Origin of the sequence: Croceicoccus bisphenolivorans, from assembly GCF_001634625.1 — a bacterium.
GTDB classification, from domain to species: Bacteria; Pseudomonadota; Alphaproteobacteria; order Sphingomonadales; family Sphingomonadaceae; genus Croceicoccus; species Croceicoccus bisphenolivorans.
Window position 1 is genome coordinate 112,632 of the sequence record NZ_LRSE01000006.1, and the last position, 111,622, is coordinate 224,253.

The 111,622-nt window shown below is 62.9% G+C and carries 110 protein-coding genes, 1 tRNA gene and 1 pseudogene (2 of these 112 only partly in view); 56 read left to right on the plus strand and 56 right to left on the minus strand.

The window, feature by feature from the left end:
* The 3 genes in view from A7A77_RS08430 to A7A77_RS08440 are tightly spaced (at most 35 nt apart) and all read left to right on the plus strand, a layout consistent with a single transcriptional unit that may run on beyond the window.
* On the plus strand, positions 1 to 892 hold the 3' portion of the coding sequence (locus tag A7A77_RS08430; RefSeq protein ID WP_066556279.1) for a hypothetical protein. The gene continues 350 nt to the left of window position 1, outside the view; 892 of the gene's 1,242 nt are visible here — the last part of the coding sequence; its start codon lies off the left edge, out of view; the stop codon is at positions 890 to 892.
* A gap of 35 nt (positions 893 to 927) precedes the next feature.
* Entirely contained in the window at positions 928 to 1,890 is a 963-nt protein-coding gene (locus tag A7A77_RS08435; protein WP_066556282.1) for a hypothetical protein, read from the plus strand.
* Positions 1,877 to 3,220: a sensor histidine kinase gene (locus A7A77_RS08440; RefSeq protein WP_066556527.1), complete on the plus strand. Its 1,344-nt coding sequence runs from the start codon at positions 1,877 to 1,879 to the stop codon at positions 3,218 to 3,220. Before A7A77_RS08435 ends, A7A77_RS08440 begins: the two co-directional genes overlap by 14 nt.
* A 235-nt stretch (positions 3,221 to 3,455) precedes the next feature.
* On the opposite strand, the gene A7A77_RS08445 is transcribed toward A7A77_RS08440, so the two are convergent.
* Positions 3,456 to 4,730, minus strand: coding sequence for a citrate synthase (locus tag A7A77_RS08445; RefSeq protein ID WP_156500495.1), 1,275 nt, complete (start codon positions 4,728 to 4,730; stop codon positions 3,456 to 3,458).
* A 27-nt stretch (positions 4,731 to 4,757) separates the two neighbouring features.
* Complete coding sequence (gltX, locus tag A7A77_RS08450) at positions 4,758 to 6,260, minus strand: glutamate--tRNA ligase (protein ID WP_066556284.1); 1,503 nt, start codon at positions 6,258 to 6,260, stop codon at positions 4,758 to 4,760.
* A gap of 57 nt (positions 6,261 to 6,317) precedes the next feature.
* Between gltX and A7A77_RS08455 the strand changes: the two genes are divergently transcribed.
* A complete protein-coding gene (locus A7A77_RS08455) occupies positions 6,318 to 8,492 on the plus strand; it encodes a ComEC/Rec2 family competence protein (protein WP_082836014.1) in 2,175 nt (724 codons plus the stop codon).
* 6 nt (positions 8,493 to 8,498) lie between these two features.
* Here the strand turns inward: A7A77_RS08455 and lexA are convergent, their stop codons facing one another.
* The 7 genes from lexA to A7A77_RS18305 all read right to left on the minus strand — a co-directional run bounded on the left by lexA (position 8,499) and on the right by A7A77_RS18305 (position 13,563).
* Complete coding sequence (gene lexA / locus A7A77_RS08460) at positions 8,499 to 9,179, minus strand: transcriptional repressor LexA (protein WP_066556532.1); 681 nt, start codon at positions 9,177 to 9,179, stop codon at positions 8,499 to 8,501.
* A gap of 85 nt (positions 9,180 to 9,264) precedes the next feature.
* Positions 9,265 to 10,449, minus strand: a complete 1,185-nt coding sequence (locus tag A7A77_RS08465; protein ID WP_066556286.1) for a molybdopterin molybdotransferase MoeA — start codon at positions 10,447 to 10,449, stop codon at positions 9,265 to 9,267.
* A complete protein-coding gene (moaC, locus tag A7A77_RS08470) occupies positions 10,446 to 10,937 on the minus strand; it encodes a cyclic pyranopterin monophosphate synthase MoaC (protein ID WP_066556287.1) in 492 nt (163 codons plus the stop codon). Before moaC ends, A7A77_RS08465 begins: the two co-directional genes overlap by 4 nt.
* Positions 10,934 to 11,728: an indole-3-glycerol phosphate synthase TrpC gene (trpC, locus tag A7A77_RS08475; protein WP_066556535.1), complete on the minus strand. Its 795-nt coding sequence runs from the start codon at positions 11,726 to 11,728 to the stop codon at positions 10,934 to 10,936. The genes moaC and trpC overlap by 4 nt, the downstream gene beginning before the upstream one ends.
* 31 nt (positions 11,729 to 11,759) lie before the next feature.
* A complete protein-coding gene (gene trpD / locus A7A77_RS08480; protein WP_172799872.1) occupies positions 11,760 to 12,731 on the minus strand; it encodes an anthranilate phosphoribosyltransferase in 972 nt (323 codons plus the stop codon).
* A complete protein-coding gene (locus A7A77_RS08485) occupies positions 12,728 to 13,342 on the minus strand; it encodes an anthranilate synthase component II (RefSeq protein WP_066556290.1) in 615 nt (204 codons plus the stop codon). Before A7A77_RS08485 ends, trpD begins: the two co-directional genes overlap by 4 nt.
* Entirely contained in the window at positions 13,339 to 13,563 is a 225-nt protein-coding gene (locus tag A7A77_RS18305) for a hypothetical protein (protein ID WP_245638429.1), read from the minus strand. Before A7A77_RS18305 ends, A7A77_RS08485 begins: the two co-directional genes overlap by 4 nt.
* A gap of 110 nt (positions 13,564 to 13,673) precedes the next feature.
* Between A7A77_RS18305 and A7A77_RS18310 the strand changes: the two genes are divergently transcribed.
* Positions 13,674 to 14,003 carry a hypothetical protein gene (locus A7A77_RS18310; RefSeq protein ID WP_245638430.1) on the plus strand — a complete coding sequence of 110 codons (330 nt, stop codon included), beginning with the start codon at positions 13,674 to 13,676 and terminating at the stop codon, positions 14,001 to 14,003.
* Positions 14,004 to 14,083: 80 nt separating this feature from the next.
* On the opposite strand, the gene trpE is transcribed toward A7A77_RS18310, so the two are convergent.
* Both trpE and A7A77_RS08500 read right to left on the minus strand, forming a co-directional pair.
* Positions 14,084 to 15,607, minus strand: a complete 1,524-nt coding sequence (gene trpE, locus A7A77_RS08495; protein ID WP_066556291.1) for an anthranilate synthase component I — start codon at positions 15,605 to 15,607, stop codon at positions 14,084 to 14,086.
* Between the two features lie 9 nt (positions 15,608 to 15,616).
* Positions 15,617 to 17,545 (minus strand): SurA N-terminal domain-containing protein, encoded by a 1,929-nt coding sequence (locus A7A77_RS08500; RefSeq protein ID WP_066556292.1) that lies wholly within the window; start codon positions 17,543 to 17,545, stop codon positions 15,617 to 15,619.
* Positions 17,546 to 17,752: 207 nt separating this feature from the next.
* On the opposite strand from A7A77_RS08500, the gene tpiA reads away from it, so the two are divergent.
* The 4 genes from tpiA to A7A77_RS08520 all read left to right on the plus strand — a co-directional run bounded on the left by tpiA (position 17,753) and on the right by A7A77_RS08520 (position 21,605).
* The gene (gene tpiA, locus A7A77_RS08505; protein ID WP_066556295.1) at positions 17,753 to 18,496 is read left to right on the plus strand and encodes a triose-phosphate isomerase; all 744 of its coding nucleotides are present in this window, start codon (positions 17,753 to 17,755) and stop codon (positions 18,494 to 18,496) included.
* A gap of 104 nt (positions 18,497 to 18,600) precedes the next feature.
* Positions 18,601 to 18,984: a preprotein translocase subunit SecG gene (secG, locus tag A7A77_RS08510; RefSeq protein WP_066556297.1), complete on the plus strand. Its 384-nt coding sequence runs from the start codon at positions 18,601 to 18,603 to the stop codon at positions 18,982 to 18,984.
* Positions 18,985 to 19,104: 120 nt separating this feature from the next.
* Entirely contained in the window at positions 19,105 to 20,736 is a 1,632-nt protein-coding gene (locus A7A77_RS08515; protein WP_066556298.1) for a CTP synthase, read from the plus strand.
* A 164-nt stretch (positions 20,737 to 20,900) separates the two neighbouring features.
* Positions 20,901 to 21,605 carry a Crp/Fnr family transcriptional regulator gene (locus A7A77_RS08520; RefSeq protein ID WP_066556299.1) on the plus strand — a complete coding sequence of 235 codons (705 nt, stop codon included), beginning with the start codon at positions 20,901 to 20,903 and terminating at the stop codon, positions 21,603 to 21,605.
* Between the two features lie 198 nt (positions 21,606 to 21,803).
* Here the strand turns inward: A7A77_RS08520 and A7A77_RS08525 are convergent, their stop codons facing one another.
* Positions 21,804 to 22,277: an Hsp20 family protein gene (locus A7A77_RS08525; protein ID WP_066556300.1), complete on the minus strand. Its 474-nt coding sequence runs from the start codon at positions 22,275 to 22,277 to the stop codon at positions 21,804 to 21,806.
* A 216-nt stretch (positions 22,278 to 22,493) separates the two neighbouring features.
* On the opposite strand from A7A77_RS08525, the gene grxC reads away from it, so the two are divergent.
* From grxC to A7A77_RS08545, 4 genes are all read left to right on the plus strand, one after another.
* A complete protein-coding gene (gene grxC / locus A7A77_RS08530) occupies positions 22,494 to 22,769 on the plus strand; it encodes a glutaredoxin 3 (protein ID WP_066556301.1) in 276 nt (91 codons plus the stop codon).
* An 8-nt stretch (positions 22,770 to 22,777) separates the two neighbouring features.
* Positions 22,778 to 23,611, plus strand: coding sequence for a carbon-nitrogen hydrolase family protein (locus tag A7A77_RS08535; protein ID WP_066556302.1), 834 nt, complete (start codon positions 22,778 to 22,780; stop codon positions 23,609 to 23,611).
* On the plus strand, positions 23,611 to 24,114 hold the full coding sequence (locus A7A77_RS08540) for a DUF1178 family protein (RefSeq protein WP_066556304.1): 504 nt from the start codon (positions 23,611 to 23,613) through the stop codon (positions 24,112 to 24,114). The genes A7A77_RS08535 and A7A77_RS08540 overlap by 1 nt, the downstream gene beginning before the upstream one ends.
* Before the next feature lie 68 nt (positions 24,115 to 24,182).
* A tRNA-Arg gene (locus A7A77_RS08545) sits at positions 24,183 to 24,259 on the plus strand.
* 115 nt (positions 24,260 to 24,374) lie between these two features.
* Here A7A77_RS08545 and A7A77_RS08550 read toward each other — a convergent pair.
* The 5 genes and pseudogenes from A7A77_RS08550 to A7A77_RS17805 form a co-directional block, all read right to left on the minus strand.
* A complete protein-coding gene (locus tag A7A77_RS08550) occupies positions 24,375 to 24,956 on the minus strand; it encodes a LysR family transcriptional regulator (RefSeq protein WP_066556305.1) in 582 nt (193 codons plus the stop codon).
* Between the two features lie 100 nt (positions 24,957 to 25,056).
* Positions 25,057 to 26,253: an MFS transporter gene (locus tag A7A77_RS08555; RefSeq protein ID WP_066556538.1), complete on the minus strand. Its 1,197-nt coding sequence runs from the start codon at positions 26,251 to 26,253 to the stop codon at positions 25,057 to 25,059.
* A gap of 29 nt (positions 26,254 to 26,282) precedes the next feature.
* Positions 26,283 to 27,149: an NAD(P)-dependent oxidoreductase gene (locus A7A77_RS08560; protein ID WP_066556306.1), complete on the minus strand. Its 867-nt coding sequence runs from the start codon at positions 27,147 to 27,149 to the stop codon at positions 26,283 to 26,285.
* A 65-nt stretch (positions 27,150 to 27,214) separates the two neighbouring features.
* Positions 27,215 to 27,799 carry a TetR/AcrR family transcriptional regulator gene (locus A7A77_RS08565; protein ID WP_066556308.1) on the minus strand — a complete coding sequence of 195 codons (585 nt, stop codon included), beginning with the start codon at positions 27,797 to 27,799 and terminating at the stop codon, positions 27,215 to 27,217.
* Between the two features lie 85 nt (positions 27,800 to 27,884).
* Positions 27,885 to 27,995: pseudogene (locus A7A77_RS17805) on the minus strand (DUF3363 domain-containing protein); the annotation flags it as partial.
* Between the two features lie 824 nt (positions 27,996 to 28,819).
* Between A7A77_RS17805 and A7A77_RS08570 the strand changes: the two are divergent.
* From A7A77_RS08570 to A7A77_RS08580, 3 genes are all read left to right on the plus strand, one after another.
* Complete coding sequence (locus A7A77_RS08570; protein WP_066556540.1) at positions 28,820 to 29,122, plus strand: FtsB family cell division protein; 303 nt, start codon at positions 28,820 to 28,822, stop codon at positions 29,120 to 29,122.
* Between the two features lie 130 nt (positions 29,123 to 29,252).
* Positions 29,253 to 30,338 (plus strand): pyruvate dehydrogenase (acetyl-transferring) E1 component subunit alpha, encoded by a 1,086-nt coding sequence (pdhA, locus tag A7A77_RS08575; RefSeq protein ID WP_066556310.1) that lies wholly within the window; start codon positions 29,253 to 29,255, stop codon positions 30,336 to 30,338.
* On the plus strand, positions 30,338 to 31,696 hold the full coding sequence (locus A7A77_RS08580; protein ID WP_066556312.1) for a pyruvate dehydrogenase complex E1 component subunit beta: 1,359 nt from the start codon (positions 30,338 to 30,340) through the stop codon (positions 31,694 to 31,696). Before pdhA ends, A7A77_RS08580 begins: the two co-directional genes overlap by 1 nt.
* 86 nt (positions 31,697 to 31,782) lie before the next feature.
* Here the strand turns inward: A7A77_RS08580 and A7A77_RS08585 are convergent, their stop codons facing one another.
* The 3 genes from A7A77_RS08585 to A7A77_RS08595 are packed head-to-tail and all read right to left on the minus strand — an operon-like array spanning position 31,783 to position 34,302.
* Positions 31,783 to 32,334: a TadE/TadG family type IV pilus assembly protein gene (locus tag A7A77_RS08585; RefSeq protein ID WP_066556313.1), complete on the minus strand. Its 552-nt coding sequence runs from the start codon at positions 32,332 to 32,334 to the stop codon at positions 31,783 to 31,785.
* A gap of 4 nt (positions 32,335 to 32,338) precedes the next feature.
* Entirely contained in the window at positions 32,339 to 32,836 is a 498-nt protein-coding gene (locus A7A77_RS08590) for a TadE/TadG family type IV pilus assembly protein (RefSeq protein ID WP_066556314.1), read from the minus strand.
* 8 nt (positions 32,837 to 32,844) lie between these two features.
* Positions 32,845 to 34,302, minus strand: a complete 1,458-nt coding sequence (locus tag A7A77_RS08595; RefSeq protein ID WP_066556315.1) for a TadE/TadG family type IV pilus assembly protein — start codon at positions 34,300 to 34,302, stop codon at positions 32,845 to 32,847.
* 126 nt (positions 34,303 to 34,428) lie between these two features.
* On the opposite strand from A7A77_RS08595, the gene A7A77_RS08600 reads away from it, so the two are divergent.
* A complete protein-coding gene (locus tag A7A77_RS08600; RefSeq protein ID WP_082836016.1) occupies positions 34,429 to 35,115 on the plus strand; it encodes a hypothetical protein in 687 nt (228 codons plus the stop codon).
* Between the two features lie 67 nt (positions 35,116 to 35,182).
* Entirely contained in the window at positions 35,183 to 35,647 is a 465-nt protein-coding gene (locus A7A77_RS08605) for an EF-hand domain-containing protein (RefSeq protein WP_066556316.1), read from the plus strand.
* Here A7A77_RS08605 and trmFO read toward each other — a convergent pair.
* A complete protein-coding gene (gene trmFO, locus A7A77_RS08610; RefSeq protein WP_066556317.1) occupies positions 35,644 to 37,017 on the minus strand; it encodes a methylenetetrahydrofolate--tRNA-(uracil(54)-C(5))-methyltransferase (FADH(2)-oxidizing) TrmFO in 1,374 nt (457 codons plus the stop codon). The two genes, A7A77_RS08605 and trmFO, sit on opposite strands and share 4 nt — an antisense overlap.
* A gap of 109 nt (positions 37,018 to 37,126) precedes the next feature.
* Here trmFO and A7A77_RS08615 point away from each other — a divergent pair, with 109 nt between their 5' ends.
* Positions 37,127 to 37,792, plus strand: coding sequence for a lysoplasmalogenase family protein (locus A7A77_RS08615; RefSeq protein WP_066556318.1), 666 nt, complete (start codon positions 37,127 to 37,129; stop codon positions 37,790 to 37,792).
* Between the two features lie 12 nt (positions 37,793 to 37,804).
* Here A7A77_RS08615 and gyrA read toward each other — a convergent pair whose 3' ends face one another.
* On the minus strand, positions 37,805 to 40,567 hold the full coding sequence (gene gyrA, locus A7A77_RS08620) for a DNA gyrase subunit A (RefSeq protein ID WP_066556319.1): 2,763 nt from the start codon (positions 40,565 to 40,567) through the stop codon (positions 37,805 to 37,807).
* A gap of 356 nt (positions 40,568 to 40,923) precedes the next feature.
* Here gyrA and A7A77_RS08625 point away from each other — a divergent pair, with 356 nt between their 5' ends.
* Positions 40,924 to 42,159: a tetratricopeptide repeat protein gene (locus A7A77_RS08625; RefSeq protein ID WP_066556321.1), complete on the plus strand. Its 1,236-nt coding sequence runs from the start codon at positions 40,924 to 40,926 to the stop codon at positions 42,157 to 42,159.
* Between the two features lie 72 nt (positions 42,160 to 42,231).
* Here A7A77_RS08625 and A7A77_RS08630 read toward each other — a convergent pair whose 3' ends face one another.
* The 3 genes from A7A77_RS08630 to tyrS all read right to left on the minus strand — a co-directional run bounded on the left by A7A77_RS08630 (position 42,232) and on the right by tyrS (position 44,695).
* Entirely contained in the window at positions 42,232 to 42,960 is a 729-nt protein-coding gene (locus A7A77_RS08630; RefSeq protein WP_066556553.1) for an NYN domain-containing protein, read from the minus strand.
* 54 nt (positions 42,961 to 43,014) lie between these two features.
* Positions 43,015 to 43,359 (minus strand): pilus assembly protein PilZ, encoded by a 345-nt coding sequence (locus A7A77_RS08635; protein ID WP_066556326.1) that lies wholly within the window; start codon positions 43,357 to 43,359, stop codon positions 43,015 to 43,017.
* Between the two features lie 106 nt (positions 43,360 to 43,465).
* Positions 43,466 to 44,695, minus strand: a complete 1,230-nt coding sequence (tyrS, locus tag A7A77_RS08640; RefSeq protein ID WP_066556327.1) for a tyrosine--tRNA ligase — start codon at positions 44,693 to 44,695, stop codon at positions 43,466 to 43,468.
* A 114-nt stretch (positions 44,696 to 44,809) separates the two neighbouring features.
* Here tyrS and A7A77_RS08645 point away from each other — a divergent pair, with 114 nt between their 5' ends.
* A complete protein-coding gene (locus A7A77_RS08645) occupies positions 44,810 to 45,340 on the plus strand; it encodes a DOMON-like domain-containing protein (protein ID WP_066556556.1) in 531 nt (176 codons plus the stop codon).
* Positions 45,337 to 46,533, plus strand: a complete 1,197-nt coding sequence (locus A7A77_RS08650; RefSeq protein WP_066556328.1) for an exo-beta-N-acetylmuramidase NamZ family protein — start codon at positions 45,337 to 45,339, stop codon at positions 46,531 to 46,533. The genes A7A77_RS08645 and A7A77_RS08650 overlap by 4 nt, the downstream gene beginning before the upstream one ends.
* On the opposite strand, the gene ygiD is transcribed toward A7A77_RS08650, so the two are convergent.
* The 7 genes from ygiD to A7A77_RS08685 form a co-directional block, all read right to left on the minus strand.
* On the minus strand, positions 46,530 to 47,321 hold the full coding sequence (gene ygiD, locus A7A77_RS08655) for a 4,5-DOPA-extradiol-dioxygenase (RefSeq protein ID WP_066556330.1): 792 nt from the start codon (positions 47,319 to 47,321) through the stop codon (positions 46,530 to 46,532). The two genes, A7A77_RS08650 and ygiD, sit on opposite strands and share 4 nt — an antisense overlap.
* 70 nt (positions 47,322 to 47,391) lie before the next feature.
* Positions 47,392 to 48,042, minus strand: coding sequence for an immunity protein Imm33 domain-containing protein (locus A7A77_RS08660; protein ID WP_066556331.1), 651 nt, complete (start codon positions 48,040 to 48,042; stop codon positions 47,392 to 47,394).
* Positions 48,039 to 49,220, minus strand: a complete 1,182-nt coding sequence (locus tag A7A77_RS08665; RefSeq protein ID WP_066556333.1) for a vWA domain-containing protein — start codon at positions 49,218 to 49,220, stop codon at positions 48,039 to 48,041. The genes A7A77_RS08660 and A7A77_RS08665 overlap by 4 nt, the downstream gene beginning before the upstream one ends.
* Before the next feature lie 3 nt (positions 49,221 to 49,223).
* Positions 49,224 to 49,652 carry a GFA family protein gene (locus tag A7A77_RS08670; RefSeq protein WP_066556335.1) on the minus strand — a complete coding sequence of 143 codons (429 nt, stop codon included), beginning with the start codon at positions 49,650 to 49,652 and terminating at the stop codon, positions 49,224 to 49,226.
* Positions 49,649 to 50,500 (minus strand): AAA family ATPase, encoded by an 852-nt coding sequence (locus tag A7A77_RS08675; protein WP_066556337.1) that lies wholly within the window; start codon positions 50,498 to 50,500, stop codon positions 49,649 to 49,651. The genes A7A77_RS08670 and A7A77_RS08675 overlap by 4 nt, the downstream gene beginning before the upstream one ends.
* Before the next feature lie 96 nt (positions 50,501 to 50,596).
* A complete protein-coding gene (gene parE, locus A7A77_RS08680; RefSeq protein WP_066556338.1) occupies positions 50,597 to 52,606 on the minus strand; it encodes a DNA topoisomerase IV subunit B in 2,010 nt (669 codons plus the stop codon).
* 75 nt (positions 52,607 to 52,681) lie between these two features.
* A complete protein-coding gene (locus A7A77_RS08685) occupies positions 52,682 to 53,842 on the minus strand; it encodes a penicillin-binding protein activator (RefSeq protein ID WP_082836017.1) in 1,161 nt (386 codons plus the stop codon).
* A gap of 64 nt (positions 53,843 to 53,906) precedes the next feature.
* Here A7A77_RS08685 and rsmI point away from each other — a divergent pair, with 64 nt between their 5' ends.
* Genes rsmI through A7A77_RS08705 form a run of 4 tightly spaced genes read left to right on the plus strand, consistent with a single transcriptional unit; the run spans position 53,907 to position 56,809 of the window.
* Complete coding sequence (rsmI, locus tag A7A77_RS08690; protein ID WP_245638432.1) at positions 53,907 to 54,749, plus strand: 16S rRNA (cytidine(1402)-2'-O)-methyltransferase; 843 nt, start codon at positions 53,907 to 53,909, stop codon at positions 54,747 to 54,749.
* On the plus strand, positions 54,746 to 55,111 hold the full coding sequence (locus tag A7A77_RS08695) for a YraN family protein (protein ID WP_281180001.1): 366 nt from the start codon (positions 54,746 to 54,748) through the stop codon (positions 55,109 to 55,111). The genes rsmI and A7A77_RS08695 overlap by 4 nt, the downstream gene beginning before the upstream one ends.
* Positions 55,112 to 55,137: 26 nt before the next feature.
* Positions 55,138 to 56,136, plus strand: a complete 999-nt coding sequence (gene gshB / locus A7A77_RS08700) for a glutathione synthase (RefSeq protein WP_281180002.1) — start codon at positions 55,138 to 55,140, stop codon at positions 56,134 to 56,136.
* A gap of 52 nt (positions 56,137 to 56,188) precedes the next feature.
* On the plus strand, positions 56,189 to 56,809 hold the full coding sequence (locus A7A77_RS08705; RefSeq protein WP_066556343.1) for a DedA family protein: 621 nt from the start codon (positions 56,189 to 56,191) through the stop codon (positions 56,807 to 56,809).
* Between the two features lie 3 nt (positions 56,810 to 56,812).
* Here A7A77_RS08705 and A7A77_RS08710 read toward each other — a convergent pair whose 3' ends face one another.
* Positions 56,813 to 57,745 carry a tyrosine recombinase XerC gene (locus A7A77_RS08710; protein WP_425388555.1) on the minus strand — a complete coding sequence of 311 codons (933 nt, stop codon included), beginning with the start codon at positions 57,743 to 57,745 and terminating at the stop codon, positions 56,813 to 56,815.
* Complete coding sequence (hemW, locus tag A7A77_RS08715; protein ID WP_066556344.1) at positions 57,742 to 58,896, minus strand: radical SAM family heme chaperone HemW; 1,155 nt, start codon at positions 58,894 to 58,896, stop codon at positions 57,742 to 57,744. Before hemW ends, A7A77_RS08710 begins: the two co-directional genes overlap by 4 nt.
* Positions 58,897 to 58,942: 46 nt before the next feature.
* Between hemW and A7A77_RS08720 the strand changes: the two genes are divergently transcribed.
* A complete protein-coding gene (locus A7A77_RS08720; protein WP_082836022.1) occupies positions 58,943 to 59,500 on the plus strand; it encodes a CAP family protein in 558 nt (185 codons plus the stop codon).
* Here A7A77_RS08720 and rdgB read toward each other — a convergent pair.
* Positions 59,497 to 60,132: an RdgB/HAM1 family non-canonical purine NTP pyrophosphatase gene (gene rdgB, locus A7A77_RS08725; RefSeq protein WP_066556345.1), complete on the minus strand. Its 636-nt coding sequence runs from the start codon at positions 60,130 to 60,132 to the stop codon at positions 59,497 to 59,499. The two genes, A7A77_RS08720 and rdgB, sit on opposite strands and share 4 nt — an antisense overlap.
* Complete coding sequence (rph, locus tag A7A77_RS08730; RefSeq protein ID WP_066556346.1) at positions 60,129 to 60,842, minus strand: ribonuclease PH; 714 nt, start codon at positions 60,840 to 60,842, stop codon at positions 60,129 to 60,131. The genes rdgB and rph overlap by 4 nt, the downstream gene beginning before the upstream one ends.
* A gap of 93 nt (positions 60,843 to 60,935) precedes the next feature.
* Here rph and hrcA point away from each other — a divergent pair, with 93 nt between their 5' ends.
* The 3 genes from hrcA (at position 60,936) to A7A77_RS17810 (ending at position 62,973) form a co-directional block, all read left to right on the plus strand.
* The gene (gene hrcA / locus A7A77_RS08735) at positions 60,936 to 61,997 is read left to right on the plus strand and encodes a heat-inducible transcriptional repressor HrcA (RefSeq protein WP_066556347.1); all 1,062 of its coding nucleotides are present in this window, start codon (positions 60,936 to 60,938) and stop codon (positions 61,995 to 61,997) included.
* A 17-nt stretch (positions 61,998 to 62,014) separates the two neighbouring features.
* The gene (grpE, locus tag A7A77_RS08740; protein ID WP_066556350.1) at positions 62,015 to 62,587 is read left to right on the plus strand and encodes a nucleotide exchange factor GrpE; all 573 of its coding nucleotides are present in this window, start codon (positions 62,015 to 62,017) and stop codon (positions 62,585 to 62,587) included.
* Between the two features lie 92 nt (positions 62,588 to 62,679).
* Positions 62,680 to 62,973, plus strand: coding sequence for a YMGG-like glycine zipper-containing protein (locus tag A7A77_RS17810; RefSeq protein ID WP_066556565.1), 294 nt, complete (start codon positions 62,680 to 62,682; stop codon positions 62,971 to 62,973).
* Positions 62,974 to 63,040: 67 nt separating this feature from the next.
* On the opposite strand, the gene A7A77_RS08750 is transcribed toward A7A77_RS17810, so the two are convergent.
* Positions 63,041 to 63,547 carry a vgr related protein gene (locus A7A77_RS08750; RefSeq protein ID WP_066556352.1) on the minus strand — a complete coding sequence of 169 codons (507 nt, stop codon included), beginning with the start codon at positions 63,545 to 63,547 and terminating at the stop codon, positions 63,041 to 63,043.
* Positions 63,544 to 64,098, minus strand: coding sequence for a copper chaperone PCu(A)C (locus A7A77_RS08755; protein ID WP_066556354.1), 555 nt, complete (start codon positions 64,096 to 64,098; stop codon positions 63,544 to 63,546). The genes A7A77_RS08750 and A7A77_RS08755 overlap by 4 nt, the downstream gene beginning before the upstream one ends.
* 188 nt (positions 64,099 to 64,286) lie before the next feature.
* Here A7A77_RS08755 and dnaK point away from each other — a divergent pair, with 188 nt between their 5' ends.
* Positions 64,287 to 66,191, plus strand: coding sequence for a molecular chaperone DnaK (gene dnaK, locus A7A77_RS08760; protein ID WP_066556568.1), 1,905 nt, complete (start codon positions 64,287 to 64,289; stop codon positions 66,189 to 66,191).
* 211 nt (positions 66,192 to 66,402) lie between these two features.
* The gene (gene dnaJ, locus A7A77_RS08765; RefSeq protein WP_066556356.1) at positions 66,403 to 67,524 is read left to right on the plus strand and encodes a molecular chaperone DnaJ; all 1,122 of its coding nucleotides are present in this window, start codon (positions 66,403 to 66,405) and stop codon (positions 67,522 to 67,524) included.
* Between the two features lie 3 nt (positions 67,525 to 67,527).
* Here the strand turns inward: dnaJ and A7A77_RS08770 are convergent, their stop codons facing one another.
* Positions 67,528 to 69,831, minus strand: a complete 2,304-nt coding sequence (locus tag A7A77_RS08770) for a patatin-like protein (RefSeq protein WP_066556357.1) — start codon at positions 69,829 to 69,831, stop codon at positions 67,528 to 67,530.
* Between the two features lie 85 nt (positions 69,832 to 69,916).
* On the opposite strand from A7A77_RS08770, the gene radA reads away from it, so the two are divergent.
* The 7 genes from radA (at position 69,917) to proS (ending at position 77,387) form a co-directional block, all read left to right on the plus strand.
* Complete coding sequence (gene radA / locus A7A77_RS08775; protein ID WP_066556359.1) at positions 69,917 to 71,293, plus strand: DNA repair protein RadA; 1,377 nt, start codon at positions 69,917 to 69,919, stop codon at positions 71,291 to 71,293.
* Between the two features lie 9 nt (positions 71,294 to 71,302).
* Positions 71,303 to 71,845, plus strand: a complete 543-nt coding sequence (locus A7A77_RS08780; protein ID WP_066556361.1) for a CvpA family protein — start codon at positions 71,303 to 71,305, stop codon at positions 71,843 to 71,845.
* Positions 71,842 to 72,276, plus strand: a complete 435-nt coding sequence (locus A7A77_RS08785) for an iron-sulfur cluster assembly scaffold protein (RefSeq protein ID WP_066556363.1) — start codon at positions 71,842 to 71,844, stop codon at positions 72,274 to 72,276. The genes A7A77_RS08780 and A7A77_RS08785 overlap by 4 nt, the downstream gene beginning before the upstream one ends.
* 83 nt (positions 72,277 to 72,359) lie before the next feature.
* Positions 72,360 to 73,997 (plus strand): MFS transporter, encoded by a 1,638-nt coding sequence (locus tag A7A77_RS08790; protein WP_066556365.1) that lies wholly within the window; start codon positions 72,360 to 72,362, stop codon positions 73,995 to 73,997.
* A complete protein-coding gene (alr, locus tag A7A77_RS08795; RefSeq protein WP_066556367.1) occupies positions 73,997 to 75,046 on the plus strand; it encodes an alanine racemase in 1,050 nt (349 codons plus the stop codon). Before A7A77_RS08790 ends, alr begins: the two co-directional genes overlap by 1 nt.
* A 90-nt stretch (positions 75,047 to 75,136) precedes the next feature.
* Complete coding sequence (gene phaR, locus A7A77_RS08800) at positions 75,137 to 75,712, plus strand: polyhydroxyalkanoate synthesis repressor PhaR (RefSeq protein ID WP_066556570.1); 576 nt, start codon at positions 75,137 to 75,139, stop codon at positions 75,710 to 75,712.
* A 130-nt stretch (positions 75,713 to 75,842) separates the two neighbouring features.
* On the plus strand, positions 75,843 to 77,387 hold the full coding sequence (gene proS, locus A7A77_RS08805; protein ID WP_066556369.1) for a proline--tRNA ligase: 1,545 nt from the start codon (positions 75,843 to 75,845) through the stop codon (positions 77,385 to 77,387).
* Between the two features lie 79 nt (positions 77,388 to 77,466).
* On the opposite strand, the gene A7A77_RS08810 is transcribed toward proS, so the two are convergent.
* Positions 77,467 to 79,485, minus strand: coding sequence for a M3 family metallopeptidase (locus A7A77_RS08810; RefSeq protein WP_066556371.1), 2,019 nt, complete (start codon positions 79,483 to 79,485; stop codon positions 77,467 to 77,469).
* 164 nt (positions 79,486 to 79,649) lie between these two features.
* Between A7A77_RS08810 and rnr the strand changes: the two genes are divergently transcribed.
* Positions 79,650 to 82,028, plus strand: a complete 2,379-nt coding sequence (gene rnr / locus A7A77_RS08815) for a ribonuclease R (RefSeq protein ID WP_066556574.1) — start codon at positions 79,650 to 79,652, stop codon at positions 82,026 to 82,028.
* Positions 82,029 to 82,043: 15 nt separating this feature from the next.
* Here rnr and A7A77_RS08820 read toward each other — a convergent pair whose 3' ends face one another.
* Entirely contained in the window at positions 82,044 to 82,499 is a 456-nt protein-coding gene (locus A7A77_RS08820) for a universal stress protein (protein WP_066556373.1), read from the minus strand.
* A gap of 160 nt (positions 82,500 to 82,659) precedes the next feature.
* Between A7A77_RS08820 and A7A77_RS08825 the strand changes: the two genes are divergently transcribed.
* From A7A77_RS08825 to arsB, 4 genes are read left to right on the plus strand one after another with little or no spacing between them, the layout of a single operon-like run.
* A complete protein-coding gene (locus A7A77_RS08825; protein WP_066556374.1) occupies positions 82,660 to 83,934 on the plus strand; it encodes a pyruvate dehydrogenase complex dihydrolipoamide acetyltransferase in 1,275 nt (424 codons plus the stop codon).
* Positions 83,934 to 84,338, plus strand: a complete 405-nt coding sequence (locus A7A77_RS08830; RefSeq protein WP_066556376.1) for an acyl-CoA thioesterase — start codon at positions 83,934 to 83,936, stop codon at positions 84,336 to 84,338. The genes A7A77_RS08825 and A7A77_RS08830 overlap by 1 nt, the downstream gene beginning before the upstream one ends.
* A gap of 3 nt (positions 84,339 to 84,341) precedes the next feature.
* Entirely contained in the window at positions 84,342 to 85,757 is a 1,416-nt protein-coding gene (lpdA, locus tag A7A77_RS08835) for a dihydrolipoyl dehydrogenase (protein ID WP_066556378.1), read from the plus strand.
* Between the two features lie 27 nt (positions 85,758 to 85,784).
* A complete protein-coding gene (gene arsB / locus A7A77_RS08840) occupies positions 85,785 to 86,843 on the plus strand; it encodes an ACR3 family arsenite efflux transporter (RefSeq protein ID WP_066556381.1) in 1,059 nt (352 codons plus the stop codon).
* 16 nt (positions 86,844 to 86,859) lie between these two features.
* Here arsB and A7A77_RS08845 read toward each other — a convergent pair whose 3' ends face one another.
* A complete protein-coding gene (locus tag A7A77_RS08845) occupies positions 86,860 to 87,534 on the minus strand; it encodes a prolyl hydroxylase family protein (RefSeq protein WP_066556383.1) in 675 nt (224 codons plus the stop codon).
* A 98-nt stretch (positions 87,535 to 87,632) separates the two neighbouring features.
* Here A7A77_RS08845 and A7A77_RS08850 point away from each other — a divergent pair, with 98 nt between their 5' ends.
* The gene (locus A7A77_RS08850; RefSeq protein WP_066556385.1) at positions 87,633 to 88,190 is read left to right on the plus strand and encodes a cytochrome b; all 558 of its coding nucleotides are present in this window, start codon (positions 87,633 to 87,635) and stop codon (positions 88,188 to 88,190) included.
* Between the two features lie 73 nt (positions 88,191 to 88,263).
* On the opposite strand, the gene A7A77_RS08855 is transcribed toward A7A77_RS08850, so the two are convergent.
* The 5 genes from A7A77_RS08855 to trhO form a co-directional block, all read right to left on the minus strand.
* Complete coding sequence (locus A7A77_RS08855) at positions 88,264 to 89,208, minus strand: RcnB family protein (protein WP_245638440.1); 945 nt, start codon at positions 89,206 to 89,208, stop codon at positions 88,264 to 88,266.
* 188 nt (positions 89,209 to 89,396) lie between these two features.
* Entirely contained in the window at positions 89,397 to 91,070 is a 1,674-nt protein-coding gene (ettA, locus tag A7A77_RS08860) for an energy-dependent translational throttle protein EttA (protein ID WP_066556389.1), read from the minus strand.
* Between the two features lie 153 nt (positions 91,071 to 91,223).
* Positions 91,224 to 91,742, minus strand: coding sequence for a superoxide dismutase family protein (locus A7A77_RS08865; protein WP_066556391.1), 519 nt, complete (start codon positions 91,740 to 91,742; stop codon positions 91,224 to 91,226).
* 92 nt (positions 91,743 to 91,834) lie between these two features.
* Complete coding sequence (locus tag A7A77_RS08870; RefSeq protein WP_156500487.1) at positions 91,835 to 92,461, minus strand: glutathione S-transferase; 627 nt, start codon at positions 92,459 to 92,461, stop codon at positions 91,835 to 91,837.
* Entirely contained in the window at positions 92,458 to 93,429 is a 972-nt protein-coding gene (gene trhO, locus A7A77_RS08875; RefSeq protein ID WP_156500488.1) for an oxygen-dependent tRNA uridine(34) hydroxylase TrhO, read from the minus strand. The genes A7A77_RS08870 and trhO overlap by 4 nt, the downstream gene beginning before the upstream one ends.
* A 270-nt stretch (positions 93,430 to 93,699) precedes the next feature.
* Between trhO and A7A77_RS08880 the strand changes: the two genes are divergently transcribed.
* From A7A77_RS08880 to A7A77_RS08915, 8 genes are all read left to right on the plus strand, one after another.
* Positions 93,700 to 95,535 carry a DEAD/DEAH box helicase gene (locus A7A77_RS08880; RefSeq protein WP_066556578.1) on the plus strand — a complete coding sequence of 612 codons (1,836 nt, stop codon included), beginning with the start codon at positions 93,700 to 93,702 and terminating at the stop codon, positions 95,533 to 95,535.
* A 5-nt stretch (positions 95,536 to 95,540) separates the two neighbouring features.
* Complete coding sequence (locus A7A77_RS08885) at positions 95,541 to 95,993, plus strand: YaiI/YqxD family protein (RefSeq protein ID WP_066556576.1); 453 nt, start codon at positions 95,541 to 95,543, stop codon at positions 95,991 to 95,993.
* A gap of 96 nt (positions 95,994 to 96,089) precedes the next feature.
* A complete protein-coding gene (locus tag A7A77_RS08890) occupies positions 96,090 to 96,842 on the plus strand; it encodes a methyltransferase domain-containing protein (RefSeq protein WP_066556399.1) in 753 nt (250 codons plus the stop codon).
* Between the two features lie 60 nt (positions 96,843 to 96,902).
* Entirely contained in the window at positions 96,903 to 97,973 is a 1,071-nt protein-coding gene (locus tag A7A77_RS08895) for a type III polyketide synthase (protein ID WP_066556579.1), read from the plus strand.
* On the plus strand, positions 97,970 to 99,052 hold the full coding sequence (locus A7A77_RS08900; protein WP_066556401.1) for an NAD(P)/FAD-dependent oxidoreductase: 1,083 nt from the start codon (positions 97,970 to 97,972) through the stop codon (positions 99,050 to 99,052). The genes A7A77_RS08895 and A7A77_RS08900 overlap by 4 nt, the downstream gene beginning before the upstream one ends.
* 283 nt (positions 99,053 to 99,335) lie before the next feature.
* The gene (locus A7A77_RS08905; protein WP_066556403.1) at positions 99,336 to 100,298 is read left to right on the plus strand and encodes an ABC transporter ATP-binding protein; all 963 of its coding nucleotides are present in this window, start codon (positions 99,336 to 99,338) and stop codon (positions 100,296 to 100,298) included.
* Entirely contained in the window at positions 100,295 to 101,068 is a 774-nt protein-coding gene (locus tag A7A77_RS08910; RefSeq protein WP_066556405.1) for an ABC transporter permease, read from the plus strand. Before A7A77_RS08905 ends, A7A77_RS08910 begins: the two co-directional genes overlap by 4 nt.
* An 18-nt stretch (positions 101,069 to 101,086) precedes the next feature.
* Positions 101,087 to 102,010 carry a DUF481 domain-containing protein gene (locus tag A7A77_RS08915; RefSeq protein ID WP_066556408.1) on the plus strand — a complete coding sequence of 308 codons (924 nt, stop codon included), beginning with the start codon at positions 101,087 to 101,089 and terminating at the stop codon, positions 102,008 to 102,010.
* Positions 102,011 to 102,024: 14 nt separating this feature from the next.
* Here the strand turns inward: A7A77_RS08915 and A7A77_RS08920 are convergent, their stop codons facing one another.
* Positions 102,025 to 102,786: a TSUP family transporter gene (locus tag A7A77_RS08920; protein WP_066556582.1), complete on the minus strand. Its 762-nt coding sequence runs from the start codon at positions 102,784 to 102,786 to the stop codon at positions 102,025 to 102,027.
* A 116-nt stretch (positions 102,787 to 102,902) separates the two neighbouring features.
* On the opposite strand from A7A77_RS08920, the gene tgt reads away from it, so the two are divergent.
* Positions 102,903 to 104,030 (plus strand): tRNA guanosine(34) transglycosylase Tgt, encoded by a 1,128-nt coding sequence (gene tgt, locus A7A77_RS08925; protein WP_066556409.1) that lies wholly within the window; start codon positions 102,903 to 102,905, stop codon positions 104,028 to 104,030.
* A gap of 3 nt (positions 104,031 to 104,033) precedes the next feature.
* Here tgt and A7A77_RS08930 read toward each other — a convergent pair whose 3' ends face one another.
* Both A7A77_RS08930 and rpsD read right to left on the minus strand, forming a co-directional pair.
* The gene (locus A7A77_RS08930; protein WP_066556590.1) at positions 104,034 to 104,222 is read right to left on the minus strand and encodes a hypothetical protein; all 189 of its coding nucleotides are present in this window, start codon (positions 104,220 to 104,222) and stop codon (positions 104,034 to 104,036) included.
* Positions 104,223 to 104,355: 133 nt separating this feature from the next.
* Positions 104,356 to 104,970, minus strand: a complete 615-nt coding sequence (gene rpsD, locus A7A77_RS08935; protein ID WP_066556411.1) for a 30S ribosomal protein S4 — start codon at positions 104,968 to 104,970, stop codon at positions 104,356 to 104,358.
* Positions 104,971 to 105,218: 248 nt separating this feature from the next.
* Between rpsD and A7A77_RS08940 the strand changes: the two genes are divergently transcribed.
* The gene (locus tag A7A77_RS08940; RefSeq protein WP_066556413.1) at positions 105,219 to 105,542 is read left to right on the plus strand and encodes a chorismate mutase; all 324 of its coding nucleotides are present in this window, start codon (positions 105,219 to 105,221) and stop codon (positions 105,540 to 105,542) included.
* A gap of 8 nt (positions 105,543 to 105,550) precedes the next feature.
* Here A7A77_RS08940 and A7A77_RS08945 read toward each other — a convergent pair whose 3' ends face one another.
* Genes A7A77_RS08945 through rpiB form a run of 5 tightly spaced genes read right to left on the minus strand, consistent with a single transcriptional unit; the run spans position 105,551 to position 108,702 of the window.
* Complete coding sequence (locus tag A7A77_RS08945; protein ID WP_066556415.1) at positions 105,551 to 106,273, minus strand: RNA methyltransferase; 723 nt, start codon at positions 106,271 to 106,273, stop codon at positions 105,551 to 105,553.
* 6 nt (positions 106,274 to 106,279) lie between these two features.
* A complete protein-coding gene (gene nrdR, locus A7A77_RS08950) occupies positions 106,280 to 106,741 on the minus strand; it encodes a transcriptional regulator NrdR (protein ID WP_066556417.1) in 462 nt (153 codons plus the stop codon).
* A gap of 10 nt (positions 106,742 to 106,751) precedes the next feature.
* Positions 106,752 to 106,913, minus strand: a complete 162-nt coding sequence (locus A7A77_RS17815; RefSeq protein WP_156500489.1) for a hypothetical protein — start codon at positions 106,911 to 106,913, stop codon at positions 106,752 to 106,754.
* Between the two features lie 10 nt (positions 106,914 to 106,923).
* Positions 106,924 to 108,219, minus strand: coding sequence for a serine hydroxymethyltransferase (gene glyA, locus A7A77_RS08955; RefSeq protein WP_066556418.1), 1,296 nt, complete (start codon positions 108,217 to 108,219; stop codon positions 106,924 to 106,926).
* A gap of 45 nt (positions 108,220 to 108,264) precedes the next feature.
* Entirely contained in the window at positions 108,265 to 108,702 is a 438-nt protein-coding gene (gene rpiB / locus A7A77_RS08960; protein WP_066556592.1) for a ribose 5-phosphate isomerase B, read from the minus strand.
* 176 nt (positions 108,703 to 108,878) lie between these two features.
* Between rpiB and A7A77_RS08965 the strand changes: the two genes are divergently transcribed.
* Positions 108,879 to 110,186, plus strand: a complete 1,308-nt coding sequence (locus tag A7A77_RS08965) for a flavin-dependent oxidoreductase (protein WP_066556419.1) — start codon at positions 108,879 to 108,881, stop codon at positions 110,184 to 110,186.
* A 101-nt stretch (positions 110,187 to 110,287) separates the two neighbouring features.
* On the opposite strand, the gene rpoD is transcribed toward A7A77_RS08965, so the two are convergent.
* Positions 110,288 to 111,622, minus strand: the 3' portion of a protein-coding gene (rpoD, locus tag A7A77_RS08970) for an RNA polymerase sigma factor RpoD (RefSeq protein WP_066556420.1). The gene runs 708 nt beyond the window's last position; only the last 1,335 of its 2,043 coding nucleotides appear in the window; the start codon falls outside the window, past its right edge; the stop codon is at positions 110,288 to 110,290.

The following is a 111,622-nucleotide window of genomic DNA, read 5'->3' on the forward strand; positions in this document are numbered from 1 at the left end:
GAGCGGCGTTGTCACCGTGCCTATCGAACAGGGGCTTGCAGCAGGGTTCGAACGCATCGACGCCGAGAATGCGTGGGGCGGCATACTCGTAATTCCCGGTGCCTTGGCGGAACGATTGCGCCAGTTGCCTCGCGACTGCGACGTCGCATCGTCGCTGCTGCGCATCGCGCTGATGGCGGGGGTTTCGGTGCGTCCGGTCGATGCCGGCGCCATCGAGCAAATGCGCTGGGCCATCGTGCGGAACGAAGCCGACGTGCAGGCCATCGAAGCCCATCGCCTCCGCCTCAGTCTTGCTGAGGCAAGGGGGCGCACGCCCGGTCGCGCCCTGGCTGGTTTCCTCGTGGCGCGTTTCGGCAACCGGTTGTTCGAGGCGGACCGTTCGCCCGCGCTGGTCTGGTGGGCTGCGCTCGTGCCCGTGGCCGCGGCGATGGGGTTGGCGGCCTTTGCCATATTCGGGGCGGCTTTCTTCTGCCTTGCACTCAGCTGGCTGATGGTCCGCTCCGCAATGATCCTCGATGCGGCGGAACGGCAGGGGAAGATATCCTCCGCATTGCCGGACCGTCGGCCGATGCTGGCGCTTCTGGGTATCGATATCCTGTTGTTCGTAGTGCTCGGCCTGGCCCTGACAGGGTGGACGGAGGAGGGAACCACAGCATGGCTGACGCCATGGTGCGTGGCGCTGGTCTTCGTTTGTCTGGCGCGGCTTGGCGCTGTTTCTTACCCGATTCTCCGGGCTCGCCCCTATTTCGAAGACCGTTTCTCCCAGGCGATTGTGCTGCAATTTGCCCTATTAGGGGACGGTTTGGCGGCAATTGCCATGCTTGCGGTCATGATCGTCATGTTAATCTGGACGGGCAAGCTGACATTGGGCACGCTCGCTGGCGGAAACTAACGCGCCTTTAACCATAGGGCGCTAGTTTGGTGATCATGGGCGAACTCGAAAAGGCAACTGGCCTACAATCAATCATGCGCGTCGAACTGAAGCGCGGGGACCGGGTGTTGAGCGCGCGGGGGGTAGTCCTGCGCCAGCTGATCGCCACGGAAGACCGCTCGATGTTCTCCGACGCCATCGTCGCGCGGGTGCGTGCCATGGCAGAGGATATGGCACGGCAAGTCGGCTTCAAACTGGCGCAGGCCGCCGGTGAGAAGGATCCGCGCGTATGGGCTGAATCGATAACGGAGCCCCTTTCCGGCGCGCTGATCGACGAACCGGTCATCGTGGATCACCTCCACGCGGTGGCGCTGGAATGGCAGCTTACCGAATCGATGCAGCGTCGCGCAGGGGTGGATCCTTCGCTGTCGCCGCTGCTGCAGGCGTTGATCGGGGCTGATGATCCGACGAGTTCGGCACTGGCGATGGATCTTCTGACATCGCAGGCCGCCTTTGCCCGCCATCAGCAGAGGATGAGCCTGCCGGTTGTCGAGCTGCCGGCAGAGGTTCTGCACGCATTGCTTGAAACGCTGCGTCATGCAGTGGCCGGCGATCTTGCCTACGAGGCACATGCACGAAACACCGAGCACGCGATCCGCGAGGAATACGACGAATCGCAGTGCCGCATCTCGCTGGCAAACCGGCTGGTGACGGCACTGGGTGCAGGGGCTTTTGCGGCGCTTTCGATCACGCATGCTGGTGTGGCCGTGTTTCTCTCCGCGCTGGCTTCGGCCACGAGTGACGACCGCGATACGGTTGCGGTCGCGACGAGTGAAAGCCAGCTTGCCCGCCTTGCCTTGTCGCTGCGAGCCGCCGGTCTTTCGAACGCCGAGATCGAGCGTGAATTCTACGCGATCCATCCCGATATCACGCTGCCCGATGGTTTCGGGCGGCTTCATGGCAACGATGCGCGGGCCCTGCTGACAGGGCAGGGTGCAGGCGGCGATGGCAGGGGCTGATACCCTACGCGATGATGCGGCGATCAAGCCGCTGGTCGCGCGCAGCGATGCCGCCGATCGCCTCGTTTCGGCCGACGGGCCGCTTGCCGACATGCAGATTGCCTGCGGGGGCGAGATTCCCGGCCTGATAGCTGCACCCGAACTGCTCGAACTGGTGCGAAAGTCGCGCAGTTTCGGGATGCGGTTGGGCCGCCCCGTCGTCATGCATAGCGCCGACGGCAAGCTGGAGGGATGGGTAGAGGTAGAGCCGGACGAAGAGGGCTGCTCCATCCGCCTGTCCGACTGGCATCACAGCGAACGCGCGGGGACGAACGCCAATGGCGAGGAAACCCGCATCGCGATCGAGAACCTGCTGGCCGAAGGCGTGGTCTGGCTGGACGAGGGACAGCGGATCATCGCGCTTGAAAGCCAGGCGGGCGATCTTGCGGCACTGGTAAAGCGTGCCCGCGCGCTGCGCGGCGATCACTGGACGCGGTTGTTCGATTTTGAAAGCGATAGCACGCAGAAACCGGCAATCTGGCAGGCACGCAGCGGGATGAGTGTCCGTGTCGAAGGTTCGGCGCGTGCGTGGCACCTGCTTTTGACGACGGCCAATGTCGGCTTCCAGATCCTTTTGCGTCCGGAAGGCGATGTCGGGCAGGATGGTGGCGATGCAGACCTGCTGCCGCCCAACCTGCTGCGCGATGAACTGGCGCCGGCACTGCACGATCCGATCCGCCGGATCATCCGGCAGGCAGAGGCCATTCGCGACCGTCTGGCAGGGCCGCTACCGGGTGAATATCGCGACTATGCCGTCGATATCGTGCGCGCGGGCAAGCACTTGCGCGAACTGGCCGACGAGCTTGGCGATGCCGAAGCGATCGAACATGGCACGATCGAAATCACCGCCGAGCCGATTCGAGTTGCCGAATCGATCGAGTCAGCCTGCCGCCTGCTGCAGGTGCGTGCCGATGCTCGCGAAATCGCGTTCACCATGCCGCAGGAAGATGCGATCGCCATGGCGGATCGCCGGCGCGCCTTGCAAATCCTGCTCAATATCATCGGTAATGCCATCGACTACGGACCTGCGGGCGGAAAGATAACCATCGGCCTGGTTCATGAAGGCAAGGCGGTAACGATCACCGTCGATGACGAGGGTGAGGGACTGTCGGCAGAAGACCGCATCCGGATGTTCGACAAGTTCGAACGGCTCGGCAGGTCGGGTGACAGTGGATCGGGGCTAGGCCTCTATATCGCGCTGATGCTGTCGCGCGCGATGGGCGGAACAGTCGAAGCACAGGCAGCGCCGGGCGGCGGAAACCGCTTCGCCATAATACTACCCGCCGCCTGATCCCCTAGCGGTCTTTGCGGCCGTTGCGGGTAAGCCAGACGAGAACGGCACCCACCGCTGCCGTGGCGAGGCCATAGCCGGTCCATTCCCGCTGATCGAGCATGAAGCTTTCGGCCGGTCACATGACCAGTCCCGCACCCTGCAGCGTCCACAGGACGCCGGATAGAACAAGGGCGACACCGAAAATCTTGAAAAGGAGCCTCGGCATCGCCCTTTTTGTCCTTTCGCCTGGCTATCAGCGCTGGCCGAGCGGCACGTAGTCGCGCTGAGTCGGACCGGTGTAGAGCTGACGCGGACGGCCGATGCGCTGGGCGGGATCGGAGATCATCTCGTTCCACTGCGCCACCCAGCCGACGGTGCGGGCAAGGGCGAACAGCGCGGTGAACATCGTGGTCGGGAAGCCGATCGCCGACAGGATGACGCCTGAGTAGAAGTCGACGTTGGGGAACAGCTTCTTCTCGATGAAGTATTCGTCGTTCAACGCCATTTCTTCAAGCCGCAAGGCGGTTTCGAAGACAGGATCGGTGACCTTCAGCGCGTCGAACACCTCGCGTACGGTCTTCTGCATGACCGTGGCGCGCGGATCGTAGTTCTTGTAGACGCGGTGGCCGAAGCCCATCAGGCGGAACGGGTCGTCCTTGTTCTTCGCACGTTCGATGTAGTGCGGGATCTTGTCGGGCGTGCCGATTTCCTGAAGCATGTTCAGGGCCGCCTCGTTCGCGCCGCCGTGTGCCGGGCCCCACAGGCAGGCGATGCCGGCCGCGATGCAGGCGAACGGGTTCGCGCCCGACGAACCGGCCAGACGCACGGTCGAGGTCGAAGCGTTCTGTTCGTGGTCCGCGTGAAGGACGAAGATGCGGTCCATCGCCTTTTCGACAGCCGGAATCACCTCGTATTCTTCCGCCGGCACGCCGAACGTCATGCGCAGGAAGTTGCCGGTGTAGCTGAGCGAATTGTCCGGATAGAGGAACGGCTGACCGATCGAGTACTTGTAGGCCATTGCCGCAATCGTCGGCATTTTCGCGATCAGGCGGTGCGAGCTGATCTTGCGGTGTTCCGGATCGGAAATGTCCGTGCTGTCGTGATAGAACGCCGACAAGGCGCCGACCACGCCGCACATGATGGCCATCGGGTGGGCGTCGCGGCGGAAACCCTGGTAGAAGCCGCGCAGCTGGTCATGCAGCATGGTGTGGCGGCTGATGGTGTAGGTGAAGTTGTCATATTCGTCCGCGCTGGGCAGTTCGCCGTTCAGCAGCAGGTAGGCGACTTCCATGAAGCTGGAGCTTTCAGCCAGCTGGCCAATGGGATAGCCGCGGTGCAGCAGTACGCCTTCTTCGCCATCGATGTAGGTCAGGCCCGAATCGCAGCTGCCCGTGGACGTAAAGCCGGGATCGTAGGTGAACATCCCGGTCTTGCCGTAGAGCTTGCCGATGTCGATGACATCGGGACCGATGGTGCCGCTTTTGACTGGAAATTCGTAATCGCCGCCGTCGACTTTCAGATGGGCCATGTTATCCGCCACTTCGGTTCCCTCCATTCAAGGATTGGTAATCGCGCCGTCTTTTGCGGGTACGCAATCAGCCTGCGCGTCGATACGCGCGAGGCTTTCGTCACGTCCCAACAGAACGAGCACATCGAAAATTCCAGGCGACGTTGCCTGGCCGGTGAGTGCCGCGCGTAGCGGCTGTGCAAGCTTGCCCAGACCGAGACCCCGTTGCTCGGCCATGGCTTTCAGACTGGTTTCCAGCGGCTCGCTAGTCCAATCCGAACAGAGTTTCAACTGTACTGATATATCTGCCAGAAGCTGGCGCGAATCTTCGGTCAGAAGTGCCTGTGCCTTCTCGTCCAGCGGCAGCGGCCGCTTGCGGAAAAGGAACAGCGAACCTTCGGCAAGTTCATCGAGGTTCTTTGCCCGCGCCTTGAGCGACGGCATCGCCTGGGCCAACAGGCCATGATCGCGTTCCGCGTCGAATGCAGGTTCGAGAGCGGCGATGCGCGAGGCAGCAAGGTTGGCGAGCCGCTCGTCATCGGCCTCCCGCATGTAGAGGCCGTTCATGTTCGCCAGCTTCTTGAAATCGAAACGCGACGGGCTTTTGCCCACTGCCGGAAGGTCGAAGAACGCGATCGCTTCCTCGCGGGTGAACTGTTCCTGATCGCCGTGGCCCCAGCCCAGACGCAGCAGGTAATTGTCCACCGCTTCGGGCAGGAGTCCCAGTTCGTCGCGATAGGCATCGACGCCCATCGCACCATGGCGCTTCGACAGCTTTGCGCCATCGGCACCGTGAATCAGTGGGATATGCGCATAGACCGGCAGATCCCAGCCGCCCTCGATTTCCTGCATCGCGCGATAGATCGGCAACTGGCGGAAGGCGTTGTTCAGGTGGTCGTCACCGCGGATGACATGAGTGACGCCCATGTCGTGATCGTCGACGACGACGGCCAGCATGTAGGTCGGCGTGCCATCCGAACGAAGCAGGATGTAGTCGTCGATCTCGACGTTCTTCACCTTCACCGAACCCTGCACCGCGTCCTCGATCACGGTCTCGCCGCTGGTCGGGGTTTTCAGCCGGACGACGAACGGCGCGCCTTCGGGAGCTTCGGAAGGATCGCGATCGCGCCAGCGACCGTCGTAACGCATTGGCTGTTTGTTCGCGCGCTGCTGCGCCCGCATTTCCTCCAGTTCCTCCGCCGTGGCGAAGCACTTGTAGGCATGGCCTGCGGCAAGCAGCTTGTTGGCGACTTCGGCATGGCGGTCCGCGCGGTGGGACTGGAAGACCGGCGCATCGTCGTAATCGAGGCCAAGCCAGTCGAGCCCGTCGAGAATCGCATCGATCGCCGCTTCGGTGGAGCGGGCGCGATCGGTGTCCTCGATCCTCAGCAGCGCCTTGCCGCCGTGATGGCGGGCGAAGAGCCAGTTGAACAACGCCGTACGAGCGCCGCCGATGTGCAGGAATCCGGTTGGTGAGGGTGCGAAACGCGTGACAACCGGCTGCCGGGCGCTTTCCGCACCGTTGCCAATTGCTGCCGAACCGCTTGCCATCTTGCCGAATTTCCTTTCAATTACAGGCTGAAGGGCCGCAGACGGGGATGGCAAGACATGGCTGAAGATGTCGCCGTTCCAACCGCGGGCGGACCGCCTGAGCGCGCTCCGTTACCTTCGCAGGTGCGGCAATGGGGAAGCTTGCGCGATTTGTCCAGTGCGACATGCTGGGAGTCGGCTCTCGCCAGCCGGCCGTTCGAGCGTATGCCCTGGCTCGCGGTTGCCATGCTGGCCGGCATCCTGTGCTGGTTCGCTTTGCCGGCACCGCCCGAATGGCTCGTTTTCGTGGGGATTTGCGGCATCGCCGCGGGCAGCGCATTGGCACTGCTCGATCCGGAGAGGTTTCCCCATCTTCGTGCTGCGGTGGCGGCCACGGCTTTCGTGATGGCTGCCGGAACGGTGCTGATCTGGACCCGGTCCGACCTGATCGGCACGCGGCCGATCGGCAATCCTGTGTCAGGCGAAATTACCTTCAAGGTGCTGGAGCGTCAGGAACGCAGGGGCGGAACAAAATTGCGGATCGTGACGGATCAGGTCGCCAACCGGCCAGCCGTAGCATACGTCAACGTGCGCGAAGCATTCGACACCGAAGGACTGCGCGAAGGTGCCATTGTCCGGGCGCGCGTTCGCCTTATCCCGCCGCAAAGGGCGGTCGTGCCGGGGGCCTATGATCCGGCGCGGGCGGCCTGGTTCGATGGTATTGCGGGATCGGGCTCCCTGCTGGCCGCCCCCGAAATCCTGGTTTCCGGCAACGGGGCGGCGCGCGCCACCAGCCGTTCCGACCTGTCGCGGGAAGTGCGGCAGCGGATGACGGAAACAGGCGCCAGCGCCTCGGCTGCGGCAATCGGGGCAACGCTGCTGACAGGGGACCGCACCGGCATTGCCGAAGCCGACGGTCAGGCGATGCGCGATGCCGGTCTTGCGCATCTGTTGTCGATCAGCGGGCTGCATGTCGGCGCAGTCGTCGCGATGGTCTGGTTCGTTGCCATGCGCGGGCTGGCGCTATGGCCTTGGCTTGCCTTGCGCATTCCGCTTCCGCTCGTCGCTTCGGTTCTGTCTGCCTTTGGCGGCATCGGCTATACCTTGGTGACGGGTGCAGCCTTTCCGACGATCCGGGCCTGTCTTGCGGCGATGCTCGTGCTGGCGGCTCTCGCCATCGGGCGACAGGCGCTTTCCATGCGGCTCATCGCGGTTGCGGCGATCTGCGTGCTCCTGTTCTGGCCGGAAGCTGCCATTTCGGCTAGCTTCCAGCTCAGTTTCGCGGCCGTCATGGCCATCGTGGCGCTCCACAACGCGGAACCGGTGGCGCGCTTTCGTGATCGGATGCGGGACAGGGGCGGGCTGGAGCGAGGGGTTTGCTGGCTGGGATTGCTGCTCCTTACCGGCCTTGCGGTCGAACTGACCCTGATGCCGCTTGTCCTGTTCCACTTCCAAAGGGCGGGAATCTATGGCGCAGCTGTCAATCTGATCGCTATCCCGCTCACGACGTTTGCGATTCTCCCGCTCCTCATTGCGGCTGCATTGGCCAGCGCCGCAGGGTTGGGCTGGCCGTTCTGGGGTGTCGCCGGACGGGCGATCGATTTCCTGCTGCAGCTTGCCCATGGCGCTGCGGATATCCCCGGTTCCGTTATCGGTTCACCCGATGTGCCGTTCATCATACTCGGCTTGATCGTCGCAGGAGGTTTCTGGCTCGCTCTCTGGTCAGGGCGGGCGAGACTTTTTGGCTTGGTGCCGGTCGTGGTGGGTGTTCTTGCGATGGCGTTGAACACCGGTCCGGACTTGCTGGTAAGCGGCGATGGCCGCCATGTTGCGCTGCGTGGCCCGTCAGAAGCCGTGTTCTCGCTTCGCCAGTCGGACAGCTTCGACCTGCAGATGATGCTGGAACGTCTCGGCATCGACACCGAGACTGGAAACGAGCATATACGTTCAATCCGGGATTGGCCGAACGCAACCTGCAACGACGATTTCTGCAGCCTTCAGGCTGGTGACCCACAGCATCCCGTCAGACTGCTGGTCGCGATGAACCGGTTGCCGGTCGGTGGCTCTGAACTTGCCGAGGCGTGCGCACGGAGTGACATCGTCATATCCGAACGGGTGCTGCCCGACGCTTGCAATCCGCGATGGGACAAGCTGGACGGGCGGAAACTTTCGCGCCGGGGCGGTGCATCCATCGATTTCGACGCGCGGACGATCAGCCATGTCCGGCCCACAGGGGACCGGCATGGCTGGTAACGTCCATCAATGATAGCGGCGCAGCAGTCCTGCCAGCCGGCCCTGAACCTGCACATCGCCCGGCGCGTAGATTTGCGGTTCGTACGTTGCGTTAGCGGGATCGAGCCGGACCATGCCGTTTTCGCGGTGAAGGTATTTGAGCGTCGCTTCCTCGCCCCGCACCAGCGCGACCACGATCTCTCCATCGCGCGCCACGTCGGTCTTGCGGACAAGCGCGAAGTCGCCGTCGAAAATACCTGCCTCGATCATCGAGTCACCCGAAACCTCCAGTGCGTAATGTTCGCCTGAGCCAAGCAGGGCGGCAGGAACGGGAAGGGTCTGGGTGTCTTCCAACGCCTCTATCGGGACGCCGGCGGCGATGCGGCCGTGTAGCGGAATCTCGATCACGTCGTTGGCAGCGGACGGCGGCGGAGCCTTCGCCTTCGGCATTTCGACCACGTTTGACGGTGCCGCACGGCTCGTGCCGGTCACGTCGTTAGGCTGCCGGATGATTTCAAGCGCCCGGGCACGGTTGGCAAGCCTGCGGATGAAACCCCGTTCTTCCAGTGCGGAGATCAGGCGGTGGACACCCGATTTCGACTTCAGATCAAGCGCTTCCTTCATCTCCTCGAACGAGGGAGAGATGCCCGATTCCTCAAGCCGGCTCTGGATGAACAGGAGCAGTTCGTGCTGCTTTCGCGTAAGCATGTCGCGTAGTCCTTCTGCATCGTTCCCATGCGAACGAACGAAGAACAATTATGAAACAAAATCGGTCCCGTCAAGTCGTGACGGTTCAGATGTGAATGACTTCCACGACGGTACCCGGTTCGCATGCCGGCGCGAACAGGGGGCGGTATATCAGCGCGTCGGCATGCGCGATGGCGTGCAGGGCGCCGCTGTCCTGTACCGGCAGGACGCGGATGTCGCCTGCGTCTATTTCTGCCCGTATAAACTCCGCTCGCTTGCCGGTTTTGGGCAGGGCGGATGTGCAGGTCTGGCGGACCATGACGGGCAGCGGTGCGGAAGCACCCATCAATGCCCGCACGTAGGGCAGAGCGAAAAGGTGGGCTGTCACGAACGCAGATACCGGATTGCCGGGCAGGCCGATAATGACCTGCGATCCGCGTTTTGCGACCATGATCGGCTTGCCGGGTTTTATGGCCACGCGCCAGAAGTCGACCTCTGCGCCGATTGCCTCCAGCGCAGGGCGGACCAGATCGTGATCGCCGACGGAAGCGCCGCCGCTTGTGATCACCAGATCGACATCGGCAACCCGTTCGAACGCTGCAATGATCTGGTCCAGCCGGTCCGGTACGGGGTCGCTGCCCGTGACATCGCATGGCATGCCGGCCAGCATCGCCATCAGCATCGGACCGTTGCTGGCCGGTATCTGGCCCGATGCCAGAGGATTGCCGGCGGCAACCAGTTCGTCACCGGTATCGATGATTGCGATTTTCGGCGGGACGTGGACCGGCACAGTCGCATGACCCGCACCGATCGCAAGGGCGAGGGCACCGGCGGTAACGCTGTCGCCTCTATGCAGCACGGTTGCCCCTTCGCGAAAGTCCAGCCCGACAGGCCGGATATGCCGGTTTAGCGGTCGGGGCGGGTCGCCCGCGAAGGCCAATTCGCTTGCACTGACCGTGCATTGTTCTTGTACCAGCACGGCATCCGCGCCGTCCGGCACGATTGCGCCTGTAGAAATCCGCACAGCCTGTCCGGCAGTGACCGTTCCGTCATAGGGGTACCCCGCCGCGCTTTCCCCCGCGATGCGCCATGGTCCGGGCATGTCCGACCCGCGGATGGCCCAGCCATCCATTGCTGAGAGCGGGTGCGCGGGCTGCGTCCGCCGGGCTGTCAGATCGCTTGCCAGATAATGGCCGAGAGCCTGCTGGACGGGAAGGTCGAGCACCGGCCCGGGCCGGGCGAGTGAAATCAGGCGGTCCTGCGCGGCACCCAGATCGAGCAGTTCGCTCAAATCTCGATGCCCTCGCAGCCTTCGGCGCGCCAGCGGCCCGATTTGCCGCCATCCTTCGCCAGCAGCCGCACGCCGGTGATCACCATCGCCTTGTCGATGGCCTTTGCCATGTCGTAGATTGTGAGGAGTGCGATGGAAGCTGCTATAATTGCTTCCATTTCTACACCGGTTTTCGCCGATGTACGGGCGATGGCGGAAACCGCGATCCCATTTTCGCCGAACTCGAATTCGACAGTAACGCCGTCGATCGGCAGCGGATGGCACAGGGGGATGAGGTCGCCTGTGCGCTTGGCTGCCATGATCCCCGCAATCCGCGCAGTGGCGAGTACGTCGCCCTTTTTCACCGTGCCTTCGCGAATGGCCGAAAGAGCTTCGGCAGACATGCCGATGCTGCCTGTCGCGAGAGCCGCGCGGCGCGTGACCGGCTTTTCGCCGACATCGACCATGCGGGCATTGCCTGCGTCGTCGAGGTGGGTAAGGCGGCTCATGCGCGGCCCGTCAGTAGGAGTTTCGTTGCCTGCTCGACATCGGCCTGGCGCATCAGGCTTTCGCCGACCAGGAATGTTCGCACACCGGCACTTGCAAGGCGAAGGCAATCGTCGTGCGAATTGATCCCGCTCTCGCCGACGATCAGGCTGCCTTCCGGCGCAAGCGGAGCAAGCCGTTCGGTATTGCCGAGATCGGTGACGAAAGTCCGCAGATCGCGGTTGTTCACGCCGATCAGGCGCGAACGCAGCCGCGATGCGCGTTCCATCTCTTCCTCGTCGTGCACTTCGACCAGGACATCCATGCCGCGTTCGATGGCAGCGGCCTCGATCTCCGCCATCAGCGAGTCTTCCAGGGCCGCGACGATGATCAGGATGGCGTCGGCGCCGATCGCCCGCGCCTCTGCCACTTGCCACGGATCGACCATGAAATCCTTGCGAAGGACCGGAAGCGTGCAGGCGCCGCGCGCCGCGACGAGGAAATCTTCATGCCCCTGGAAATAAGGCGCATCGGTCAGCACGGACAGGCAGGTGGCCCCGCCGGCGGCGTAATCGCGCGCATGTTTCGGGGGATCGAAATCGTCTCTTATCAATCCCTTGGAAGGCGAAGCTTTCTTCACTTCTGCGATCAGTGCAAAGCCGTCTGCCGCGGCCTGTCGCAAGCGTGCTTCAAACCCGCGCGGCGGTTCGAGCGACTTTGCCGCTTCGTCCAGTTCGCTGATCGAACGCGCGGACTTGCGCCCGGCAACTTCGCCGCGCTTCGTGTCGCAGATTTCGACCAGCTTGTTGGGCATGGTCATGGCAGTGGGCGTCCTTCCGGTCATTTCAGGCATCTGCCTTCACGGTCGATATCCAGCAATCGAGCAGCGCCTTGGCAAGGCCCTTGTCGATTGTCTCGGCAGCTTCCTCGGCACCGGCGCGAAGGTCATCGACCTCTCCGGCCAGCCACAGGGCCGCTGCCGAATTCAGGATCACGGCATCGCGATAGGCGCTTTTTTCTCCCATCAGCAGAACGCGCAAGGCATCGGCATTGTACTGCGGGTCGCCGCCCTTGATCGCATCGAGCGGGTGGCGGATAAGTCCGGCATCTTCGGGCAAGATTTGTGCCGGTACGTCGAAACCGATACCTTCGATCCGGCTTGGGCCCGCGATGGACAGTTCGTCCAGCCCTTCCATGCCTGACACGACGAGTGCGCGTTCGGTGCCGAGCAGTCGCATCGCTTCGGTATAGACGGGGACAAGTTCGGGGCGGGCGACACCGACCAGTTGGCGCGTAACCCTGGCAGGGTTGGCCAGCGGTCCGGTGAGATTGAAGATTGTCCTGCGGCCAAGTGCCTTGCGGATCGGGGCGATGCGGGCAAGCGCGGGATGATGACGCTGGGCGAAGAGGAACGCGATGCCAAGGTCGGGCAAGGTCCGTTCCGCATCAATCCCCGCTCGGGCGAGGTCCAGCCCCAGCGTTTCAAGCGTGTCGGCACCGCCGGCCTTGCTGGATGCGGCCCGGTTGCCGTGTTTCGCCACCGGCACGCCGCACGCGGCGACGACCAGCGCGACCGCGGTGGATACGTTCAGGCTGTGCTGCCCGTCGCCGCCGGTGCCGCAAACGTCGATGGCGTTGGCCGGAGCATCGACAGTGAGCATTCGTGCCCGCATCGCGCTGACTGCGCCGGCGATCTCTTCCGCTGTTTCGCCCTTTTCCGCGATTTCGACGAGCAGTGCCGAAATCTCTTCATCGGGCATCATTCCGTCGAGCATGCGCCCGAACAGCGCCTCCGTCTCGGCCATGGAATAGCTCATGCCGGGACCTTTGCGTCGATGCCGCATACGGCAAGGAAATTGGCGAGCATGGCGTGGCCGTGCTGGGTCGCGATGCTTTCGGGATGGAACTGCACGCCGTGGATCGGCAGTTCGGCATGGCGGAAGCCCATTGCATGCGTGCCATCGTCATCGGGGCGCGGCGTTGTGGCGTTGACCAGCAGGGAGGCGGGAATGTCCTCTACCACCAGCGAATGGTAGCGGGTGGCGATGAACGGCGTTGGCAATCCGGCGAATACGCCGGTGCCATCATGATCGACGGGGCTCGTCTTGCCATGCATCAGCCCGCCGCGGACGACAGTGCCGCCGAAATGCTGCCCGATCGACTGGTGGCCAAGGCACACGCCCAGCAGCGGCTTGCCCGCATCGGCGCAGGCGGCGACGAGGTCGAGGCTGATCCCGGCCTCGTTCGGGGTGCATGGGCCGGGGGAGATCAGGTATCCGGCAGCCCCCGTCCTGATCGCATCGCCGGCGGTAATCGCGTCATTGCGCACGACATCGACCTCCGCGCCCATCTCCATCAGGTAGTGGACGAGGTTCCAGGTGAAGCTGTCGTAATTGTCGACAACGAGGATCTTGGCGTTCGCGTTCATTCTTTCGCCTTTGCCCGTTTGGTGGCCACGATCAAGGGGCCAAGCGGCGGTCCGCCATCGCGGCGACCGGTTGCAGGGGCCCAGAGAGCGGAAACCGCGCCGTCCAGATAGAGCGCATCCGGCGTTTTCGCCACGTCGCGAAAGAACCGCGCGAAGCGGCCGAAACTGACCAGATCGTCGCTGATGACGAAGTGTACCCGCCCCTGCGAATCGACACCCACGCCGTTTCGAAAGTGTGTTGAAGTGCCGTTTTCGGCGAAATCGGGATGCAGAGCATTGGCCCCGACTGGGTGGCGAAGGGCGGCGGCGTGGCCATTTCCAGCGTTGCAAAATGATCGCTGGTATCGACGTGCCATGTTCCGTTGCCGCCCCAGAACACGCCATTGGGGAGAAGGTGGAAATTGCCGGGGCCGTCGTTGCGGTTGAGGGGCGTTATTTCCTCGCCATCCTCCACGTACAACCCGATCGGCTGTCCGGCATCGTCGTACATGCCTGCGTTCATCGCCGCGATGACATGGGAAGCATCATCGCCCATGGATTGTTCCAGCGCGGCGAGGCTGCGCAGGGGGCTGCCGTCGGCTCCGTTCAGGCGCAGTGCGATTTCGGCGCTTCGCGGATCGACGATGCAGTGCGTGAACCTGCTGCTTTCGAAGACCTCTGAAGAGCAGGGGGCAGGCTCGGCCTCGGCAGGTTCCTGAGATGTGCAGGCTGCCAGTGCGAGAAGCACCGGCAAGGCCGCCTTCACTGTCCGTAACCCGATTCGCCCGCAACGCGCAGCGCTTCGCGCGCGGCGGCGACAAGCGCGCCGGCCTTCGCCTCGCACTCGCGCTGTTCGTATTCGGGATTGCTGTCGGCCACGATCCCGGCACCGGCCTGAACGTGCATCACGCCGTCTTTCACCAGTGCGGTGCGCAAGACGATGCAACTGTCGACCGAACCGTCGGGGGAGAAATATCCCACGCCGCCGGCATAGGCGCCGCGTGTTTCCGGCTCCAGCTCCGCAATGATCTGGCAGGCGCGCACTTTCGGCGCCCCGCTGACCGTGCCGGCGGGAAATCCCGCGAACATCGCGTCGACCGCATCGTGCGAGGGGTCGAGTTCACCCACCACGTTCGACACGATGTGCATGACATGGCTGTAGTGTTCGACCGTGTAGCTGTCCGTCACCCGCACGGTGCCCGCCTTCGCCACGCGGCCCACGTCATTGCGGCCAAGGTCGAGCAGCATCAGGTGTTCGGCCCGTTCCTTGGGATCGGCCAGCAGGCTTTCCTTGTTCGCACGGTCCTCTGTCGCATCCTTGCCGCGCGGGCGGGTGCCGGCAATCGGGCGGATCGTGACTTCGCCATCACGAACGCGGACAAGGATTTCCGGGCTCGATCCGATCAGCGCGAAGCCGGGCAGGTCGAGGAAATAGAGGAACGGCGAAGGGTTCACACGCCGCAATGCGCGATAAAGCGCCAGCGGGGGCAGGGGAAACGGCGTGGAAAACCGCTGGGCGAGGACGACCTGAAAGATGTCGCCCGCCGTGATGTAGTCCTTCGCCTTCAGCACCATCTCGCGATAGCGCCCCGGTTCGAGGTTCGGGTTGAGCGCCGGTTCCGGCACGTCGGAGAGGTCTGCGGTGTCCGGTATGCGCGCCGCGGCAAGGCGGGCGAGGCAATCGTCGATCCGTTCGCGCGCACGGTCAACCGCATCGTCCGGTGTCTGCTCTCCCGGCCAGATCGGGGCGATACAGAACAGCGCGTCCTTCAACCGGTCGAACACGAGCACGAGGGCAGGGCGCACGAACAACATGTCCGGTACGTCGAGCGGGTTTGATGGCGGCCTGCCGATGGTCGGTTCGACCAGTGCAATTGTCTCGTACCCGAAATAGCCGACGAGGCAGGACAGGGCCGCGGGCAGCGGTTCGGGAACGTCGAACCGGCATTCCTCCACCAGGTTGCGCAACGCCGTCAGCGGATCGGCGTCGAGCGCGTCGAAACGCTGGCGATCATCGCGCCATTCGCGGTTGATTTCCGCAGACTGTCCGTTCGCGCGGAACACGAGATCGGGGTCCAGGCCCAGCAGGCTGTAACGCCCGCGGATTTCCCCGCCTTCGACGGATTCCAGAAGGAAATCGCCGCGCCCCGGTTCGATCAGCTTTACCGCCGCGGCAACCGGTGTGTCGCAATCGGCGACGACCTGCCGCCAGACGACACCGGGCCTTCCGGCTTCAAGCTGCGCCTTCGCTTGGGCGTCCCATTCCCGATCGGCCACAGTTGACATCTCCGGCTATCAGCGATTGCCGACAAGCTGGTCGATGACCGCCTTGATCGCGGTATCGTTCCGGCTCACACCGACGTCTGCGATGATGGCCTGGGTCAGCTGTTCGCCCAGTTCGCCGCCGATCTGCGGACCGAGTTGACGGCGCGTTGCCAGCACCAGCGGATCGTCCGCGGCAACGTCCTGCGTCACGATGTCGTCGAGGTCGACGATCATCCAGCCCAGATTGCGCGGCGCTTCCAGCTTTTTGGTCGAACCCTTGGCCATCGTGAACATCAGGGCCAGCGGAGCGGGCACTTCGCGGCCGCTGCCCATCAGTGCCTGACGGCTGAGGTCGATGTTGTCGACAGGCGGCATCGGCTTGCCGACCAGCTTCATCGCTTCTGCCGGCGACTTGCCCTGACGGATTGCGGCAAGCACCTTGTCGGCAGCTGCGGCGGCCTGCTTCGAGCCTTCTTTCAAACGGTAGTCGCGATCGAGGATCGGCTTGATCTCGGCAAACGGCGGCGGCGCGCTGGCCGTCACCTTGCCCGGCGCATAGATGATGTAGGACTGGCCGTCGGCAGCGATGGCGATCTGCGGATCGCTATCCTCGCTCATTGCGAATGCAGCCGGTACGATGCGCAACACCTGCGGATCGGGAGCAGCGCCGTTCGCGAAAGGATTGCCATTGGCCAGCAACGGCGCGGTCGTGGCAACTTCCTTACCGAAAGAGCGGGCGATTTCGGCAAGGCTGGCGCCGCTGTTCAGCTCCTCTTCCGCCTTGGCCGCACGGTCGGCAAGGGCGCGGTTGCGCTTTTCCTCGGTGATGGTCGCGGCGATCTCGTCGCGCACCTGCGCAAGGCTGCGCTCGTTGGTGCGCGTAACCGCATCAACCCGCAGGAGATACCAGCCGAGCGGCCCCTTGACCGGTCCGGCGATGGTGCCTTCCTTCGCTTCATAGGCGGCCTGCGTCACTGCGGGGGAAGTCTTGGCTGACAGGTCGGCCCTGTCGGCGGCAACGATCTGCGTGGTCGACAGGCCCTTGCCTTGCGCCACCGCGCCCATCTGTGAAGGGCTGGTGATTTCGGCCAGAACCGCCTTTGCGGCAGGTTCGGTCGGCAGGACCAGCTGGGTCAGCGTGCGCCCTTCCTTGCCGCTATATACGGCGCGGTTCTGTTCGTAACGGGCAGCGATTTCCGCATCGGTAGCGGTCACGCCTTCAAGCCCGCTCTTGTCGAGAACGGCAAACCGGATGGTGCGGCGTTCCGGCAAGGAATAGCGTGCACGGTTGGAGGCAAGATAGGACTGCAGCAGCTTGTCGGTGACCTTTACGTCCTTGGCAAAAGCCTCGGACGGGATCAGCGCGACCGAACCCTTGCGCGTTTCGTTGAGCAGCTTGGCATACTGGCGGGCAATCTTTTCCGGCATCGCAGTGCCGATCTGCGCGGGCACCAGTGTCATGCGCGCGGCAAGACCCTGTCCAAGATCGGTGCGCAGCAGTTTTTCGCTGATACCGCGCTGCTGCAGCGCGGCAGTGTACATTTCCTGGCTAAACTTGCCGTCCGGGCCCTGAAATGCGGGAATGTCCTTCAACTCGCTGCCGATCAGCGAATCCCCGATGCGCAGCCCGTGATCCAGCGCAAAGGCATAGATGGCCATGCGCTCGACCATGTTGTCGAGAACGCCGTCGCGACCGCCGCCGTCCAGGAACTGCTGCATCGTCAGCGTCGGATTTTCCTGTCTGGCCTGTTCAAAAGCACCATTCAGCGTTTCGCGATAGGTACTTGTGGAAATTTGCTGGTCGCCAACCGCGGCGACACGTTCGCCGCCGCCAATGCCGCCGAAACTGCCGCCGGTAATGTCCGCGCTGGCAAAGGCGAGAGCGATCACGCCGACAAAGGCAAGAGCCAGGAAAACGCCGATACGCGATTGGAAAAGCTTGCGAAAACCTTGGATCATCGTTGTGCGGCCTGTTCGAATCCGGAAAATGGGGCGACCGTCGGCCACCCGTTTGCGCAGCGCTCTAGACGGGTGGGCGCGCCGCTGCAACCAATCGGCCTCTCGTGCTTTGACAGGGGGGAGCGCATCGGCTAGCCGCCGCCCCGCTTGGGGAATGCTTTGGCATAGTGTGGTTCAGGCGGGGCATCGCAGTTAACAGAGGGGCTCATGAGCGAGCGTTACTACATCGTCGGCAATTGGAAGATGAACGGCATGCGTGCCGCCTTGTCAGAGGCGCGCGCCATCGATCGTGCCGCTCAGCGCCTGCCGAAAGTGGAAGTGGCGATCGCGCCGCCGGCTACTTTGATCTCCGCCATGCGCGAGGGCACGAATCACATCGGCGTCGGTGCGCAGAACTGCCACTTCAGCGAAAAGGGCGCCCACACCGGCGATTTGGCCGCCCCGATGCTGCGCGAGGCGGGCGCCGATTTCGTCATCGTCGGCCATTCCGAACGCCGCGCCGATCATCACGAAACGAACGAGGACGTGAAGGCCAAGGCCGAAGCGGCGCAAAGCGTCGACATGGGCGTGATCCTGTGCTGCGGCGAGTCCGAGGCGGAGCGCGATTCCGGCGAGGCCGAGGAAATCGTCGCCCGCCAGCTTGCCGCGTCCCTGCCCGATACGGCCCAGCGCCTGTCGGTCGCCTACGAACCGATCTGGGCCATCGGCACCGGCCGCGTGCCGCAGGTTTCCGACGTTGCCGCCATGCATAAACGGCTGCGGGGCGTTCTGAACGAAAAGTACGGCGAGGAAGGTGCGGCCGTTCGCATCCTATACGGCGGATCGGTCAAGGGCGAGAATGCCGCGGAACTTCTGGACGTTGCCGAAGTCGGCGGCGCGCTTGTCGGCGGGGCCAGCCTTACCGCCGACGGTTTCGTTCCGATCATCGCCGCCGCGGCAGAGCAGGACTGATCGCGCGCCACGCCGACGCAAGTCGCTCCATCGCCTTGCGCACCCGCTCTCAGGGGGGTAAGGGCGGCGGCAATACGTAGCTTCTGACGGAAGATTTGCAGGTCATGTCGTTATTTCTGTTCCTGACGGTGGTGCAGGCGCTGGTTGGCGCAGCACTCGTCGGCGTCGTTCTCATGCAGCGCTCCGAAGGGGGCGGCCTCGGCGTTGGCGGCAGCCCCTCGGGCCTGATGTCGGCGCGCGGTGCGGCAGACTTCCTGACCCGTGCGACAACCCTGCTTGCGACGGTGTTCGTGATTCTCTCGATCGCTCTTGCGGCTGTTTCGGTCAGCACGACTTCGGGTACCGACGTCGACACCTCGCTCGATCGCAGTCTTCCTGCCGACGTCGATCCGCTTGCCGGCGGACAGGACACGGTGCCTGCGCCCGACGCGACTCCGGCAGCATCGCCAGCCAGCGACGATCCGCTTGCCGGAGCGGCTGGCGAGTAAGGCAAGATGTCGGCGCACTCCTCCTTTCAGGGTGCGGCGCCGGAAAATCCCGATTTTTGTGAAAACCGGTGCCCGCCTCGCTTGCGGCAGGGCACCCTTATTGATTAAGGCCCGACTCCCATGGCGCGGTACATTTTTATCACCGGCGGCGTGGTCTCCTCGCTCGGCAAAGGTCTCATGGCGGCAAGTCTTGCAGCATTGCTGCAGGCGCGCGGGTACAAGGTCCGCATCCGCAAGTTCGATCCCTATCTGAACGTCGATCCGGGCACGATGAGCCCGTATCAGCACGGCGAAGTCTATGTGACCGACGACGGTGCGGAAACCGACCTTGATCTGGGCCACTATGAGCGCTTCACCGGCGTTTCCGCGCACCAGGGCGACAACATCACCTCTGGCCGCATCTACCAGCAGATCATCGCCAAGGAACGCCGCGGCGATTACCTCGGCGCGACGGTGCAGGTGATTCCGCACGTCACCGACGCAATCAAGGAATTCGCCCTTGCCGATACCGAGGGGCTGGATTTCGTCCTCTGCGAATTCGGCGGCACGGTCGGCGATATCGAAGGTCTGCCGTTTATCGAGGCGATCCGCCAGCTGCGCAACGAACTGCCGCGAGAGGATACTTGCGCCATCCACGTGACGCTGGTGCCCTATATCAAGGCTGCGGGCGAGTTGAAGACGAAGCCGACTCAGCACTCGGTTCGCGAGCTGACCAGTCTGGGCGTGCAGCCCGACGTCCTGCTCTGCCGCTGCGAACAGCCGCTGCCCGAAGGGGAGCGGCGCAAGATCGCGCAGTTCTGCAACGTTCGGCCCGAAGCGGTGATCCCGGCGCTGGACGCCAGTTCAATCTACGCCGTGCCGCTGCAATATCACGCAGAAGGCCTCGATAACGAGGTTCTGCGCCATTTCCACATGGAAGCGCCGCAGCCCGACCTTGCAACGTGGCACGACATCGTCGACCGGTACGAGAACCCGGAAAGCGAAGTCACTATTGCGGTGGTCGGCAAGTATGTCGGCCTGCCCGATGCCTACAAGTCGCTGAATGAAGCGTTGGTCCACGGCGGCATGGCGAACCGGGTGAAGGTCAACATCAACTGGATCGATGCCGAACTGTTCGAACAGGACGACAGCGACATCATTGCCCAGCTCGAACCGATGCACGGTATCCTGGTGCCCGGCGGCTTCGGGAATCGCGGCAGCGAGGGCAAGATCGAGAGTGTGCGTTTCGCGCGCGAACGCGGGGTACCGTTCCTCGGCATCTGCCTCGGCATGCAGATGGCCTGTGTCGAAGGTGCGCGCAACACGTCCGGTATCGCCAGGGCATCATCGACCGAATTCGGCGAAACGCCCGAACCGGTTGTTGGCATCATCACCGAGTGGATGACATCGGAAGGGCTGGAAACGCGTGCGGCGGGCGGGGATCTTGGCGGCACCATGCGGCTGGGCGCTTATCCCGCTGCGCTGTCGGGCAACAGCCGCGCGGCTTCTCTCTACGGCTCGACCGACATTTCGGAACGGCACCGCCATCGTTTCGAAGTGAACGTCGCCTACAAGGAAAAGCTGGAGCAGGGCGGTCTTATTTTCTCCGGCATGTCGCCAGACGGGCTCTTGCCCGAAATCGTGGAACGCCCTGATCATCCATGGTTTATCGGCGTCCAGTTCCATCCCGAGCTGAAAAGCCGCCCGTTCGATCCACACCCCTTGTTCGCCGGATTCATCGGTGCGGCGCTGGAACAATCCCGCCTCGTGTAACCACGCGAAGCCCGGATTTCTGCGGCTATTACGTTAAAATGCTTGCCAGCCCGCCCACGCTTCCGATAGCGACGCTGTAATATTTGTTAATCCGGCGCGGGAGATTCTGGATTTATCCAGCAGCCGTGCCGGCCCTCTTCGGGAACGTGGGGCGCAGTCGGGTCATGCAGTCGGTCAACATCGGACAGCTGGGCGAGCTTTTGCCGCCATCCAGCCTGTTCGCCGATTGTTCGGAGGACGAGCTTTCGGAAATCGTCGCCCGTGCACAAGTGCGCAGCTTTCCGGCGGGCAAGGAAATCCTGGCACAGGGGGAAGACGGCGATGCCCTGTTCATCCTGCTGTCTGGCGTTGCACGGGTAAGCGTTCTGGCTGCGAACGGGCGCGAGATCGTGCTGGATTACGCCGAAGGCGGTGAAGTGCTTGGCGAGATCGCAATGATCGACAACGGGCTTCGCACCGCAAGCGTTCATGCCTTCACCGACTGCGAGGCTCTGCGCCTGACCCGCCAGTCCTTTACAGAGATCGTTGAACGGCATCCGCAGATGGCGATGCGGCTGTTGCAGGCACTGGCCCGGCGGCTGCGCCAGACCAATCTGACGATCGAGGCGGAGCGCGCCTATACCTCCGGTCCGCGCCTTGCGCGCTTCCTGTTGCGTCTGATGATCGGCGAGGGTGACCAAAAGGATAGCGGATCGCAGCTCAAACTTGCGCTAAGTCAAGGAGAACTGGGCAATTTTGCCGGTATGTCGCGCGAACAGATCAATCGCCAGCTTTCGGCGTGGGTCGATTGCGGCATTGTTTCCCTGCACCAGGGAAAAGTAACTATTCTTGATCGCGAAGCTCTCATAGATATCGCGGAAGAATGGTAGAAGTGTTATAAGAGCTTGCTTCCTGGGGGTGACTGTCTTTCTGCGACCCGGATGGTCATTCCCAAGGGCAAGGCGGCGGTGACGTCGCGGGGGCGGTACCTTCGGGTCCGCCCCCAATTTTTCGGTTTTGTATAAAATACATAAAAGACGCGACCGGGGATCCGGCCGCGCCTTGTTTTTACTGGTTGCCGAAAGTTCTCAGGCGGCCTTGTCTTCGCCCCCCGATCCGTGTTCGACTACGGAAAGCGGGCTCTTGCCGTTCACAGAGATCTTCTTGGGCTTCATCGCTTCGGGCACCTCGCGTTCAAGGTCGATGCGAAGCAGGCCGTCGGCAAGCTGCGCGTCCTTTACCAGCACGAAATCGGCCAGTTCGAAGCGCCGCTCGAATCCGCGCTGCGCGATGCCGACATGCAGGAACTCGCCCGTCTGGGGTTCTTCGGCCTTCTTGCCGGTAACGACAAGAAGGTTCTGCTGTGCGGTAATGTCGATATCCTCGGGCTTGAAGCCGGCGAGGGCGAGGGTGATGCGGTAGCTGTCTTCGCCGCGACGCTCGATATTGAAGGGCGGGTAGTTGTCGCCCTGGCTTGCCCGCGCGTTGTTCTCCAACAGGTCGAACAGGCGGTCGAAGCCGACGGTGGTGCGGCGGTAGGGGGTAAAATCGAAACGGTTCATCTTGCAAATCCTCTTCTTTGAGCAATTCACTTGAGGACTTGCCGGCCCTTCCGGCGCACGGCGGTCCTCACTCGATTATGGCCCGGCACCCTTGCGGCGTGCCTGATGAAATGACATCTGGGCCGGATCAAATCTGGGAATGCGCAGTATCATGGTCAAGAGGCTGCGGATTCTTGCCATTCGCTATGCCGGTCCGCATTCAAGGAGATTGCCGCAGTGTCAGATGCCAACAGCGTACCCAAGGTCGAGATCTATACCCAGTTTGGGTGCGGTTATTGCCATCGCGCGGTGGCGCTGTTGAAGTCCAAGGGCGTCGAATTCACCGAATACGACACCACGATGGACCGGCAGAAGCGGGCCGAAATGGTCGAGCGCAAACCCGATGCGCGCACCGTGCCGCAGATTTTCATCGACGATGTCGCAATCGGCGGCAGTGACGATCTTGCCGCGCTCGATAGTGCGGGCAAGCTTGATCCGATGCTCGGCCTCTGACCATCGCTATGTCTGATCCGGTTACCATCGCGCTTTACCAGGCGACGACGGGTATCGACCCTGCCGCCAATGCCGCAGCGCTTGTCGCCGCGGCGGAGCGTGCGTCTGGCGAAGGGGCGGCGATGATGTTCACGCCGGAAATGTCCGGGCTGCTCGATCGGGATCGCAAGCGTGCGGCACCGCACATCGTGCCCGAAGGCGATAACGAAGTGCTTGCGGCCATGCGCGAGGCGGCGGCGAAGCAGGGCATATGGATTGCGCTCGGTTCGCTGGCGGTCGCGCGGGAGGATGGCCGGTGGGCCAACCGCTCCTTCGTCATCGACGGCAGTGGCGAAATCGCCGCGCGCTACGACAAGATCCACATGTTCGACGTGGATCTGACATCAGGCGAAAGCTGGCGCGAATCCAATGCCTATGCTCCCGGCGAAGAGGTGGTGACTGCCGAAACCCCGATCGGACGATTGGGCCTTGCGATCTGCTACGACTTGCGGTTTCCGGCCCTGTTCGGCGCACTGGGCGATCAGGACTGCGCCGCGATTGCCCTGCCGGCTGCCTTTACCGTTCCGACGGGCAAGGCGCACTGGGAAGTGATGCTGCGCGCCCGCGCGATCGAAGCCAGCGCCTATGTCATCGCGGCAGCGCAAGTGGGCACGCACGAGGATGGCAGGAAGACATACGGTCACAGCATGGTCGTCGATCCCTGGGGCGATGTCCTGCTGGATATGGGCGGCGATGCATCGGGAATTGGCATTGCGCACATCGATCCGGCGCGATTGTCCGAAGTGCGCGGACAGCTGCCCAGTCTTGCCAATCGGCGAAAAATCCCTAGTTCGCACGGGTAATGATCGTTTTCGACCTTTGTTGCCGCGAAAATGCGCATCGCTTCGAAGCCTGGTTCAGGTCTTCGGATGATTTCGTGCGCCAGCAGGATGCGGGACTGCTCGTTTGTCCGCATTGCGGTTCTTCGAGTATCGAAAAGGCGGTGATGGCTCCTGCGGTGGGCCGCAAGGGCAATCAGGCACCGATCATGGTCGAAAGTGGCGCTGCGGAAAAACCGTCTGCGACGCCGGTGCCCATAGAAGCGAGTGCCCAGTTGTCGACCGTCACGCCGGAAATGCGCGAGGCACTCGATACGCTCGTAAGGATGCAAAAGGCGGCGCTGGAAAAATCACGCTGGGTCGGTGACGATTTTGCCGAACAGGCCCTTGCCATGCATTACGGCGAGAAGGACCAGGAAGCGATCCACGGACAGGCCACGACCGAGGAGGTCGAGGACCTGCTGTCCGAAGGTGTGGAGATTGCTCCGCTGCCGTTTCCGGTTGCACCGCCCGACATCGTCAACTGATCGCGAATCGATAGTCGGCCATTCCGACATTGTCATCCACGCCGCTCATCACTAAACGCACCGCTAGTGCGCCCGTAGCTCAGCAGGATAGAGCATCAGATTCCTAATCTGAGGGCCACAGGTTCGAATCCTGTCGGGCGCACCATTTCAGCACAGAACCACTAACGCCTATTGCCGCCGATTTCCCGCTGGAAGCGGCAACAAGCGTGCGTAGCAGTTCCGCTTTCGATCCCATGATGCGAACTTCGTCGTCAGAGACCTCAACGCGCTGCGCCCGGGCGCGAAGGTGCTCCCGCCGATATCCACCGCGAATGACAATCGGTCAGCTCCGGCGCGCCTGCCACGAAAGCGACATCGATGCGATCGGCGCGCAGATGCGTTATCGTGTCCCGTGCCGTGGCTTCCATGATCTCCAAAGCGATGCCCGGATAGGCGCCGCGATATCGCGCGATTAGCTCGCCAAAGAAGCTGCATGGGAGCAAACCCGGAGTACCGACGCGCAGCCGGCCATATTCCCCGTCCGCCGCCATGTTCGCAGTTTTGATTGCGTAATCGATCTGGTCGATGCCCACCGCCACCCGCGCGACGAATTGCTGACCAGCTTCCGTCAACCGCACGCCGCGTGTGTTGCGTTCGAACAAGAGGATGCCAAGCTCTGCTGCCAGCGCCTTGATGTGAGTGCTGACGCTCGATTGGCTGGTGCCGAGCGCCAGCGCGGCACGATGGAAGCTGAGATGTTCCGCGACCGCGAGCGTTTGGATCAGCGCGGCAATCGGAATCCGCCCGCCTGATAGCTGCGGTGGGTGATCGGCAGGCGGATTCGCTACCGAGCGTCTGCGCATGGTGCTTCTTTCCGGCTGATCGGTAAGCGGAGCGCGGTGCTCCAGACGGCGACTACAACCGCCGTCTGGAGAAGATGGGACTTGCCCCCGCCTATCATCGTTATGCGCCCCGGCGTCCCGAACGGAAGCCGTAGCTTTCAGCTTGCCACGCCGCCGCCAAGGCAAGGAGTATGAGAGGCAGCACGATCCATGGCAACGAGGCCGCACCGGCCTTATCCATGGCCAGCCCGCCGATTAGACCGCCGCCCGCGACGGCGAGGTTGAAGACGGTGACGAGGATGGATTGCGCGACGTCGGCATGGTTTCCGGCGCAATCGGCCAGCGCCGTTTGTAGCAAGGTCGGTGCGCCGCCGAAGGTCAGGCCCCAAATCGTCACGCCAGCCAGCACCATGATTGGGGAGCCATGGGAGAACGCCAGCAATAGCGCCGCACCAGCGAAGGCGGCGAGAACGAGCAGCGTGACGTGCCGCAAGCGATGATCGACCAGGAGGCTGGTTCCCCATATGCCGACGACGGACGCCACCCCGAAGACGAGCAAGATCATATCGACCCGCAAGCTTGCGTCCGTGGTGCCAAGGAAGGGCGCGACGTAGGTGTAAAGAATGTTGTGCGCGAGAATCCACGCGAACAGCACGAAGAGCACCGGACGGATGCCGCGAATGGCGCAGACCCGACCGACAGGAAGACGTTGGTGCTGCGCCTGTCCGGGGAAGTCGTGAACTCCAAATCGAATCCAGGCGAGCAACAGGAGGGCCAGGGCGGACATGATCCAGAACACGAACCGCCAATCGGTCAGTTCGCCGAGCCATGCGCCGAGTGGCACGCCGAGCGACAGGGCAATGGGCTGGCCGACGCCGACGATCGCCATCGCCCGACCTTGCAGATGGGGCGGAGCGAGACGCCGCGCATAGCCTGCGACAAGGCCCCATACGACGCCAGCCGCCATGCCCGCGATGAAACGGGCCAAGAACGTCAAGCCATAATGCGCCGAAACGGCCGTGATCGTGTTGAAGATCAGCAGTCCAGCAATAGCGAGTAGGAACAGCGGGCGACGATTCCAGCTTCGCGTCGCCGCGATGACGGGGATCGCCGCCACCACCGAACCGAGCGCATAGAGCGTCACGGTTTGCCCGGCCATGGCTTCGGAGACGCCCAGACCATGACCGATCTGCGGTAGCAGGCCGGCGGGCATGTTCTCGGTCATGATGGCGAGAAAACCCGCCACGGTGAAGGCGAGCAGTTGACCGACCGGAAGGCGATCCGGCGTAGCACTGCCCTTGGGCGCTACGCCCTGCATGTTTTCAGAGATTGTCATTTGATCGTCCGTCAGGCGAGGAAGGAAGCTGCGATGTCCTTGTCGCCATGGCCGGTTTCGGCCACGCGCTGGAAGCGGACAAGTCCGGCCTCCGCCAGATCGGCGCGCACGCCGGTTCCCTTGAGGGCTTCCACGACCAGCCGCGCATCCTTCACACCGTTCTCAACCGAGAAGCTGGTGGCGAAATCGCCCTTGAGCATCGCCGCGCCTTTGCCCTGGAAATAGCCGCTGTCGAGCGGGCCGCCCGTCACCGCCTCGATCACCAAGGCCGGATCGACGCCAAGCGCGCGGGCGATGGCGAGGGTTTCCGCCGTGCCGTGGGTCAGCGCGAAAACATATGCATTGAGGGCCAGCTTCAACCGGCTGCTTGCGCCAGCGGTATCGGACGCCCACATGGTCTTTTGGCCGATTGCATCAAAAACGGATTGGGCCGTCTCTCGCTTGTCCTGTGGACCGGACGCGAGGATGACCAGCTTCCCTTGCTCGGCAGGCTGGCGGGTTCCCTGGACCGGCGCATCATAGAGGGCCAGGCCATTCGCGGTGGCAAAGCCTGACAGGCCATCCATTGCTTCAACGCCGACCGTGCTGAGTTGCAGCCAGATTGTGCCTTTGGAGATGCCAGGGAGTGCTGCATTCATCGCCTCGACCACCGCGGGTCCGTCTTTCAACACGGTTACGATGATCGCCGCGCCGCGAACCGCATCGGCCGCATTCTCGAACGGCGCGCCGCCATCGGCGGCGAGCGCCTGCGCCTTTTCCGCCGAGCGGTTCCAGGCGCGAACCGCGAAACCCTTGCGGGCCAGATTTCGGGCAACGGCGGCACCAATGATGCCGGTTCCGAGAACGGCGACCGGAAGGGCGAAGGAATTGTCAGTCATGGGATACTCCTGTGGGCTGGTTATTCTTTAATGATCGTTCCATAATAGGCAAAAAAAAGGGGCGATCAGGTTAACGAGGCGAGCGTCTGGTCGATGACGGCGGCGAGTTTGGGGCGGTCCTTGGGTTGGAGGGTCTTGGCAAGCACCCGCAATCCCTGCACAGCATTGAACAGGAAAAGCGCAAGGACAGCGGCATCTGCTTCGGGCCGAATCTCATTGGCGGCTTGGCCGCGCCGGATCGTCTGTTCGATGCCGCGCACCAGAATATCGAAGTTCTGCCGCACGAGGTCAGCGACGTGGGGATCGCGCCCCGCCATTTCGACCGCGCTGTTGGTGGCGAGGCAGCCGCGCTTCTGCGGCGCGGTTAAATCGGCTTCGACTATATCCGTCATCAACTCGCGCAGCCGCTCAATGGGCAATCCCTCTTGCCGCAGCTTATCGACATGGGCTTGCGCGCGCTTGTGGTAGCGGAGCAACGCCTGTTCAAAAAGGCCGTCCTTATTGGCATAGGCCGCATAGAGACTGCCGCGCCCAAGTCCGGTTGCATCCACGAGGTCTTGGGCGGACGTGCCTTCGTAGCCATTGCGCCAGAAGGTCTCCATCACCGCGTCAAGGACACGTTCTTCGTCAAACTCTCGTGGCCGGGCCATATCGTTCCTGTTTCCGTTATGGAATGACTATACCATAATTCGATCGGCATGTTTGTCAAGGAGGTTCGATCCACATTAGGAACGACTATAGCCCCAATCCCCGCTGTCGCCCCAACTGCCACGACACCGATCTACCTTGGACTATGCCGCTGATCTCCTTGCCAAGCTGGCGGTCGATGACCGGCCGCCACCCAACCCGCGCAGCGCCGGTTCCATCCGCTCGCCAAGTTCCCACATGTTGGGCAAGTGGAATGACTGCTTCGCGAAGGGAAAGGCCGTTCCGGCGAAAAGCCACGTTCGCGGTCCACGAGGCTGCAACGGCTGTTGCGCTGACTGGCCAGCCCGACGGCGACTGGACCGCCGTTCGAGCAGTGCTTGAGGCTGGGGCCTGCACTCGGCTCGCCGAGGTTGCGAAGGGGGCGCGCAACGTCCGGCGTTCTCGAACACGCCACGCCGCTCCGGCAAAGCCTGTCGCAGGACTGGCGCGATACCGGCGGATACAAGAACGCGCTGGCGGTCACTCGCCAAGCGTTCGTGCAGGAGCATTTCGCGCGACCGATCACAAGCTTAAGTCGGGTGCGTGCTCCTGCTTTCTGCTGAGTGAGGATGGATGAAATCGGCCACCTCCTGTCGGCAACGTGAGTGCCGTGACGATAGGAGGGATTTAGAGGGCTATGGAGGAGATATAGTTGTCATCATCGCTCGGCGCGGCGCACCACAACAAGGGACTGTCCCGCAGGGGCGGTCCCTTGTTGTGTTGGGTCATGCCAGATCGAAGCCCGGTTCGGAGTCGCAGGCGCATGAGCGCCGGAGAGGTGCGAAGCGCAATCCTGTCAGGTGCCAACGCGGCCGCGATAGCCGTGCCTAATGCTGGAAATATTCGCGCAAACTATCGTTCTGCCGCAATACTTGTCCACCACGGCGCTTAAGGCTCACGAGGACCTTGAAAGCGCCATCGAATTGTGATTCTGGTAAGAAATGGCTGGCAACAACCTCCTTCAACTTGGCAAGCGTAGCAAGATGGCGACGACACCGCACCTGCCCAAGCGGCGGTTCGGCCGGGTTGTGGCCGTCGGCGCGCTCATTACGTTGGGTGCGCTGGCGCTGGTCGGGCCGACGGGCGTTCGCGCGTGGAGCGATTCGGCGCGCGTGCTTGAGCAGCGCGAAACCGAGCTTGCCACTTTGCGTGCAGAGCGTGAGCGGATCGCAAATCGCGTCGAACTTCTCGACCCGTCGAACGCCGATCCGGACCTTGTCGGCGAGTTGCTGCGCAGTAATCTGAACGTTGCGCATCCCGACGAAGTTGTCGTTCCGCGACACTGATCTCCTGAAAGTCGATCGACCTGCGGATCAACGCTTGTGATTCGTGGTCGACCGCAATTATAGGAGCAATTGGACCGCGGGCGCCCTCCCTCCCTCTTTGCCCGCGCATCCAGGCATAGAGGTGTATCGATTGGCTACCAGGAAATCGAAGGGCGGCGCGACAGGCGCTGCCGTTACGGCTCCCACCGATAATCCCGACTTCGCCCTGCGCTCGCTGCAGGACAAATTTGAAAAACAGGGATCGTTCAAGGCGAACGACGACGAACTGCTGAAGTTCTACGAGCAGATGCTGCTGATCCGCCGTTTCGAGGAACGTGCGGGCCAGCTGTACGGGCTCGGACTGATCGGCGGTTTCTGTCACCTGTACATCGGTCAGGAAGCGGTTGCGGTCGGACTGCAGTCCGCATTGGCCGAAGGCAAGGATTCGGTGATCACGGGTTATCGCGACCATGGGCATATGCTTGCCTATGGCATCGATCCGAAGGTCATCATGGCCGAGCTGACCGGTCGTCAGGCCGGTATCTCCAAGGGCAAGGGTGGCTCCATGCACATGTTCAGCACCGAACATGCGTTTTACGGCGGCCACGGCATCGTCGGCGCGCAGGTTCCGCTTGGTGCGGGCCTTGCCTTTGCCCACAAGTACCGCGGTGATGGCGGCGTCTGCATGGCCTACTTCGGCGATGGCGCGGCGAACCAGGGGCAGGTCTACGAAACCTTCAACATGGCCTCGCTCTGGCAGCTTCCGATCATCTTCGTGATCGAGAACAACCAGTATGCGATGGGCACCAGCACGGCCCGCTCCAGCGCAGAGACCGAATTCCACCGTCGCGGCACCGCGTTCCGCATCCCGGGCATGGATGTCGACGGGATGGACGTGCTTGCCGTGCGCGGCGCGGCCCAAGTCGCGCTGGAACATGTACGCGGCGGCGGCGGTCCGGTGCTTATGGAAATGAACACCTATCGCTATCGCGGTCACTCCATGTCCGATCCGGCGAAGTATCGCACGCGTGACGAGGTCAACGAGATGCGCGAAAAGCGCGATCCGATCGAACATGCCAAGGCTGAACTGGTCGCGCGCGGCGTGGACGAGGCAAAGCTGAAGGAAATCGAGAAGGCCATCCGCGCACAGGTCGGCGAGTCGGCCGATTTCGCCGAAAGCTCGCCCGAACCGGAGATGAGCGAACTGTACACCGACGTTCTGGTGGAAACCTACTGATGTCTATCGAACTGAAGATGCCCGCGCTCTCCCCGACGATGGAGGAGGGCACTCTCGCCAAGTGGCTGGTCAAGGAAGGCGACGATATTTCGCCCGGCGACATCATTGCCGAGATCGAAACCGACAAGGCCACGATGGAATTCGAATCCATCGATGAAGGCAAAGTCGGCAAGATCATGATCGAGGCCGGAACCGAAGGTGTGAAGGTCGGCACCGTGATCGCGGTGCTGGAAGGTGACGATGCCGATGCATCCGCGCCGCCGCCTGCCGCAGCGCCCGAACCGGCAAGCGAGCCTGCACCCGCACCGAAGGCGGAAAAGCCCAAGGGCGAGCCGAAGGTTGCCCGGGACCCGCAGGTTCCCGAAGGTACGAGCATGGTTTCCCTGACCGTGCGCGAAGCATTGCGCGACGCCATGGCAGAGGAAATGCGCGCCGACGACCGCGTCTTCGTGATGGGCGAGGAAGTGGCCGAGTACCAGGGGGCGTACAAGGTGACGCAGGGCCTGCTGGACGAATTCGGCTCCAAGCGCGTGATCGACACGCCGATTACCGAATACGGCTTTGCCGGCATCGGTACCGGTGCTGCCATGGGCGGTCTGCGCCCGATCGTCGAGTTCATGACCTTCAACTTCGCGATGCAGGCGATCGACCACATCATCAACTCTGCCGCGAAGACGAACTACATGTCCGGCGGCCAGATGCGTTGCCCGATCGTGTTCCGCGGCCCCAACGGCGCGGCCAGCCGCGTTGGTGCGCAGCACTCGCAGAACTACGGCCCGTGGTACGCCAGCGTGCCCGGACTTGTGGTGATCGCGCCATATGATGCCGCCGATGCCAAGGGCCTGATGAAAGCCGCGATCCGCAGCGAGGATCCGGTTGTGTTCCTTGAAAACGAACTGGTCTACGGTCGCAGCTTCGACGTGCCGGACATGGACGATTGGGTCCTGCCGATTGGCAAGGCGCGTATCATGCGCGAAGGTTCGGACGTGACGATCGTTTCCTACTCGATCGGCGTCGGACTTGCTCTGGAAGCAGCCGAAACGCTGGCGGGTGAGGGGATCGATGCCGAAGTCATCGACCTGCGTACCCTGCGCCCGCTGGATACCGAAACGGTTCTGGCGAGCCTGAAGAAAACCAACCGCGTCATCGTTGCCGAAGAGGGCTGGCCCACCTGCTCGATCGCCAGCGAAATCGCCGCCGTCTGCATGGAGCAGGGCTTCGACGATCTCGATGCCCCGGTCCTGCGGGTGACGGACGAGGATGTGCCGCTTCCCTATGCGGCGAACCTTGAAAAGGCGGCGCTGATCGATGCGTCGCGCATCGTCGCTGCCGCCAAGAAGGTTTGTTATCGCGGCTAAGGCTGGCGAAGCTCACAATGAGAAAGGCCTGCCACCGGCATTCGCGGTGGCAGGCCTTTTTCTTTGGTGCGATTTTCTTCTGGAGATCAGGCGCCCAGATCGCCACCGCCGGTGTCGGTTCCGGTGCCTGGATCAGTCCCATCGGTGGTCCCGTCGCCAGTGCCATCACCTGTGTCCGTGGTGTCGGTGGAATCCTCGCGCACCAGATCTTCAGGGATGAACAATTGCCGGGTATAGTCGATTTCCAGCACACCCCAGTCTGCAAAGCCCAGAATGTTTGGCACCGTGTAGTTCATATTGACGTCCATCTTGCGGACGCGGTCAATATCCTGCGTGGCGCTTTCGCTGACGTCGATGGTCAGCTGCGAAATTTGCAGGATGTAGGGGGGAGTCACCGCGATACTGAGTGCGGCATCCTCCATCTGTGAGGGCGTAAGGCTGTTTCGCTTCTGCGATTCAACCGCCATGAACCGGCTGATCTCTCCCGCGACGCCACGAACCGCGTTTTGCGCCTGGAGATAGAGGCCGACCTGAAGCACGCTGATCATCATCCCAATCAGAACGGGCAGCAGGAATGCCACTTCGATGATGGAGACGCCGCGTTCGTCGTTTTTCAGGCGGTTGAGGAACGTGTTCATCGGCCTACCCTATCTGTACGCTGCGTTTCACGTTGAATTCGAAGTCCTGCCCGATGCCGTAATTGGTCCACACGGGCGAATAGCTGGTCCGCAGGTAGATCACGACGAAAGTGCTGATGGACTGGCTCTCGTTCGAACAGCCATATGTCGCCTGCCGCGCGCTGTTGTTGCCACAACGGTAACGTTTGTACACCGCGACCTGGCCGACTGCCGGTTCCGAACTCGTCGTTGCGGTCAGCCCGCTGGCTTCGGCTGCATAGGCGCGCACCTGGTTGAGGGTCGCAGCGCCTTCGAGTTCTGTGGTGGGCGCGGAGGTCAGCACGATTTCCATCGAGTTCGAGGCGATCTGCTGCAGCTGTGTCTGACGCGCATACATCGCTCCGGCCTCTACCCCGCCAAGCGTGAGGCCGACGAGAGCGGGGGCGACGAAGGCCGTTTCGATGAGAACCGATGCACGATCCTCTTCGAAAAACCGGTGCGCAAAATTGGCGAGCATGTTCATGGCTGACCTCACGAAACAAGCCGGACGGTGCCGAGGAACACGACTTCCTCATGCGTTTGGTCGTTGGGGCAGAAGTCCGACATGTTGACCGTACCGTTCAGGTTGATCTTGTTGGCGATGATTGTCAGGCAGATGTTTGCCACGTTTGCCGTGCCGGCAAGGCTCAGTGTGCTCTTGGGCAAATAGATCGTGCCGCTGATCCATGTGGTAGACGTGCCCGCAAACTTGTTGCCCAGACCTTCACCCGAAGGATTGTAGCCTTCCGATTCCGGGTCTTCGTAAACCAGCATACCGTTGATCTTGTGCGCGAGATCTGGGTCGACGCCATATTTGTTGATCAGCGTCGTCTCCGTGATTCCCTGAAGGTTGATCTCGGTCGATTGGCCATTGTCGGACGTGCCAACCACCTTGATCCCCGCGCCGTTCGTCAGGATAAACATGATATCGGTGCCCAGCGTCTTGTAATTGCCGCCGATGTCCAGCATTCCGCCGTCGATCACGTAGATGCCGGGCTGGAACGTCGTGTCGCAAGCTACCTTGATACCGCCGGTGTGCCAGCCGGGAGTGGCGATGCCTATCTTTTTGCCGGGGCCGCCGTTGCCCTTGCCGTTGCCGACCGACGTGCAGGAATAGCTTCCGGGAGGGTTGGTCGGAACGTTGTTGATCGGCGGGACAACATCGGCAAACTGGTCGTAAAGCTGACCAAAGTTTTCGATGATAAGGTCGTCTGTGATAAGTTCGATGTCGTCATCGACGGTGCCCGCAGTCACGATAGTGCCGGCATCGATCGTGGGCGTACCATTGGCGACGATGGCGTCTTCGCCTTCCCAACCGCTGGTGCCATCATCCTTGTCGATGCAATAGCCGTCGGTATCATAGGAAGTTACGCAGATACGCTTGGAATCCGAGAGCGCGGCAATGCCGCAGCCTGCGGTAAAGACGGGGTTGCCGTTGAATGTGATGGTACCGCCGTCATGGGGATCGACGGCCTTGAGGCATTCTGTCGTGACGAGGCCGCCGGTAAAGGCAGCTTGGCTGAATACGGAAACAGTCGTGGCAGAGCGCGTGAAATAGCTTGTGAAGGGAAGCATCCGCGTCGCGCTCACACTGACCGAAACGGCGTTTCCAACCTCGCCCGCATAATTGGACAGGGTAATGCTGGGCGTAGTGTTGATATCCTTTGTCACCGATTCATTTGCGTTGAATTCGGTCAGGCCGCGCTCGACGTATGTAGTGCTGTTCTGGTTGTTCGCCAGCTCCCATGCAGCGGCAATCGCGGCTTGGTCAGAGGCGAACTGCAATTCCCGTTTCCACAGATAGATCTGGGCAAAATCGACGGCGAAGCCGCCACCGCCGATGATCATCGGCGCGCCGAACGCGGCGATAAGAAGTGCGTTCGCGCCGGTATCCGCCCGGAAACGGCGGAGAAATCGCGTGGCGCGCCTGGTCGCATGGCGAAGGATCATCGATTGCCCCCTTGCAAACTAACGTTCATGCAAGCGGCAAACGCCTGCACGATTATGGATACACGCGCTGAAATTACGGTGTTTCTGGTAAGCAGGTTTTGAAGGAACAGGGTTAATGATGTGTTAGTGACCCATCGGTCTGACATTCGGCGCTTTTGGCGGGAAGAAGGGCAGGCGCTGATTGCTGAATTGCCCCCGCTGGCAAGGCTTGCGGCCAGCTACGCCCCTGCGCGCTGCCGCCATCTCTGGTTCGGGTTTCTCGCCCTCGATCGCCGATTCGCGCATATCGTCGCATCCGCGCGGGAACCGATGCTGGCGCAGATGCGCCTTGCCTGGTGGCGAGAGACGCTGGGGCAGCCTGTGGCAGATCGTCCGGCGGGCGATGTGTTGCTTGGGGCACTGGCCGCTTGGGAGGATGCCGCAGTGCTTGCGGCCCTTGCCGATGGCTGGGAAGCGATGCTGGGCGAAGCGCCGCTTGATGCAGCGTCCTTCGCCTCGTTGGCCGGCGCGCGAGGCGATGTCGTGGCCGCGATTGGGCGCCTGAGTGGACATGGCGATGAGGCGCAGGCGGGATACGATCTTGGCTATCGCTGGGCGTTGGCCGATGTCGTCGCGCATCTTTCCGATCAGGAGGAGCGGCGCGCGGTGCTGGCCTTGCATCAAGGCGCAAACCGGCCGGGTTCGCCCACCCCGCGCGCGATCAGGCCTGCGGCAATCCTCGATGCCTTGGCCTCGCGGGGTCTTGAGCAGGAGACCGGGCCGACAGTGGCAGACTTTCTGACGGCCGTGCGGATCGGAATAATCGGTCGTTGATGAATTGCCGCCGGCACTTTCAACGCCACATCAATCAGTTAACCTGCACTTCAACAGGAGGTAGGGCATGAACCGTATGCTGGTGGGCGCGTTCGGCGCCCTTATTCTGGTGGCGATCGGGCTGTTCTGGTGGCAGGGCCGTGCGATAGAAGCGGAGGGTTTGCCCCCGCCAGAGGCTATCGCTTCGCCTGAAAGGAAAGAGCCTGAACCGCTCCCCACGGTCGAAGTTGCCGACATGCAGGGGCCGGAATTGCCGACCGCGGTAAAGATGTCGGACGAACAGCGCCGCTTCGCGCGTTATGACATCAATCGAGACCTTATCATTACACGCAACGAAATGTTGTCCACTCGGGTGTCAGCATTCCGCAGGCTGGACAAGGACGGCAACAACCTGCTGACCTTCGAGGAATGGGCCGTCACGACAGTGACGAAGTTCGAAGGGGCGGACGCCAACGGCGATGGCAGGCTGACGCCCGATGAATTCCGCACCACCGCGCCCAAGCGCAAACCGGCGCGGCGCTGCGCCTGCTAGGCAGGTTCGGTCAGCTTCGCCTCTCCCAGCCAAGCCGACAGGTCGCGCTTCGCTCGTTCGGTATAGGCGCGCTTGCGGTCCTTTTTCTTCACGTCCTCCTCCGGCATTGGGAAAAGCCCGAAATTGACGTTCATCGGCTGATAGCTAGCCGCCTCTGCATCGCCGGTGATGTGCGACAGCAGCGCGCCCAACGCAGTCGTTCGCGGCGGCGACTGCCATGCCTTTCCGGTCAGTTCCGCCGCAGCCATCATGCCGGCCATCATGCCGACGGCAGAGCTTTCGACATATCCCTCGCAGCCGGTGATCTGCCCAGCGAACCGGACATGCGGGGCCGACTTCAGCCGCAACTGTCGGTCCAGAAGGACTGGCGAATTCAGGAAGGTGTTTCGATGCAGGCCGCCAAGCCGGGCGAACTGCGCGTTTTCCAGGCCGGGAATCGTGCGGAACAGCTCGACTTGCGCCGCGTGCTTCAGCTTGGTCTGGAAACCGACCATGTTCCATAGCGTGCCAAGCTTGTTGTCCTGACGCAGCTGCACCACGGCATAGGGCCAGCGTCCTTGCGGGAATTCCGGCGTTACGTCGCGCGGATTGTCCAGCCCCACCGGCTTCATCGGGCCGAAGCGCAAGGTATCCTCGCCGCGCGCGGCCATCACTTCGATCGGCATGCAGCCTTCGAAGTAGGGGGTGTCGGCCTCCCACTGCTTGAATTCGGTCTTTTCGCCGTCGAGCAGGCCCTGCCGGAAAGCGACGTACTGGTCCCGCGTCATGGGGCAGTTGATATAATCGCCATCCTCGTTCGATGCCTCGGTCCGCTTGTCCCAGCGCGACTGGATCCAGCAGATGTCCATGTCGATGCTGTCGCGATAGACGATGGGCGCGATGGCATCGAAAAAGGCGAGGCTGTCCGCACCCGTCGCCGCGCCGATGCTTTCGGCCAGTGTCGCGGTGGTCAGCGGGCCGGTCGCCACGATGGTCATGCCCGATGCGGGCAGGGTGTCGATCCTTTCGCGTACGACCTCGACATTCGGGAGTTCGCCCAGCGCGCGTTCGACATGGGCGGAAAATACGTCGCGGTCGACGGCGAGGGCCGAGCCTGCGGGTACTCGCGCCTCATGCGCGGCGCGCATCACCAGCGAATTGCAGGCGCGCATCTCGTGATGGAGCAGGCCGACGGCATTGGATGTATCGTCGTCCGAACGAAAGGAATTGGAGCAGACGAGTTCGGCCAGCCCGTCACCCTGATGTGCCGCCGTCGTATCGCCGCCGCCGCGCATTTCGGAGAGGCGCACGCGCAAGCCGCGGCTTGCCAGTTGCCATGCGGCTTCGCTTCCGGCCAGCCCGCCGCCGATGATGTGAACGTCGTGTGTCATCCCAGCCGGTTAGCGATTGCCTAGTGCCCAATGCAAATGCAAAGAGGCCGAAAGGTCGCAGAAAACAGGGGCAGCAAGAAATGGCGCGGTTCGGCAAAGGGCTGGCAGGATGGTAAAGCGCGCACTGGTGGAGCGTCGTCCGTGGCTGTTCGCCAGCCTGATCGCGGCGCTGGCATGGTGGGCCTTCGGCGATAGCGATGTCGTGCCCGGCCTTTTCAAGATCGCGTGGAAAGCCATCCCGCTCGCGCTTCTGGCCGTCTATGCCTATCAGCGCCACCTTGGCCCTGACGGCACGATCCTCAGCGGTGTCATGGCGATTGCTGCCATGGCCGACGCGATGAGCGAACTTCGCTATGCAGCGGCGGGTACGCTGATGGCGTTCTCGCTCCTGCTTGCGATCTGGCTCTATTCCCGCAACCGGCGGGAGACGACTTCGATTTCGCAGAAGCTGCTTGCCGCCGCATTGGTCGTGATCCTGCCGTTGCTGGCTTGGATATTGCTGGCTGGCGAAGACGGCAGGTTGCTGGTGACCGGCTTTTCCCTGATGCTGGGGATCATGGCGGCCATGGCATGGACCAGCCGGTTTTCCCGCTATCGCGTCGGGGCAGGGGCGATCCTGTTCGTGCTGTCGGAGCTGGTACTTTTCGCGATCAGCGGGCCGGTGTTGCGCGATAGTCCGCTAGGCGAACTGCTCGTCTGGCCGCTCTACTACTCCGGCCAGCTGATGATCGCGACCGGAGTAGTCAGCAGGTTGCGGCGCGACGCCGCCGCCTGAGGCGCAGGCGGGTTACTGTTCTTCTGGCGGAGTGTCGTCGCGGTCGATCGTCGTGTCCGGCGTCGTCGGTTCCGCGTCGCGGCCGATGATCTCCTCGACGATGGCTTCCTCGGCCTCGTTTTCGGGCGCTTCCTCTTCGTCGATGCGCGCTGCGCCGACGACATGTTCGCCCTTGGCAACGTCGAACAGGCGCACGCCTGCCGAGCCGCGTCCGATCACGCGAAGTGAAGACAGCGGCATGCGGATCAACTTCGCCTGATCGGTAACGAGCATCAACTGCTCGCCCTTGTGCGCGGGGAAGCTGGCGACGACGGGGCCGTTCCGCCCGATATTGTCGATGTTGGTGATGCCCTGACCGCCACGACCGGTGCGGCGATATTCGTAGGCTGAACTCATCTTGCCATAGCCGTTGGCGCAGACGGTAAGGATGAACTCCTCCGCCTCTTCCATGCGGGCCATCGTTTCGGCGTCGAGCGTGGGTTCGCTCTCGTTTTCCTTCCACGGGGCGGCGCGCAGGTATTCGTCGCGCTGCTCAAGCTCCGCGCCGTTGAGGACGGAGATCGAGATAACCCGGTCGTCACCCTTCAGCGTCATGCCGCGCACGCCGGTGGAAGTGCGCGACTGGAATTCGCGCACGTCTTCGGCGGCAAAGCGGATGGCCTTGCCCTGCCTGCTGGCCAGCAGCACGTCGTCCTGCGGTGTCAGCAGACGAACGCCGACGAGGTAGTCGTCGCTGTCGTCGTCGAAGCGCATTGCGATCTTGCCGTTTGACGGAATGTTCGTGAACGATGCCATCGAGTTGCGACGCACCGTGCCGTTGCCGGTGGCGAACATGACGTGCAGGTTGCCCCACTCGTTCTCGTCCTCCGGCAGGGGCAGCACGGTCTGGATCGTTTCCCCTTCGCCCAGCGGCAGCAGGTTCACCATCGGGCGCCCGCGCGTGGTGGGGCTGCCTTCGGGCAGCTTCCAGACCTTCATGCGATAGACCTTGCCCGCGGTTGAGAAAAACAGGACCGGGTTGTGGGTGCTGGTTACGAACAGGTTGGTGATCGCATCCGCCTCTTTCGTCGCCATGCCGGCGCGGCCTTTGCCGCCACGTGCCTGCGCGCGGAAGGTGGAGAGCGGAGTGCGCTTGATATAGCCGTCCATCGTGACCGTAACGACCATCTCGTCGCGTTCGATCAGGTCCTCGTCCTCGATGCCGTCCCACGCGGGGGCGATTTCGGAAACGCGTGGCGTCGCATAGGCGTCGCGAACTTCGCGCAGCTCGTCCTGCATCACGCCATAGAGCTTCACCCGGTCGCCCAGGATCGCGAGGTATTCCGCGATGTCGGTGGCCAGCTTCTGCAGTTCCTCGCCGATTTCCTCGCGCCCCATGGCGGTCAGGCGATGCAGGCGCAGGTCGAGGATTGCGCGGACCTGTGTCTCGCTCAGCCTGTAGGTCGGCTGCTTGTCGAGATCGTCGTCATCCTCGATCGCTTCGACAAGGCGAATGTAGGGCGCGATCTCGCCCATCGGCCATTCGCGCTGCAGCAGGCTTTCGCGTGCGATCGCGGGGCTTCCCGAACCGCGGATGATCTTCACCACCTCGTCAAGGTTGGTGACCGCGATGACAAGGCCGAGCAAGATGTGCGCGCGTTCGCGGGCCTTGTTCAGCTCGTACTTCGTGCGGCGGGTGATGACGTCTTCGCGGAAGTGGATGAAGCTTTGCAGGATATCCCGCAGGTTCAGCACTTCGGGGCGGCCGCCGCGGATCGCCAGCATGTTGGCCGGGAAGCTCGACTGCGCGGGTGTATAGCGCCAGATCTGGTTGAGCACGACTTCGGGCGAGGCATCGCGCTTCAGGTCGACGACGACTCGCATGCCTTCGCGGCTGGATTCGTCGCGGATGTCGGCAATCCCCTCGATCCGCTTTTCCTTCGCGGCTTCGGCGATTTTCTCGACGAGGTTGGACTTGCCGACCTGGAACGGGATCGATGTCAGCACGATCGAGCGGCGATCGTTGCGGCCCGTCTCGATCTCGTGGCGGCTGCGCATCAGGATGGAGCCGCGCCCCTCGCGATAGGCGTTACGCGCGCCTGATTGGCCGAGGATCAGCGGCGCAGTCGGGAAATCGGGGCCTGGAATGATCTCGAACAGTTCATCCACGGTGATGGCCGGATTTTCGATCATGGCAAGACAGCCGTCGATCACTTCGCCCAGGTTGTGCGGCGGGATGTTGGTCGCCATGCCGACCGCGATGCCGCCCGCGCCGTTGACCAGCAGGTTCGGGAAACGCGCGGGAAGCACGGTCGGTTCGGAACGCGAACCGTCGTAGTTGTCTGCAAAATCGACAGTATCCTTATCGAGATCGTCGAGCAGCGAGTTCGCGACCTTGGCAAGGCGCGCCTCGGTATAACGCATCGATGCCGGCGGATCGGGGTCCATCGAACCGAAGTTGCCCTGGCCATCGATCAGCGGCAGTCGCATCGACCAGTTCTGGGTCATGCGGGCCAGCGCGTCATAAATCGCGCTGTCGCCGTGCGGGTGGTAGTTACCCATCACGTCACCGACGATCTTCGCGCTCTTGCGATAAGGGCGTCCGGCGACGAAGCCGCCTTCCTGGCTGGCAAAGAGAATGCGGCGGTGAACGGGCTTCAGACCATCGCGGACATCGGGCAGGGCACGGCTGACGATGACGCTCATCGCGTAGTCGAGATAGCTCGACTTCATCTCATCGACGATGTCGATCGGCTCGATGTCGGGGCCGCCGGGGGTGGGGGCGGTATCAGTCATGTCGTTCACGTGTCAGGCGGCTCTTGCTGCTCTATAAAATTACTGTGCGAAGGGGTTAGGCGAGGGGGGGTGAAAAGGCCAGCGAGGACACCCTTTGGCACCCGAAAAACCGTGCTTTGTCCACAATTGGCGGCACGCTTCGGGCCGACGCCGATATGGGGCTGCGCAACGAGCCATTCAATGCGCGTTCAGTCACGCTTCTCTACCTCGAAAGGCAAGTGATGCGGGCGTGTTTGGTCGGTTGCCTTCGCGGTAGAAACTCGGCAAGAGCGTGCGCGGATCGGGAATTTAGAGCATTTGATGGCAAGGATGCACCGTAAAGTGCGCCTTGCAGGATGGCTGTAAGGAGTTTTTAAATGAAGCGTTCGTTCTCGCGTACTGCCATGGCAGTTGCGCTTTCGCTGGGCACCGTTGGCGTGATGGGCATGGCTGCAAGCCCGGCTCTGGCTGCCAAGAAGAAGAGCGGCGGCGGCGAATATTCCAAGGAATTCATCGCGGTTTATCAGCCGCTTTCCGAAAAGGCGGAAGCCGATCCGGCGACTGCTGCTGCCGAAATTGGCACGTTGTCGGCGACGATCGCTTCGGCCGATGAAAAGCTTGCCGGCGGCCAGCTGATCTACAACCTTGGCGCCAAGACGAGCAACACGGCCCTGCAGTATCAGGGCATCAAGCTGATGGCCGACAGCGGCAAGATCGCTCCCGAACAGGCAGGCAAGGTTTTCCTTGCGGCTGGCCAGCTGGGCTACAATGCACAGGATTATGCGGCCGCACGCGGATATCTTGAGCAGGCCGCAACGCTGATGCCGGCGGACCCGGCGGTTCCTGCCACGCTTGCCGAAGTCTACGTGCAGCAGAAGGACTATCCGCAGGCGCTCGCCACGATTGAAAAGGCGATCGCCCTGCGCAAGGCGGCTGGCGAAGCGCCTGCTGACACCGATGCTTTTCGTGGTCTGGCCATCGCGGCCAATAACGGCCTCAACGATCAGGCCGCCCTGTGGGCCGTCCGTGTGATCGAAAGCAATCCGCGCGATGAATACCGGACGGAAGCCTACAAGGTCCTGTCCGCGCTTTCGAGGTATACAAAGGAAGAAGAGCTCGACCTTCTGCGCCTGATGTACCGCGCCGATGCGCTGAGCGATCGTCGCCAGTACATGGCGTATCTTGCCGCTGCCGACGCGCGTCGCCGTCCTGCCGAAGTCAAGACGCTGGTCGAAGCCGGTATCGCAGCAGGCCTGCTGACATCGACGGACAGCCTTGCCGGTGACGAGCTGAAGCTTGCGTCGGGCCGGTATGACTCGGTCCTCAGGGAACTAAACGCCGATGCCAAAGGCTCGCTCGACGGTGCGGCGGCACTGGCTGTAGGTGACACCTACCTCGGTTACGGCAAGGGTGCGGATGCAGAGGCGATGTACCGCAAGGCAATTGCCGCCGGCGTTGCCGACAAGGATCGTGCGTTGACCGGTCTTGGCATCGCGCTGGCCGATCAGGGCAAGTTCGATGAAGCTAAGACCACTTTTGGACAAGTCAGCGGCGCATCGCGTTCGCAGCTTGCACGCCTGTGGATCGCTTACGTCAACGACAAGGCCGGTTGATCGACCGGTCCTGACGCCAAATGAGAAGGGCGGCCCCGCAGGGTCGCCCTTTTTCGTTGGAAGGGTGGAAAGTTAGCGCAGGCGCCGCACGAACGGCTGGTTGTTGCGCATCACGACCTCGAACTGGTCAAGCTTCTCGAACAGTTCGCTCAGCCGTTCGAAACCGTAGTTGCGCACGTCGAAGCTGGACCGGTTGCCCGCGATCTGCCCGACCTCGCCAAGCCTTGCGTAACCGTCCGCATCGCGCCTCGCGGCCTTCCACGCCTTGCCCAGCAAATCGATCAGGTCCTTGTCGATCGGGGCAGGGGCGCCTTCTTCCTTTTCGGCCGGGGTCGCATCCGGCTCGTCCGCCTTGCTCTGCTTGATCAGCGCGTCGATGTCGATGAAGCGGGTGCAGGCCGCCTTGAACGCTTCGGGCGTCTTGGCGCTGCCGAAGCCATAGACGGTAAGCCCGTCCTGCCGCAGGCGGGTAACCAGCGGCGTGAAATCGCTGTCGCTGCTCATGATGCCGAAGCCGTCGACCTTGCCCTGATAAAGCAGGTCGATCGCATCGATCGTCATCGCCATGTCGGTGGCATTCTTGCCCTTCGTCAGGTCGAACTGCTGCTGCGGGCGAATTCCGTAGCGGTTGGAAATCTTGCTCCAGTTGGCAAGGCTGCGCTTGGCCCAGTTGCCATAGGCGCGGCGGATGTTCACCTGCCCCAGTTCGGCAAGGACGGTGAGTACCGGATCGATCCCCTGCGGCGTGGTGTTATCCGCGTCGATCAGCAGCGCGATGTTCTTGAGTAATTGTTCCGACATGCCGGCCATGTGCGGTGCGGCCGCGCAAATTACAAGAACGCGCGGGCCGTTCGGTTACTTGCGCAGGCGGGGGCGCGGCTTGGCGCGGGGCTGCATCTGGTCGACCATTGCGACAAAGGCGTCGGGGCGGATGATGCGTTCGAACTGGAATCCGGCGCGGCCTTCGGCAACCCAGATGACATGCGCCTCGATCCGGCCGATTTCGGGAAGGCGCAGCATGACGCGTTCGCCGCGACCGATCGGCAATTCGCCATCGACCATGAAGCCGTTCGACGAAACGTTGGTGACCAACATGTGGATGTCGCCGATGCGGCGGTGTTCGGCCAGAACCGGATAATCGACAGGGTGACGGGCGGCCTGGCGCAGGTCCGTCACCGAAAGTTGCGCACCACCGATCACTGCGTTTGTCCTCCTGTCCGAATGAACCGGAAGGTAACTGCCAATGGCGAACAAAAGGTAAATGCGCGTCGCGGGAGCGGTCCGTTCAGACGCGCCCCCGCGTTAATCACGCGCGCAGGATGCCGTGTTTTTTCTTGCCCAGGCTAAGCTTCGCGTTGGACCCTGTGGCCAGCGTGATCTGCATGGCCGGATCTGTGACTGCCGCTTCGTCCAGCTTTACCGCGCCTTCGGCAACCTTGCGCTTCGCCTCGCCATTGGATTTCGTGAAACCCAGCGCGGTCAGCGCCGATACGACCGACATCCCTTCGGCGGGAATGTCGAGCGTGGGCAGGTCTGCACCAAGGCCGCCACCGGCAAAGGTTTCGCGCGCAGTCGCTTCGGCGGTACGGGCAGCCTCTTCGCCGCGGACAAGTGCGGTCACTTCGTTGGCGAGTCGCACCTTCGCATCGTTGATCGCAGCGCCTTCCAGCGCTTCGAGTTCGGCGATCTCTTCAAGCGGTATGTCGGTGAACAGGCGCATGAAGCGGCCCACGTCGGCATCGTCGCAATTGCGCCAGTACTGCCAGAAATCGTAGTTCGGCAGCATGTCCTCGTTCAGCCAGACGGCGCCTGCGGCGGTCTTGCCCATCTTGGCACCGCTGGCAGTGGCCAGCAGCGGGGTGGTTACGCCGAACAGTTCGGTCCCGTCCATGCGGCGGCCAAGTTCGATCCCGTTGACGATGTTGCCCCACTGGTCCGATCCGCCCATCTGCAGGCGCACGCCCATGTCCTTCGACAAGTGGCGGAAGTCGTACCCTTGCAGGATCATGTAGTTGAATTCGAGGAAGGTCATCGGCTGTTCGCGTTCCAGCCGCAGCTTGACGGAATCGAAAGTCAGCATGCGGTTGACCGTGAAGTGGGTGCCCACTTCCTGCAGCAACTGGATATAGCCGAGCTGGCCCAGCCAGTCGTGGTTGTTGACCATGACGGCATCGGTCGGTCCGTCACCGAAAGTCAGCAGCCGGTCGAAGATCCGGCGAATCGAGGCAATGTTCTCCTCGATCGTCTCGTCGCTCAGCATCTTGCGGCTTTCGTCGCGCCCCGTGGGATCGCCGATGCGCGTGGTTCCGCCGCCCATCAGGACGACCGGTTTGTGCCCGGCCTGCTGCAGGCGGTGCAGCAGCATGATCTGCACCAGCGAACCGACGTGCAGCGACGGCGCCGTTGCATCGAAACCGACATATCCCGGCACGACACTGCCGGCGGCAAGGGTATCGAGCGCTGCCGCATCGGTCATCTGGTGGATGTAGCCGCGTTCGTCGAGCAGGCGGAGGAGTGAGGACTTGTACTGTGTCATGACGCGCGGCGGTTAGCATGCGGCGGGCGCGAGGCAAAGGGCCGCGAGCGGCTTCCTTTCGCGCATTGCAATTTGGCGATTGCGCACGGCATCGCGGCGGCTATTGATGGGGACATGCAGCCACTGGTTCCGCATCCGGCGCACCCGCCGCTGGCCATCCGCTCCGTAGAGGCGGAGATCATCTTTCCCAACCAAGGCCTTGCCATGGCCCGCTTCCGAATCGACGGGATCGAGGAACTCGTGATCCCCGAGTTCGCCGGTCGCGGACGGCAGGACGAGCTGTGGCAGACCACCTGCTTCGAACTGTTCGCACTGCGCGACGACGGGTCCTATCGCGAATTCAATTTCTCGACTTCGGGCCGCTGGGCCGTTTACGATTTCGACGGGCCGCGCACCGGCATGGCAGACCATGATCCGATGCAGATGCCCGCCGTTTCCGCTAAGGCAGGTGACAGGATGCTGGCGATCAATGTCAGCCTGATGCCGCGCGACCTTGCCGGCTTCACACGGGCGGGTCTGACTGCGGTGATCGAGGAGACTGGCGGGCACAAGTCGTTCTGGGCACTGGAACATTCGCGCGACGTTCCCGATTTTCACGATCCCGCTTGCTTCACCGTTCCGCTTGCCGCACCAGCACGCCCATGAAATTCGGTATCGATCGCCTGCTCGCCGATGCGAGCCTGCGCGCCCCGCTTGAAGGCCGGCGCGTCGCACTCGTCGCCCATCCGGCCTCCGTTACAGAGGACCTGACCCATTCGCTCGACGCGCTGATCGCTGCAGGGGTGAATGTGACCAGCGCTTTCGGCCCGCAGCACGGGCTGAAGGGCGACAAGCAGGACAACATGGTCGAAACGCTGGACGAGACCGATCCCGTCCACGGCATTCCGGTCTTCAGCCTCTATGGCGAAGTGCGTCGCCCGACGGCGACGATGATGGACACGGCGGACGTATTCCTGTTCGATCTGCAGGATCTGGGCTGTCGCATCTACACTTTCGTGACCACGCTGCTCTACCTGCTGGAAGAGGCTGCAAAGCTGGACAAGGAAGTCTGGGTGCTGGACCGGGCCAATCCGGCGGGTCGCCCGGTTGAGGGTACGTTGCTGCTGCCGGGGCAGGAAAGTTTCGTGGGTGCCGGACCGATGGTGATGCGCCACGGCCTGACACTGGGCGAGATGGGGCACTGGTTCATCAAGCACTTCGATCTCGACGTTGCCTATCGTGTGGTCGAAATGGAAGGGTGGCAGCCCGAAGGCGGCGGCTTCGGCTGGCCGGAAAGCCGCATCTGGATCAATCCCAGCCCCAATGCGGCAAACCTCAACATGGCGCGCGCCTATGCGGGCACGGTGATGATAGAGGGCGCTACGCTGAGCGAGGGCAGGGGCACGACCCGCCCGCTCGAAGTGTTGTTCGGCGCGCCCGATGTGGACGCGAAGGCCGTACTGGCCGAAATGCGCGCTTTCGCCCCCGAATGGCTGTCCGGTTGCGCGATCCGCGAATGCTGGTTCGAGCCGACGTTTCACAAGCACGCGGGGCAGCTTTGCAACGGCCTGATGATCCATGCCGAAGGGGCGTTCTACGACCACCACGCCTTCCGCCCGTGGCGGCTGCAGGCACTGGCGTTCAAGGCGATCCGGCGGCTCTATCCCGACTATCCGGTCTGGCGCGACTTTCCTTACGAGTACGAGTTCGACCGGCTTGCCATCGACGTCATCAACGGCGGACCAGCATTGCGCGAATGGGTCGACGATGCCGGTAGCGCGCCCGGCGATCTGGAAGCGATTGCCGGCGCGGACGAAGCGCAATGGCGTGAGGAGATCGCGCCATTGCTGCTGTACTAAAGCCCTTCGACCAGCGAAGCGTCGCCCCAGATTACCGATGTCATCGACAGCGCGCCGTCGAGCGTGTCGTTGAACAGCGCGACCTCGTCATCGGGTTGTCGCGCGCCAAGCGGGTAAAGCAGCGGCACGTAATGCTCGCCGCTGTTGATCGCCGCATGGGCGGCGCGGTCATCGGCTGCGAAAGCCAGCAGTCCGGCGTCTTCGCGTTCCAGCAAGGCCGAGTTCGTGCGACCGCGGAAATCGACCGCCCATTCGGGCTGCGTGCCCTTGCTCTGCCGCCAGAGAGAGATGTTGTGGATCAGGTTTCCGCTGGCAAGGATCAGGACGTTCTCATCGCGCAAGGCGGCCAGCCGTTCGCCGATCCGGCGATGCTCTTCGCCATTCAGCGCCATGTCCACGCTCATCGCGACGACCGGAATTTCCGCGGCGGGAAACATTGGCAATAGCGTACCCCAGACGCCATGATCGAAGCCGTGACCGTCGTCCAGCACTGCGCCGTTGCCGATCAGTTCCGCCGCACGCTGCGCCAGTTTGGGCGAGCCGGGGGCGGGGTAGCGCATGTCGAACAATTCCTGCGGAAACCCCCGGAAATCGTGAATGGTATGCGGCGCGGTTCCACTCGTCAGGCGGGTTTCGCCGTGCGTGGTCCAATGGGCCGTGATGGCAAGGATAGCGTCCGGACGCGGCAGACGGCGGCCCAGTTCCTCCATCGCGCGGCGTTCCGGGTTTTCGGTGATCATCGTCATGGGCGAACCATGGCCGACGAAAAGGGCAGGTTGTCTGGTCATGCGCTACAGATAGTCACGATGGCGGCAGCGCCCAAGAAGGCACATCGCTGTGCCTGTTCGGGTTCGATGCCTATTTCAGTTCGATATAGGCGTTGTCTTCGGGCCACCACCGGAAATGGCTGTCGACCGGGCTGTCGAGCAGTCCGATCCAGCGGTCATCCGCATTCAGCACCTTGCCAATGGCGATGTAGTGGGGGCTGCATTCGTTTCTCTCGTCGTCTTCAACTGCCTCCTCCGTCCCGCGGATGCGCCAGCCGCTGTCCGGATATTTATCGCCGTCGCGGGTCATGTCCGGTTCTTCGCGATAGATGTAGTCGGCATGGCTGCGCCCTTCGAGCACGCAGTCGTCCACGAAGCAGCGGTCCCAGTATTCGCGGCGTTCCGGCACCTCTGGGCGGGGATTGTCCTTGTGGAACGCGGTGGAGATCGCGTGGGTGAGGGGGATGCGAACCCGGTCACCCAGCTTGATGCGGTCCATGCCCGAAGGCTCGTTGTCCAGCGTGCCGATTACGTCGCCGTCTTCGATCCTCTCGATCAGGACCCACATCCGTTCGGCGGAATATTTCGGTTCGCCCACGGTCTGGCGGAAGATCGCTTTGATCCCGTCCAGCGGTTTCAGCGCTGCCAGTTCCACTTCGAACGGCATGAAGAACGTATAAGGCGCATCGGCCACGATCGGACGGGGATCTTCCAGTTCGATGCCTTCGGGAAGCTCGATCATCCCTGCTTGCGGCTCAGTTCGCGCATGGCATCGTCCAGCCCCTCCAGCGTCAGGGGATACATGCGATCATTTAGCAACTGGCGGATCATCTTGTTGGACTGGTTGTAGTCCCAGATCCGGCGCGGTTCGGGATTCAGCCAGACGCAGGCAGGGTAGGTATGCGTCACACGGCTTAGCCAGACGTGTCCCGCTTCCTCGTTCATGTGCTCAACACTGCCGCCGGGGTGGCTGATTTCATATGGGCTCATCGCCGCATCGCCGACGAAGACGATCTTGTAGTCGTGCCCGTACTTGTGAAGCACGTCCCAGGTCTTCGTCCGCTCTGCCCAGCGGCGGCGGTTGTCCTTCCACACGCCTTCGTAAAGGCAGTTGTGGAAGTAGAAGAATTCGAGGTTCTTGAACTCGGCATGGGCCGCGCTGAACAGTTCTTCGCACAGCTTGATATGCGGGTCCATCGATCCGCCGACGTCCAGAAACAGCAGCAGTTTGACCGCGTTGTGCCGTTCGGGCCGCATATGGATGTCGAGGAATCCCTGCCGCGCGGTGCCACGGATCGTGGCGTCGAGGTCAAGCTCGTCCGCCGCCCCTTCACGCGCAAACCGGCGCAAGCGGCGCAGGGCCATCTTGATGTTGCGGGTGCCCAGTTCTTTCGTGTTGTCGAGGTTCGCAAACTCGCGCTTTTCCCAGACCTTGATCGCCCGCTTGTGCCGGCTTTCCCCGCCGATCCGCACGCCTTCGTGATTGTAGCCGCCGTTGCCGAAGGGGCTGGTGCCGCCCGTGCCGATCCACTTGTTGCCGCCCTGATGGCGACCCTGCTGCTCCTCAAGCCGCTTTTTCAGCGTCTCCATGATCTCGTCCCAGTCGCCCAGCGACTTGATCTTCTCCATCTCCTCGGCGCTGAGAAACTTCTCGGCAATGGCCTTCAGCCAGTCCTCTGGAATGTCGACGGCTTCCTGCCCGTCGTCGGTAAGCACGCCCTTGAAGACTTTCTGGAACACTTGGTCGAACCGGTCGAGCAGTCCCTCGTCCTTCACGAATGTCGCGCGGGAGAGGTAGTAGAATGCCTCCGGCGTCTGCTCGATCACATCGCGATCGAGCGCTTCAAGCAGCGTCAGATGCTCCTTGAGACTGGCGGGAATGCCCGCCGCGCGCAGTTCGTCGAGGAAGGAGAGGAGCATGGTTCAGGCCGGCTCTGGCGGAGGAGGGGGTTGCTGGGGCCAGCATTCGAGCGTCGGATCGATCTGGGCCCAGTCTGGCGCATCTTCCGTCCAGATCACCGCTTGCGGACGCAGGCCGTGGTCTCCATCGAAGATGCCTAAACGCATCGTTTTCAGATGCATTCGCGCCGAACTTTGCCCAAAAACCTGTGTTCCGCACGAAGGGCAAAAATGGAACGTTAGCATATTGCCGCTTGCTGCCGTCCAGATGGACGAGCCGAGCGTGCCGGTTATCGTCACGTCCCCGTTGTGGAAAATAGCATTGTGCGTCGGCCCGCCACCCGCGATTTTCTGGCACTGTCGGCACCAGCACTGGCGCGTGCCGATCGGTTCGGAATGCGCCGAGACCGTGACCGCGCCGCAGGCGCAGGTGCCGCGGTACGGCGCGCTCATCGTCCCTGCCTGCGCGCCATGAAGGCAAGACGTTCGAACATCATCACGTCCTGCTCGTTCTTCAGCAGCGCACCGTGGAGCGGAGGGATTGCCTTGCTCGGGTCGCGATCCTGCAGCACGTCGAGCGGCATGTCCTCGACCAAGAGCAGTTTCAGCCAGTCGAGCAGTTCGCTCGTCGACGGCTTCTTCTTCAGGCCCGGCACGTCGCGAAGTTCGTAGAAGATCTCCATCGCCTTGGTGACGAGGTTCTTCTGGATGCCGGGGAAGTGGACGTCGATGATCTCGCGCATCGTGTCGGCGTCGGGAAACTTGATGTAGTGGAAGAAACAGCGGCGCAGGAAGGCGTCGGGCAGTTCCTTCTCGTTGTTCGAAGTGATGACGACGATGGGGCGTTCGCGCGCCTCGATCCGCTCGCCGGTTTCGTAGACGTCGAAGCTCATCCGGTCGAGTTCCTGCAGCAGGTCGTTGGGAAACTCGATGTCGGCCTTGTCGATCTCGTCGATCAGCAGGACGGGCAATTCGGGGGAGGTGAACGCCTCCCACAGCTTGCCCTTGCGGATGTAGTTCGAAATGTCGTGAACCCGTTCATCGCCAAGCTGCCCGTCGCGCAGGCGGGCGACCGCGTCGTATTCGTAAAGGCCCTGCTGTGCCTTGGTCGTGGATTTCACGTTCCATTCGATCAGCGGGGCGCCCGTTGCCTTGGCGATTTCGTGGGCAAGCACGGTCTTGCCGGTGCCGGGCTCACCCTTCACGAGAAGGGGGCGGCGCAGGGTCACGGCGGCGTTGACCGCCACCTTCAGGTCATCGGTTGCGACGTAGTTTTCGGTGCCGGTGAATTTCTGGTCCATTCCCAATCGCTGTCCTTGGCCTTGATCCGTTACGTTTGACCGCACGCTAGATTGTGCAGTGCAACGTTACAAGGCGCAGGGACGGGGTGACGCAGATCAGGCGTCGATCAGGTCGCGGTCGATTTCGCTGGCGCGGTTCTGGATGAAGTTGAACCGGTGTTCCGGGTTGCGGCCCATCAATTCGTCGACAAGCCGGCTGACGCTGGCGCGCTGTTCGAATTCGGTCGGCAGCGTAATCCGGATGAGGCTGCGGCTTTCGACGCTCATCGTCGTTTCGCGCAGCTGCTGCGGGTTCATTTCGCCAAGGCCCTTGAAGCGAGCGACTTCAACCTTCTTACCCTTGAAAACGGACGCTTCCAGTTCGGCGCGGTGCGCGTCGTCGCGGGCGTAACGGCTCTCCTTACCGGCAGTCAGGCGGTAGAGCGGCGGCTGGGCGAGGAACAGGTGACCGCGCCTCACGATTTCCGGCATTTCGCGGAAGAAGAACGTCATCAGCAGCGTCGCGATATGGGCGCCGTCGACATCCGCGTCGGTCATGATGATGATGCGGTCGTAACGCAGGTTTTCGGGGTCGCAGTCCTTGCGGATGCCGCAACCGAGCGCCAGCGTCAGGTCCGCGATTTCCTGGTTGGCGCGGATCTTGTCGGCGCTGGCCGATGCGACGTTCAGGATCTTGCCGCGGATCGGCAGGATCGCCTGCGTCTTGCGGTCGCGTGCCTGCTTGGCACTGCCGCCCGCGCTGTCGCCTTCCACGATGAAGAGTTCGGTTTCGCCGCTGCCTTCGCCCGAACAGTCGGTCAACTTGCCCGGCAGGCGTAGTTTCTTCGCGTTGGTGGCGGTCTTGCGCTTGACCTCACGCTCCTGCTTGCGGCGCAGGCGCTCGTCCATCCGCTCCATCACCGCGCCCAGCAGCGCGCGCCCGCGTTCCATGTTGTCGGCAAGGAAATGGTCGAAATGATCGCGGATCGCGTTTTCGACGAGGCGCGCCGCCTCCGGACTGGTCAGGCGGTCTTTCGTTTGACTCTGGAACTGGGGGTCGCGGATGAAGAGCGAGAGCATGACCTCGCTTCCGGTCACCACGTCGTCTGGCGTGATGTCCTTGCTCTTCTTCTCCTTCACCAGTTCGCCAAAGGCGCGCAGGCCCTTCGTCAGCGCGGCGCGCAGCCCCTGTTCATGGGTGCCGCCATCGGGCGTGGGGATGGTGTTGCAGTACCAGCTGTATGAACCGTCGGACCACAGTGGCCACGCAATGGCCCATTCGACGCGGCCTAGGGTAAGGCCCTGCTCGTTTGCGGGGAACTCCTGCGATCCGGCGAAGAAATCGGTCGTCACGCATTCGCGGGTGCCGACCTGCTCCCTCAGGTGATCGGCAAGGCCGCCGGGGAACTGGAACACCGCTTCGGCGGGAACGTCATCGCTCACCAGCGAAGGCGCGCACTTCCAGCGGATTTCGACGCCTGCGAACAGGTATGCTTTCGAACGGGCCAGCCGGAACAGGCGCGCGGGCTTGAACTTCTGCGCGCCGAAGATTTCCGGATCGGGCGTGAAAGTGACGGTCGTGCCGCGCCGGTTGGGTGCTGCGCCGATCTTTTCCAGCTTCGATGTCGGCAAACCTTGCGAGAAAGTCTGCGCGTAAAGCTCCTTGTTCCGCGCGACTTCGACCCGCGTCTCTACCGACAGCGCGTTGACGACGGAAACGCCGACACCGTGCAAGCCGCCGCTGGTGGCATAGGCCTTGCCGGAAAACTTGCCGCCCGAATGCAGCGTCGTCAGGATGACTTCGAGTGCCGACTTGCCCGGATACTTGGGGTGCTCGTCGATCGGCATGCCGCGGCCGTTGTCGCTGATCGTGATGGTGCCCGCCGTGCCGTCCGGCCCTGCATCAAGGAAAACCTCGATCCGGTTGGCGTGGCCGGCCACGGCCTCGTCCATCGAGTTGTCCAGCACTTCGGCGGCGAGGTGGTGCAGCGCACGCTCGTCCGTGCCGCCGATGTACATGCCCGGCCGCCTGCGAACAGGCTCCAGCCCCTCCAGCACCTCGATCGAGGAGCTGTCGTAGGCCTCTGCCGAACCGGCGGGCGCATTCTCGAACAGGTCATCAGACATAAAGGGAACGCTACCGCCCGGCGCGCCGCAGAGGCAAGCGCGCCGGACAAGTTATCGCCAGTGGCGAATGCGCGGTCAGAACTTCGTCGGCGCGGGTGCGACGACCTTCACGCCGGATGACGTCACTTCGCGAACCTCGAACGCGCGTTCGACCACGCCCCCGTCAAAGCGGAACGCCCCGTCGAGGCCGATGAAGCCGCCCGCATCGCCAAGCGGACGGGTCGGGAAGCGGTCTCCCACGTTCCAGTCCCGCGCGACCTTGATCGTCAGCAGAACGGCATCGTAGCCCAGCGTCGAGATGCGGTACGGCGAGGCACCGAACCGGCTCTTGTAGCTGTCCGAATAACGCTTGAAGCGGCCGTCGCTGATGGCGGAGAACCATGCACCGCGTAGCGACGATGCCTGCACGACCTGTTCCTCGCCGCTCCACAGTTCGGTGCCGATGATCTTGGCCGCCTTTTCCGCATCGCGGATCAGCGGGCCAGCACGAACGGCCATGCGCGAACCGTCGGCAATGACGATCGCCTGATAGTCGCCCTTGGCGGCAAGCCGCTTCACGGCATTGGCGAGCGATGTCGAATCGCGGTCGTAACTCTCGATCGCCATGACCCGCGCACCCGTGGCCCGACCGGTCGCCATGATGGCATCCGAAGCACTGCGGCCGTATTCTCCGTTCGGCACCAGGGCACCGAAAGTGGTCATCCCCTGACTGACGGCATATTTCATGGAACGTTCCAGCGACTGGGCCGGAACCTGCCCCATGACATAGACCCCGTCACCGGCAATGGTCGTATCGTTGGAAAAGCTGATGATCGGCACGCGCGCCGGCGCGGCCACGGCCTTTACCGCGGCGACATCGTCGGACAGCAGCGGGCCGAGGATCAGGCGGTTGCCGTCGGCAATCGCGCGCTGGGCCGCAGAGCGGGCACCGGACGCGGTATCATACGTCGTGATGCGGATATTGGCGGTGTTCGTATCGAGCAGCGCCATCGTCGTCGCATTGGCAAGGCTTTGCCCCACGCCCGCGTTCGCACCGGACTGCGGCACGAGCAGGGCGACGCGGTGCCGCGTCTCGTTCTGGTCGGGAAGCTGGGTTGCCGTCGGCTGTTCTGGCGGCGGGGGCGGAGCCTCGCTTTTGGGAACCATGCCGGCGCAACCGGCCAGCAAAAGCGCCATCAGACCGGCGGTGCCGGCGCGCATCGTGCCCCTTCGCGTGAAGGACCCGTGCGTGTTCATGCTTGCATCTCCCTGAAAACCCCGTGCATTGGCACCAGATATGTCCGCCGCAAAAGAAAAGCTCGTGACTGAACCCAACCTGTATTCCGGCTTGCCACACGGCCTCTATATTGTCGCGACCCCGATTGGCAATCTCGGCGATCTCAGCACGCGTGCGCTTGCGGTGCTCGGAGCCTGCGGCGCGGTAGCGTGCGAGGATACGCGGGTTACCGGCAAATTGCTCCACCACGCAGGGCTTAAAAAGCGTCTGATCCGCTATGACGACCATGCGGATGAGGCGGTGCGGGAGCGGTTGCTAGCCATGGCTGCGCAAGAACCGGTGGCGCTGGTATCGGATGCGGGTACGCCGCTTATTTCCGACCCCGGCTACAAACTGGTGAAGGAAGCGCGGGAGCGGGGTGTGAACGTCGTCAGCGTGCCGGGGCCGAGCGCGCTGATCGTCGCGCTTACCCTATCCGGCTTGCCGACCGACCGGTTCCTGTTCGGCGGTTTCCTGCCGGTAAAGGACAAGGCGCGCCGCGACGTTCTGGCCGAACTGGGCGCGGTGCGTTCGACACTGGTGTTCTACGAAACCTCGCCGCGCCTGCTCGACGCTCTCGCCGCGATCGAGGCGGCATTGCCGGGCCGCGAAGTGGCCGTGGCGCGTGAACTGACCAAGAAGTTCGAGGAATGCCGCAGTGGCAGCGTGGCCGATCTCGTGGCGCATTACACCGCCCATCCGCCCAAGGGCGAGATCGTACTGATGATCGGCCCGCCGGGCGAGCAGGCGAGCGAGGATCTCGACATCGACGCCCTGCTTCGCGCTGAGCTCGAAACGCAAAAACCATCGCAAGCAGCCGCGCGACTGGCCAAGTCGTACGGCCTCGATCGCAAGATGCTATACGCCCGCGCGCTTGACCTGAAGTGACAGGAGCCGCCCCCAAACGCGTTCGCGCAGAGCGGCAGGGCCGCAAGGGCGAGGCCGCTGCTGCAATGTACTTACGCGCCAAGGGCTGGCGCATCCTTGCCGAACGGGTCCGCAACCCTGCTGGCGAGATCGATCTTGTCGCCCGGCGCGGATCGATGGTGATCTTCGTCGAGGTGAAATGGCGCGCCAGGGCGGACGACCTGAACCTTGCCATCGATGCGCGACGCCTTGCCCGCGTTTGCGCCGCTGCCGAAGTGGAGGCGCACAAGTACCTGCGAGAGGGCGATGACATGCGGATCGACGTCCTCCTCCTTGCGCCGGGCCGCTTGCCACGCCATCTGGCGAACGCGGGCCAGTTCTGATCGGCCAGTTCTGAAGGAAGCTTCTCTTGACCAAACCCTTGCGCGTCGCCGTCCAGATGGACCCGATGGATTCGATCAACATCGGCGGCGATTCCAGCTTTGCCCTGATGCTTTCGGCACAGGCGCGCGGGCACGAACTGTTCCATTACGATGTCCGCACCCTTGCGTGGAAGTCGGATGGTGAGGGTAGTGGCCGCGTCACGGCATGGGCCGCGCCGGTCAGCGTCCAGCGCGTGCAAGGCGATCATTTCGAGCTGGGCGAACATCGCACGATCGATCTTGGCCGCGATGTCGATGTCGTGCTGATGCGACAGGATCCGCCGTTCGATATCGGCTATCTCACCGGCACATGGCTGCTGGAGCGGATCAAGGGCGAGACACTTGTCGTCAATGATCCCGTTTCGGTCCGTAACGCGCCGGAAAAGATCTACGTTCTGGATTTCGCGCGGTTCATGCCGCCCACGCTGATCACCCGCCGGATCGAGGATGTGCGCGATTTCATGGCGGAGCATGCCGAAAAGTATCCGGGCGGTATCGTCATCAAGCCGCTGCATGGCAATGGCGGCAAGGCGGTGTTCCGCATCGGCGAGGACGCGGCGAACCTGTCCGCTCTGGTCGAGATGTTCCTGCAGACATGGCCCGAACCGTTCATGGTGCAGCCCTTCCTTCCCGAAGTGTCGTTGGGCGACAAACGCATCGTGCTGGTGGACGGCGAAGTGGCGGGTGCGATTAACCGCAAGCCGGGTGAGGGGGAGTTCCGCTCCAACCTTGCGCAGGGCGGCTTTGCCGAAGCGGCGGACCTTACCGAGACCGAGCAGGAAATCTGCGCCGCCATGGGCGCTCAGCTAAAGGAACTGGGCCTCGTCTTCGTCGGTATCGACGTGATCGGCGGCAAGTGGCTGACGGAAATCAACGTGACCAGCCCGACCGGCATCGTCGCAATCGACAGGTTCAACGGCACCGACACTTCCGCCATGATCTGGCAAGCTATCGAATCCCGCGTATCCGAGCGGCAGGCGGGTTGACGCGCGGGGCAGTGCGACGGACCCTCGCGCCGTTTCGGGCGTTGAAACAGACATGAACCAATGGATCATCCAGCTGATCGAAGGCGGCGGCTATCTCGGCATCGCCTTCCTCATGGCGCTGGAAAACGTATTTCCGCCGATCCCCAGCGAAGTGATCATGTGGGTGGGCGGCAATGCCGTGCATCATGGCCGGATGAGTTTCTGGCCCCTGCTGTGGTGGGGGACAGTCGGCTCGACTTTCGGCAATTACCTGTGGTTCCTGCTCGGCGACCGGATGGGGTATGAACGTACACGCCCCTTCGTCGAAAAGCATGGCCGCTGGCTGACGATGGACTGGGGTCATGTCGAAGCAACGGAGCGGTTCTTTGCACGCCACGGGCAGTGGGTCGTTTTCTTCCTGCGCTTTTCGCCGTTCCTGCGTACGATAATCTCGCTTCCGGCGGGATTGATGCACATGAACCATGTGAAGTTTCTGGCCTTCACCTTCGGCGGCGCGGCTATCTGGAACGCCCTGCTTATCGGTAGTGCGACGATTTTGGCAGGATGGTTTTCGGGTCTGGAAAACATACTCGGCTACGTCGTCATCGGGCTGTTGGCACTGGCACTGCTGGGCTATCTGGTTCGGGTGCTCACGTGGAAATCGACGCACCCGGCGCAAGACGCGGCGGAATAGCGCTTAATCCCCGCTCTCGCGCGGGTGCGCGTTGCGATAGACATCAAGCAAGGTTGCCGCATCCACCTTCGTGTAGATCTGCGTCGAACCGAGGCTGGCATGGCCCAGCAGTTCCTGCAGGCTCCTGAGATCCGCACCGGCGGCGAGCAGGTGCGTTGCGAACGAGTGGCGCAAGGCATGGGGCGTGGCCGTTGGCGGCAGGCCGAGCGCGATGCGCGCCCTTGCCACGGCGCGTTGCACGATCCCCTGCGAAAGCCTGCCCCCGCGTGCGCCGCGAAACAGCGCCTGCTTCGGGTTCAGCGTGAACGGCGTCGCCTCGACATAGGCATCGACAGCCGCTCTCACGATCGGCAGCACCGGCACGGTTCGCTGCTTTCCGCCCTTGCCGGTAACGGTCAGCGTATCGCCCATGGGTAACGCCTCCCCATCCAGCGACAGCGCTTCGGCAATGCGCAGGCCGGAGCCATAGAGCAGCAGCAGGACCGCCCGGTCGCGCGCGCCGATCCATGGCTCGCTCGCATCCCCGTCCACCATTTCGGCAAGGTTGACGACTTCATCGGGGGTGACGGCGCGGGGGATTCCCTTTTTCACTCTTGGTCCGCGCATGCGCGGCGCAGATTGTCCTGATTTTCCAGACTTTTCACGGCAGTACTTCAGGAATGACTTGATTGCGGAAAGTTCCCGCGCGGCAGAGGTATTGGACAGGCCGTCTTCCCGTCGGGCGGCCAGAAACCGGCGCAGCAACCCCTGCTGGCTGTCGGCGAGAGATTCCCATTCGGGCGTGACATCCTCGAACCGCAACAGCCGTTCTGCGGCAGCGACATAGGCGCGCACGGTATGGGGGGAGCGACGCAAGTTGTGGGTCAGGTAGCCGTGCCAGTCGCCAAGGATCGCCTCACGCCGGAAGTCCGCGTCCTGCGGGGCAGCGGCGCTCACGGTGCGCCCATCAGGTCCGGCCCGACAATCTCCGCGATCAGGCTGTCGAGCACGACCATGCCGCGTCCGGTAACGCGCAAGCGCCCGTTTTCGTGGGTCACGAAACCCAGCTGCTTCATCAGCTGCGTACGTTCGGGATCGAACAGGGTGTTTTCGGTAAGCCCGAAGCGCGCGGCAAGCGCAGCGGGGTCGACGCCTTCGCTCAGCCGCAGGCCCATCATCAGCGCCTCTGCAGCCTGTTCTGCCGGTGGCAGGGCGCGTTCCTCCACCATGCCGTGCCCCCGCTCGGCAACGGCGGACAGGAAGTTCTCTGGCTTCTTGTGGCGCTGCGTCGCGGCACCCCGCCTGCGCCCGTGCGCGCCGGGGCCGATGCCGACGTAATCTTCGTAGCGCCAATAAGTGAGGTTGTGGCGGCTTTCCTCGCCGGCCCGCGCATGGTTGCTGGTCTCGTAGGCGGGAAGGCCCGCCGACTTGGTGCGAAAGCGGGTGAACTCGAACAGTTCGCTCGACGATTCCTCGTCTAGCATTTCGAATATGCCCTTGCGGAAATCGGTCGCGAACCGTGTCCCGTCCTCGATGGTCAGTTGATAGAGTGAGAGGTGGCCGGTTCCGAAAGCGAGCGCTGTGCCCAGCTCGGACTGCCACTGTGAGCGGGTCTGGCCGGGGCGGGTGTAGATGAGGTCGAAACTCACCCGATCGAAATGCCGCTGGGCCACGCCGATGGCCGCGACCGCTTCTTCGGAATCATGCAGTCTACCAAGAAATTTCAAGGCCTTGTCATTGAAACTTTGCACGCCGAGTGAAGTGCGATTGACCCCCGCCACGGCAAGATCGGCGAACTTTCCGGTCTCCACGCTGGACGGGTTCGCTTCCAGCGTGATCTCTATATCGTCGGCAAAATCCCAGTATTCGGACGCCTGCCGGATCAGGCTTTCCACCAGCGCGGGCGGCATGAGCGACGGTGTGCCGCCGCCGAAAAAGATCGAGCCCAGCTCCCGCCTTCCGGTAACCGCGGCCTCATAGGCCATGTCGGCCAAGAGAGCCTGCTGCCACACGGCCACGTCGACGCTGTCGCGGACATGGCTGTTGAAGTCGCAGTAGGGGCATTTCTTCAGGCAGAAGGGCCAATGGATATAAAGCGCTAAGGCCATGGTTTATTTCAGCGCCTGTTAACCCGTCAAAGTCAAGATGCGGCGCATGGGACGGGTCAGATTCTTGGCGCTGGGCATCACCGGCGCAATCGCAGCAGTGGCAACCATCGGCCTTGGCGGGATCGCTTCCTCGCAGGAGCGCGGCTGGGTGGAGCGCGTGGGGGCCGGCAGTTTTGCCGAACGCTTGCTGGAGGCGCACAATTCCGAACGTCGCCGGATGGGCGTGCCCGAATTGCGGTGGAGCCCGAAACTGGCGGCCCAGGCGCAGGCCTATGCGCGCAAGCTGTCGAAGGGCAACTCGCTGGTACATGCCAGCAATGCCGAACGCGGCGGTGCCGGCGAAAACCTGTGGGCAGGGCGCGCAGGTTTCTACACTGCCGAAGAGATGATCGAGGGCATGATTGACGAGAAGCGCCACTTCACCAAGGGCGATTTTCCGAAAGTCAGCCGCACCGGCCAGTGGCGCGATGTCGGCCATTATACCCAGCTGATCTGGCGCGACACGACAGAGATGGGATGTGCCGTAGTGCCGGGCGGCGGCAACGACTGGCTAGTCTGCCGTTACTGGCCGGCGGGCAACATTTACGGAAAGCCTGTTTTCTAGGCTCCGAACTGCTCCGCCACCAGCTGGCGGAACGCATCCGCGCGGTGGCTGATGCGGTGCTTTTCCTCAGGCTCCATCTCTGCAAACGTCAGGTCGAGACCCTGCGGCACGAACAGGGGGTCGTACCCGAAACCCTTTGCCCCGCGTGGTGGCCACGTCAGCGTGCCATCGACCCGCCCTTCGTAGACCGCTTCGCGTCCGTCTGGCCATGCGATCGCAAGAACGCAGGAGAACCATGCATCGCGCGGTGCATCCGGCCCTTTTTCGGCCAGCATCCCTTCGACTTTCCCCATCGCCATGAACCAGTCGCGGCCTGCAGGTCCTTCGAACCATTGCCGTTCGGCCCAGTCGGCGGTGTAGACGCCGGGCCGCCCGTCCAACGCGGCGACGGACAGGCCCGAATCGTCGGCAAGGCTGACGATCTGCGAAGCCTGCGCTGCCGCATGCGCCTTGATCAGCGCGTTTTCGACAAATGTCGTCCCCGTCTCGGCCGGTTCCGGCAGGCCAAGCGAACCTGCGCTGATGCAGTCCACGCCATAGGGCGCGAGCAAGGCCTGGATTTCCTTCAGCTTGCCCGCATTATGCGTGGCGATGACCAGCTTGCCTGAGCCGAGACGGGGAGTGTCGTTCATCGAACTGCGTTGTCCTGTGCCTTGAAGATGCCGTCACAGCCGGTGCGGGCCAGACGCAGGAGGCGCAGCAGGCCTTCCTCGTCATATGTCGCGCCTTCCGCCGTTGCCTGAACCTCGGCGATCTGGCCGCCCTCTATCAAGACGAAGTTGGCGTCGGCATCGGCGTTCGAATCCTCGTCATAGTCGAGATCGAGCACCGGTGTGCCGTTGAAGATGCCGCAGGAAACCGCCGCGACCTTGCGGGTCAGCGGGTCTTCCTTGATCTCGCCCTTGTCTAGCAGGCCCTGAACCGCGAGGCGCAGGGCAACCCATGCGCCGCTGATCGATGCCGTGCGGGTGCCGCCGTCTGCCTGCAGCACATCGCAATCGAGCGTGATCTGGCGTTCGCCCAGTTTCTTGAGGTCGGTCACGGCGCGCAGAGAGCGGCCGATCAGGCGCTGGATTTCCTGCGTGCGGCCCGACTGCTTGCCCTTGGCCGCTTCACGGCTGCCGCGGGTGTGGGTGGCGCGGGGAAGCATCGAATATTCGCCCGTTACCCAGCCTTCGCCCTTGCCGCGCAGCCATGGCGGCAGGCGTTCCTCGATGGAGGCAGTGCACAGCACACGGGTTTCGCCAAAGCTGATCAGGCACGAACCTTCCGCGTGCTTGGTAAAGCCGGTCTCGATGGTGATCGCCCGCATTTCATCTGCGGCGCGGCCGGATGGGCGCATTTTTCGGTGATTCCTTGTTGAAGTCATGCAATTCGCGGGCCGCGTTAGGCCAGTCGGGCTTGAGGCTGCAAGGGGAGGCTCTAAATAAGCGTCATGCCAAGCTTGCCCCTTAACGACATGAACGAGCGTGCGCGCGAGATTTTCCGTCTTGTCGTGGAAGGCTATCTCGATTCCGGGCAGCCGGTCGGATCGAAGGCGCTGGCCACTGCAGAGGGGATCAACCTTTCGCCCGCATCGATTCGCTCGGTTCTGGCGGATCTGGAACGGCTTGGCCTGCTGGCGGCACCACATACGAGCGCGGGGCGGATGCCAACCGAATCGGGCCTGCGGCTTTTCGTCGACGGCATGATGCAGGTGGCCGAACCCAGCCAGGCCGAACGTATCGCGATCGAGCGTGAATTGTCGCAGCCCGGACCCATCGAGAATGCGCTGGCCAAGACGTCTGCGATGCTCTCCAGCCTTTCCGCCTGCGCGGGCGTGGTCATGGTGCCTGCGCGCGAGCCGCGTTTGCAGCAGTTGAGTCTGGTGCCGATCGGCAGCGGCCGCGCGTTGGCAGTGCTGGTGGGCGAAGACGGCGCGATCGAGAATCGCGTGCTGGACCTTGCGCCGGGCACGGACCCTTCCGCGCTGGAGCAGGCGGGTAACTACATCACCGCGCGCCTTGCCGGGCGGACACTGGCCGAGGCGGTCACGGCGGTTCGCACCGAACTCGCGGACGAGCGTGCCTCGCTCGATACAGCAGCCCGCGATCTGGTGGCGCGCGGGCTGGCGGTGTGGAGCGAGGATGCCGCAAGGCGCCCTGTGCTGATCGTGCGCGGACAGGCAAACCTGCTGGATGAAACGGCGATAGAGGATCTGGAGCGTGTCCGATCCCTAATCGACGATATCGAACGCTCCGAACAGGTTGCGGACTTGCTGGCTTCTGCCCGCGATGCGGACTCCGCGCGTATATTCATCGGGTCGGAGAATAAGCTGTTCTCGCTATCCGGCTCTTCCGTCATCGCATCGCCCTATCGCGATCGCGAGGGAAGGGTCATCGGCGTGGTGGGCGTTATCGGGCCGACGCGGTTGAATTACGCGCGGCTCGTCCCCATGGTGGATTTCACTGCACGAAGCCTGGGGCGCAGCCTTGGGCGGATCACCGGACAAAACTGACAGGAATTACTTGCGCGATGAGCGACGAACGCACCCGCGACGAAGCGGTCGAGAACGAATTGAAGGGCGTGCCCGAGGACATGCTGGACGGTGGTGAGGCGGCCGAGGAACTGGCCGCCGACGAAGAGCGTATCGCTGCGCTTGAGGAAGAGCTGGCAGAGGCCAAGCAGCAGGTGCTCTATGCCCGCGCCGAAACGCAGAACGTGCGCCGGCGCATGGAAAAGGACGTGGCCGATGCCCGCGCCTATGCGGCGACCGGCTTTGCCCGCGACATTCTCTCGGTTTCCGACAATCTCGCACGCGCGCTGGATGCCATTCCGGCAGACCTTCGCGAGGACGATAAGATGAAGGGCCTTGTCGCCGGGATCGAGGCAACGGGCCGCGAGATCGAAAAGGTTTTTGGCCAGCATGGCATCACGCGGATCGCGGCCATGGGTCTGCCGCTCGATCCGAACCAGCACCAGGCGATGGTGGAAATCCCGTCCGACGATGCCGAACCGGGCACCGTGATCCAGGAAATGCAGGCAGGCTACATGATCAAGGACCGCCTGTTGCGCCCTGCCATGGTCGGGGTCGCGAAAAAGCCCTGATCCCCGCAGCGGGGAAAAACCCATATTTTTTCGGAACTTCATGCGTCCTGCTCCGTATGTCCAACATTAATGGGGGCCAACGGAGCAAGACGATGAACATCAAGACGCTTACGATCCCCGCCATTGCCGCTGCGGCACTGGCCACTGCCGGCTGTGCCGATAACTATGCCGTGGAAGGCGCAGCCGTGGGCGCTGCCGCCGGTGCGGCCGTCGGTGCCGTGACCGGTGCTGATGTCGGCACTGCCGCTGCGGTCGGTGCTGCCGCCGGTGCGGCAGGCGGCTATTTCATGGACAAGAACGACGGCTGCGACGGTTATGACCGTGATGGCCGGCTCGACGACGATTGCTACGGCACCGCAGGCTATCCGGTTGACCCGCGCTACTAAACGACGCGGAGTTTGGGAGAGGGGCGCGGGCTAAGGCTCGCGCCTTTTTTCATGGGTGCTGTATTCGTCAGGGCCGCTTGAACGGCAGGATACTTTCCAGTTGCGCCAAGGGCGGGGCGCCGCGAAGGGCGACGCCGTTCCTCAGCAGGAAAGCGTGCCGCACGATTTCTGCCTGCTGTTCGATGCCATAGCGGTGCAGCGGCTGGCCCGGCCTGATCGCATAGTCATAGCGGCAGAAGGGGTGTCGCATCAGGGGCAGCCAGAAGCGGCCCCGTTGCTGTGCCTGCCAGACATGCGTCATCTCGTGAATGAACAGTCCTTGTGCTGAAACCGGCGCAGCGGAGAAATCGTCGGCATAAGCGATATGCTCGGCGGGAAAGTGGATGTGCCCCATCGGCGCCATCGCGGTATTCGTAGGCTGAAACGGAAACCAGCGTTTCCGCCGGATCGTCACCGGATCAACATCGATGGCAGAATTGAAGACGCTGCCGACCAGCGCCTTTTCACCGTCGGTCAGGCCCCGCGTCCCGCCAACGGGGCACGCGGGGGGAGAGGCAGGGCGCGTCTCGCTCAGTGTTCCATGCCTTCCATATCGGCCATGTCGTGATCTTCCGGCATCATGGCGTCCATCCCGCCCGCACCGACGACACGGGCCGGGATCGATGCCTTGTCACCATTGTCGAACGTGATCGTAAGGTCCGCCGTTCCGCCCGGCGCAATCGTGGCGTCCATGTCGAACAGCATCACGTGATAGCCGCCCGGCTGGAACGACAAGAGCTCGCCCGGCTGCAACGACACCTCGTCCACTTTCGCCATCGTCATGGCTCCGCCCGTTTCACTCGTTTCGTGCATCTCGCTGGTTGCTGCGCCCATCACGGACACACCCACGATCTTGCGCGGTTCCTGCGACGAAATGCTGAAATAGGCTGCGCCCGGGCGTCCCGTTACGGCAGGCATGCGCACCTCCGCATTGCTGAGCGAAACGCCTGCAGGCGCATCGGCCGCCACCGGCACGTCCACAGCCTCGGTCGGCTCCGCATCGGGCGTGCCGGAGTTGCAGGCGGCAAGCGCCAGCGACATGCAAGCAGCGGCGCAAAGGGCGGCAGATGTCGAATTGAGACGCATTTTCAATGGCTCCGAAGCCGGTTGGGGACAGCGATCAAATAGGAAACTTACGGGTCTTGTTCCACCTAAAAGCGCCCCTATATCGCCCCCGGAAACACAAAAATCCAAGTCAGGAGCCGTGTGGCGGGCCTGCCCGCATGGGGGGCCCCGAAAAGCACGGTGTCAAATGTAGGATGGGAAATACCAAGATGGCTAAAGTTATCGGCATCGACCTCGGCACCACCAATAGCTGCGTTGCAGTCATGGATGGCGACAAGCCGAAGGTTATCGAGAATTCGGAAGGCGCGCGGACCACTCCGTCGATCGTCGCCTTCACCAAGGACAGCGAAAGGTTGATCGGCCAGCCGGCAAAGCGCCAGGCGGTGACCAACCCCGACAATACCCTTTTCGCGATCAAGCGCCTGATCGGCCGCCGCTTCGACGACCCCATGACCAAGAAGGACATGGAACTGGTCCCCTATGACATCGTCAAGGGCAAGAACGGCGACGCATGGGTCAAGGCCGGCGGCGAGGATTACAGCCCCTCGCAGATCAGCGCCTTTATCCTGCAGAAGATGAAAGAAACGGCCGAAAGCTATCTGGGTGAAACAGTCACGCAGGCGGTCATCACCGTTCCCGCGTACTTCAACGACGCGCAGCGCCAGGCGACCAAGGACGCCGGCCAGATCGCGGGCCTCGAAGTGCTGCGCATCATCAACGAGCCGACGGCGGCAGCGCTGGCCTATGGCCTCGACAAGGAAGACGGCAAGACCATCGCGGTCTACGACCTTGGCGGCGGCACCTTCGACGTCTCGATCCTCGAGATCGGCGACGGCGTGTTCGAGGTGAAGTCGACCAACGGCGACACCTTCCTGGGCGGTGAAGACTTCGACACCGCGGTCGTGGAATTCCTCGCCAATGCGTTCAAGAAGGACGAGGGCATCGACCTTCGCGGCGACAAGCTTGCCCTGCAGCGTCTGAAGGAAGCTGCCGAAAAGGCGAAGATCGAACTGTCGAGCGCGCAGTCGACGGAAGTGAACCTGCCCTTCATCACTGCCGACCAGAACGGTCCGAAGCACCTCGTGAAGACGATCACCCGCACCGATCTTGAAAAGATGGTCGAGCACCTGATCGCCCGCACGAAGGAGCCGATGAAGAAGGCTTTGGCTGACGCAGGCGTCACGGCGAAGGAAATCGACGAGGTCGTTCTTGTCGGCGGCATGACCCGCATGCCCAAGGTTCGCGAAGCCGTGAAGGACTTCTTCGGCAAGGAACCGCACACCGGCGTCAACCCGGACGAAGTCGTTGCCATGGGCGCGGCGATCCAGGCCGGCGTGCTTCAGGGCGACGTCAAGGACGTCCTGCTGCTCGACGTGACCCCGCTTTCGCTGGGCATCGAGACGCTGGGCGGCATCATGACCAAGATGATCGACCGCAACACCACGATCCCGACCAAGAAGTCGCAGGTCTATTCGACTGCCGATGACAATCAGCAGGCCGTGACGATTCGCGTCTTTCAGGGCGAACGCGAAATGGCGAGCGACAACAAGCTGCTCGGCCAGTTCGACCTTGTCGGCATCCCGCCCGCACCGCGCGGTGTGCCGCAGATCGAGGTGACGTTCGACATCGACGCCAACGGCATCGTGAACGTGTCTGCCAAGGACAAGGGTACCGGCAAGGAACAGCAGATCCGCATCCAGGCATCGGGCGGCCTGTCCGACAGCGACATCGACCAGATGGTGCAGGACGCAGAGAAGTTCGCCGACGAAGACAAGAAGCGCAAGGAGCGTGCAGAGGCGCGCAACCAGGCAGACAGCCTTGTCCACTCGACCGAACAGCAGCTCAAGGAACACGGCGACGCGATCGGCGCGGACCTCAAGTCCGAGATCGAAGCTGCTGTTGCCGAAGTGAAGACCGCGCTTGAAGGCGAGGACGCCGACGCGATCAACGCCAAGTCGCAGGCTCTTGCCGAAAAGGCTATGAAGATGGGTCAGGCGATTTACGAGAAGCAGCAGGCCGAAGCTGCCCCCGCCGATGCCGGCAATGCCGGTGCGGACGAGGAAGTGGTCGATGCCGAATTCTCGGAAGTGGATGAAGGCGCGGACAAGAACTGAGCCTTATGACGCGGTAATCGCATGATTTTCCCGCCCCGCTTCTTCCCGGCAACGCGCAATCGCGTTAACCATCGGGAGAGCGGGGCGGGTCTATCCTGCGGTCCGCCAAGTTCAAGGGGCGACGCCTGACCGGCGATTCGCCCCTGCGATTTTACGCCGCGCGCGACCGGCGGCATACCAGGCAATACGGGACGACGGGGACACAGTGTCAGTGGATACCGAGATCGACTTTTACGAACTGCTCGAAGTCGAACGGACGGCGGACGACAAGACCATCAAGTCCGCCTATCGCAAGCTTGCCATGCGCTATCACCCCGACCGGAATCCCGGTTGCGCGGATAGCGAGGCGCGGTTCAAGGCAATCAGCGTCGCCTATGACTGCCTGAAGGATCCCAACAAGCGCGCGACTTACGACCGTTACGGCCATGCCGCCTATGCGCAGGCGCAGCAGGGTGGTGGCGGTGGCGGTGCCGGTTTTTCCGACATCGGCGATATATTCGAAACGATCTTCGGCAGTGCATTCGGCAGCGGCGCGGGCGGCAGGCCCCGTCGCGGCGCTGACTTGCGTTACGACATGGAAGTCACGCTGGAAGAAGCGTTCCATGGCAAGCAGACCGAAATCGAGATCGAGGTTTCCCAGACGTGCGAGCCATGCGCCGGTTCCGGCGCGGAGCCGGGGACAGCCAAATCGCGCTGTTCCACGTGCGCCGGCCATGGCAAGGTTCGGGCGCAGCAGGGCTTCTTCATGGTCGAACGGCCATGCCCCAGCTGCCACGGTCGCGGCGAGGTTATCGAAAAGCCGTGCCGCGCATGCCGTGGCGAGGGGCGGGTCGACCAGCCGCAGAAGCTTGAGGTCAACATTCCGCCGGGCGTTGAAACCGGCACCCGTATCCGCCTGACCGGCAAGGGCGAGGCAGGGCCGATGGGCGCGCCTCCGGGCGATCTCTATATCTTCATCCATGTCCGCCGCCACGACGTTTACGAACGTGACGGTACGACATTGCTGACCCTTGTGCCGATCACCTTTACTAAGGCCGCGCTTGGCGGCACGGTCGGACTTCCGGGCCTTGATGGCGAATGGCTGACGATCAACATTCCGGCCGGAATCCAGTCGGGCGAACAGCTTCGCAAACGCGGCGATGGCATGCCGGTGCTGCAGGGGCGCGGACGCGGGGATCTCGTCGTCGAGGTCAAGGTCGAAACCCCGCGCAAGCTGTCGACGAAGCAGAAGGAACTGCTGCGCGAATTCCAGCAGAGCGAAACCGATGCGCAGTGCCCAGAATCGCAGAGCTTTTTCGAACGTATCAAGGCGGGCTTTTCGGCAAAGCGCTAGGCGCTAGCCCAGCTTTTCGATCACCTCGCGCTCCAGCCTTGCGACAAGTGCACGGTCGCATTGCCCCTTTTCGCGTTCTTCGCCGAGTACGGCCAGGAACGCATCCCGCTTCAGTTCCTCCAGGATTTCCGGCGGGAGCGGATTTTCCTCGCCCAGCGTGGATGCCGTGATGTCGATCAGCCGCTCGGTTCCGTGCAGACGGCCCCAGAGGTAGTCGTTTTCGCGATAGGCGCGGCTGAAGAACGCCCCGAAATTGTAGAACTCGATCCCACGCAGCGTATCTGTGGTGCCGCCGGTCCGGATCGAATGGGCGTCTTCGGGCGAAATGCGGTCGACCTTCACCGGATCGAATTCGTCATGCCCCCATGTTCCCAGCAAGGGCAGGGTCGCGATGTCGTAGAAAGGATAGCCGAGATAGGTGAGCAGCAACTTGCGCCGCTGCTCTCGCGGCAGGGGTGACAGAGCATCGGCCAGCAAGGCGTCGACTTGCGGATCGGTGCTGCGCAAGTCGCGCCGGTCCGCGATGGCGGCAAGAACGCCCTCCGGATCGGACAGGACGTTCGCGGCGATGCGGGAAAATTCGGTGCCCAGCGCCTTTGTCTGCTCCAGCGCAGTGTAGAGCGATAGCGCGCGATAGATCGCATCGCGCGCCCTTTCCCGCTCGTCCGGCGCGAGTTCGTCGCCAACGTCGCCGGGGGCCAGCCTGCGCGCCAGAAGGCGCAAGCGGCGCGTGCGAAAGCCGATGTCGTGCGTTCGGAAGAAGGCAATCGCCTCCTCGCTCGCGCCCTTGGCAGCCGCCAGTGTGGCAAGGCCCTGCGTGTCGAGGTAGCGCGACAGGCTGGCAACGATTTCGTCCAGTGGTGGCCGTTCGCCTTCGATTGCGCGCCAGATCAGGTTGGCAAGGCCGTCGACGATGCCCGCGAACTTTACCTGCGCGTAGGAGTGGAACGCGAAGCCCGCACGCTCGGCAGCGGCCTGCTGCGCGCGGCGGCGCCATTTGGTGAGGCGTTCGGCGTTGGGGCGGTCGAGAAACAGCGTTCGGCCCAGCAATTTGTCGACCGCCACCTCGACCTCTGGCCGCAGCGCGTCGACAATGCCTCGGATGCGCATGGCGTCTGCCGAATGGAGCGCGATGCGTTCGAGATCGTCGCGAATCGGTTGTTCGCGCGGGATCGACGACAGGGAGCCGAAAATCGCGCTGAAGAAGCCGATCGGGCGGCTTGGCGCGCGCACTTCCCCGAAGCGGTAATCGGGGTGGGGATCGACATAGATGAATCGCCGGTCGACTTCGCGCGTAGCGGGCCGGTTCTCCAGCGCGCGGATTGCTTCGGCAAAAGGGGCGCCCACCAGCACTGCGCCGTCGATCAGGGCCACCGAATCGAGATCGCCGGCATGGACATGATGCGGCATGATACGTTGCAGGAACCTGTCTCTTCCGGGCCATTCGAACCAGCGTTCGGTGACCAGCTCGTCTATTTCCGACAGGACAAGGGGCGGGAATGCGCCGGGAAAGCTGGCGGTTGCTCGCGCGGCAAGGACCAGTTCGGCCCGTTCCGCCAGTTGCGTGTCGCCGCCGTGGGCGCGGAAGGAAATCGGCAGGCGATGTTCGGATTCGGTCGCGTCCGTCGGGCTGTTCACATGCAACGGGGCGCGATAGCCGCGAAAGTCCGTGGTTGTGACGAACAGGTCGAGCGGGTGGCCGATCGGGATCAGGGAAAGGCCGGGCGGCTGATCGCGCATCGCCATCAGGGCATCGTCGATCAGGCGGGAAAAGCCGGGGCCGGAAAAGGGCGGGGCGAACCAGCGGCTGCGCATCAGGCGCGAAAGCTTGCCGCGCACTTCTTCCCGCGTTTCGGGCGCGACGGTGCGCGAAACCGCGTTGCCCGGCCGGCGCAAGGTCCACTCCACCAGCGGCTGTGCCCAGAACTTGGAAAACCGGTGCCCCATCCGCGCTTCCGGCGCCAGAAGCACGTCGCTGTCCGCACATTCGAGCCACAGGTTGGTAAGCGGATCGAGCGATCGCCCTGTCAGCAAGGCCTGCGCCAGAAAGATCGCGTTCAACCCGCCCGCGCTGGTGCCGGAAAGAATGTCGGGAATGACGCGCAGCCGCGTGCCGCCGTGCCTTGCGATTGCCTGCAGCAGGGCATGGTAGACACCGGGCGATCCGCCGGGCGGGGGAAGACCGTCGCGGAAGGCGCGGCTCGCCTCGGCGATTTTCAGGACCTCCTTGGTCACGCCGTGCATGTAGACCGCAAGGCTGACCCCGCCATAGCAGACGAGCGCGATGCGCAGTTCCTTCTCCCGCATGGGGCAAGGATGGCAGGCAAGTCGGCGCAAGCAAAGCGAAACTTGTCCACTTGCGTTCCGTAAATGTTCCGTTTACGCGATGCGAATGGCGAAACCCAAACGTCGATATGCCTGCCAGGCCTGCGGCAGTGTCACTCACCGTTGGCAGGGCCAGTGCCCGGACTGCGCGGAATGGAACACTCTGGTCGAGGAAGCGGCCGAAACAGTGTTTTCGGCCAAGCACGATCTGTCGGGCGGCGGCAGGCGGATCGATTTCGTGCCGCTGGACGGGCCGGTGCCGCTGCCGGTGCGCCGCAAGACGGGGTTGGCAGAGTTCGATCGCGCGCTTGGCGGCGGACTGGTGCCGGGCAGCGGCGTTTTGATGGGTGGCGATCCGGGGATCGGTAAATCGACACTCTTGCTGCAAACTGCGGCCAGCATCGCGCGGGCGGGTGGCAATGTGGTATACATCAGCGGCGAGGAAGCGGCGGGGCAGGTCCGGCTGCGCGCCGAACGACTTGGTCTGGCGGATGCGCCGATCAAGCTGGCCGCGGCGACTTCGGTGCGCGATATCCTGACGACACTGGGCGGGATGGACGCGCCAGACCTGCTGGTCATCGATTCGATCCAGACGATGCATTCTGACCAGATCGAGGGCGCGCCGGGCACGGTCAGCCAGGTGCGCGGGTGTGCGCTGGAACTGATTCGCTATGCCAAGTCTCGCGATTGCGCGCTGGTGATGGTCGGCCACGTCACCAAGGACGGCAATATCGCGGGGCCGCGCGTGCTGGAACATATGGTCGACGTGGTCATGAGCTTCGAGGGGGAGCGTTCGCACCAGTACCGTGTGCTGCGCGCGCTGAAGAACCGCTTCGGCGCAGTGGATGAAATCGGCGTTTTCGCGATGGAAGGGCAGGGCTTGGCCGAAGTGGCCAATCCGTCCAGCCTGTTCCTGTCGGGCCGCGACGAACCTTTGGCCGGCAGTGCGGTGTTCCCCGCGCTGGAAGGCACGCGGCCCGTGCTGGTCGAGATACAGGCACTTATCGTGCGGCTGCAGTCGGGCGCGACGCCGCGCCGCGCGGTGGTCGGTTGGGACAGTGGGCGGCTCGCCATGCTGCTTGCGGTGCTGGAGGCGCGGTGCGGGCTCAATTTCTCCACCGCGGAAGTTTATCTCAATGTCGCGGGCGGCTACCGCATCACCGATCCCGCCGCCGATGTCGCGGTGGCTGCGGCGCTTGTTTCCGCCCTTTCGGAAAGGGCGTTACCGCCACGTTCAGTCTGGTTCGGCGAAGTATCGCTGGCGGGCGAAGTGCGCCCGGTCGCCCATGGCGGAATACGGTTGAGAGAGGCGGCAAAGCTCGGTTTCGACAAGGCCGGCGGGCCGTCAGGCAGTGCGGGAAAAGCCGAGGACAGGGCGATTGCGGACTACATGGGCCTTGGCACCTTGCTTAATCTCGTTGACCGGCTCGTGGGCAGTGCATAGCGGATAGACATGACGTTTTTCGATATTGCTGTTCTGGTGATCGTGGGCCTCAGCGCGCTGAGCGGGCTTTCGCGCGGCTTCGTGCACGAGGTGCTGTCGCTTGCCGCATGGTTTGCGGCCATCGTCGCGATCTACATGTTCCATGCGCCGCTGACCGATCTGATCATCGCCTTTTTCGAGGATAACAACACGAATGCGGGCCTGATCGCGTTCATCCTGCTGTTGGTCGTGCCGCTGGTCGTCCTGCGGCTTCTCGCGAAATGGGCAGGGTCGAAGACGCGGAAATCTGCTCTTGGCTTCATCGACAGGATTCTCGGGCTCGGTTTCGGGTTGCTCAAGGGTTTGCTGATGGTCGTTCTGACCTTTTCGATCATCGCGCTGGGCTATGACACGGTGTGGAGTGCGGAAGGGCGCCCTGAATGGGTGAAGGAAGCGCGGACCTATCCTTTCGTGAACGCGGCCAGCATGGCGCTCGTGACGACAGTGTCGGAACGGCGCGAGGAACTGATGGACGGCCTGACACCTGCAGAGGAAGAGGAAGCAGCGACGTGAGCGGGCACCGGCTCTACACGCCGGAGGTACTTGCTGCGGCTGTCTCGCTGGCGGATTTTCCGCTTCTGCCGACATTCACCCTGCGCGGCGAGGCCCGCTCGAAGAGTTGCGGAAGCCGGATCGAACTGGGCCTGATCCTGAACGATGACGGGTGCGTTGAAAGCGTCGGGCTGGCCTCGCGCGCATGCGCCATCGGACAGGCGAGCGCGGCCGTCTTTGCAAAGGGCGCCATGGGAAAGCGGGTGGGCGATCTCATCGCTGCCCGCGACGCGATGTCGTCGTGGCTGGCCGGCACCGGGCCTGTGCCCGAATGGCCGGGTGTGGACCTCATCGTACCGGCCATCGACTATCCGGGGCGCCACGGGGCCATGATCCTGCCGTGGGCGGCGGCCTGCGACGCTCTCTGCAAGGGTGTTGCCTCTACCGATTGAAGTACCTGCCAGCGTTCACTGTCTTGGCAAGCGGCCTGTTACCATCCTAAGGCGTTTGCCAAAGGGATAAGAGGGGCACTGGAATGGCGGCAACGGAAAGCGAAGGGCACGATATCAGCAAGTCGGAAATGCGGCTTGTCGTGGGGGCTTCGTCGGTCGGTACCATTTTCGAATGGTACGATTTCTTCATCTACGGGACCTTGTCCGGCCTGATCGGTGCCGCTTTCTTCCCCGGTGACAATGCCATCCTTCAAACGCTGCTGGTCTGGGCCGGGTTCGCGATAGGCTTCGGTTTCCGTCCACTTGGCGCGATCCTGTTCGGCTTTCTGGGTGACAGGCTGGGCAGGAAGTACACTTTCCTCGTCACGGTGACGCTGATGGGTGTCGCCACCGCAGGCGTCGGCCTAATTCCGTCGGCCGAAACCATCGGTCTTGCCGCGCCGCTGATCGTGATCGTGCTGCGCATCCTGCAGGGGCTGGCGCTTGGCGGGGAATATGGCGGCGCGGCGATCTATGTTGCCGAACATTCGCGGCCGGAAAAGCGCGGTTTCTTCACGTCTTTCATCCAGGCCAGTGTGGTTGGCGGTTTCGTGCTGTCGATCATCGTCGTCCTGCTGTGCCGCTGGCTGATACCGGCCGATGCGTTCAGCGCATGGGGCTGGCGCGTGCCGTTCCTGCTGTCGATCCTCCTGCTCGCCGCTTCCTTGTGGATGCGGTTGAAACTGTCCGAAAGCCCGGTGTTCCGCGCCATGAAGGAAGCGGGCGAGACATCGGGCAATCCGTTTGTCGAAAGCTTTACTTATCCCGGCAACCTGAAGCGCATCGTTGTCGCGCTGGGCGTGACGGCGGGTCTGACCACGATCTGGTACACTGCGTTCTTCTCTACGCTGTCGTTCCTGAAGGGGCCGATGAAGGTGGAGGATTTCACGGTCGAGATCATGATGCTGATCGCCAGCTTGCTGACGATGGGGCTTTACATCGTTTTCGGGCACTTGTCCGATCGCATCGGGCGCAAGCCGCCGATCGTGTGGGGGAACTTCGCGATCCTGCTGCTGCTGTTCCCCGTTATGTGGGGCATCGGCGCACTGGCCAATCCGCAACTGGCGCATGCTGCGAAAAGCGCGCCTGTCGTCGTCAATGGCACCGGATGTTCGTACAATCCCTTCGGCGATCTGTTCGACCAGAAGCAGTCGCCCTGCGCGCACGTGCTGGAAACGCTGACGGCGGACGGCGTGCCTTATGATATCCGCGAATCCGATACCCTGTCTCTCGTAGTGGGTGTTCGTCACATAGACCTGTCGACCCTCGCGCTGGATGATGCGGCCGCGCGTCGCGATGCCATCCGCGCGGAGCTGGTGGCAGACGGCTATTCGTTCGACAAGCAGAACCCGCCGCTGGTCAACATCGTCGGCATCATCGCTCTGGTTCTGGTTCTGGGCGCGCTTTCGGCTGCGAATTACGGCCCGGTCGCCGCCTTGCTGAGCGAGATGTTCCCGCCGCGCATCCGGTACAGTTCAATGTCGATCCCATATCATATCGGCGCGGGGTATTTCGGCGGATTCCTGCCGCTGATCGCTGCGTATATCATCGCGCGGACGGGAAATGCCTATTCCGGGCTGTGGTACACGTGGTTCTTCGTTGCCTTTGCCTTCCTTATCACGGCATGGGGGCTGAAATCCGGTCCGCCGCGTGATTTCGAGGAAGTACAATCAAACCCCTGATGCCCGACAGCCCAATGGCTCCGCCGCCCGCGATGCGTTTGCGTGTCGACAGTGGAGCCATATCCGACAACTGGCGCACGCTTGATGCGATGAGCGGCACTGCGCGCGCTGCGGCGGCGGTGAAAGCCGATGCCTACGGCGTGGGCATCGATCGCGCCATGCCTACCTTGCTCGATGCAGGCTGTCGCGACTTCTACGTTGCACACTGGTGTGAGGTGGCAGGTGCCATCCGCCATGCCGCGCCGGAGAACGTAGCCGTGCTGCATGGCCCGATAACGCAAGCCGACTGTGAATACGCGCGCCAGACTGGCGTGCGACCGGTCCTCAACAGCCTGGCACAGGTCGGGCTGTGGCAGTCGACGGGGGGTGGGCCATGCGATCTGATGGTCGACAGCGGGATGAACCGGCTTGGCCTTCGGCCCGATGAACTGGGTGATCCGGCGCTCGCGGGGCTGGAGGTGATTACCTTCATGTCCCATCTCGCCTGCGCTGACGAGGATAGCGCCATGAACGGACGGCAGCGCGATCTTTTCGCCTCGCTGCTTGCCGCGGTGCCGCATCGGCGGGCCAGCCTTGCCAATAGCGCCGGTATCGCATTGGGCGCCGGTTTCCAGCACGACCTGACGCGACCGGGGGTCGCGCTTTACGGCGGTGTTGTGCGCAGCGAACTTGTCGGAAAAATCCGGCCGGTCGTCGGACTGGAAGCGGCCCTGATACAGGTGCGGACTGTGCCTGCGGGCGAAACGGTCGGTTATGGTGCGGCATTTACCGCGCAGCGCGATACGCGTGTGGGGATCGTGTCGCTGGGCTACGCAGACGGCTATCTGCGCTGCTGGAGCGACGTTGGTGTTTTCCGGTCAGGTAACGCCCCATTGCCCGTGCTGGGCAGGGTTTCGATGGACATGACCGCGATTGACCTGTCCTCTGCGCCCGATCTTGCTGAAGGGGATTGGGTGAGTGCCGAATATGACTTGCCGACCGCCGCGCAGCGAAGCGGGTTGACCCAATACGAATTGCTGACCGTTTTGGGACCGAGGTTGCGAGCGTAACCGGTTGCCGTGGCAATTGTGCATGTGCTAATAGCATGTGCAGCAAAAATGCAGCACGAAGCTGTGTTCAAAAGGAGGCGCGGGATATCTGTGGCTGATTCCGAAAAGAGCGATGATGTCATCATCATCAAGAAGTACGCCAACCGGCGCCTCTACAATACGGATTCTTCCAGTTACATCACGCTGGATCACCTGGCGGAAATGACGCGGCAGGGCGTCGATTTTCAGGTGATCGACGCGAAGAGCGGCGCGGATATCACGCACCAGATCCTGACCCAGATCATCATGGACGAAGAGGCCGGCGGTTCGCAGATGCTGCCGGTCAGCTTCCTGCGCGACCTGATCGGCATGTACGGCAATTCGATGCAGTCGATGATTCCCCATTACCTCGAAATGTCGATGCAGCATTTCCGCGACAACCAGCTGAAAATGCGCAAGGCGCTGGAAGACAGCCTCGGCACCAATCCGCTGGCCAAGCTGGCCCAGCAGAACATGGCGATGTTTCAGGCTGCAACGGAAGCGTTCATGTCCGGACGTCCCGGCGCTGCGGGTTCGCCTGCGGCCGCAGAGCCGGAAGCGGCCGGGGAAAAGGGTGAGGAAGAGCTCGACCTGCTGCGCAAACAGATGGCCGAGATGCAGAAGCAGCTCGACAAGCTCGCCAAGTAGCGCGTCGCCACTTCACAAGTTTGCCCGTAGAGCATAGGGGCAATCCACAAGAAAGACGGGGTGGCCCATCGGCTGCCCCGCTCTCGCGTTCAGGCCGCGGGTCGGCCCATCAACAAGGCAGGCAGTCCCCGTGTCCAATTCCAAGATCCGTCACGCCCTAGACATCACGCGCGAAGCCGATTTCGCGGCCTGGTACCAGGCTGTCGTCACGCAGGCTGACATGGCCGAGGAATCGGGCGTTCGCGGCTGCATGGTGATCAAGCCGTGGGGCTGGGGCATTTGGGAACGCATCCAGCGGGTGCTGGACGACGAGATCAAGGCAACGGGGCATGAAAACTGCTATTTCCCGCTGTTCATCCCGCTGTCCTATTTCGCCAAGGAAGCCGAACACGTCGAAGGTTTCGCCAAGGAAATGGCGGTCGTCACGCACCACCGGCTGAAGGCCGAGGATGGCGGACTTGTCGTTGATCCCGAGGCAAAGCTGGAAGAGCCGCTCGTCGTTCGTCCCACGTCAGAAACTGTGATCGGTCAGGCTATGAGCCGCTGGGTCCAGTCTTGGCGCGATCTGCCGCTGCTGATGAACCAGTGGGCCAATGTCGTGCGCTGGGAAATGCGCACGCGCATGTTCCTGCGCACCAGTGAGTTCCTCTGGCAGGAAGGCCATACCGCGCACGCCGACCGCGATGACGCGATGGTCGAAACGCTCAAGATGCTGGAAGTCTATCGTGCCTTTGCCGAAGACGTGCTGGCGATGCCGGTGATCGCGGGCGAAAAGCCGGAGAACGAGCGTTTTCCCGGCGCCGTCGCAACCTATTCGATCGAGGCAATGATGCAGGACGGCAAGGCGCTGCAGGCAGGCACCTCGCATTACCTTGGCACTGGCTTCGCCGAAGCGGCGGACATCCGGTATCAGGATCAGGAAGGTCAGCAGACGCTGTGCCACACGACAAGCTGGGGCGTTTCCACCCGCCTGATCGGCGGCGTGATCATGACGCATGGCGACGATGACGGGTTGCGTGTGCCGCCCCGCATTGCGCCGCACCAGATCGTGATCCTGCCGATGCTGCGCGGCGCTGATGGCGATGCAGAGATTCTGGATTACTGTGAAAAGCTGCGCATAGGCCTTCTGGAACAGAACGCGTTCCGCGAACCGGTTCGCGTGCTGCTGGACAGCAAGCCGGGCAAGGTTGCGCAAAAACGGTGGGACTGGGTGCGCAAGGGTGCGCCGATCATCGTGGAAGTTGGCCCGCGCGACATGGAAAACGGCAAGGTTGCCGTTCTGCGCCGCGATCACCTGTGGCGCGAAGATGGCAAGACCGACTTCGAGTTTCAGGTGCGTGACGATTTCGTGTTCTGTGCTGCGGGGGTTCTGGAGGACATCCAGACAAACCTGTTCGAACAGGCGAAGAAGCGCCGCGACGACAATATCCGTCGTGACATCAAAGACTTCGATGGCCTTGCCGCGCACTTCGCCGATGGCGTCGCCAAGCCGGGCTGGGTCGAGCTGGCATGGTCCCGCCCGACCGGTGCCGCTCTGGATGCAGTCGTCGAAAAGCTGAAGACGTTGAAGCTGACCATCCGCAACACGCCGATGCAGGAAGACAAGCCGGAAGCGGACTGCTTCTTCACCGGCGATGACGCGGTCGAGACGATCTACGTCGCCCGCGCCTACTGATTGGTCGACATAGGCCATGAAGCCGCGCTGGCCGCGATTCCGGCCGGCGGGGCATCAATGATGGGCTTGCTGAGGGGCCTTATTCGCTCTCGGCAGCTATTTTCATGTGCTCGCGATAGGCATCCAGAGAGACCGGACGGCCAAGGAAATCGGCGACCAGATCAGCTGCGGGTTTCGACCCGCCGGGTGCCAGCACGCGTTCGCGGTAGGCCTTTGCAGTGGCAACATCGCCCAGTCCGGCTGCCTGAAAGCGGGTGAACATGTCCTTCGCGACGACGTTCGACCACATGTAGGTGTAGTACCCTGCGGCATAGCCGTTGAGGTGCCCCCACGCCGCCGGATTGTGCGTGTTGTCCGGAATACCGATCAGGTCATAGGCCTCGACCTTTTCGCGATAGGTCGCATCGATGTCTTCGGACAGCGGCAGGCGGTGATATGCCAGCGATGCGTTCGAATAGCCAAGCTGGCGCGTGAAGAAGTAGCCTTGGTTGAAATAACGCGCACGATCCATCTTTGCGACGAGTTCGCGCGGGATCACTTCGCCTTTCTCGTTTTTCGCAAAAGTGGCGAGCGTGTCGTAATCATACATCCACTCTTCCAGCATTTGCGACGGGGCTTCCACGAAGTCCCATTCCACGCCCATCATATTGGTGCCGTAATAGTCCACGTTACCGAACAGCATGTGCAGCAAGTGCCCGAATTCGTGGAAGAACGTGTCCACTGAATCGTGCATCATCAGGCCGGTTTCATACCCGCCCTTGGGCAGGTTCATGACCAGTGCGGCGACCGGAACGGACTTGCCCGGAATGGCGGCGCGGATCGGGATTGCGTTGCCGTGCTTGTACTTGCCGTCGCGCGGATGGCTGTCGAGATAGAAACGGCCGATGACCTTTCCGTTCTCGCTGATTTCGTAGGCTTCCGCATCTTCGTGCCACAGGGGCGTTTCCCACGGCGTGATTTTCACGCCGAACAGGCGTTCGGTCAGCGCGAATGTGCCGTCGCGGGTATTTTCGTAGGTGAAGTACTGACGCACCTCCTGTGCATCCAGCTGGTAGTCCTGTTCCTTCACCTGTTCCATCAGCCAGTTGTTGTCGAAGCTGCGGTACAGCGTCTTGCCCGGGCGCAACTTGTCCAGCAGCGCCTGCTTGCGATCGTATTCCGCCTTTGCCGCCGGGGCAGCGGCGGCGGCCATGTCCTCGATCAGGGCCTGCACCTTGTCCGGCGTGTCGACCATGCGGTTCTTCAGCATGAGTGCGGCATAGTCGGGATAGCCCATAACTTCGGCCAGTTCCTGCCGCTTGGCGAACAGCTGCTTCAGCAGATCGTTGTTTTCAGGATAGGCGCGCGAGAAATAGGCGCGGGCCAGCCGCTCGCGAAGCGCATCGTTGTCGGCAAAGCTGACGACGGGAACGTAATCGGGATAGTCGGTCGTCAGCGTGACAAGCCCGCTGGCGTCGGCGGGGTGGGCGTCGATGAAATCCTGAGGCAGGCCGGTGAGTTCGGACGGCAGCGCCGTGATCGACTTTCCGCTCTCGGCGATGTTCTTGTCGAATTCGGCGCCGATTTTGGAAATCTCGTCGTTGAGCTCTTTCACTTTGGCGCGCTTGTCGGCGTCGAGGGCAACACCGCTCAGTTCGAAATCGCGAACAGTGTTGGAAAGGTAGAACTGCGTCTCCGCATCGGCGGCGGAGCCATCGACTGCGGCAATCCGGTCATAGAGCGGGCGGGAGAGCGACATGCGGTTTGCGGCTTCCTCGATCCGCACCTCGCAGTCCGAAGCGGCATCGCGTTCCTCGGCCGTGGTCAGCACTTCGCGGTAAAGCGCGAATTCACCCGAAGCACCGCCAAGCAGCGCCGACATCTTGTCGAAGGGGAGGAGCGTGTTTTCGATTGTTGCTTTGCCCTTGGCCTTGGCAAGAGCCGAGAACTGCTTGTCGAATGCGGTCAGGTAACTGTCGCAGCGCGCGGTCAATGCGTTCGGTCCGCCTGGCTGCGCCAGAAGGTCGTTGCCAAGCGCCGGCGCGTATTGCTGCGCAGCGGCAGGTGCCGCGAGGGCAGTGGCGGAAAGCAGGGCGGCAGCGGCGAATTTGAAAGCCATCGAGCGTCAGAAACCTCTATCTGGTAAATTATGAAACCATCTAACGCCCCATTCGGCGCGCGGCAATGCCCAAGTTTCCTAGCAGTTGTGCGGTTTCCGGTCCGTGAACAGCCGCTTTGCCTTTGCACCTTGCGCAAGTGCGCCCGCGCGCTCACATGACGCACATGGCCAAACCGACACAGCGCCCGCGCGGCGTGCCGACCAAACCGGGCCTGCCCAGCAAGGAGCAGGTCATGGATTTCATCCGCAATTCCGACGTTCCCGCCGGCAAGCGCGAAATCGCGCGCGCCTTCGGCCTGAAGGGACAAGAGAAGATCGCGCTGAAGGCCTTGTTGAAGGACATGGCCGAAGAAGGTCTGATTGACGGCAACCGCACCGCCTTTCACCAGATGGGCGGCGTGCCCAAGGTTACCGTGCTGCGCGTGGTCGATATCGACGAGGGCGAGGCGATCGCCATTCCCGATGCCTGGCAGCCCGAAGACGCGGTGCCGCCGCCGCGCGTTCGCCTGATCGAGAGCAAGGGTAAGGGGAAGGCGCGGCAGATGCCGGCCCTTCGCAAGGGCGACAGGGTTCTGGCCCGCACGGAAGAAACCGGCACCGGCTATATCGGCCATCCGATGAAGAAGCTGCCGCAGACGCACGAAAGCCTGATGGGCGTGGTGGAAATCGACGGCAGCGGAAAGGGCTGGCTCGCGCCTATCGAGAAATCAGTGCGATCCTCGCTGCCCATTGCCGATCTTGGCGGGGCGGAAAAAGGCCAACTGGTGCTGGCGGAGGCGGCGGGCCGTTCGCCGCGTTCGGGCGTGAAAGTGGTGGAGGTGCTGGGCGATCCACTCGCGCCCAAGTCGTACTCGCTGATCGCGATCCACAAGCATGGCATCCCGCACTTCTTCTCGTCCGAGACGCTGGCCGAGGCTGCGGCGGTGGCGAAACTGCCGCTGAGCGAGGAGAAGCGGCAGGACCTGCGCGACCTTCCCATCGTTGCCATCGATCCGGCAGACGCACGCGATCACGACGATGCGATCTGGGCCGCGCCGGACAAGGAGGGCGGTTACGACGCCGTCGTCGCGATTGCCGATGTCAGTTACTACGTCAGGCCCGGCGGGGAGCTTGACCGGGAGGCGAGGAAGCGCGGCAACTCTGTCTACTTTCCCGATCGCGTTGTGCCGATGCTACCCGAAGTGTTGTCGGCCGATGTCTGCTCGCTGCGCGAGAACGAGGACAGGGCCGCGATGGTTTGCCACCTCAACATCTCCCGCGAAGGCAGGATCACGCGGTGGGATGTGAAGCGGGCCATCGTCCGCATCCATCACAATATCGCTTACGAGGATGCGCAGGCGATTGCCGACGCCGGTTTCCCCGCAGCGCAAATGTCTGCCGCCGATGCGATGGCGCCGACCGGTGCGCCGACTCCGGGCGCGGAGGCACCCGATCGCAGCCTGTTGCATCTGTGGGACGCGTGGAAGCTGCTGGCCAAGGCGCGGGAGGAGCGCGATCCGCTCGATCTCGACCTGCCGGAACGGCGCGTCATGCTGGACGAGAAGGGGCGGATCACCGAAGTTGCGGTTCGCGAACGGCTTGATGCGCACAAGGTAGTCGAGGAGTTCATGATCGCGGCCAATGTCGCGGCGGCAAAAGCGCTGGAGGCCAAGGCCGCACCGGTGGTGTACCGCGTACACGAGCCGCCCAGCCGCGAAAAGCTGATGGCGCTCAAGGACTATCTCGCGACGATGGATCGCAAGCTGGCGCTGGGGCAGGTGATCACACCCAGCCTGTTCAATCGCCTGATCAAGGATGTGTCTGACGAGGCCGAGAAGGCGCTGGTGATGGAGCAGGTGCTGCGCAGCCAGACTCAGGCCTATTACGGGCCGCGCAATGCCGGACATTTCGGTCTGGCGCTCGGTTCCTATGCGCATTTCACGTCACCGATCCGCCGTTACTCCGACTTGCTGGTCCATCGCGCGCTGGTCGAGGCCTATGGGCTGGAACAGCCGCGCCCTGCCGATCATGCGATACCGGCAGCAACGGGCCTTTCGGATCGCGATCGCGCCTCGCTCGACCGCGTGACAGAGGCGATCAGCCAGACCGAGCGGCGGGCGATGGAAGCAGAGCGCGACACCATCGACCGCTATGTCGCCGCGTGGCTTGCCGGCAAGGTCGGAGAGACGTTCGACACGCGCGTCACCGGCGTCCAGAAATTCGGCCTGTTCGCCACAATCCTCGGTTTTGGCGGAGACGGGCTGGTGCCGGTGTCGGTGCTGGGCGATGAACGTTTCTATTACGACGACAGGGCGCAAGTGCTGCGCGGGGAGCATTCGGGCACGGAGTACCGTTCGGGCGACCGGCTGAAGCTGCGGCTAGCCGAAGCCAACCCGCTGACGGGTGCGTTGAAGTTCGAACCGCCGGAATTCGAAGGCCGGATCGAGCCACGCGGCGGGCGGCCGCAGAAGAAATCCGGCCCGCGCAAGCAGAACAAGACCGGATATATGCAGGGCAAACGGGGCAGGCCGGGCAATATCCGGCACAAGGGCGGCAAGCGCTGAGCGCTTGCCGGCCGGTCAGCTGATCGCGTCGATCTGTTCGTCGCTAAGGCTGCCGGGAACGATCATCAGCGGGCAGGGGAGCTGCCCCGCGCGCTGTCCGGCAAAGTGGCTGACAAGCGGGCCGGGCGTCCCTTCGGATGCTGCGCCCAGCACCAGCGCGGCGACTTCGCCATGTTCGGCAAGGTAGTCCGCCACGACTTTCGCGCCGTCGCCCACCTTGACCGAGATCGCGGGCATTCGCCCGCTTTCGTTCAGCAGGCTGCCGGCGGCGGCCATGACCAGCACTTCGGCGCGGCTTTTCGCCTCCGCCTCGATCGTGGCCTGCACCCCGCCGAACGCCACGAACTGCTGTTTGGGAACCAGCGCGATGATGTGAACGGCGCCCTGCGTCTTGGCCGCGCGACGTGATGCGAAGCGCAAGGCAACCCGCGCCTCCGGCGTTTCGTCCATGATTACGAGGTAGACGCGCATTCGCGGCGGTTATCCCACAAGTTTCCCGATCCCGGCGGGACGTTGCGCGATGCATGCGCATTAAGCAAGAAAAAGCACACCGCAGCGTCTTGACCAGCCTGCCCATGCTGCGCCAAACCGCAATTGAAAAAACAACTCCCTCACGACGTCAAGGATACCGATGGCGATCCAACTGAAAATGCCCGCGCTTTCCCCCACTATGGAGGAAGGCACTCTTGCCAAGTGGCTGGTTAAAAAGGGCGATAAGATCGAACCGGGCGATATCATCGCCGAAATTGAAACCGACAAGGCGACGATGGAATTCGAATCCATCGACGAAGGCGTGATCGCGGACATCGCGATCGACGCCGGAACGGAAGGCGTGAAAGTCGGCACCGTGATCGCGACGCTTGCCGAGGAAGGCGAGGATGCCGACGCGGTTGCCAGCGCACCGGCATCAGCCCCCGCCGCCAAGGAAGTGGCTGAGAAGCCTGCCGAAACTCCGGCAAAGGAAGCGGCACCCGCATCTGCGGCAGCCCCTGCGAAAGCGGCACCTGCTGCCAGCGGCGACCGCGTGATCGCATCCCCGCTTGCGCGCCGCATCGCTGCCGAACGCAACGTCGACCTGACGGCGATTTCCGGCAGCGGCCCGCGCGGACGTATCGTGAAGGCGGACGTCGTCGGTGCAGAATCGACCGGCAAACCGGCGGCTGCCCCTGCGGCCTCCGCACCGGCTCCGGCTGCCGTTGCGGCGCAGGATTTCGGCATTCCGCACACGGTGGAAAAGCTGTCGATGATGCGCAAAACGATCGCGCGTCGCCTGACCGAATCGAAGCAGCAGGTTCCGCATATCTACCTTACGGTCGATATCCGGCTCGACGCGCTGCTCAAGCTGCGTGCGGAATTGAACGACAGTCTCGCGTCTTCCGGCGTGAAGCTTTCGGTGAACGACCTGCTGATCAAGGCGCTTGCCAGGTCGCTGATCGCGGTCCCTTCGTGCAACGTGCAGTTCGCCGGCGACCAGTTGCTCAGCTTCAGCCGCGCCGACATTTCGGTTGCCGTCTCGATCCCCGCCGGCTTGATCACGCCCATCGTTGTCGATGCGGGTGACAAGACGGTGTCGAAGATCTCTACCGAAATGAAGGATCTTGCGACCCGCGCCCGCGACGGCAAGTTGCAGCCGCATGAATTCCAGGGCGGCACGGCCAGCCTGTCGAACATGGGCATGTACGGCATCAAGCAGTTTGAGGCGGTCATCAACCCGCCGCAGGGCATGATCATGGCGATCGGCGCTGGCGAAAAGCGCCCCTATGTCATCGATGACAGCCTGCAGATCGCATCGGTCATGTCCGCAACCGGCAGCTTCGACCACCGTGCCATCGACGGTGCGGACGGTGCCCAGCTGATGCAGGTGTTCAAGGACCTGATCGAAAAGCCGATGGGGCTGCTGGCCTGATGGTGCAGGTGGCGGGAGATCCCGTCATCCGCGTCACCGCCATGCCAGCCGACACGAACCCCTATGGCGGGGTGTTCGGCGGTTGGCTGATGAGCCAGATGGCGCTTGGGGCGGGTTCGCTCGCCTCACGCCATGCAAACGGCACGGCGGTCGTCATCGGGGCGACGGATTTCCGCTTTCCCGGCGCGATGGACGTGGGCGACGAACTCTCGATCTATGCGGATATCGCGAAAGAGGGCCGAACCTCTCTGAATATCGAGGTGCGCGGCATCGCGCGCGAACGTAACAGTGAAGCCACGAAAGAAGTGTGTAGCGGCAGTTTCACATTCGTGGTGATTGATGAAACAGGGCGCCCGCGCGCGGTGAAAGACCGCCCGGCGCCGAATACTGGGCAGGAGCTTTGAACAATGTCGGCAAGCTATGACGTGATCGTCCTTGGTTCGGGCCCCGGTGGTTATGTCGCCGCGATCCGTTTGGCGCAGCTGGGGCTGAAGACCGCGATCGTGGAGCGGGAACTGCTTGGCGGCATCTGCCTCAACTGGGGCTGCATCCCGACCAAGGCGCTGCTGCGTTCGGCAGAGATCAAGCATTTCGCGGAACATGCGAGCGACTACGGCCTGAAGATCGCCGGTAAGATCGAGGCGGATCTCGATGCTGTCGTCAAGCGTAGCCGCGGCGTTGCCAAGCAGCTGAACGCGGGTGTCACGCACCTGATGAAGAAGAACAAGATCACGGTCCACATGGGTGAGGGGACGCTGAAATCCGCCACCAGCGTGGAAGTGAAGGGCGAGAAGGGCGCCGAGACGATTTCGGCCAAGCACGTCATCGTCGCCACCGGCGCCCGCGCCCGCGAACTGCCGTTTGCGAAGGCGGATGGCAACAAGATCTGGACTTATCGCCACGCGATGACGCCCAAGGAAATGCCGACCAAGCTGCTCGTCATGGGATCGGGCGCAATCGGCATCGAGTTTGCCAGCTTCTACAACGACATGGGTGCGGACGTGACCGTGGTCGAAATGCTGGACCGTATCGTTCCTGTCGAGGACAAGGACGTATCGGCCTTCCTTGAAAAGGCACTGACCAAGCAGGGCATGAAAATTATGACCGGCGCCGGTGTCGAGGCGATCGAGACCAGTGTCAAGGGCGTGAAGGCCAAGATCAAGGGCAAGGACGGCAAGGTTGCCGAACACGAGTTCAGCCATGTGATTTCGGCGGTCGGCATCGTGCCCAACACAGAGAATGTGGGGCTGGAAGCAGTCGGCGCGAAGCTGGACCGCGGCTTCATCCAGATCGACGATTACGGCCGCACCGGCGTGAAGGGACTGTGGGCCATCGGCGATTGCACCCCCGGACCGTGGCTGGCGCACAAGGCGAGCCACGAGGGTGTTACCGCTGCCGAAGCGATCGCGCAGGAAATGGGCAACAAGGACGTCCACCCGCACGGGCTTGACCGCAACAACATCCCGGGCTGCACTTATTGCCACCCGCAGATCGCCAGTGTCGGCATGACGGAGGAGAAGGCGAAGGAGGCCGGCTACACGGTGAAGGCGGGCACGTTCCCGTTCATCGGCAACGGCAAGGCGATTGCGCTGGGCGAGCCGGAAGGGTTCGTGAAGACGGTGTTCGACGCCAAGACCGGCGAACTGCTGGGCGCGCACATGATCGGCGCTGAAGTGACCGAGATGATCCAGGGCTATGTCGTCGGCAAGACGCTGGAGACGACCGAGGCCGAACTGATGCAGACGGTCTTCCCGCACCCCACGATCAGCGAATCCATGCATGAAAGCGTGCTGGCTGCTTACGGTCGGGCGATCCATATCTGACGATCACGCCCGCCGCAGGCTGACGCCATGAACGGCTCCGCGCCAGCAGTATCGCCGCTCGGCATGTTCGAGCGGTATCTGTCGCTATGGGTGTTTCTGGCGATCCTTGCCGGGATCGCCCTCGGCCTCGTCGCGCCCGGTGCTGTCGGGTTGTTGGCGGGGCTGGAGTATGCCTCCGTCAATCTGGTCGTCGCGGTGCTGATCTGGGCGATGATCTACCCGATGATGGTCGGCGTGGATTTCGCCAGCGTGCGCGGGATCGGTCGCAAGCCCAAGGGATTGATCGTGACGCTGGTCGTGAACTGGCTGGTCAAGCCGTTCACGATGGCGGCGCTGGCCGTCCTGTTCTTCGAATACCTCTACGCCGGCTGGCTTTCGGGGGCGGAGGCGGATCAGTACATTGCGGGTCTTATCCTGCTGGGCGCGGCGCCGTGCACGGCCATGGTCTTCGTCTGGTCGCAACTGACGCGGGGCGATCCGGCCTATACGCTGGTACAGGTCTCGGTGAACGATCTCGTCATGATCGTGGCCTTTGCGCCCATCGTCGCCCTTCTGCTGGGCGTGACCGACATCGTCGTGCCGTGGGAGACATTGCTGCTCTCCGTCATCCTCTATGTCGTTATCCCGCTTGTGGCAGGGGCGTTCACGCGGCGACGGGTTATCGCTGTCCATGGCGGCGACGAGGCATCGGTCGATGCTTTCACCGCGCGGCTGAAGCCGTGGTCGATCATCGGCCTGTTGGCCACGGTTGTGCTGTTGTTCGCGTTTCAGGCGCGGACGATCGTTTCCAATCCGCTGCTGATCGTCCTGATCGCAATTCCGATCATCATCCAGTCCTATGGTATCTTCGCGATCGCTTATGGCGCGGCGAAGGCGTGGAAGATCCCGCACGATATCGCGGCACCCTGCGCGCTGATCGGAACGTCCAATTTCTTCGAGCTTGCCGTGGCCGTGGCAATCGGCCTGTTCGGACTGTCCAGCGGGGCGGCGCTGGCAACGGTGGTCGGCGTGCTGGTCGAAGTGCCTGTGATGCTGTCGCTCGTCGCTTATGCCAACCGCACCCGTTCCAGCTTTCCGGCCGGGTGAGCCGCCGACCGCAGCATCAGTACCAGGGGCGGGCGCGATACCAGCGCGTTACCACGTACTTCACGCCCGCAATCACCGGCGTTCCGGCGTGTAGCGTATCCATGTTGACCCGCCCGTCGTCTTTCGCATTGCTCCACGCAACCAGCGTCCCCTGCTGCGGGGGGATCGCGATCTGTGCCTTGGGAAATTCGGTGGCGCCGCCTGCCTCCACGTCGTTCAGGTAGACCATCAGCGTCCACGCCCGCTGGCCGCCCAAGGCGACTTCGCCCTTCCAGTACGGGGCGCCGGTATCGAACCAGTCGTGGTGGGCCTTGAACTCCTGCCCCACGGCATAACGCTGGCCCTGCATCGTTTCGCCCCAGTTTTCCTCAACCCCCATCAGGTCGTCCATGCGCCGGTGCAATGTCCGCACGAACGGATCGAGGGGGTCGAGATCGCCGGAATAGCTGGTGCGTGCGGCCTTGCCATAGTCGACATCGAAAACGGGCGACGGGCGCGCGCATTTGTCGATCATCCGCATCAGTCTCTCGCATTCGTCTTCGGAGAAGAAATCGGGAATGCCGAAGAGTTGCAGGCCATCGTCCATAAGAACCTGCACCGCATCGTCCGATCGCAGGCGACCGAGCACTGCGCGATTCATCGCTGCGATTTCCTTGCGGTTCTTTTCGTCTGTGCGTCCGGTCTTGGCCATGGTGCCTGTACTGCTACGATAAGTTGTTTGTCGGGATGACAATGTGTTTGTAGTGTTCCCGTCGGGGACAAGCTCTGGGAAAGGCTAAGCACACCGACATGGCAACAATCAACACCCCGCAGGCACGCTACTCTACAGGGGCGATAATCCTGCACTGGCTGATCGCGATCGCGGTCATCGTGAACTGGCGACTGGCAGAGGCAGCCGAGGGGCTGGAACGCCCGGCCGCTGCTGTCTACATGGACCCGCACAAGGCGATCGGGATGATCGTTCTGGTCTTGACGGTCGCCCGCCTGGCGTGGCGCTACATGAACCCGCCGCCGCCCATGGACCCCGGCTATGCAGCCTGGGAACGTTACCTTGCAAAGGCGGTGCACGGTATCTTCTATTTCCTGCTGCTGGCACTGCCGCTGGGTGGCTGGTTCGCATCGTCGTCATTCGGCATGGGTATAGACATTTTCGGCCTGTTCACCGTGCCGGCGCTGCCGGTGGCGGAGAACCCTGCGCTGGGTAAATCGGTGTTCGAGCTTCACCACACGGGGGGTGTGATCATGATCCTTCTGGTGGGCCTGCATATCGCAGGTGCATTGAAGCACCAGTTTCTGGACAAGAATAACGAACTGGGCCGGATGATTCCCGGTTTGGGCAAGCGTTAGGCCACATGGGAAAACGGCCCCCCAAGCATGCTCGGGGGGCCGTTCCTTCCGGCTAAGGTCTGCGACCCTGACCTTACCAGAAGAAGTCGTAGATCACGTCGACCACTTCGCCGGAGTACATGTCGACGAGAAGGACATCGTCATAGTACCGGACCCAGCGATAGGGGCCGTAGACTTCCGGCAGGCGATAGCGCCACGGATCGTCGATCCAGTACCGCGAACTGTAGAACAGCGAGCCTAGCGTGAAACCGATCGTCAGGCGGCGATAACGATAGTCGCGATAGGGCGAGTGGTAATGGCCGATGCGATAGATGCTGCGGTTGTGACTGCGATAACGGTACCAGTCGTAGCGGTTGTTGTCGCGCCACCGGCGATCCCAGTTTCGGTGATCGCGATAGCGGCTGCCGTCGCGGTCCCGATATCGGCTTCCGTCACGGTCTCGGTAGCGGTCACGATCCCGGTCGCGATAGGCCGTGCGATCACGGTCGGAATAGCGCGTGTCGCGATCCCGATCGCGGTAGCTGTCGTTCCTGTCCCGATCATTGTAGCTGCGGGCACGATCACGGCGGCTATCCCGCTCGCGGGTGCTATCCCGATCTGCCGTACGCCATGTCCGGTCGCCACCGCTGCGGATGCGATCATTGCTGGCCCTGTCGTTGGACGAACGATCGGAACGATTCCAGTCGCGGCCCGAACGCGTTTCAGCGGTCTGGCTGCGGTTGTCGGACCGATTCCAGTCGCGCCCCGAACGCTCGCTCGATCGCGGTTCGGACCGGGTCTCGGTGCGCTCTGCCCGCTGTTCTGTGCGTTCTGCGCGCTGTTGACGGATGCGCGGCGTGCGATCCGAACGGCTTTGCGCGCGTTGTTCCCGCATATTGCCTCGGCGGCTGTCACGGTCGGCCAGGCCCGCTTCGCCGGTCGGCATGGCAATGCTGCCTGCGGTGCTGGTCTGGATTTGTGCTGCCTGCGCAATCGGTGCGCCGGCCAGCATAGTGGTGGCAAGGATTAACCCTGTCACCGATTTCAAGGTCTGGACCCTTTTCATAAATACTCTCCACACGGAAGCGCTGGCTAGCGCTCTCTCGGTCGCTGTGAAGGTATCTACATGTATCCGTCTGTCGCGCCCCTGAACCGGGCTGCAGACCGCCGTTCATGTTTTTTGCAGTTTACATGAACGGCAGTCTGGTCGGTGCTGACGTGGCGTTATCAGCGGGTCAGTTTCTTGTAGGCAAGGCGGGTCGGACGATCGGCCGCATCGCCAAGGCGGCGGCGCTTGTCTTCCTCGTAAGCCTCGAAGTTGCCTTCGAACCATTCGACATGGCTGTCGCCCTCGAACGCGAGGATATGGGTCGCCAGACGATCGAGGAAGAAGCGGTCGTGCGAGATAACCACGGCGCAACCGGCGAAATTCTCGATCGCGTCTTCCAGCGCGCCCAGCGTTTCGACGTCGAGGTCGTTGGTCGGTTCGTCGAGCAGGAGGACGTTGCCACCCTCCTTCAGCATCTTGGCCATGTGGACGCGGTTGCGTTCACCGCCCGACAGCTTGCCGACGTTCTTCTGCTGGTCCTGCCCCTTGAAGTTGAACGCACCGACATAGGCGCGCGTCGACATGTCCTGTCCGTTGACCTTCATGTAGTCGAGGCCGTCGGAGATTTCCTGCCAGACGTTGTTCTTGGGGTTCAGGTGATCGCGGCTCTGGTCGACATAGCCGAGGTGCACGGTCTGGCCGATTTCGACGGTGCCGCTGTCCGGCTGTTCCTTGCCGGTGATGATCTTGAACAGCGTGGACTTACCCGCGCCGTTCGGACCGATCACGCCGACGATGCCGCCCGGCGGCAGCATGAATGACAGGTTCTCGAACAGGAGCTTGTCGCCATAGGCCTTGGAGATGTTCTTGGCCTCGATCACCTTGCCGCCAAGGCGCTCGGGCACCTGGATGACGATCTGGGCCTTGCCGACCTGGCGGTTGTCCTGGCTGTTCTGCAGTTCCTCGAACTTGCGGATACGGGCCTTCGACTTGGTCTGGCGCGCGGCGGGGGTCTGGCGGATCCACTCCAGTTCGCGCGACAGGGCTTTCTGCTTGCCCGATTCCTCGCGGCTTTCCTGCTCCAGACGCTTGGCCTTCTTCTCCAGATAGGTCGAGTAGTTGCCTTCGTACGGATAGTACGAACCGCGGTCGAGTTCGAGAATCCAGCCCACCACGTTGTCGAGGAAGTAACGGTCGTGGGTGATCATCAGGACGGCGCCGGCATATTCCTTGAGGTGGTTTTCAAGCCACTGCACGGATTCGGCGTCGAGGTGGTTGGTCGGTTCGTCGAGCAGCAGGATCGACGGCTTCTGGATGAGCAGGCGGGTCAGCGCCACGCGGCGCTTTTCACCGCCCGACAGATCGGTAACGGGCCAGTCACCCGGCGGGCAGCGCAGCGCTTCCATCGCGACTTCGAGCTGGTTGTCCAGCGTCCAGCCGTCGACGGCGTCGATCTTGTCCTGCAGCTCGCTCATCTCCGCGCCCAGCGCGTCGAAGTCGGCGTCTTCCTCGGCCATTTCCATGCCGATCTGGTTGAAGCGGTCGACCATGTCGGCGATGTCGCGCGCGCCATCCTTGACGTTTTCGAGAACGGTCTTGCTCTCGTCGAGCTCCGGCTCCTGCTCCAGATAGCCGACGGTGATGTTCTCGCCCGGCCAGGCCTCACCCGTGAAGTCGGTGTCGACGCCGGCCATGATCTTGATCAGCGTCGACTTACCCGCGCCGTTGGGGCCGACGATGCCGATCTTGGCACCCTGGTAGAACTGCAGGTTGATGTTGGAGAGCACCGGCTTCTGCGCGCCGGGGAAAGTCTTCGTCATGTTCTTCATGACGTATGCGTACTGGGCGGCCATCTGTCGTCCTTTGCGGGCGGTATCACGGGTTTTCGGAATTTGCCGCGCAGATAGGGGCAATGGCCGCTACGGGCAAGCCACTTGCCGGAAGAACGGGCGACGAATGCGTCACTGGCGGGAGGTGCATCGCAAGTCCCGCCAGTGATAACCGGATCAGCGGGCGGTGAAAACGCCGCAGGCCAGCCGGGCGCCGGCATTGCCGGTGGGCTGGCTCTTGTAGTCGTCGGGGTCGGCATGGATGATGAAGGCCGCGCCATCGCCGTCCATCAGCCCTTCGAACGTGCCGTTCGACGTTCCGGTCAGCGTGCCGGTGCCGTCTGCGGCGATGACGAGGTTCGACAAGTCACCGGCATGGGGATGCGGCGCTTCGCTGAGCGTGCCGTGGTTGGTGTTGTCGGGGTTCCAGTGCCCGCCCGCGCTGGTAAAGTCGGCGGCTGAGCAATCGCCCTTGGTGTGGATGTGTGCACCATGCGTGCCGGCCGGCAGGCCGCGGGCAGCGACGGCGACGGCAAGGCCGACCGGCGTTTGCGTGGCTGTCGCAGTGCCGACGATGTTGCCTGACGTGTCCTTCAGCGTGGCGGTGGCGATTTGCGGATCGACTTCGCCGGTCGTGGCGCAACCCGCCAGAAGGGCCGGGCCGAGAAGGGCGAGTGGGACAGATCGTAGGGTCATGAAGGCTCCTGCTGTTGATGTGGCGGATGATCGTGGCAGTTGCGCCGCAGCGCAAGGGCCGAGCGGACAATTCGCCTTCTTGCGGCGTTCGGTTACCCTTCGAAGAAAACCGGATCGTCGCCTTCGTTCCATGGGCGGACCCGAACCATGATTGCGTTGAAAAGGTCGGACGACAGGTGTGCGGCAAGCCACGCCTGCAACTTCGGCAGGGCGAGGGCGTCGAACCACTCGCGATCGACAGCGGCGAACTGTCGTACGAACGGGACGATTGCCGCGTCGGTCAGGCCCATGCCCTGCCCGCCGAGCTGTGGCGAGCGTTCCAGCCGGTCCTCCAGTTCACGCAGATAGGCAAGGCCGCTTTCACGGTGCAGGTCTGCGTCGGAGCCATGACGCTCCGGATATTTGAAGCGGTCGAGATCGTGTTTGAACGGCCCGTCGTTGCGCGCAATCAGGGCCGCGTCTTCCCGCCCCAGCCAACCATCGGGATCGCTGCGTTCCAATGCCCAGTGCATGATGTCGAGGCTTTCCTCGATCACCGTGCCATCCTGAAGCACGAGTACCGGCACCGTGCCCTTGGGCGATGCGGCAAGCATGGCATCGGGCTTTTGCGACAGCTTCACTTCGCGAAGTTCGCAGCGGATGCCGCTGATCGCGAGAGCCAGCCGCGCACGCATGGCATAAGGGCAGCGGCGGAAACTGTAGAGTACCGGATCGGTCACTGCGGCTCCCGCCGTTCGGCCAACCGCGCACCAACGTGAACCCCGCCCCGTGCCGCTGCCAGCATCTCCTGCTTCTGCCTCTCGCGATAGGCTGCGCGCTGTTGGTCGGTACGCTCGTCGTGACAGGCGGCGCAGCTGACCCCGTCCTCGAACATGGGAGAGGTTTTGTCTTCCTCCGTAATCGGGCGGCGGCAGGCGCGGCATAGTTCGTATTGGCCCTGAACAAGTCCGTGGCCGACAGTCACGCGTTCGTCGAAGACGAAGCATTCGCCCTGCCACATGCTTTCGTCCTCCGGCACGGTTTCAAGGTATTTCAGGATGCCGCCCTTCAGGTGGAAGACCTCCTCTATGCCCTCCTGCTTCAGGAACGCGGTGGACTTCTCGCAGCGGATGCCGCCGGTGCAGAACATGGCCACTTTCGGCGGCTTGGCAGTGTTCAGCAGCTTTTCCCGCGCGCTGCGGAACCATGCGGGAAAATCGCGGAACGTGGCCGTCTTCGGGTCGATCGCGCCCGCGAACGTGCCCACTGCCACTTCGTAATCGTTGCGTGTGTCGATCACGATCGTATCGGGATCGCTGATCAATGCGTTCCAGTCCTGCGGATCGACATAAGTGCCGACGCTGGCGCGCGGATCGATGCCGGGTTCGCCCATGGTGACGATTTCGCGCTTCAGCCTGACTTTCGTGCGGTGGAACGGCATCTGTTCCGCGTGCGAGAATTTCACGTCGAGTTCGGCGCAGCCGGGAAGTGCACGGATATGGCCCAGCACGGCGGCGATTCCTTCCGGATTGCCCGCGATGGTGCCGTTGATCCCTTCGGCGGCGAGCAGGAGAGTGCCGCGCACACCATGATCAAGGCATTGGCGTTCCAGCGGTTCGCGAAGATCCTGATGATCCTCGAACGGCGTGAATCGGTACAGGGCGGCAACAAGGATCGGGCCGTCGCCGGATGGGGTATCAGTCTGCATGACCGGCCCCATAGCGCCCCGCTGCACGCGCGTCAGCCTCTCCGTTAACGGGCGTCCTTCGCACAGCTGCCTAACGGCAAAAAAGCGCTACGGAAAAAGAATGCAAGCCAAATGCGCCCGGGCGCTGTATGGGCGCGCCACGGCCCGTGCTGCAATCGGTTTTGCGCGCGGTAATCAGGTCCCGACAGGCGCACAGCTCGCCCAGACCGGTATCGTTTATAAAATTCGCCTTTCGCCGCGCCGATGCGGCCGGCCAGACGTGTGAGCATGATGACCTTTTCCAATCTTCCGCCCATCTTTGCAGAGGCGCTGACCGAACGTGGCTACGAAGCCCCCACCGACGTCCAGTCGGCAGTGCTTGCACCCGAAGCAGCCGGACGCGACCTGATCGTTTCGGCGCAGACCGGTTCGGGCAAGACAGTCGCTTTCGGCCTCGCCTTCATCGAAAATCTGCTGGATGAGGCGGGTTTCCTGCCGACTGCGGAGACGCCGCTGGCACTTATCATCGCGCCGACGCGCGAACTGGCCCTTCAGGTCAGCCGCGAACTGGCGTGGCTTTACGGCAAAGCCGCGGCGCGGATTTCGACGTGCGTCGGCGGGATGGACGCTTCGAAGGAGAGGCGCAGCCTCAATCGCGGCGCGCACATCGTCGTCGGTACGCCGGGCCGTTTGCGCGATCACCTTGAACGCGGGGCGCTCGACCTGTCCTCCCTTCGCGTTGCCGTGCTGGACGAAGCGGACGAGATGCTCGACATGGGCTTTCGCGAGGATCTGGAAGAAATCCTCGACGCAACGCCCGATGTGCGGCGCACGCTGCTCTTTTCGGCCACCATGCCGAAACAGATCGTCGCGCTGGCCAGCCGCTACCAGAACGATGCCCTGCGTATTTCAACGGTCGGTTCGGAACGCGGCCATGGCGACATCGCCTATCAGGCCGTGACCGTTGCACCGGCAGAGATCGAGGCAGCCGTCGTCAACCTGTTGCGTTTCCACGAAGCCGAAACCGCGATCCTTTTCTGCGCCACGCGTGACAATGTCCGCCACCTTCACGCGACTTTGCAGGAACGCGGCTTTGCTGTCGTCGCGCTGTCGGGCGAGCATTCGCAGTCGGAACGCAACCACGCGCTTCAGGCGCTGCGCGACCGGCGGGCGCGCGTTTGCGTGGCGACGGACGTTGCTGCGCGCGGTATCGACCTGCCGACGCTGAGCCTTGTCGTGCATGTCGAAATTCCGCGCGATGCCGAAACGCTGCAGCACCGTTCGGGGCGCACAGGCCGTGCTGGCAAGAAGGGGACTGCGGTCATCGTCGTGCCCTATCCGCGCCGCCGCCGCGTGGAATCGATGCTGCGCGGTGCGCGGATCGAGGCGGAATGGATCGGCGCGCCCAGCCGCGAGGCGATCCGTGAAAAGGATCGCGAACGCTTGCTCTCGATCCTGCTCCAGCCGGCCGAGGTTGACGAGGAAGACCGTGAGCTGGCCCGCCAGCTGCTTGCAGAGCGTTCGGCAGAGGACATCGCCGCAAGCCTCGTACGCGCGCACCGCGCCTCCATGCCGGAGCCGGAGGAGATGATCGAGAACACGCCAGAAGCTAGGCGCGCGGCCCAGAAAGAGCGGCACCGCCCCGGTTTCGAAGACGTGGCGTGGTTCCGCCTCGACATCGGTCGTCGCCAGAACGCCGACCCACGCTGGATCCTGCCGCTGCTTTGCAGGCGCGGCCACATCACCCGCAACGAAGTGGGCGCGATCCGCATCGGCATGCACGAAACGCATTTCCAGGTACCGACCGAGCTTGCCGCGAAGTTCAGCGCGACCTTGCAGCGCACCGCAGGCGAGGAAGGGACCGCCGAAGGCGTCCTGATCGAACCGTCGGACGGCCCGCGCGAAGGTGCGCACGAACATCGCGAGAGCAGGGGGCCGCGCAACAGCAACAACGCACGCGGGCCGGAGCATCCGCCGCGCCACCGGGCAAAGCCCTACAAGCCGGGCGGAGCGAAGGGGAAGGGCAAGCCGGAAGGCGCCTTCAAGGGCAAGCCGGAAGGTGGTTTCAAGGGAAAGCCCAAGCCCGGTTTCAAGGGTAAGCCGAAGGGGCGCAACGGACGCCCTTGATGGCCTTGCGCGTTCTCGTCGACGCCGATGCCTGTCCGGTGAAGGAGGAGATCTACAAGGTCTGTTTCCGCCACAAGGTGCCGGTAACGATCGTGAGCAACAGCTGGCTGCGCGTGCCGGATCACGCGCTGGTCGATCGCGTAGTGGTGAGCGACGGTTTCGATGCCGCGGACGACTGGATCGCAGACCAGTCCGCGCCCGGATGTATCGTGGTGACGGCAGATATCCTGCTGGCCGACCGCTGTCTGAAGGCAGGAACTGTCGTGCTTGCTCCGAACGGAAAGCCTTTCACCGCCAATTCCATCGGCAGCGCCATCGCCACGCGCGCGATCATGGCCGACCTTCGCGCCGGCGGTGAACAAATCGGCGGCCCGCCGCCCTTCGGCAAAGCGGACCGTTCCGCGTTCCTGCAGGCGCTGGACCGTGAAATCGTGAAGCTGGCCAAAGCTGTTCGCTGAAATCGGGCCAAGTTGGTCGGAGAAACTCTGCTGTCATTTCCGGGTTGATGGTATCGTTGGTCGGACTACGAATTAACCCGGCCATCGGAGCAGATCATGCGATTGCTTGCAGAGCGTGCACGCCGGGAAGAGCAGATGGACGATCCGGCCATTGCTCCCGAAATATATGCGCACGTTCTTGCCGATCTTGCGCGGGTCAACCGTTGGACGCTGACGGCTCGGCCAACGCTACGGTTTTTGAAGCAAGCGACACGCGGGCTCTCGCGGTTCAGTCTGCTCGACGTTGGCTTCGGGCATGGCGATATGTTGCGATCCATCGCGCGGTGGGCACATAGGCGCGCGATCGCATGTGACCTGGTCGGCGTCGACCTCAACCCGCTTAGCGCGGCGGTCGCGCGCGAGGCCAGCGCCGGACAGCCGGAAATCGACTTCCGGACGGGCGACTATCGCCTGCAGCCCGAGCGCTTCGACTTCATCATCTCAAGCCAGGTCGGTCACCATATGACGTCTGACCAGTTGCGGGCTTTCCTGCAATTCATGGAGAGCCAAGCCCTGCGCGGATGGCTGTTGAGCGATCTCGACAGGCACGTGATTTCGTACCTCGGTTTCCCCCTGCTTGCGCGCCTGATGCGTGTCCACCGTATCGTTCGGGAGGACGGGACGCTCTCCATCGCCCGCTCGATCCGGGCGAGCGAATGGCCCGCGATCCTGACCGATGCCGGCATCGATCTCGGCGTCGTTCGCGTGCAGCGTCATATGCCCTTTCGCATATCCGTGGAACGTCACTTTCCGCCCACGTCAGATCTGGCTCGACAGGGTTGGGGAGAAAATGTGCGCCGATTTGAATGAACTGGTAGAAGATCGGATTCGAGCGCGCGGTTGGCGGTGCCGGGAAGGATCGAAACAGTCATGACCCAGCCAGTCGCACATGTTCATGCCATCGGGACGGCCGTGCCGGGCAATGACGTTCATCGTGCCCACCTTGAATGGGCGACGTCGCAATTGGCAGACCGGCGCGATCGCAGTCTGTTTTCGCGTATGGCCGAACGTTCGGGCATCGATCATCGCTGGTCCGTACTGCCTTGCGACCAATTCGGGTCATCTCCCGTCGATCCCGGCGGTTTCTACGACGGCGGATCATTCCCCTCGACCGGGCAGCGCATGCAGGTCTACGCCCGCGAAGCGCCAGACCTTGCGATGGCGGCCATCGCGGATCTTGAACGGCAGGTTCCTCTGTCCGGCATTACCCACATCGTCGTTGCCAGTTGCACCGGTTTCGTGGCGCCGGGGATCGACCAGATCATTGCCGCGCGGCTTGGTCTCGATCCCGGAGTGGAGCGCACGCTCATCGGCTTCATGGGCTGCTATGCCGCGGTTTCGGCGTTGCGCGCGGCGCATTACATCGCGCGTTGCGATGCCGGTGCGCGTGTGCTTGTCGTCACGGTGGAGCTTTGCTCGCTGCATCTCGTCGCTTCTCACGACATGAAGGTGCTGCTGGGCGCCATGCAATTCGGGGATGGCGCGGCGGCGGCGCTGGTTAGTGCGAAGCCTTCGGGAGTCCGGCTTGAGAGCTTCTTGCCCACTACCTTGCCTGACAGTGCGGACCTTATCCAGTGGACGATCGGCGATACCGGGTTCGAGATGGTCCTGTCAGGCGAAGTTCCACATCGCATCGCGCAAGGGCTTGGCGACACGACGTTGCGCGATCGTCTGATCCGGGGGTGCGATCCCGCAGCGCTCGCATGGGCAGTCCATCCCGGCGGGAAGTCCATACTGGACGCAGTGGAGCATGCGCTGGATCTGGCGCCTGACAGGCTGGCGCCTTCGCGATCCGTGCTGGCGCGATTTGGCAACATGAGTTCGACAACGCTGCTTTTCGTCCTTGCCGAACTGATGGCCGATCCCGGATGGGAGAAGGGGGTGGCGATGGCGTTCGGCCCCGGCATGGCGGCGGAAACCTTTGCTTTCGGTCGTCCATGAAAAACACCCCGCCCATCGTGATCGGCGGGGGGCCGGCAGGGGCGGCTGCGGCGATCTTGCTTGGCCGGGCCGGAGCATATCCCGTCGTCTATGAACGCCGCGAAAGCGTTGGCGATGCTCTGTGCGGCGGATTCCTGAGTTGGACGACACTGCGCCGTCTGGGGGAACTCGGGGTTTCCGGCGAAGCTCTCGGCGGTCACATCGTACACACCCTGCGCCTTACGGCGGGGCAACAGGCGTGGCGAATGGCGCTGCCGGAATCCGGAATGGGCGTTTCGCGGCTGCGCCTCGACAGCATGCTGCTTGCCCGTGCGGAGGGGGTGGGTGCGGAAATCAGGCGGGCAACAGTTCGCTACGAAGACGGCACCTTTCAACTGCCCGACGGGCAAGCGATTGAAGCCGACAGCATCTTCCTTGCCACCGGCAAGCACGACATGCGGGGCCTGCCCCGTTCGCGCGCCGCTGCGAAAGGCGATCCGTTTCTTGGCCTGCGTATGCGTTTCGCGGCGAAGCCGGAACTGCGTGAACAGCTTTCGGGGGCGATCGAGATGCACCTGTTTCCCAAGGGATACGCCGGTCTAGTCCTGCACGAGGGGGGCTTTGCAAACCTGTGCATGGCCGTTCGCAAGAGCAGGTTGGCCCAGGCGGGTGGATCGCCGGAAAGGCTTCTTGCGCAACTGGCCGAAGGGGACACGCCATTGGCCCGGCGCATTGCTGCGCTGCCGACGCAGGAGTGCATGGATGCAATCGGCCATGTCCCCTACGGCTGGCGTGCGGTCGAGACGCAGCCGGGCCTGTTCCGACTCGGCGATCAGGCGGGAGTCATCCCCTCGCTAGCAGGTGAAGGCATTGGCATCGCACTCGTCAGCGCCAGGCTGGCGACCGACGCCTGGATAAGTGATGGACCGGTCGCAGCGGAAGCGTTCCAGCGGGCCTTTGCGGCAAGGCTCCGTTCACGGCTTGCGTTTGCCGGGGCGATCAGCGGCATCGCCACCAGCCGCCACGTCGCTCCGTTGTTTGGAATCGTGGCGTCGATTCCCGGTCTGGCCCGTCTCATGGGGAATCTGACGCGAATATGATGCTGCTTGTCAGGCGAAAGAGCAGTCAGCCGCCCGTTCTGTCTGATTCACGCAGATCGATGCCCGTTCGCCCAAAAAAAGGCCCGCGTCGGATGACGGCGGGCCTTTCGAGTTGGAGAAGACACGAGCCGAAGGACAGCGCGTGCAAGAGCTTCATGAACGAGCCGGACGGTGCGATCATTGACTTCGGTCAATTGGTTTGCCGCACCGGCGAAGACTTTGGTGGTACGTATAAGATGATGCCGACACTTGCATTCGGCGGGCGAGGCATCACATTGCCGCGGTGCCAGAACCAATTCTCCAGATCGCCGGTCTTGAAAAAACCTATCCGGGCAGGGGCGCGGCTCCTCCGGTCAAGGCGTTGGAGAATGTCGACCTGGAAATCCGCAAGGGCGAGATCTTTGCCCTGCTCGGCCCGAACGGCGCGGGAAAGACCACGCTGATCGGCGCGGTTTGTGGGCTGGTCAGGCCGACAGGCGGCGAAATTCGCGCTTTCGGCATGAACCTTGCGCATGACTGGCGCAAGGTGCGTGCTCGCATCGGGCTGGTGCCGCAGGAAATGGCCATCGACATTTTCGATACGGTCCATCGCGCCGTCACCTATTCGCGCGGACTGTTCGGTCGTCCGTCCGATCCGGGGCGGGTGGAGGAGATTCTGCGCGCACTCAGCCTGTGGGACAAGAAGGATGCGCAGCTGCGCATGCTTTCGGGCGGCATGAAGCGACGGGTGCTGATCGCCAAGGCGCTGGCCCACGATCCCGACCTTCTGTTTCTGGACGAGCCGACCGCGGGCGTGGATGTCGAATTGCGCCGCGACATGTGGGAACAGATTGACAAGCTGCGCGACCAGGGTGTGACCATCATCCTGACCACCCATTACATCGAGGAAGCGGAAGAAATGGCCGATCGCGTCGGCGTGATCGACAAGGGTCGCATCCTGCTGGTGGACGACAAAGATACGATCATGCGCAGCCTTGGGCGGACGGAAGCCCGTTTCACGCTCGATGCCGCGCTTTCCGCCATCCCTGCGTCGCTTGCGCGTGAGGGGTTATCGCTGTCCGAAGACGGCCTTGCCCTCGTCTATCGCGGCGGCGACGGGGCAGGTGGCGGCAAACGGGCCGTGGCCGAAATCGCCCAGACTCTGGCGCGAGAGAGTATCGGCTATTCTGCGATCGACGCGCATGAATCCAGTCTGGAGGACATTTTCGTAAACCTTGTGAAGGATCGACCGGAGATCGCGGCATGATCCTCGGCTTTAATACGCGCAGTGCTGCCGCCATCTATCAGCGAGAACTGGTGCGGGCATGGCGAACCGTGTTCGGTTCGATCATTTCACCGGTGCTGACGACGTGCCTCTACTTTATCGTGTTCGGCGCGGCCATCGGCGCGCGCATGAACGAAGTGGGGGGCGTTTCCTATGGCGCGTTCATCGTGCCGGGCCTGCTGCTGCTGACGCTGCTTTCCGAGAGCACCGCGAACGGCAGTTTCGGGATCTATATGCCGCGCTTTACCGGTGCGATCTATGAACTGCTGTCCGCGCCCGTTAGCGTTGCCGAAACGCTGGTCGGTTTCGTCGGCGCGGCGGTAACCAAATCGCTCATCATCGCTGCCATCATCCTCGCCACTGCGCACCTGTTCGTGGACTATGAAATCGTCCATCCGTTCCTTGCCTTCCTTTATATCGTGCTGGTCGCATCGGCGTTCTCGCTGTTCGGCTTCATCCTCGGTCTCTGGGCCGACGGGTTTGAAAAGCTGCAGATGGTGCCGCTGCTGGTCCTCACGCCGCTGACGTTCCTTGGGGGCACGTTCTATTCGATCGACATGCTGGCAGAACCGTGGCGCACGGTCGCGCTGTTCAATCCGATCGTCTACCTCGTGAACGGGCTGCGCTGGACGTTTTTCGAGCAGTCGGACATCGCTATCGGTGTGGCGCTGGGGCTGACACTGGCGTTCCTTGCCGCGTGCATCACGGCGATCTGGTGGATTTTCCGGACGGGTTGGCGTCTGCGCGAATGATTGCTAGCGGGCGGGGCCATGAAGTTTCCGACCCTGCCCGCGCTCGCCCTTCCTGTCGCATTTTCCCTTTCGGCTACTGCCCATGCAGAACTGCCCGATGCTGTCGTCAAGATGATCGAGGCCGCGGAAAGCACCGGCGATCCGAAGCAGGTTGCCGCTGTCCACGCCGCTGCGGCCAAGGCTTTTCCCGAAGAGGGAGCGGCAATTGCCGCGATCAAGGCGGACTGGAACGAGCGCCTGACGCAGAAGCGCAAGGCGGAAGCCGCGCGCAAGGAAGAAGAAATCCGCACCGCCGGCCTGCTCGACCGTTGGGAAGGAAAGGGCGAGCTTGGCGCACTGCGCAGCACCGGCAACAGCAGCGATGTCGGCCTCACCGCTTCGCTGGCACTGGCGCGGATCGGGATCGACTGGCGCCACAAGTTCAAGGCTCAGGCCGATTATCAGCGCACCGATGGCGAAACCACGCGTGAACGCTTTCTTGCCGCTTACGAACCCAGCATCGACATCGCCGACAGCGCCTTCGTTTATGGTCTTGCACAGGCCGAGCGCGACCGGGTTCAGGGCATCCGTTCGCGCTATTCGCTGTCAGGCGGCCTGGGCTATCGGGTTTTCGACCGCGAAGACGTGAAGCTGGCGATCAAGGCAGGTCCTGCATGGCGCAGCAGCTCTCTGGTCGATGAAGAGGATGAACGCTATCTGGCAGGTTTGGGCGCTCTAGATCTCGACTGGAAGTTTGCGCGCAACATCACTTTCACACAGAACGCATCGGCCTTCGTCCAGAAGGAGAACAGCACGTTCACGAGCCTGACGGGGTTGCAGGCCGGCATCGGCGGGGGCTTTTCGGCGCGGCTGTCCTACTTGGTCGAGCATGAAACCAGCCCGCCCGACGATGCGGTGAAAACCGACACGCTTTCGCGCGTCACCCTGATTTACGACTTCTGACTGCTACCGCCGGATCAGGCGGGGAAGAACCAGTTGTAGAGCAGTTTTGCCGTCAGCAGCAGGCTGATTGTCACGAGCAGCGGGCGGATCACTTTTGCGCCGTGCTTCACCGCGAAGCGCGATCCCAGCCACGATCCGGTCATCGATCCGCATGCCATCGCGATGCCAAGCATCCAGATCACCTTGCCGCCCAGCGCGAAAACAAGCACGGCGGCAAGGTTCGTACACATGTTGAACAGCTTGGCATGGCCGGTGGCACTGGTCAGCCCTTCGCCGCGCAGGCCGACCAGAGAGGCCGCGAAAAAGCTGCCGGTGCCGGGGCCGAAAAACCCGTCGTAGAACCCGATGGAACCGGCCACGGGGGCATAGCCCTTGCGCGAGAGTACCTCGTGCGATTTGGAGTCATCCATGCGCGGCGAGAAGATCACATAGGCCGCAACGCCCATCAATAACAGCGGCACGACAAGGTTCAGCACCCGCACCGATATCTGCTGTACAAGCAGCGAACCGACCGCCGCGAAGGTAAATGCGATCAGCGCCAGCCACTTCTCCTTGCGCCATTCGACAAGCCCCGCGTGCGCATAGTTGCGGAACGCCATCGACGTTCCCGCCACCGACTGTACCTTGTTTGTGCCCAATGCCAGTTGCGGCGGCAGTCCGGCAAACAGCAGGGTCGGCATCATGACCAGTCCGCCGCCGCCGGCAACCGCATCCAGAAAGCCGGTGAAGACAGCGACAAGGGTGAGGGCGGCAATGACCCAGAGTTCGATTTCCATGGCCACGCCATAGCGCCATTCTCGCAGCAGGTAAGCCGCTCTTTCAGCCTGCGTCGATGCTAAGCTGCCGAAGCACTGGCGCATGGCGTTGCGACCCGCTAGGGCGCGGGCCAGCCATGACCCGTTTCCAGTTTTCCATCGCCGCACGCGACGGCAAGGCCCGCACCGGCACGATCTCGATGTTGCGCGGGGAAATCCGCACGCCCGCGTTCATGCCGGTGGGCACTGCAGCGACAGTGAAGGCCATGAAGGTGGAGGACGTGCGCAATACGGGTGCGGATATCATCCTTGGCAACACATACCACCTGATGCTGCGTCCGGGAGCCGAACGCGTGGCGCGGCTTGGCGGATTGCACAAGTTCATGGGCTGGGATCGCCCGATCCTGACCGACAGCGGCGGCTATCAGGTGATGAGCCTGTCCGACCTTCGCAAGATTACCGAGGAAGGCGTGAGCTTCCGCAGCCATCTCGATGGTTCGAGACACATGCTGACGCCGGAACGCAGCATGGAGATCCAGCGACTGCTCGGTTCCGACATCGTTATGGCTTTCGACGAATGCCCGCGCGCGGACCAGCCCCGTGACGTGATTGCGCAGTCGATGGAAATGTCGATGCGCTGGGCGAAACGCAGCCGCGACGGTTTCGACAGCGGAGCGGAGCATGCGGCACGCTCTGCCCTGTTTGGCATCCAGCAGGGCGCTCTGGACGAGGAACTGCGCGGTATCTCTGCGCAGAAGCTGACCGAAATCGGCTTCGACGGCTATGCGATCGGCGGGCTTGCCGTGGGTGAGGGGCAGGAGGCGATGTTCGCCACGCTGGACTTCGCGCCGGGGCAGTTGCCGGACGACAGGCCGCGATACCTGATGGGTGTGGGCAAGCCCGACGATCTTGTCGGTGCGGTCGAACGCGGGGTCGACATGTTCGATTGCGTGTTACCCAGCCGTTCGGGCCGAAACGGGCAGGCGTTTACGTGGAACGGGCCACTGAACATTCGCAATGCACGGTTCGCGGAAGATACCGATCCGCTGGACGATCGTTGCTCATGCCCGACATGCGGCAAGTATTCCCGCGCCTACCTGCACCATCTCGTGCGTGCGGGCGAGATTTTGGGCGCGATGCTGATGACGGAGCACAACCTCTCGTTCTACCAGCAGCTGATGCAGGGCATGCGCGATGCGATTGTGCAAGGGCGCTTCGCCGCTTTCGCAGCCGGCTTCCGGCGCGATTACAATTCCGGCAAATAGCGCTCAGGCCGCCAGCGGCCTGTCTCCATCAGGAGCGCCGCGCACCTGTAGCTGCGTATCGCGATACTTGTAGAACTCTCCGCTCGCCTTGTCGTAGTAGCCCGCACCGATCGCGCAGGCCTGCTTCATCGCCACGGCGAGATCGGGGTACCACTTGCCTTTGTTTTTCGGGGTAATGAATCGGTATTGCATAGTGCCGGGATAATGCCCGAACCGGCCTCTCGGTTCCCGCCGCAACACTCTGATACGATTGAAAATTCGCCACCAACGAAAAAGGGCGGGAAGACCCGCCCTTTTCCTTGATTTCGTGCGGTTTCCCGACCGGTCAGCGCGAGTAGAACTCGACGACCAGGTTCGGTTCCATGCGGACCGGATAGGGCACTTCGTCCAGCGTCGGAACGCGGGTGAAGGTCACCTTGTCGTTGCCGTCGGTCGAAACGTAGTCGGGGATCTCGCGCTCGGGCAGGCTCTGCGCTTCGATGATCAGCGCCATTTCCTTGGCCTTGGTGCCCAGGCTGATGACGTCGCCAACGCGGATGCGGCGCGACGGGATGTTGCACTTCACGCCGTTCACGAGGATGTGCCCGTGGTTGACGATCTGGCGGGCCGAGAACACTGTCGGCGCGAACTTGGCGCGATAGACGACCATGTCGAGGCGCTGTTCCAGCAGACCGATGAGGTTCTGGCTGGTATCGCCCTTCATCTTCGATGCTTCGATGTAGGTGCGCTTGAACTGCTTCTCGGTCACGTCGCCGTAGTAGCCCTTGAGCTTCTGCTTGGCGCGCAGCTGCAGGCCATAGTCGCTCATCTTGCTCTTGCGGCGCTGGCCGTGCTGGCCGGGGCCGTAGGAACGCTTGTTGACCGGGCTGTTCGGGCGGCCCCAGATGTTCTCGCCCATGCGACGGTCAAGTTTATGCTTGGCGCTGGTGCGCTTCGTCATCGTATGCTCCAATATGCTGTCCCCGCCACCACGGCAGGGCCCAAAGCCCGGCATCGCACCGACTGGCCTTCTGCCAGCCGCGGCCACCGCTTCACCGGGGTGCGGGACCTATCGGGCGCGAACCTGTAGCAGGCCCGTCCGACGTGGATGCGCGCGGTTAGGCGGAATGCGGGATGAAGTCAAGCAGGGCGGGTATTCGCGCAACCATGGCTCGACATCGGGCCCGATACGGTGCAGAGCCGCCGCCCATGACTGACACGACAGATGCAACGATCAAACGGGCGCAAGATTGCGAAACAATGACCGAAGTGCGCGCCGGCGTCGATGCGACGGACAGGGCGCTGATGGAGCTTCTGTCGGTTCGTTTCGGCTATATGCGCGCCGCTGCCCGCATCAAACAAAGCCGCGATGCCGTTCGTGACGAGGATCGCAAGCAGGCTGTGATCGATGCGGCAAAGGCTGCGGCGCTGGAAAATGGAGTTCCGGTCGGGTTCGTGGCCCTTGCGTGGGAAGAGCTGGTCGAAACCTCGATCGCCTATGAACTGGAAGAGTGGGAGCGGCTGCGCGCCTGATCTTCCGGTCAGTCCTTGTCTGACCGACCCAGTGCCGAAAGCACGCCGCGCATGGTGCGCACTTCCAGATGGTTCCAGCCCGGCTTGGTCAGCATGTTGCGCAAGGTGCGTTTGGTGGCCGCAGTCCGGCTTTCCGGGAAGAAGTAGCCCTTCGGCTCCAGCAGGGCTTCCATCTGGGCGATCATGCCGTCCAGTTCCACTTGCGGGGCAGGGGGCAGGATTTCCTCTTGCGTCGGTTGTTGCAGGCTCTCGCGGCTCGCGGCGGTCTTTGACCATTCGTAGGCCATGAGGATCACGGCCTGCGCCAGATTGAGCGAGCCGAATTCCGGATTGATCGGCACGGTCACGATATTGCGCGCAACTGCCACGTCGTCGGTTTCCAGACCCGAACGTTCCGGCCCGAAAAGGATCGCGTGGCGGCCTTGTGCGGTGGTCATCTCCCGCGCGGCTTCCTCCGGGGTCAGGACCGGCTTGGTGACACCGCGCTTGCGTACGGTGGTCGCGTGGACGTGCTCGCAATCGGCGACCGCGTCCGCGACCGTTTCGAACACCTTGGCCTGTTCAAGCACGATGTCGGCGCCGCTGGCGGCGGGGCCTGCACTGGGGTTGGGCCAGCCGTCACGCGGGGAGACGAGGCGCATTTCGGTGAGCCCGAAATTCAGCATCGCGCGCGCGGCCTTGCCGATATTTTCGCCCAATTGCGGGCGCACGAGGACGATCACGGGGTTCACTCGGCGTCAGTCCTTGGCCGCGTCGCGCACGGTTTCGGCAAATTGCGCGAAGTCCTGTGCCTCGCTGAATTCGCGGTAGACGCTGGCGAAGCGGATATAGGCAACGGGATCGAGTTGGCGCAGGCCTTCCATCACCATCTCGCCGATTTCGGCAGAGGCGATTTCGCTGTCGCCGCGCGTTTCGATCTGGCGCTGTACGCCCGACACCAGCCTATCGATCCGGTCCTGCTCGATCCCGCGCTTGCGGCAAGCGAGATTGACCGCATGCTCCAGCTTCAGCCGTTCGAACGGTTCGCGGCGCTCTCCGCTTTTCAACACGAAGATTTCGCGCAGCTGGATACGTTCGAACGTGGTGAAGCGCGCGCCGCAGCCTTCGCACTGGCGGCGGCGGCGGATGGCCGAAGCATCCTCGGCGGGGCGCGAGTCCTTTACCTGGCTCGAATCATGGGCGCAGAAGGGACAGCGCAAATCGTCTCTCTCAGATCTTTCCCTTGGCCTTTGCGTAGCCAAGTCCGCCACCCACGGCTGCCCCGATCAGCGGGCCGACAAAGGGGACGGGGATCGCGATCAGCGCACCGATTGCGCCCCATTTGAGGGCGGTCTTCGTCTCTGGCGACATCTGGCTGCCGTTTTCGGCCATGTAGAACTCCTTAGCTGTAGATCGGGAATCGATCGCACAGCTCTTCGACGCGCTGGCGCACGTTCTGTTCCACTTGCGCGTCACCTTCCTCGCCGCAGCGGGCGAGACCGTCGAGAACGTCGGCGACCATGTGGCCGATTGCGCGGAACTCTTCGACGCCGAAACCGCGGGTCGTGCCGGCGGGCGAACCCACGCGGATGCCGCTCGTCTTCGTCGGCGGCAGCGGGTCGTTCGGGATGCCGTTCTTGTTGCAGGTGATGCCCGCACGCTCCAGCGCCTCGTCAGCGTCCTTGCCGGTAACGCCCAGCGGGGTGAGGTCGATCAGCGCGAGGTGGGTGTCGGTGCCGCCCGAAACGATCTCCGCCCCGCGCTCTTTCAGCGTCGCGGCGAGGACCTGTGCGTTCTCGACGACCTTCCGGGCGTAGTCCTTGAACTCGGGACGCAGCGCTTCACCGAAGGCCACGGCCTTGGCAGCGATGACATGCATCAGCGGGCCGCCCTGAAGCCCGGGGAAGACGGCCGAGTTGATCTTCTTGGCCAGCGCCTCGTCGTTTGTAAGGATCATGCCTGCACGCGGGCCACGCAGCGTCTTGTGCGTCGTCGTCGTCGCGATGTGGGCGTGCGGGAAGGGCGAGGGGTGGACGCCAGCGGCGACAAGCCCTGCGAAGTGCGCCATGTCGACGTGCAGCAGCGCGCCGACGGAATCGGCAATCGCGCGCATGCGGGCAAAGTCGATGATGCGCGGATAGGCGCTGCCGCCCGCGATGATCAGCTTGGGCTGATGCTCCTTGGCCAGCGCCTCGACCGCGTCATAGTCGATGAGGTGCGTGTCGGGCGTAACACCGTACTGCACGGCGTTGAACCACTTGCCCGAAAGCGCAGGGCGAGCACCGTGGGTGAGGTGGCCGCCTGCATCGAGGCTCATGCCCATGATCGTGTCGCCGGGCTTAACCGTGGCGAGCAGAACCGCGCCGTTGGCCTGCGCGCCCGAGTGCGGCTGCACGTTGGCGAACCCGCAATCGAACAACTGCTTCGCACGCTCGATCGCCAGCGTCTCGACTGCGTCCGAGGGAGCGCAGCCCTGATAATAGCGCTTGCCGGGATAGCCTTCGGCGTACTTGTTGGTCAGTACCGAACCCTGCGCTTCCAGCACCGCCTTGGAGACGATGTTTTCCGAAGCGATCAGTTCGATCTGCTTGCGTTCACGCGTCATTTCGGCGTCGATCGCCTTTGCGATGGCCGGATCGGTCGCGGCCAGATCGTCGGTGAAGAAGCCGGGGGCGCGGATGATGGTTTCGGTGGTCATGATCGGGCCTTCGCTAAAGGGAGGGGCGCTAAAGGGAGGGGGCTCTCAGCAAGCGGGGTTGGAAAGCTTGTCGACGCGGGCGGCGTGGCGGCCTCCGCCGAACTCGGTCGATAGGAATGCGTCGAGGCAGGCCTTGGCCATGTCGATGCCGGTCAGCCGCGCGCCCATGGCGATGACGTTCGCGTCGTTGTGTTCGCGGGCAAGCGCTGCCGAAAGCGGTTCCGATACCAGCGCGGCGCGGCATTTCGGATCGCGGTTCACGGCGATGGAAATGCCGATGCCCGATCCGCACAGCGCGACGCCGTATTCCACCGTGCCGTCCGCGACGACCGAAGCGAGTTTGTAACCATAGTCGGGATAATCGACCCGGTCGGCCGTTTCAGGGCCGAGATCCGCGACTTCATGGCCCTGATCGATCAGGTATTCGCGAAGTTCCGCCTTCAGGTCGACGGCGGCGTGATCGGAAGCGATGGCAATCTTCATGTGCGCGCCCATAATGCCTCTTTTCCGGCACTGCCACACCTAAATCCCCCGTTAGATGCGAAATACCGGGTTCTGGCGTTCGGGCGGGCAACGATTGTCAATTCGCAGATCAGACGCTAGTGGCCGCGCCACTTCAGTCGCCGTATCGTATAGCGGAGCAGAGGATCGGAAACTGCGTGCTTGAAGAACGGGTTTTGATTGCCGGAGGTGGCATTGGCGGCTTGGTCCAGGCGCTGACCCTGCACCAGATCGGCGTGCCCTGCCTTGTTCTGGAAGGCGTCAGGGATATCAAGCCGCTGGGCGTGGGCATCAACTTGCAGCCGAACGCAGTGCGCGAACTCGAAGACCTCGGCATCGGCGAGGCAGAGCTTGACGCAGTGGGCATTCCCGCGCGCGAATGGGCGCTGGTCGGACTGAACGGGCGCGAGGTCTATTCTGAGCCGCGCGGCAAATTCGCAGGGTACGATTGGCATCAATATGCCGTCCACCGCGGTCGGTTCCACATGATGCTTTATCGTACGGTTCTCGACCGGCTTGGCCCCGAATCGGTTCTGCTGGGGCACCGGGTTACCGGATACACCAAGCGGGATGACGGCACGGTCAGCGTGACTGTCCAGACAGCGGAGGGCGAGCGCAAGGAAATTGGTGGCTCGCTGTTGATTGGTGCGGATGGCATCCATTCGGCGATCCGGGCGCAGATGCATCCCGATCAGGCGCCTATCCGCTGGGGCGGGACGATCATGTGGCGCGGAACGGCGCGTGCGGTGCCGATCCGGACGGGATCGTCGTTCGTCGGCCTCGGCACCGATCGTCACCGCGTGGTCCTCTATCCGATTTCCGCCCCTGACGAGGACGGGTTGGCCGACATCAACTGGATCGCCGAACAGACGTTCGACACAGACCATGACTGGCAGAAGTCCGGCTGGTTCCGCGAAGCCCGGCTTGAGGACTTTGCAGACCAGTTTTCCGGCTTCGTCTACGATTGGCTCGATCTGCCCGACCTCTTGCGCAAGAGCGAGGTCGTTTACGAGAACCCGATGATCGATCGCGATCCGATCCCGACATGGGTTGACGGGCCGGTTGCGCTGATGGGCGATGCCGCGCATCCGATGTACCCCACGGGATCGAACGGGGCGTCGCAGGCGATCATGGATGCGCGGGCTATCGGGGCGTTGATGCTGAAACATGGCGTCACGACACAGAGCCTGCGCGCATATGACGACGCCTATTGCGATGCCATCGGCAAGGTTGCGTTGCGCAATCGCGGGGCAGGGCCATTCGGCCTGTTGCGCATTGTAGAGGATCGTTGCGAAGGCATCTTCGAGAATATCGACGATGTGATTTCGCAGGAAGAACGGCAGCAGTTCATGCTGGCCTACCAGAAGGCTGCTGGATTTGCGAAGGACCAGCTGAACGGCTCGCCCCATACCATCGCGCCGGGCGTGCAGGTGGCGGAGGCGAAAGTGCCCGGTTCCTGCGTCTGATCACCGGCTAACGCCTGCGTTGGACGTTGGTTAGCAGATCGACTGTTCCGGCCGAACCGCTCAAACAAAAAACCCCGCCGTAACTGGCGGGGTTTTTCGTCTTACTGGTCGAGGAAGCTGCGCATCTTGCGGCTCCGGCTCGGGTGCTTGAGTTTCCTCAGCGCCTTTGCCTCGATCTGGCGGATACGTTCGCGCGTAACGCTGAACTGCTGGCCGACTTCCTCCAGCGTGTGATCGGTATTCATGCCGATGCCGAAACGCATGCGGAGCACGCGCTCCTCACGCGGGGTAAGCGAGGCGAGGACGCGGGTGACCGTTTCCTTGAGGTTCGCTTGGATCGCGGCATCCACCGGAATGATCGCGTTCTTGTCCTCGATGAAATCGCCGAGGTGCGAATCCTCCTCGTCACCGATCGGCGTTTCGAGGGAGATCGGTTCCTTGGCGATCTTCATCACCTTGCGAACCTTTTCGAGCGGCATCGACAGACGCTCTGCCATTTCCTCGGGCGTGGGCTCGCGGCCCTGCTCGTGCAGGAACTGGCGCGAAGTGCGAACCAGCTTGTTGATCGTCTCGATCATGTGGACCGGGATACGGATCGTGCGCGCCTGGTCCGCGATCGAGCGGGTGATCGCCTGACGGATCCACCATGTCGCGTAAGTCGAGAACTTGTAGCCGCGGCGATACTCGAACTTGTCGACCGCCTTCATCAGGCCGATGTTGCCTTCCTGGATCAGGTCCAGGAACTGCAGGCCGCGGTTCGTGTACTTCTTCGCGATGGAAATCACGAGACGCAGGTTCGCCTCGACCATTTCCTTCTTCGCGATACGGGCCTCGCGCTCCGCCTTCTGCACCATGTTCACGATGCGGCGGAATTCGTGCAGCGCCATGCCGGTCTGCGACGCGATGTCGGCGATCTCCGCACGGATCCGTTCGACAGCGTCGGCTTCCTTCTCGGCGAAGGCGGCCCATTTCTTGTCCTTCTTCGCAACAGTGGCCAGCCACGTGTCGTCGAGCTCGGAACCGACATATTCCTCAAGGAATTCGGCGCGCTTCACCTTGTGCCGTTCGGCAAGGCGCAGCATCTGGCCGCCAAGCGCGGTCAGGCGGCGGTTGAAGGCGTAGAGGTTGTCGACAAGGAACTCGATCTTCGTCGCGTGGAACTGCACCGATTCGACTTCGGCGGTCAGCTCTTCGCGCAGCGATTCGTACTTGTCTTCCTTTGACTTGGCGAAGTTCTCGCCCCGGCCCATCGCCTCGACGCGTTCTTCCTGCAGCTTCTCGAAGCTTCGAAAGAGCTTGGTGATGCGGGCAAAGCGTTCGAGGGCATCGGGCTTCAGCGCCGCTTCCATCTGGGCGAGCGAGAGGGTGTTGTCCTCATCGTCGTCGTCCTGCCGGCGGCGCGAGGAGCCTTCCTCGCCGTCTTCGCCGTCCTCGTT

Excerpts from the sequence above, each read along its gene's own strand:
- A7A77_RS08435 (WP_066556282.1), top strand. The coding sequence starts at position 928 with ATGGGCGAACTCGAAAAGGCAACTGGCCTACAATCAATCATGCGCGTC.
- A7A77_RS08440 (WP_066556527.1), top strand. The coding sequence starts at position 1,877 with ATGGCAGGGGCTGATACCCTACGCGATGATGCGGCGATCAAGCCGCTG.
- A7A77_RS08445 (WP_156500495.1), bottom strand. The coding sequence starts at position 4,730 with ATGGCCCATCTGAAAGTCGACGGCGGCGATTACGAATTTCCAGTCAAA.
- gltX (WP_066556284.1), bottom strand. The coding sequence starts at position 6,260 with ATGGCAAGCGGTTCGGCAGCAATTGGCAACGGTGCGGAAAGCGCCCGG.
- A7A77_RS08455 (WP_082836014.1), top strand. The coding sequence starts at position 6,318 with ATGGCTGAAGATGTCGCCGTTCCAACCGCGGGCGGACCGCCTGAGCGC.
- lexA (WP_066556532.1), bottom strand. The coding sequence starts at position 9,179 with ATGCTTACGCGAAAGCAGCACGAACTGCTCCTGTTCATCCAGAGCCGG.
- moaC (WP_066556287.1), bottom strand. The coding sequence starts at position 10,937 with ATGAGCCGCCTTACCCACCTCGACGACGCAGGCAATGCCCGCATGGTC.
- trpC (WP_066556535.1), bottom strand. The coding sequence starts at position 11,728 with ATGCCCAACAAGCTGGTCGAAATCTGCGACACGAAGCGCGGCGAAGTT.
- trpD (WP_172799872.1), bottom strand. The coding sequence starts at position 12,731 with ATGAGCTATTCCATGGCCGAGACGGAGGCGCTGTTCGGGCGCATGCTC.
- A7A77_RS08485 (WP_066556290.1), bottom strand. The coding sequence starts at position 13,342 with ATGAACGCGAACGCCAAGATCCTCGTTGTCGACAATTACGACAGCTTC.
- A7A77_RS18310 (WP_245638430.1), top strand. The coding sequence starts at position 13,674 with ATGATCGCTGGTATCGACGTGCCATGTTCCGTTGCCGCCCCAGAACAC.
- trpE (WP_066556291.1), bottom strand. The coding sequence starts at position 15,607 with ATGTCAACTGTGGCCGATCGGGAATGGGACGCCCAAGCGAAGGCGCAG.
- A7A77_RS08500 (WP_066556292.1), bottom strand. The coding sequence starts at position 17,545 with ATGATCCAAGGTTTTCGCAAGCTTTTCCAATCGCGTATCGGCGTTTTC.
- tpiA (WP_066556295.1), top strand. The coding sequence starts at position 17,753 with ATGAGCGAGCGTTACTACATCGTCGGCAATTGGAAGATGAACGGCATG.
- secG (WP_066556297.1), top strand. The coding sequence starts at position 18,601 with ATGTCGTTATTTCTGTTCCTGACGGTGGTGCAGGCGCTGGTTGGCGCA.
- A7A77_RS08515 (WP_066556298.1), top strand. The coding sequence starts at position 19,105 with ATGGCGCGGTACATTTTTATCACCGGCGGCGTGGTCTCCTCGCTCGGC.
- A7A77_RS08520 (WP_066556299.1), top strand. The coding sequence starts at position 20,901 with ATGCAGTCGGTCAACATCGGACAGCTGGGCGAGCTTTTGCCGCCATCC.
- A7A77_RS08525 (WP_066556300.1), bottom strand. The coding sequence starts at position 22,277 with ATGAACCGTTTCGATTTTACCCCCTACCGCCGCACCACCGTCGGCTTC.
- A7A77_RS08535 (WP_066556302.1), top strand. The coding sequence starts at position 22,778 with ATGTCTGATCCGGTTACCATCGCGCTTTACCAGGCGACGACGGGTATC.
- A7A77_RS08540 (WP_066556304.1), top strand. The coding sequence starts at position 23,611 with ATGATCGTTTTCGACCTTTGTTGCCGCGAAAATGCGCATCGCTTCGAA.
- A7A77_RS08550 (WP_066556305.1), bottom strand. The coding sequence starts at position 24,956 with ATGCGCAGACGCTCGGTAGCGAATCCGCCTGCCGATCACCCACCGCAG.
- A7A77_RS08555 (WP_066556538.1), bottom strand. The coding sequence starts at position 26,253 with ATGCAGGGCGTAGCGCCCAAGGGCAGTGCTACGCCGGATCGCCTTCCG.
- A7A77_RS08560 (WP_066556306.1), bottom strand. The coding sequence starts at position 27,149 with ATGACTGACAATTCCTTCGCCCTTCCGGTCGCCGTTCTCGGAACCGGC.
- A7A77_RS08565 (WP_066556308.1), bottom strand. The coding sequence starts at position 27,799 with ATGGCCCGGCCACGAGAGTTTGACGAAGAACGTGTCCTTGACGCGGTG.
- A7A77_RS08570 (WP_066556540.1), top strand. The coding sequence starts at position 28,820 with ATGGCGACGACACCGCACCTGCCCAAGCGGCGGTTCGGCCGGGTTGTG.
- A7A77_RS08580 (WP_066556312.1), top strand. The coding sequence starts at position 30,338 with ATGTCTATCGAACTGAAGATGCCCGCGCTCTCCCCGACGATGGAGGAG.
- A7A77_RS08585 (WP_066556313.1), bottom strand. The coding sequence starts at position 32,334 with ATGAACACGTTCCTCAACCGCCTGAAAAACGACGAACGCGGCGTCTCC.
- A7A77_RS08590 (WP_066556314.1), bottom strand. The coding sequence starts at position 32,836 with ATGAACATGCTCGCCAATTTTGCGCACCGGTTTTTCGAAGAGGATCGT.
- A7A77_RS08595 (WP_066556315.1), bottom strand. The coding sequence starts at position 34,302 with ATGATCCTTCGCCATGCGACCAGGCGCGCCACGCGATTTCTCCGCCGT.
- A7A77_RS08605 (WP_066556316.1), top strand. The coding sequence starts at position 35,183 with ATGAACCGTATGCTGGTGGGCGCGTTCGGCGCCCTTATTCTGGTGGCG.
- trmFO (WP_066556317.1), bottom strand. The coding sequence starts at position 37,017 with ATGACACACGACGTTCACATCATCGGCGGCGGGCTGGCCGGAAGCGAA.
- A7A77_RS08615 (WP_066556318.1), top strand. The coding sequence starts at position 37,127 with ATGGTAAAGCGCGCACTGGTGGAGCGTCGTCCGTGGCTGTTCGCCAGC.
- gyrA (WP_066556319.1), bottom strand. The coding sequence starts at position 40,567 with ATGACTGATACCGCCCCCACCCCCGGCGGCCCCGACATCGAGCCGATC.
- A7A77_RS08625 (WP_066556321.1), top strand. The coding sequence starts at position 40,924 with ATGAAGCGTTCGTTCTCGCGTACTGCCATGGCAGTTGCGCTTTCGCTG.
- A7A77_RS08630 (WP_066556553.1), bottom strand. The coding sequence starts at position 42,960 with ATGTCGGAACAATTACTCAAGAACATCGCGCTGCTGATCGACGCGGAT.
- tyrS (WP_066556327.1), bottom strand. The coding sequence starts at position 44,695 with ATGACACAGTACAAGTCCTCACTCCTCCGCCTGCTCGACGAACGCGGC.
- A7A77_RS08645 (WP_066556556.1), top strand. The coding sequence starts at position 44,810 with ATGCAGCCACTGGTTCCGCATCCGGCGCACCCGCCGCTGGCCATCCGC.
- A7A77_RS08650 (WP_066556328.1), top strand. The coding sequence starts at position 45,337 with ATGAAATTCGGTATCGATCGCCTGCTCGCCGATGCGAGCCTGCGCGCC.
- ygiD (WP_066556330.1), bottom strand. The coding sequence starts at position 47,321 with ATGACCAGACAACCTGCCCTTTTCGTCGGCCATGGTTCGCCCATGACG.
- A7A77_RS08660 (WP_066556331.1), bottom strand. The coding sequence starts at position 48,042 with ATGATCGAGCTTCCCGAAGGCATCGAACTGGAAGATCCCCGTCCGATC.
- A7A77_RS08665 (WP_066556333.1), bottom strand. The coding sequence starts at position 49,220 with ATGCTCCTCTCCTTCCTCGACGAACTGCGCGCGGCGGGCATTCCCGCC.
- A7A77_RS08670 (WP_066556335.1), bottom strand. The coding sequence starts at position 49,652 with ATGAGCGCGCCGTACCGCGGCACCTGCGCCTGCGGCGCGGTCACGGTC.
- A7A77_RS08675 (WP_066556337.1), bottom strand. The coding sequence starts at position 50,500 with ATGGACCAGAAATTCACCGGCACCGAAAACTACGTCGCAACCGATGAC.
- parE (WP_066556338.1), bottom strand. The coding sequence starts at position 52,606 with ATGTCTGATGACCTGTTCGAGAATGCGCCCGCCGGTTCGGCAGAGGCC.
- A7A77_RS08685 (WP_082836017.1), bottom strand. The coding sequence starts at position 53,842 with ATGAACACGCACGGGTCCTTCACGCGAAGGGGCACGATGCGCGCCGGC.
- A7A77_RS08705 (WP_066556343.1), top strand. The coding sequence starts at position 56,189 with ATGAACCAATGGATCATCCAGCTGATCGAAGGCGGCGGCTATCTCGGC.
- hemW (WP_066556344.1), bottom strand. The coding sequence starts at position 58,896 with ATGGCCTTAGCGCTTTATATCCATTGGCCCTTCTGCCTGAAGAAATGC.
- A7A77_RS08720 (WP_082836022.1), top strand. The coding sequence starts at position 58,943 with ATGGGACGGGTCAGATTCTTGGCGCTGGGCATCACCGGCGCAATCGCA.
- rdgB (WP_066556345.1), bottom strand. The coding sequence starts at position 60,132 with ATGAACGACACTCCCCGTCTCGGCTCAGGCAAGCTGGTCATCGCCACG.
- rph (WP_066556346.1), bottom strand. The coding sequence starts at position 60,842 with ATGCGCCCATCCGGCCGCGCCGCAGATGAAATGCGGGCGATCACCATC.
- hrcA (WP_066556347.1), top strand. The coding sequence starts at position 60,936 with ATGCCAAGCTTGCCCCTTAACGACATGAACGAGCGTGCGCGCGAGATT.
- grpE (WP_066556350.1), top strand. The coding sequence starts at position 62,015 with ATGAGCGACGAACGCACCCGCGACGAAGCGGTCGAGAACGAATTGAAG.
- A7A77_RS17810 (WP_066556565.1), top strand. The coding sequence starts at position 62,680 with ATGAACATCAAGACGCTTACGATCCCCGCCATTGCCGCTGCGGCACTG.
- A7A77_RS08755 (WP_066556354.1), bottom strand. The coding sequence starts at position 64,098 with ATGCGTCTCAATTCGACATCTGCCGCCCTTTGCGCCGCTGCTTGCATG.
- dnaK (WP_066556568.1), top strand. The coding sequence starts at position 64,287 with ATGGCTAAAGTTATCGGCATCGACCTCGGCACCACCAATAGCTGCGTT.
- A7A77_RS08770 (WP_066556357.1), bottom strand. The coding sequence starts at position 69,831 with ATGCGGGAGAAGGAACTGCGCATCGCGCTCGTCTGCTATGGCGGGGTC.
- radA (WP_066556359.1), top strand. The coding sequence starts at position 69,917 with ATGGCGAAACCCAAACGTCGATATGCCTGCCAGGCCTGCGGCAGTGTC.
- A7A77_RS08780 (WP_066556361.1), top strand. The coding sequence starts at position 71,303 with ATGACGTTTTTCGATATTGCTGTTCTGGTGATCGTGGGCCTCAGCGCG.
- A7A77_RS08790 (WP_066556365.1), top strand. The coding sequence starts at position 72,360 with ATGGCGGCAACGGAAAGCGAAGGGCACGATATCAGCAAGTCGGAAATG.
- alr (WP_066556367.1), top strand. The coding sequence starts at position 73,997 with ATGCCCGACAGCCCAATGGCTCCGCCGCCCGCGATGCGTTTGCGTGTC.
- A7A77_RS08810 (WP_066556371.1), bottom strand. The coding sequence starts at position 79,485 with ATGGCTTTCAAATTCGCCGCTGCCGCCCTGCTTTCCGCCACTGCCCTC.
- rnr (WP_066556574.1), top strand. The coding sequence starts at position 79,650 with ATGGCCAAACCGACACAGCGCCCGCGCGGCGTGCCGACCAAACCGGGC.
- A7A77_RS08820 (WP_066556373.1), bottom strand. The coding sequence starts at position 82,499 with ATGCGCGTCTACCTCGTAATCATGGACGAAACGCCGGAGGCGCGGGTT.
- A7A77_RS08825 (WP_066556374.1), top strand. The coding sequence starts at position 82,660 with ATGGCGATCCAACTGAAAATGCCCGCGCTTTCCCCCACTATGGAGGAA.
- A7A77_RS08830 (WP_066556376.1), top strand. The coding sequence starts at position 83,934 with ATGGTGCAGGTGGCGGGAGATCCCGTCATCCGCGTCACCGCCATGCCA.
- lpdA (WP_066556378.1), top strand. The coding sequence starts at position 84,342 with ATGTCGGCAAGCTATGACGTGATCGTCCTTGGTTCGGGCCCCGGTGGT.
- arsB (WP_066556381.1), top strand. The coding sequence starts at position 85,785 with ATGAACGGCTCCGCGCCAGCAGTATCGCCGCTCGGCATGTTCGAGCGG.
- A7A77_RS08845 (WP_066556383.1), bottom strand. The coding sequence starts at position 87,534 with ATGGCCAAGACCGGACGCACAGACGAAAAGAACCGCAAGGAAATCGCA.
- A7A77_RS08850 (WP_066556385.1), top strand. The coding sequence starts at position 87,633 with ATGGCAACAATCAACACCCCGCAGGCACGCTACTCTACAGGGGCGATA.
- ettA (WP_066556389.1), bottom strand. The coding sequence starts at position 91,070 with ATGGCCGCCCAGTACGCATACGTCATGAAGAACATGACGAAGACTTTC.
- A7A77_RS08865 (WP_066556391.1), bottom strand. The coding sequence starts at position 91,742 with ATGACCCTACGATCTGTCCCACTCGCCCTTCTCGGCCCGGCCCTTCTG.
- trhO (WP_156500488.1), bottom strand. The coding sequence starts at position 93,429 with ATGCAGACTGATACCCCATCCGGCGACGGCCCGATCCTTGTTGCCGCC.
- A7A77_RS08880 (WP_066556578.1), top strand. The coding sequence starts at position 93,700 with ATGACCTTTTCCAATCTTCCGCCCATCTTTGCAGAGGCGCTGACCGAA.
- A7A77_RS08890 (WP_066556399.1), top strand. The coding sequence starts at position 96,090 with ATGCGATTGCTTGCAGAGCGTGCACGCCGGGAAGAGCAGATGGACGAT.
- A7A77_RS08895 (WP_066556579.1), top strand. The coding sequence starts at position 96,903 with ATGACCCAGCCAGTCGCACATGTTCATGCCATCGGGACGGCCGTGCCG.
- A7A77_RS08900 (WP_066556401.1), top strand. The coding sequence starts at position 97,970 with ATGAAAAACACCCCGCCCATCGTGATCGGCGGGGGGCCGGCAGGGGCG.
- A7A77_RS08910 (WP_066556405.1), top strand. The coding sequence starts at position 100,295 with ATGATCCTCGGCTTTAATACGCGCAGTGCTGCCGCCATCTATCAGCGA.
- A7A77_RS08915 (WP_066556408.1), top strand. The coding sequence starts at position 101,087 with ATGAAGTTTCCGACCCTGCCCGCGCTCGCCCTTCCTGTCGCATTTTCC.
- A7A77_RS08920 (WP_066556582.1), bottom strand. The coding sequence starts at position 102,786 with ATGGAAATCGAACTCTGGGTCATTGCCGCCCTCACCCTTGTCGCTGTC.
- tgt (WP_066556409.1), top strand. The coding sequence starts at position 102,903 with ATGACCCGTTTCCAGTTTTCCATCGCCGCACGCGACGGCAAGGCCCGC.
- A7A77_RS08930 (WP_066556590.1), bottom strand. The coding sequence starts at position 104,222 with ATGCAATACCGATTCATTACCCCGAAAAACAAAGGCAAGTGGTACCCC.
- rpsD (WP_066556411.1), bottom strand. The coding sequence starts at position 104,970 with ATGACGAAGCGCACCAGCGCCAAGCATAAACTTGACCGTCGCATGGGC.
- A7A77_RS08940 (WP_066556413.1), top strand. The coding sequence starts at position 105,219 with ATGACTGACACGACAGATGCAACGATCAAACGGGCGCAAGATTGCGAA.
- A7A77_RS17815 (WP_156500489.1), bottom strand. The coding sequence starts at position 106,913 with ATGGCCGAAAACGGCAGCCAGATGTCGCCAGAGACGAAGACCGCCCTC.
- glyA (WP_066556418.1), bottom strand. The coding sequence starts at position 108,219 with ATGACCACCGAAACCATCATCCGCGCCCCCGGCTTCTTCACCGACGAT.
- rpiB (WP_066556592.1), bottom strand. The coding sequence starts at position 108,702 with ATGAAGATTGCCATCGCTTCCGATCACGCCGCCGTCGACCTGAAGGCG.